General features: G+C 33.3%; 92 protein-coding genes, 3 tRNA genes and 2 pseudogenes (2 of these 97 cut by a window edge). 43 read left to right on the top strand and 54 right to left on the bottom strand.

Features of this window, described 5'->3' with window-relative positions:
• Positions 1 to 291 carry the 3' portion of a signal recognition particle-docking protein FtsY gene (gene ftsY, locus CLV00_RS14985; RefSeq protein WP_099715936.1) on the top strand. Its footprint begins 663 nt before the window's first position, so only the last 291 of its 954 coding nucleotides appear in the window; the start codon falls outside the window, past its left edge; it ends in the stop codon at positions 289 to 291.
• A 187-nt stretch (positions 292 to 478) separates the two neighbouring features.
• On the opposite strand, the gene CLV00_RS14980 is transcribed toward ftsY, so the two are convergent.
• Positions 479 to 1555, bottom strand: a complete 1077-nt coding sequence (locus CLV00_RS14980; protein ID WP_099715935.1) for a serine hydrolase — start codon at positions 1553 to 1555, stop codon at positions 479 to 481.
• A 135-nt stretch (positions 1556 to 1690) separates the two neighbouring features.
• On the opposite strand from CLV00_RS14980, the gene CLV00_RS14975 reads away from it, so the two are divergent.
• Together CLV00_RS14975 and CLV00_RS14970 are read left to right on the top strand one after the other, a co-directional pair.
• The gene (locus tag CLV00_RS14975) at positions 1691 to 2245 is read left to right on the top strand and encodes a hypothetical protein (RefSeq protein WP_233206916.1); all 555 of its coding nucleotides are present in this window, start codon (positions 1691 to 1693) and stop codon (positions 2243 to 2245) included.
• Complete coding sequence (locus CLV00_RS14970; protein WP_099715934.1) at positions 2226 to 2522, top strand: DUF721 domain-containing protein; 297 nt, start codon at positions 2226 to 2228, stop codon at positions 2520 to 2522. Before CLV00_RS14975 ends, CLV00_RS14970 begins: the two co-directional genes overlap by 20 nt.
• A gap of 145 nt (positions 2523 to 2667) precedes the next feature.
• Here CLV00_RS14970 and CLV00_RS14965 read toward each other — a convergent pair whose 3' ends face one another.
• The 4 genes from CLV00_RS14965 to CLV00_RS14950 form a co-directional block, all read right to left on the bottom strand.
• On the bottom strand, positions 2668 to 3087 hold the full coding sequence (locus CLV00_RS14965; RefSeq protein ID WP_091259031.1) for a nucleoside-diphosphate kinase: 420 nt from the start codon (positions 3085 to 3087) through the stop codon (positions 2668 to 2670).
• An 86-nt stretch (positions 3088 to 3173) separates the two neighbouring features.
• Positions 3174 to 4763 carry a bacillithiol biosynthesis cysteine-adding enzyme BshC gene (gene bshC, locus CLV00_RS14960; protein WP_099715933.1) on the bottom strand — a complete coding sequence of 530 codons (1590 nt, stop codon included), beginning with the start codon at positions 4761 to 4763 and terminating at the stop codon, positions 3174 to 3176.
• A gap of 85 nt (positions 4764 to 4848) precedes the next feature.
• On the bottom strand, positions 4849 to 8766 hold the full coding sequence (locus CLV00_RS14955; protein WP_143394900.1) for a T9SS type B sorting domain-containing protein: 3918 nt from the start codon (positions 8764 to 8766) through the stop codon (positions 4849 to 4851).
• 257 nt (positions 8767 to 9023) lie between these two features.
• Positions 9024 to 12056: a sialidase family protein gene (locus tag CLV00_RS14950; RefSeq protein ID WP_099715931.1), complete on the bottom strand. Its 3033-nt coding sequence runs from the start codon at positions 12054 to 12056 to the stop codon at positions 9024 to 9026.
• Positions 12057 to 12300: 244 nt separating this feature from the next.
• On the opposite strand from CLV00_RS14950, the gene CLV00_RS14945 reads away from it, so the two are divergent.
• From CLV00_RS14945 to CLV00_RS14915, 7 genes are all read left to right on the top strand, one after another.
• Entirely contained in the window at positions 12301 to 14499 is a 2199-nt protein-coding gene (locus tag CLV00_RS14945; protein WP_099715930.1) for a radical SAM protein, read from the top strand.
• 100 nt (positions 14500 to 14599) lie between these two features.
• A complete protein-coding gene (locus tag CLV00_RS14940; RefSeq protein WP_099715929.1) occupies positions 14600 to 15085 on the top strand; it encodes an acetyl-CoA carboxylase biotin carboxyl carrier protein subunit in 486 nt (161 codons plus the stop codon).
• A gap of 90 nt (positions 15086 to 15175) precedes the next feature.
• Positions 15176 to 16615, top strand: coding sequence for an acetyl-CoA carboxylase biotin carboxylase subunit (accC, locus tag CLV00_RS14935; RefSeq protein ID WP_099715928.1), 1440 nt, complete (start codon positions 15176 to 15178; stop codon positions 16613 to 16615).
• 51 nt (positions 16616 to 16666) lie between these two features.
• The gene (locus tag CLV00_RS14930) at positions 16667 to 18208 is read left to right on the top strand and encodes an acyl-CoA carboxylase subunit beta (RefSeq protein ID WP_099715927.1); all 1542 of its coding nucleotides are present in this window, start codon (positions 16667 to 16669) and stop codon (positions 18206 to 18208) included.
• A 171-nt stretch (positions 18209 to 18379) separates the two neighbouring features.
• Positions 18380 to 19336 (top strand): aldo/keto reductase, encoded by a 957-nt coding sequence (locus CLV00_RS14925; RefSeq protein WP_099715926.1) that lies wholly within the window; start codon positions 18380 to 18382, stop codon positions 19334 to 19336.
• A 245-nt stretch (positions 19337 to 19581) separates the two neighbouring features.
• Positions 19582 to 21693: an ATP-binding protein gene (locus CLV00_RS14920; protein ID WP_099715925.1), complete on the top strand. Its 2112-nt coding sequence runs from the start codon at positions 19582 to 19584 to the stop codon at positions 21691 to 21693.
• 252 nt (positions 21694 to 21945) lie between these two features.
• A complete protein-coding gene (locus CLV00_RS14915) occupies positions 21946 to 23298 on the top strand; it encodes an NAD-dependent succinate-semialdehyde dehydrogenase (RefSeq protein ID WP_099715924.1) in 1353 nt (450 codons plus the stop codon).
• A 137-nt stretch (positions 23299 to 23435) separates the two neighbouring features.
• On the opposite strand, the gene CLV00_RS14910 is transcribed toward CLV00_RS14915, so the two are convergent.
• On the bottom strand, positions 23436 to 23915 hold the full coding sequence (locus tag CLV00_RS14910) for a hypothetical protein (RefSeq protein ID WP_099715923.1): 480 nt from the start codon (positions 23913 to 23915) through the stop codon (positions 23436 to 23438).
• Between the two features lie 1013 nt (positions 23916 to 24928).
• Between CLV00_RS14910 and CLV00_RS14900 the strand changes: the two genes are divergently transcribed.
• On the top strand, positions 24929 to 25978 hold the full coding sequence (locus CLV00_RS14900) for a porin (protein WP_099715921.1): 1050 nt from the start codon (positions 24929 to 24931) through the stop codon (positions 25976 to 25978).
• A gap of 313 nt (positions 25979 to 26291) precedes the next feature.
• Here the strand turns inward: CLV00_RS14900 and CLV00_RS14895 are convergent, their stop codons facing one another.
• The 5 genes from CLV00_RS14895 to CLV00_RS14875 all read right to left on the bottom strand — a co-directional run bounded on the left by CLV00_RS14895 (position 26292) and on the right by CLV00_RS14875 (position 31936).
• Positions 26292 to 27194: an N-acetylmuramoyl-L-alanine amidase gene (locus CLV00_RS14895; protein ID WP_099716369.1), complete on the bottom strand. Its 903-nt coding sequence runs from the start codon at positions 27192 to 27194 to the stop codon at positions 26292 to 26294.
• Between the two features lie 34 nt (positions 27195 to 27228).
• Entirely contained in the window at positions 27229 to 27702 is a 474-nt protein-coding gene (locus CLV00_RS14890; RefSeq protein WP_099715920.1) for a hypothetical protein, read from the bottom strand.
• Between the two features lie 39 nt (positions 27703 to 27741).
• On the bottom strand, positions 27742 to 29055 hold the full coding sequence (rimO, locus tag CLV00_RS14885) for a 30S ribosomal protein S12 methylthiotransferase RimO (protein ID WP_099715919.1): 1314 nt from the start codon (positions 29053 to 29055) through the stop codon (positions 27742 to 27744).
• Positions 29056 to 29316: 261 nt separating this feature from the next.
• Positions 29317 to 30897, bottom strand: coding sequence for an OmpP1/FadL family transporter (locus CLV00_RS14880; protein WP_099715918.1), 1581 nt, complete (start codon positions 30895 to 30897; stop codon positions 29317 to 29319).
• Between the two features lie 55 nt (positions 30898 to 30952).
• Positions 30953 to 31936 (bottom strand): hypothetical protein, encoded by a 984-nt coding sequence (locus tag CLV00_RS14875; RefSeq protein WP_099715917.1) that lies wholly within the window; start codon positions 31934 to 31936, stop codon positions 30953 to 30955.
• Between the two features lie 100 nt (positions 31937 to 32036).
• Here CLV00_RS14875 and proS point away from each other — a divergent pair.
• From proS to rpsT, 5 genes and pseudogenes are all read left to right on the top strand, one after another.
• Positions 32037 to 33514: pseudogene (proS, locus tag CLV00_RS14870) on the top strand (proline--tRNA ligase).
• A gap of 78 nt (positions 33515 to 33592) precedes the next feature.
• Positions 33593 to 33664: transfer RNA gene (locus tag CLV00_RS14865), tRNA-Glu, on the top strand.
• 47 nt (positions 33665 to 33711) lie between these two features.
• Positions 33712 to 33783: transfer RNA gene (locus tag CLV00_RS14860), tRNA-Glu, on the top strand.
• Between the two features lie 41 nt (positions 33784 to 33824).
• Positions 33825 to 33896 (top strand) — tRNA-Glu (locus tag CLV00_RS14855).
• A 32-nt stretch (positions 33897 to 33928) separates the two neighbouring features.
• Positions 33929 to 34180 (top strand): 30S ribosomal protein S20, encoded by a 252-nt coding sequence (gene rpsT / locus CLV00_RS14850; RefSeq protein WP_035673520.1) that lies wholly within the window; start codon positions 33929 to 33931, stop codon positions 34178 to 34180.
• A 68-nt stretch (positions 34181 to 34248) separates the two neighbouring features.
• On the opposite strand, the gene CLV00_RS14845 is transcribed toward rpsT, so the two are convergent.
• Complete coding sequence (locus CLV00_RS14845; protein ID WP_099715916.1) at positions 34249 to 34653, bottom strand: response regulator; 405 nt, start codon at positions 34651 to 34653, stop codon at positions 34249 to 34251.
• The gene (locus tag CLV00_RS14840; RefSeq protein WP_099715915.1) at positions 34653 to 36368 is read right to left on the bottom strand and encodes a PAS domain-containing protein; all 1716 of its coding nucleotides are present in this window, start codon (positions 36366 to 36368) and stop codon (positions 34653 to 34655) included. Before CLV00_RS14840 ends, CLV00_RS14845 begins: the two co-directional genes overlap by 1 nt.
• Before the next feature lie 173 nt (positions 36369 to 36541).
• Here CLV00_RS14840 and typA point away from each other — a divergent pair, with 173 nt between their 5' ends.
• A complete protein-coding gene (typA, locus tag CLV00_RS14835) occupies positions 36542 to 38338 on the top strand; it encodes a translational GTPase TypA (protein ID WP_099715914.1) in 1797 nt (598 codons plus the stop codon).
• Between the two features lie 137 nt (positions 38339 to 38475).
• On the opposite strand, the gene CLV00_RS14830 is transcribed toward typA, so the two are convergent.
• The 8 genes from CLV00_RS14830 to CLV00_RS14800 all read right to left on the bottom strand — a co-directional run bounded on the left by CLV00_RS14830 (position 38476) and on the right by CLV00_RS14800 (position 52256).
• Positions 38476 to 41262 (bottom strand): T9SS type B sorting domain-containing protein, encoded by a 2787-nt coding sequence (locus CLV00_RS14830; RefSeq protein WP_099715913.1) that lies wholly within the window; start codon positions 41260 to 41262, stop codon positions 38476 to 38478.
• A 65-nt stretch (positions 41263 to 41327) separates the two neighbouring features.
• The gene (locus tag CLV00_RS14825; protein WP_099715912.1) at positions 41328 to 45803 is read right to left on the bottom strand and encodes a T9SS type B sorting domain-containing protein; all 4476 of its coding nucleotides are present in this window, start codon (positions 45801 to 45803) and stop codon (positions 41328 to 41330) included.
• 24 nt (positions 45804 to 45827) lie between these two features.
• On the bottom strand, positions 45828 to 46340 hold the full coding sequence (locus CLV00_RS16605; RefSeq protein WP_233206915.1) for a T9SS type B sorting domain-containing protein: 513 nt from the start codon (positions 46338 to 46340) through the stop codon (positions 45828 to 45830).
• Complete coding sequence (locus CLV00_RS14820) at positions 46313 to 48154, bottom strand: choice-of-anchor L domain-containing protein (protein WP_233206914.1); 1842 nt, start codon at positions 48152 to 48154, stop codon at positions 46313 to 46315. Before CLV00_RS14820 ends, CLV00_RS16605 begins: the two co-directional genes overlap by 28 nt.
• Before the next feature lie 11 nt (positions 48155 to 48165).
• Positions 48166 to 49002 (bottom strand): ABC transporter permease, encoded by an 837-nt coding sequence (locus CLV00_RS14815; RefSeq protein WP_099715911.1) that lies wholly within the window; start codon positions 49000 to 49002, stop codon positions 48166 to 48168.
• A gap of 70 nt (positions 49003 to 49072) precedes the next feature.
• Positions 49073 to 49969: an ABC transporter ATP-binding protein gene (locus CLV00_RS14810; RefSeq protein WP_099716368.1), complete on the bottom strand. Its 897-nt coding sequence runs from the start codon at positions 49967 to 49969 to the stop codon at positions 49073 to 49075.
• A gap of 66 nt (positions 49970 to 50035) precedes the next feature.
• A complete protein-coding gene (locus CLV00_RS14805; RefSeq protein WP_099715910.1) occupies positions 50036 to 50437 on the bottom strand; it encodes a response regulator in 402 nt (133 codons plus the stop codon).
• Positions 50427 to 52256, bottom strand: coding sequence for a PAS domain-containing sensor histidine kinase (locus CLV00_RS14800; RefSeq protein WP_099715909.1), 1830 nt, complete (start codon positions 52254 to 52256; stop codon positions 50427 to 50429). Before CLV00_RS14800 ends, CLV00_RS14805 begins: the two co-directional genes overlap by 11 nt.
• A 407-nt stretch (positions 52257 to 52663) precedes the next feature.
• Between CLV00_RS14800 and CLV00_RS14795 the strand changes: the two genes are divergently transcribed.
• Both CLV00_RS14795 and CLV00_RS14790 read left to right on the top strand, forming a co-directional pair.
• Positions 52664 to 53731: a hypothetical protein gene (locus CLV00_RS14795; RefSeq protein WP_099715908.1), complete on the top strand. Its 1068-nt coding sequence runs from the start codon at positions 52664 to 52666 to the stop codon at positions 53729 to 53731.
• A 36-nt stretch (positions 53732 to 53767) separates the two neighbouring features.
• Positions 53768 to 54646 (top strand): hypothetical protein, encoded by an 879-nt coding sequence (locus tag CLV00_RS14790; RefSeq protein ID WP_099715907.1) that lies wholly within the window; start codon positions 53768 to 53770, stop codon positions 54644 to 54646.
• Here the strand turns inward: CLV00_RS14790 and CLV00_RS14785 are convergent.
• A complete protein-coding gene (locus tag CLV00_RS14785) occupies positions 54629 to 58363 on the bottom strand; it encodes a metallophosphoesterase (protein WP_099715906.1) in 3735 nt (1244 codons plus the stop codon). The genes CLV00_RS14790 and CLV00_RS14785 overlap by 18 nt on opposite strands.
• A 25-nt stretch (positions 58364 to 58388) precedes the next feature.
• On the opposite strand from CLV00_RS14785, the gene CLV00_RS14780 reads away from it, so the two are divergent.
• The gene (locus tag CLV00_RS14780) at positions 58389 to 59573 is read left to right on the top strand and encodes a Pycsar system effector family protein (RefSeq protein WP_099715905.1); all 1185 of its coding nucleotides are present in this window, start codon (positions 58389 to 58391) and stop codon (positions 59571 to 59573) included.
• Here CLV00_RS14780 and CLV00_RS14775 read toward each other — a convergent pair.
• The 12 genes from CLV00_RS14775 to CLV00_RS14720 all read right to left on the bottom strand — a co-directional run bounded on the left by CLV00_RS14775 (position 59570) and on the right by CLV00_RS14720 (position 69235).
• Complete coding sequence (locus CLV00_RS14775; RefSeq protein WP_099715904.1) at positions 59570 to 61939, bottom strand: GAF domain-containing protein; 2370 nt, start codon at positions 61937 to 61939, stop codon at positions 59570 to 59572. The two genes, CLV00_RS14780 and CLV00_RS14775, sit on opposite strands and share 4 nt — an antisense overlap.
• Positions 61940 to 62311: 372 nt before the next feature.
• Complete coding sequence (locus CLV00_RS14770) at positions 62312 to 62551, bottom strand: DUF1660 family phage protein (RefSeq protein ID WP_099715903.1); 240 nt, start codon at positions 62549 to 62551, stop codon at positions 62312 to 62314.
• A gap of 200 nt (positions 62552 to 62751) precedes the next feature.
• Positions 62752 to 63810 carry a nucleoid-associated protein gene (locus CLV00_RS14765; protein ID WP_099715902.1) on the bottom strand — a complete coding sequence of 353 codons (1059 nt, stop codon included), beginning with the start codon at positions 63808 to 63810 and terminating at the stop codon, positions 62752 to 62754.
• An 88-nt stretch (positions 63811 to 63898) separates the two neighbouring features.
• A complete protein-coding gene (locus CLV00_RS14760; RefSeq protein WP_099715901.1) occupies positions 63899 to 64438 on the bottom strand; it encodes a hypothetical protein in 540 nt (179 codons plus the stop codon).
• A 192-nt stretch (positions 64439 to 64630) separates the two neighbouring features.
• Entirely contained in the window at positions 64631 to 65236 is a 606-nt protein-coding gene (locus CLV00_RS14755) for an HPP family protein (protein WP_099715900.1), read from the bottom strand.
• Between the two features lie 6 nt (positions 65237 to 65242).
• Positions 65243 to 66523: a chloride channel protein gene (locus tag CLV00_RS14750; RefSeq protein WP_099715899.1), complete on the bottom strand. Its 1281-nt coding sequence runs from the start codon at positions 66521 to 66523 to the stop codon at positions 65243 to 65245.
• A 129-nt stretch (positions 66524 to 66652) separates the two neighbouring features.
• Positions 66653 to 67042 carry a VOC family protein gene (locus tag CLV00_RS14745; RefSeq protein WP_099715898.1) on the bottom strand — a complete coding sequence of 130 codons (390 nt, stop codon included), beginning with the start codon at positions 67040 to 67042 and terminating at the stop codon, positions 66653 to 66655.
• Position 67043: 1 nt separating this feature from the next.
• The gene (locus tag CLV00_RS14740) at positions 67044 to 67304 is read right to left on the bottom strand and encodes a hypothetical protein (protein WP_099715897.1); all 261 of its coding nucleotides are present in this window, start codon (positions 67302 to 67304) and stop codon (positions 67044 to 67046) included.
• 63 nt (positions 67305 to 67367) lie between these two features.
• Positions 67368 to 67763 carry a hypothetical protein gene (locus CLV00_RS14735; protein WP_099715896.1) on the bottom strand — a complete coding sequence of 132 codons (396 nt, stop codon included), beginning with the start codon at positions 67761 to 67763 and terminating at the stop codon, positions 67368 to 67370.
• Positions 67764 to 67846: 83 nt separating this feature from the next.
• Positions 67847 to 68404, bottom strand: coding sequence for a sugar O-acetyltransferase (locus CLV00_RS14730; RefSeq protein ID WP_099715895.1), 558 nt, complete (start codon positions 68402 to 68404; stop codon positions 67847 to 67849).
• Positions 68405 to 68421: 17 nt separating this feature from the next.
• Entirely contained in the window at positions 68422 to 68772 is a 351-nt protein-coding gene (locus tag CLV00_RS14725) for an MmcQ/YjbR family DNA-binding protein (RefSeq protein ID WP_099715894.1), read from the bottom strand.
• A gap of 4 nt (positions 68773 to 68776) precedes the next feature.
• Positions 68777 to 69235, bottom strand: a complete 459-nt coding sequence (locus CLV00_RS14720; protein ID WP_099715893.1) for a YciI family protein — start codon at positions 69233 to 69235, stop codon at positions 68777 to 68779.
• 179 nt (positions 69236 to 69414) lie between these two features.
• Between CLV00_RS14720 and CLV00_RS14715 the strand changes: the two genes are divergently transcribed.
• The 6 genes from CLV00_RS14715 to CLV00_RS14690 all read left to right on the top strand — a co-directional run bounded on the left by CLV00_RS14715 (position 69415) and on the right by CLV00_RS14690 (position 75441).
• Positions 69415 to 71619 carry a TonB-dependent receptor gene (locus CLV00_RS14715; RefSeq protein ID WP_099715892.1) on the top strand — a complete coding sequence of 735 codons (2205 nt, stop codon included), beginning with the start codon at positions 69415 to 69417 and terminating at the stop codon, positions 71617 to 71619.
• 202 nt (positions 71620 to 71821) lie between these two features.
• Positions 71822 to 72442, top strand: a complete 621-nt coding sequence (locus CLV00_RS14710) for a hypothetical protein (RefSeq protein ID WP_099715891.1) — start codon at positions 71822 to 71824, stop codon at positions 72440 to 72442.
• Positions 72443 to 72520: 78 nt separating this feature from the next.
• Positions 72521 to 73855 carry a 2TM domain-containing protein gene (locus CLV00_RS14705; protein WP_099715890.1) on the top strand — a complete coding sequence of 445 codons (1335 nt, stop codon included), beginning with the start codon at positions 72521 to 72523 and terminating at the stop codon, positions 73853 to 73855.
• Between the two features lie 46 nt (positions 73856 to 73901).
• Positions 73902 to 74207 carry a 2TM domain-containing protein gene (locus CLV00_RS14700; RefSeq protein WP_099715889.1) on the top strand — a complete coding sequence of 102 codons (306 nt, stop codon included), beginning with the start codon at positions 73902 to 73904 and terminating at the stop codon, positions 74205 to 74207.
• A 62-nt stretch (positions 74208 to 74269) separates the two neighbouring features.
• Positions 74270 to 74605, top strand: a complete 336-nt coding sequence (locus CLV00_RS14695; protein ID WP_099715888.1) for a 2TM domain-containing protein — start codon at positions 74270 to 74272, stop codon at positions 74603 to 74605.
• A 68-nt stretch (positions 74606 to 74673) separates the two neighbouring features.
• Positions 74674 to 75441: a LytTR family DNA-binding domain-containing protein gene (locus tag CLV00_RS14690; RefSeq protein WP_099715887.1), complete on the top strand. Its 768-nt coding sequence runs from the start codon at positions 74674 to 74676 to the stop codon at positions 75439 to 75441.
• A gap of 93 nt (positions 75442 to 75534) precedes the next feature.
• Here the strand turns inward: CLV00_RS14690 and CLV00_RS14685 are convergent, their stop codons facing one another.
• From CLV00_RS14685 to CLV00_RS14670, 4 genes are read right to left on the bottom strand one after another with little or no spacing between them, the layout of a single operon-like run.
• Positions 75535 to 76308 carry a CDP-alcohol phosphatidyltransferase family protein gene (locus CLV00_RS14685; RefSeq protein WP_099715886.1) on the bottom strand — a complete coding sequence of 258 codons (774 nt, stop codon included), beginning with the start codon at positions 76306 to 76308 and terminating at the stop codon, positions 75535 to 75537.
• Between the two features lie 58 nt (positions 76309 to 76366).
• On the bottom strand, positions 76367 to 77389 hold the full coding sequence (locus CLV00_RS14680) for a COX15/CtaA family protein (protein ID WP_099715885.1): 1023 nt from the start codon (positions 77387 to 77389) through the stop codon (positions 76367 to 76369).
• Between the two features lie 51 nt (positions 77390 to 77440).
• Positions 77441 to 78874: a CCA tRNA nucleotidyltransferase gene (locus tag CLV00_RS14675; protein WP_099715884.1), complete on the bottom strand. Its 1434-nt coding sequence runs from the start codon at positions 78872 to 78874 to the stop codon at positions 77441 to 77443.
• 60 nt (positions 78875 to 78934) lie between these two features.
• Positions 78935 to 79504 (bottom strand): L-threonylcarbamoyladenylate synthase, encoded by a 570-nt coding sequence (locus tag CLV00_RS14670; RefSeq protein WP_099715883.1) that lies wholly within the window; start codon positions 79502 to 79504, stop codon positions 78935 to 78937.
• Between the two features lie 283 nt (positions 79505 to 79787).
• On the opposite strand from CLV00_RS14670, the gene CLV00_RS14665 reads away from it, so the two are divergent.
• Positions 79788 to 80576 (top strand): glycosyltransferase family 2 protein, encoded by a 789-nt coding sequence (locus tag CLV00_RS14665; RefSeq protein ID WP_099715882.1) that lies wholly within the window; start codon positions 79788 to 79790, stop codon positions 80574 to 80576.
• Positions 80577 to 80786: 210 nt separating this feature from the next.
• Positions 80787 to 81479 carry a lipopolysaccharide kinase InaA family protein gene (locus CLV00_RS14660; RefSeq protein WP_233206913.1) on the top strand — a complete coding sequence of 231 codons (693 nt, stop codon included), beginning with the start codon at positions 80787 to 80789 and terminating at the stop codon, positions 81477 to 81479.
• Here the strand turns inward: CLV00_RS14660 and CLV00_RS14655 are convergent.
• The 6 genes from CLV00_RS14655 to CLV00_RS14635 all read right to left on the bottom strand — a co-directional run bounded on the left by CLV00_RS14655 (position 81476) and on the right by CLV00_RS14635 (position 86035).
• Positions 81476 to 82228 carry a glycosyltransferase family 2 protein gene (locus CLV00_RS14655; protein WP_099715880.1) on the bottom strand — a complete coding sequence of 251 codons (753 nt, stop codon included), beginning with the start codon at positions 82226 to 82228 and terminating at the stop codon, positions 81476 to 81478. The genes CLV00_RS14660 and CLV00_RS14655 overlap by 4 nt on opposite strands.
• A 31-nt stretch (positions 82229 to 82259) precedes the next feature.
• Positions 82260 to 83009 (bottom strand): CDP-glycerol glycerophosphotransferase family protein, encoded by a 750-nt coding sequence (locus CLV00_RS14650; protein ID WP_233206934.1) that lies wholly within the window; start codon positions 83007 to 83009, stop codon positions 82260 to 82262.
• Entirely contained in the window at positions 82982 to 83293 is a 312-nt protein-coding gene (locus CLV00_RS16600) for a hypothetical protein (RefSeq protein ID WP_233206912.1), read from the bottom strand. The genes CLV00_RS14650 and CLV00_RS16600 overlap by 28 nt, the downstream gene beginning before the upstream one ends.
• A 3-nt stretch (positions 83294 to 83296) precedes the next feature.
• Positions 83297 to 83980 carry an NTP transferase domain-containing protein gene (locus CLV00_RS14645; protein ID WP_099715879.1) on the bottom strand — a complete coding sequence of 228 codons (684 nt, stop codon included), beginning with the start codon at positions 83978 to 83980 and terminating at the stop codon, positions 83297 to 83299.
• A 117-nt stretch (positions 83981 to 84097) separates the two neighbouring features.
• Positions 84098 to 85159 (bottom strand): glycosyltransferase family 9 protein, encoded by a 1062-nt coding sequence (locus CLV00_RS14640; protein WP_099715878.1) that lies wholly within the window; start codon positions 85157 to 85159, stop codon positions 84098 to 84100.
• Between the two features lie 60 nt (positions 85160 to 85219).
• A complete protein-coding gene (locus CLV00_RS14635; protein ID WP_099715877.1) occupies positions 85220 to 86035 on the bottom strand; it encodes a 2,3,4,5-tetrahydropyridine-2,6-dicarboxylate N-succinyltransferase in 816 nt (271 codons plus the stop codon).
• Between the two features lie 145 nt (positions 86036 to 86180).
• On the opposite strand from CLV00_RS14635, the gene CLV00_RS14630 reads away from it, so the two are divergent.
• The 3 genes from CLV00_RS14630 (at position 86181) to CLV00_RS14620 (ending at position 88972) form a co-directional block, all read left to right on the top strand.
• On the top strand, positions 86181 to 86915 hold the full coding sequence (locus CLV00_RS14630; RefSeq protein WP_099715876.1) for a class I SAM-dependent methyltransferase: 735 nt from the start codon (positions 86181 to 86183) through the stop codon (positions 86913 to 86915).
• Positions 86916 to 86938: 23 nt separating this feature from the next.
• Positions 86939 to 87355, top strand: coding sequence for a Holliday junction resolvase RuvX (gene ruvX / locus CLV00_RS14625; protein ID WP_099715875.1), 417 nt, complete (start codon positions 86939 to 86941; stop codon positions 87353 to 87355).
• Between the two features lie 120 nt (positions 87356 to 87475).
• Positions 87476 to 88972 carry a malate:quinone oxidoreductase gene (locus tag CLV00_RS14620; protein ID WP_099715874.1) on the top strand — a complete coding sequence of 499 codons (1497 nt, stop codon included), beginning with the start codon at positions 87476 to 87478 and terminating at the stop codon, positions 88970 to 88972.
• 61 nt (positions 88973 to 89033) lie between these two features.
• Here CLV00_RS14620 and CLV00_RS14615 read toward each other — a convergent pair whose 3' ends face one another.
• Positions 89034 to 91247 (bottom strand): FUSC family membrane protein, encoded by a 2214-nt coding sequence (locus CLV00_RS14615; RefSeq protein WP_099715873.1) that lies wholly within the window; start codon positions 91245 to 91247, stop codon positions 89034 to 89036.
• A gap of 196 nt (positions 91248 to 91443) precedes the next feature.
• Between CLV00_RS14615 and def the strand changes: the two genes are divergently transcribed.
• From def to CLV00_RS14595, 4 genes are all read left to right on the top strand, one after another.
• The gene (gene def / locus CLV00_RS14610; RefSeq protein WP_099715872.1) at positions 91444 to 92031 is read left to right on the top strand and encodes a peptide deformylase; all 588 of its coding nucleotides are present in this window, start codon (positions 91444 to 91446) and stop codon (positions 92029 to 92031) included.
• A gap of 89 nt (positions 92032 to 92120) precedes the next feature.
• Positions 92121 to 92621, top strand: a complete 501-nt coding sequence (locus tag CLV00_RS14605) for a DUF5606 domain-containing protein (protein ID WP_099715871.1) — start codon at positions 92121 to 92123, stop codon at positions 92619 to 92621.
• An 81-nt stretch (positions 92622 to 92702) separates the two neighbouring features.
• Positions 92703 to 93476, top strand: a complete 774-nt coding sequence (gene mazG / locus CLV00_RS14600; RefSeq protein ID WP_099715870.1) for a nucleoside triphosphate pyrophosphohydrolase — start codon at positions 92703 to 92705, stop codon at positions 93474 to 93476.
• 47 nt (positions 93477 to 93523) lie between these two features.
• Positions 93524 to 94972 (top strand): APC family permease, encoded by a 1449-nt coding sequence (locus CLV00_RS14595; RefSeq protein ID WP_099715869.1) that lies wholly within the window; start codon positions 93524 to 93526, stop codon positions 94970 to 94972.
• Positions 94973 to 94984: 12 nt separating this feature from the next.
• On the opposite strand, the pseudogene CLV00_RS14590 reads toward CLV00_RS14595, so the two are convergent.
• Positions 94985 to 95664 (bottom strand): annotated as a pseudogene (locus tag CLV00_RS14590) (Crp/Fnr family transcriptional regulator).
• A gap of 109 nt (positions 95665 to 95773) precedes the next feature.
• On the opposite strand from CLV00_RS14590, the gene CLV00_RS14585 reads away from it, so the two are divergent.
• The 7 genes from CLV00_RS14585 to CLV00_RS14550 all read left to right on the top strand — a co-directional run bounded on the left by CLV00_RS14585 (position 95774) and on the right by CLV00_RS14550 (position 104618).
• Positions 95774 to 98191 (top strand): heavy metal translocating P-type ATPase metal-binding domain-containing protein, encoded by a 2418-nt coding sequence (locus tag CLV00_RS14585; protein ID WP_099716367.1) that lies wholly within the window; start codon positions 95774 to 95776, stop codon positions 98189 to 98191.
• A gap of 116 nt (positions 98192 to 98307) precedes the next feature.
• Positions 98308 to 98499 (top strand): cbb3-type cytochrome oxidase assembly protein CcoS, encoded by a 192-nt coding sequence (ccoS, locus tag CLV00_RS14580; protein ID WP_099715868.1) that lies wholly within the window; start codon positions 98308 to 98310, stop codon positions 98497 to 98499.
• A gap of 61 nt (positions 98500 to 98560) precedes the next feature.
• Complete coding sequence (gene ccoN / locus CLV00_RS14575; protein ID WP_099715867.1) at positions 98561 to 100750, top strand: cytochrome-c oxidase, cbb3-type subunit I; 2190 nt, start codon at positions 98561 to 98563, stop codon at positions 100748 to 100750.
• A gap of 203 nt (positions 100751 to 100953) precedes the next feature.
• Positions 100954 to 101853, top strand: coding sequence for a cbb3-type cytochrome c oxidase N-terminal domain-containing protein (locus CLV00_RS14565; protein ID WP_099715865.1), 900 nt, complete (start codon positions 100954 to 100956; stop codon positions 101851 to 101853).
• A 76-nt stretch (positions 101854 to 101929) separates the two neighbouring features.
• A complete protein-coding gene (gene ccoG / locus CLV00_RS14560) occupies positions 101930 to 103348 on the top strand; it encodes a cytochrome c oxidase accessory protein CcoG (protein ID WP_099715864.1) in 1419 nt (472 codons plus the stop codon).
• A 42-nt stretch (positions 103349 to 103390) separates the two neighbouring features.
• Entirely contained in the window at positions 103391 to 103843 is a 453-nt protein-coding gene (locus tag CLV00_RS14555) for a FixH family protein (protein WP_099715863.1), read from the top strand.
• Between the two features lie 73 nt (positions 103844 to 103916).
• Positions 103917 to 104618: a sulfite exporter TauE/SafE family protein gene (locus CLV00_RS14550; protein WP_099715862.1), complete on the top strand. Its 702-nt coding sequence runs from the start codon at positions 103917 to 103919 to the stop codon at positions 104616 to 104618.
• Positions 104619 to 104688: 70 nt separating this feature from the next.
• Here CLV00_RS14550 and hemN read toward each other — a convergent pair whose 3' ends face one another.
• The 8 genes from hemN to CLV00_RS14510 all read right to left on the bottom strand — a co-directional run bounded on the left by hemN (position 104689) and on the right by CLV00_RS14510 (position 114932).
• Entirely contained in the window at positions 104689 to 106053 is a 1365-nt protein-coding gene (gene hemN / locus CLV00_RS14545) for an oxygen-independent coproporphyrinogen III oxidase (RefSeq protein WP_099715861.1), read from the bottom strand.
• Between the two features lie 131 nt (positions 106054 to 106184).
• On the bottom strand, positions 106185 to 106661 hold the full coding sequence (locus CLV00_RS14540) for a hypothetical protein (protein WP_099715860.1): 477 nt from the start codon (positions 106659 to 106661) through the stop codon (positions 106185 to 106187).
• A gap of 103 nt (positions 106662 to 106764) precedes the next feature.
• Positions 106765 to 107112 (bottom strand): hypothetical protein, encoded by a 348-nt coding sequence (locus tag CLV00_RS14535; RefSeq protein WP_099715859.1) that lies wholly within the window; start codon positions 107110 to 107112, stop codon positions 106765 to 106767.
• A 142-nt stretch (positions 107113 to 107254) separates the two neighbouring features.
• On the bottom strand, positions 107255 to 109267 hold the full coding sequence (locus CLV00_RS14530; protein WP_099716366.1) for a DUF349 domain-containing protein: 2013 nt from the start codon (positions 109265 to 109267) through the stop codon (positions 107255 to 107257).
• 328 nt (positions 109268 to 109595) lie between these two features.
• Positions 109596 to 110345 (bottom strand): shikimate dehydrogenase, encoded by a 750-nt coding sequence (locus CLV00_RS14525; protein ID WP_099715858.1) that lies wholly within the window; start codon positions 110343 to 110345, stop codon positions 109596 to 109598.
• Complete coding sequence (locus tag CLV00_RS14520; RefSeq protein ID WP_099715857.1) at positions 110345 to 111742, bottom strand: tetratricopeptide repeat protein; 1398 nt, start codon at positions 111740 to 111742, stop codon at positions 110345 to 110347. The genes CLV00_RS14525 and CLV00_RS14520 overlap by 1 nt, the downstream gene beginning before the upstream one ends.
• A 304-nt stretch (positions 111743 to 112046) precedes the next feature.
• Positions 112047 to 113234 (bottom strand): aspartate aminotransferase family protein, encoded by a 1188-nt coding sequence (locus CLV00_RS14515; protein ID WP_099715856.1) that lies wholly within the window; start codon positions 113232 to 113234, stop codon positions 112047 to 112049.
• Between the two features lie 66 nt (positions 113235 to 113300).
• Positions 113301 to 114932 (bottom strand): OstA-like protein, encoded by a 1632-nt coding sequence (locus CLV00_RS14510; RefSeq protein WP_099715855.1) that lies wholly within the window; start codon positions 114930 to 114932, stop codon positions 113301 to 113303.
• 276 nt (positions 114933 to 115208) lie between these two features.
• Between CLV00_RS14510 and CLV00_RS14505 the strand changes: the two genes are divergently transcribed.
• Positions 115209 to 115343: the start of an alpha-amylase family protein gene (locus CLV00_RS14505; protein ID WP_369800970.1), read on the top strand. It continues 1731 nt past the right edge of the window; only the first 135 of its 1866 coding nucleotides appear in the window; its start codon is at positions 115209 to 115211; the stop codon falls past the right edge of the window.

The following is a 115343-nucleotide window of genomic DNA, read 5'->3' as shown; positions in this document are numbered from 1 at the left end:
AAAGTAAAACGAGTGATGCAAAAAGTTGTTGGTGATGCACCACATGATGTATTATTAGTTTTGGATGGTTCAACCGGTCAAAACGCTTTTGAACAAGCAAAACAATTTACAGCAGCTACTGAGGTTACTTGTTTAGCAGTTACAAAACTAGACGGAACTGCAAAAGGTGGCGTTGTAATAGGAATCTCAGATCAATTTAAAATTCCGGTGAAATATATTGGTGTTGGTGAAGGGATTGAAGATCTTCAGGTTTTTAATAAGTATGAGTTTGTAGATAGTTTTTTTAAATAATAATTAGAATGGATTTTTCTTCTTTAAAAAATACACCTCCAATGTATCTTTATTTAGTGAGCATCATTTCTTTTATATTGGCAAATATTGTTCGAGATAAAAGTCTTGGTTTTTATTATTTTTTGTTGATAATAGGGTTGGTTTTTTTTGTTTTAGGTTTTATGAGACGTTTGAAAACCAAGTAAATCTATTGGTATAAAGCACTAATTTTTTGCCATAATGTTTCATCAAAATCGGATAAAGCAAAAGTTGGATTATCTGGATTTGCAACATCTCCCATTCTGATAACGACCATTTTCTTGCTGGGAATGACATAGATTTTTTGGTCATTTTTGCCTAATGCCATATACATATCGGCTGGAGCTGTTGGTATTAAACTACCATTGAACTGCAGTTGACTTTGTGGTAAATGGTAACTTGATTTTCCATTCAGCCACCATAAATAACCGTATCCCATATTTATGGTTTGTGAAGTATTTGTAGCTTCATTTAAATAGTTTTCATTCACTATGGCATTGCTTTCCCATTTTCCTTTGTTGTAGATTAACAAACCAAAGCGTGCCATAGAACGAGTATTACTTCCATAAACAGAATTATTACCTAACTGAAACCATGCTCCATCCATTCCTATTTTATCTTTCAATTTGGTATTGAAATAGGAATTCCAAGTTTGACCGCTGGCTTGCGCAATCACATCCTGCAATTTCACATAGACATTATGGTACGCCCAACGCGTTCCTGCGTCAGCTTTGTATTTTAGGTTCACTGGATCAACATCATCCGTACTGTCATCTAATCCGGAAGTCATATTGAGTAGATGTTTGTTTGTAATCAAATTTTCTTTTGCTAAAGGCAGGCTAGTCCAGCCAGTTCCTATGTATTGTGAAACTTTATTGTTGATGTTAATCAGGTTTTCTTGTTGTGCAATTCCCGTTACAGTTGATGTTAGTGTTTTACCGGCACTTGCCCAATACCAAAAAGCATTGGCATCATGACCGTTGAAATAATTTTCCATTACGATTCTTCCGTTGACAAGAATTATGAAAGATTTTGAATTTTTGAGTGCCAAATAATCCAATAACGGCTGCACGGCGGATTGCTTCCAACCTAAACTCGCAATAGATTTTGTTTCCCAAGTTGTGCCTGTTAAAGGTGGAAAATAGATTGTCTCTGCAGGTGTAGGAGTGGGAGTTGGTTCCGTAGTTTCGGAACTGCAGCTACTGCAAAATATTAGGATGAGGAGACTGTAGATTATTTTTGACATCTTGCTACTGATTTGTTTCTAATTCCTTTAAGACCAAAAATATAGAAAATAGTTTAATGGGTTTCTACTATTTTTGTTTTCTTTGAATTTAATAAGAGTAACTTTGTATTTAGAACAAACGAGATTTAACCCGAATTGACTAGCCCTGATGGAAGCGGCATCCTTTTTCTTGCTATTCTGACGAAAGGAAGAATGGCAAGAAAAAGATATAGCGTACAGCAGGAATTAGCTCCTAAGAATAATAATTATATGAAAAACACACTTAGCATTTTTTTTATAGCATTCCTTTTTGTGGGGTGTCAGCAAAAGATTAAGCCTGCAGACATTTCTAAAATAAACGGATATTGGGAAATTGAAAAAGTTGTTTTTGATGCTGGGAAAGACAAGGATTATGGCATGAATGAAAGTTATGATTTTTTTAAAATAAGCGACAATAAAGGGATTCGGAAGAAAGTGATGCCACAATTGGACGGAACTTTTTTGGTGAATGATGTATATGAAAACGTTGCGGTGCGATTTGCCGATGATAAAGTATTTTTGGATTATTCCACATCTTATATGAAATGGAGTGAGGAGTTAATTGCTTTGTCAGAGGAAGAATTAGTATTGCTGAACAAGGACAAAATGGAATATCATTATAAGAAAGCAACACCAATAAATTTACTGGGCGATGGCAAAAAGGCTGAATAATCAAAGTACGATAGGGGATGTTTTGAAACAAATTATCCAAGTGAATAAACTTCAACCCGGAATGGATCAAATTGATGTTAAAGATGCGTGGAAAAATCTTATGGGGAATGGCGTGAATAATTACACTAAAAATGTAGTTTTGAAAGGAAGCACTTTGTATGTGGAGTTGAGCTCTTCAGTATTAAGAGAAGAATTAAGTCACGGCAGATCTAAAATTGTAGCTATGATTAATGAGGAATTAAGACGTGATGTGGTGAAAGATGTGGTTTTGAGGTAATGATTTTAGATTGTTGATTAACGATTTTAGATTTCAGATTTCAGATTTTTGATATAAAAAAATCCCGTTTCAATTTTGAAACGGGATTTTCTATTTATAGGATTTCTAAATCTTAATTCAAAAATCGTTAATCTTCAATCATAAATTAAAATTGCTCTCTTCCAGCAAAATGGAATGCACCTTCGATAGCTGCATTTTCATCGCTATCAGAACCGTGAACTGCATTTTCTCCAATAGAAGTTGCGTATGCTTTACGGATAGTTCCTTCAGCAGCTTCAGCTGGGTTTGTAGCACCAATTAAAGTTCTGAAATCTTCAACAGCGTTATCTTTTTCTAAAATAGCAGCAACAATTGGTCCTCTTGACATGAATTCTACTAATTCACCGTAGAAAGGTCTTGCAGCGTGAACTTCATAAAATGCTTGAGCATCAGCAATAGTTAATTGCGTTAATTTCAAAGAAACGATTTTGAAACCTGCATTAGTAATCATTGCAAGTATGTTTCCGATGTGTCCGTTAGCAACAGCATCAGGCTTGATCATTGTAAATGTTCTATTAGTAGCCATTTTTTTGTTTTTTAAATTTTGTGCAAAAATAGTATTTTTTTATTGATTATTTTTACAAATTCGGCATTCAAATAACCGTAATCTGATTAAAGTACAATAATATCGAATTTGTTGTCCAGTGGTTTGAGCTGTTCGATCAATGTTGGAATAATATTGTCGCCGTTTTCTAGGTAAAATTCTGAAAAATTAGTTTGACGTTCCTGTAAACTCTGGTTAGGAAATAATTCGTTTTGCAAGTCGGTAATGCGTTGTAAAATATCGCTTAACTTTCTTTTTTGTGCTTTCAGCAAGCGTTTCTCTAGATTTTCTAATCCTTTAATTTGTTTTACTTCCTGCGCTTTTACAGCTCCAATGAAGGATTCATCTGTTTTATTCGCTACTTCATAAAGCGCACTAAATTGTTTTTGCAATTGTTCTTTCAAATGCGTTAAATCGATTGGGAAATCCGAGAATTCTGTGGTTTTAGTATTTACTAAATCGGCTTGTTTTGAAAATAAATCTTTCCAACTCAAATTTAGTTTGTCTGCTTTTTTAGCTTGTTTTTCGGTAGCCAATAGCACAGAGTTTCTAAGCAACAGCATTGGGAAAGTTATTTTTGCTGCAGCAAAAAAGGATTTTAGTTCTAACCAATATGCGATTTCTCCACCTCCGCCGATGTAGCATAGATTAGGGAGAATCACTTCTTGATACAACGGACGCATTATCACGTTAGGACTGAATTTTTCAGGATGATTTTCTAAAAGTGATAAAATTTCACTTTCAGAAAACTCAATTTTTGTATGATTTACTTTGTAGGTATTGTTTTCAAAAATGATGCGTTCGCGTAAATTATCTTCAATATAAAACAAATTGATTTCACGAGGATTTACTTGAATGGTATAGTCTTTTAGTTTTTCGGCGGTTTCCAATACCAATTTATGGGAGGATTGATGAAGCAATTCTTCTTTTACAAAAGGAATGAAGTTGCGTTTCAAATCCTGATCATCTGCGTCCAAAATAACTAAACCATACGCACTAAAAAGTGCATTAGCCAAAAATCTAGTAGCATCGGCTAAATTATCATGATTAAGATAAGAATCTTCAAACAGTTTTTTGAGCGTATTTGCATTTGTACTGGAACCTAATTCCAGTGCGTATACTTCAAGGAAATCAGCTAAACCTTCAGTAGACAATCGGCCAACGGGACCTGTACTTTCTTTGTTCCAACGGAATTTTTTGCCTTTAAAATTAAAATAATTGATTTCTTCAAAATCATGATCTTCCGTTGCCATCCAATAAATTGGGACAAAATTTGAATCAGGATATTTCGATTTTAATTCGGTTGTTAAATTAATGGTCGAAATAATTTTGTATAAAAAATACAATGGTCCGCTGAATAAATTCAACTGATGACCAGTAGTAACGGTAAATGTATTGGAATTGGCTAAAGCGGCAATATTTTGATTTGTTAAAGCCGAATTTTCAACTGTAGCATATTGTTTTTGTAAAACAGAAACTAAAGTAGCTCTGGATGTATCATTAAAATTCGCTTTTTTCTCCTGAATTTGTGATCCAAAGTTTTGAAGATTCGGAAAATGATGGTATAAAGATTGAAGATTGCTTTTTTCCTCTAAATAATCATTCATTAAAGTAGAAAAATATCCTGAATTCTGATAGCTGATACAGTCGGTTGGCATGTTTTGAGTTTCTAAATTTGTCGCTAAAGTAAGAAAAAGTAAAGTTATGTTTTTTTGGTTTAAGATATGTTTAGGAAAATAGTAATTATCGCTTTAAAGTAAAATGACCTTTATATTCATTTCCATCAGTTCTGGTTGCAATAAACCAATAATCATCTGATGGCAGTTCGTGCCCATTCATAGTTCCGTTCCAAGCTCCATTTTGGATTAGTACTTTTAATAATTTTCCATAACGGTCAAATATTTTTACAGTCAAGTTGGTTTCTAGTTCTGAAAATTTAATATTCCAAGTGTCATTAAAACCATCTCCGTTTGGTGTGAAATATTTTGGATACATTAATAAAAAGACTGCATCAGTAGCTGTTCCACAACCATTTTTATCTCTGACATGTACAGTATATTCACCACTATACAATGCCGAAAATTGATTGCTATCCTGAAAAAGAATACCGTCAATTGAATATTCGAAATCACCTTCACCTGATGCAAAAACGGTGATTATATTCTCATTATCAGTCCAGTCTTTAGTTTCAATAGCTGTAATTGTTGCAATATTTGATTTTTTTACCTCAAAATTCTTTGTATTGGAACAAGAAATTGTACTGTAATTATTGGTTACTGTTACTGAAAAATTACCAGGATTAGATACCATTATCGATGGTGTTGTTTCTCCAGTTGACCATAAATAGCTGTCATAACCGGCATCTGCATGTATTATAATAGTATTGTTTTCGCAAATGGGTACAATGTCCTGAATTGAAATAATTGGTTTTGATAAAAGAGTTAATTTCAATTCAACAAGAGCATAACAAGGCGTATTCGAATTGATTCGAACGTAGATTTTGTTGTCACCTACGACTAAGTTGTAATTTAAAAAATTAGTGATTTGATTGGCAGCCAATTGATTTTCTGCTCCTGAACTAGTTGAATAATAAGAAAATGTATATCCTGAAGTATTTGAAATTAGCTTCGAATTATAGTCTGATAAATTTACTTTTTCAGAACCATCATTCAAATCATCACAAAATAATTCTTCATAATTATTTGCGGGCAAAGTGTTTATTAAAGTGATTGTAACAGCTAGTTTATTAGGACTTTCGCAGCTGTTTTCTGTTTGCGAAGCATAATATGTCTCACCATCTTGTAAAGGAGTTGAACTAGACAAAAGAACTCCAAGACTATTATACCATTTTATCGCAGTTCCTAAAACTACAATAGTATTTAAAGTTGGATTTTGACTGGAACAAAAATTTTGATTTGAATTTCCTGTTGGAGCAGAAGTATTTTTAATGTTAATTAAGACAGGAATTCTTTCGCTTTCGCAGCCATTAATGGTTTGCGAAGCATAATAAGTTGTGTTATTTTGTAATAAAGTTGTGTTCGTTAATAAACTTCCATTGGTCAAAGTATCATACCATTTTATGTTTTGTCCTGTAATTGAAATCTCATTTAAAGTTGCATTTTGTTGGATACAGAAGGTTTGAGGATTTGTTAATGTAGGTTTTGGAGTAAAATTTGTAAAAGGAATTAGTATAACTGTTGTAGCATTTGAAATACAGCCAATGCTGTTTTTTACTTTTACATAATATGTTCCAGGATCAAGATTTGATTGCATTGTATTTGTTTTCCAAGTAACTCCATTGTCAAAACTATATTCTGCGGCAATATCGGTAATTGTAATAGTTCCTTTAAGATTATTACAGTCTGGCTGAATAGTTGTAAATGCAGGATTTACTGGATAATCAGTTGGAGCATTAATTTTTACAGATAATGCTACAGACTCGCAACCGCTACTATTTTTAACCCGAACTAAATAGGTTCCAGCTGCTAAATTTCCTGAAATTGGATTGGTCGAATAATTTGCGCCATTGTCAAAACTATAGTGGTAAGCGGCACTTGTAATGGAAATAGAACCAAACGGATTACTACAACTCACAGGTTGAGAAACGTTTAAAGTTGGAGTTGAAGGTGCGTTTGGAGGTGTATTGATGGTTGCAGCATAGGCAATCGAAGGGCAACCATTTGTATATTTTATTCGGATTAAATAATTTCCTGGAGATAAACTAGCAGTATTGCTCGTATTCCAAGTTACACCATCATCAAAACTATATAGATTTGCAACAGTAGAAACCATAATGCTACCTGTTGATGATGTGCAACCAATAGGATTTGTAACCACAACTTGTGGTGCTGCTGGAATTGTGGGAGCAGCATCTATGGTAACGGGTGCGCTAAGAGAAATACAACCAGAATTATATTTAATCATTAAATTATATGTTCCTGGTGCTACATTGGATTTTGTGTTTGAAGTTCCAAACGTGATTCCGTTATCAAAACTATATAAATCGGCAACGGTATCGATGGATAGTAATCCTGAAAAGTTGGTACAATCTGGTTGACTTGCTTTGTAGGTAGGGGCTGGAAGTGCAGATAATGTTGAAATAGTGACTGTGGCAGCATCCGAAACGCAACCAGCTAAATTTTTAATTTTTATAAAATAAATTCCTGGAGAAAGATCCGTTTTTGTATTCGAAAAAACGTAGGTTAATCCATTGTCATAACTATATGTTGCAGCAGTTGTAGTAATAGTAATAGAACCTTTTGCTGAGCTACAATTCGGCTGGGTTGAAGTATGAGCAGGAGCAGCAATTGTAGTGCCTGAACTTAAATTTACAACTGTTGTTGATGATTCGCAACTATAAGAATTTGTTTTGATTTTAATAATGTACGTACCAGCTCCTACATTTATTTTTGTTGGATTTGTTGTCCAGCTGTTTCCATCATTGAAACTATAACTTAGTGCAGTTGTAGTTATAGTTATGCTACCGTCAGTTGCTCCGCATGAAGAGGGCTGAACAATCTGTACAGCGGGTGCTGGAGGAATGGCAGGCGGTGTATTAATATAGGCATAACTGCCGTAAGAGATACAACCTAATGTGTTTTTTATTACTATATTATAGGAACCGCCAGCTAGATTTTTCTTTATGGGATTTGTAGTCCAAGTTACACCATTATCAAAACTGTATTGATCTGCAATAGTATTTATTATTATAGTTCCAGAAGGAGAACTACAAGTTGGCTGAATGGAAGTTACATTTGGCGTGGGTAAATAATATTTATTAATGTAGTAGTATTGCGACTGTGATTTGCAACCAGTCGTATTTTTAATAACAATAGTATAGGATGATGATGTAGGATTAAGTAAAATAGGATTGGTAGTCCAAGTTGTGCCTCCATCAAAACTATACTGATCAGCAGGAGTAGTGATGGTAATACTTCCTCCATTTCCACAACTTGGTTGTATCACTTTTACATTTGGATTCGGAAGATAAAAAGGGTTAATGTATATTGGTATTCCATAAGATTTGCAGCCAGTTGCATTTTTTATAACAATATTGTAATATCCCGACGTTAGTCCAGAAAGGGTGGGGTTTGTTGTCCAAGTACTACCGCCATCAAAACTATATGAATCTGCAACTGTTGCAATAGTAATGCTTCCATTGGTACCGCAAGTTGGTTGGACGAATGTGAAATCGGGATTTGGCAAATAATATGGATTTAAATTTGTGTAAGTATTATAAGGATAAGAAGTACATCCAGCAGCATTTTTTACCACTAAATAATAAGAACTAGAATTAAGATTAGTGAAGACAGGATTGGTATTCCATGTATTACCTCCATCTATGCTGTATTGTGTTGCAGTAGTAGTAAAAGTTATGCTTCCTCCGTTTCCACAAGTGGGTTGTGTTGTTGTAAAAGTAGGATTAGGAAGGTAAAAAGTTTGAAGATTTGCAGAATTCGAGTTAGAAATACAACCTTGGGCATTTTTTATGGAAGGGTAATAATAGCCAGAAGAAAGATTGGTAAAAACAGGACTTGTAACCCAAGTTTGTCCATCTATACTGTACAAATCTGCAGTAGTGGTGATGGTGATGGAGCCTTTTGTACCACAAACTGGTTGAACGATCGTGTATTTTGGTGGTGCTAAATGAGCTGAATCCAAATAAACAGAAATATATTTGGATGTACAATCCGCTTTTTTTACCAATAGATAGTAATATCCTGGGCTTAAATTATTAAAAATAGTATTGGTACTCCAGGTTGCACCATAATCTATACTATAGTAATCTGCAGTGCTGTTGAATGTAATATTACCAATATTTCCGCAACTTGGATTAGTAACGGTATAATCTGGGTCTGGAAGACTAGGGTTATTAATCGGAATACCTATATTCTGTGATACGCATCCTAAACTATTTTTTATAGAAATGTTGTAATATCCATAAGAATTAATATTTGATAATGTAGGTGTGGTTCCCCAAGTATACCCCCATCAAAGCTGTAAAAATCTGCAATTGTATTTATTGCAATACTTCCTGCAGTAGTACAAGTTGGCTGAATGACAGTAAAAGTAGGCGCCGCTACATCTGGATTGTTTAAATAAACACCAGTTGGATAGGAAGTACAACCAATGCTATTTTTTATAATTATGTTGTAATACCCTGGAGGCAATGATTTATTATTGAGGGTTGTCCAAGTTACTCCATTGTCAAAGCTGTAAAAATCTGATAATGAATTAACAGTGATTTTTCCGTTTACACCACAGGTTGGTTGTTCTATGCTAATAATTGGTGGATATAAGTAAGGTTGATATAAATAAGCATAATTGGCAGCGCTAATACATCCTGCACTATTTTTTGCTTTTACGGGATAGTTTCCATAGGTTAAATTTGCTACGTTATTGCTAGTCCAAGTTACACCATTATCAAAACTATAGGAATCTGCAACTGTAGTAATAGTAATGCTTCCATTGCTTCCACAAACGGGTTGCTCTGTAGTATATTCAGGATAGGAATATTGAAAATCATTTAAATAAACATAGGTATAATAGGAAGTACAACCTAAAGCATTTTTTATTCCTAAAGAATAGCTTCCGGAGCTTAAATTGCTAATGGTGTTGCTTGTAACCCAAGTTGTACCTCCATCAAAAGTATAAAAATCTGAAATAGTATTAATGGTAATGCTTCCTGTTACATTACAAGCAGGCTGTATGGTAGTATAAGTTGGAGTTTCTAGTGTATTGCTACTAATAAGTACATTGTTGGCCGAAGAAATACAACCTTGTAAATCTTTTGTACGAATTTTGTAATTCCCTGGTGAAAGATTGGTGGCAGTAGCATAATTTACCCAAGTTACACCATCATCAAAACTATAATATGCAGATGGCGTCGTAATAGTAATACTACCTACATCCCCACAAAATAAAGGATTAGTATAGTTATAATTTGGATATGAAGTTGAGACAGCTGTAATGGTTACACTTTGAGCATAAGAAGTACATCCATTTATGGTTTTTATTTTCACTAAATACGTTCCAGGATTTAAATTACTCTTTGTGTCGTTTGTACTCCAAGTTGAACCATCGTCAAAACTATATTGTGATGCAGCTGAAGTTACTTTTATACTTCCTGTGGTAGAAAAACACGAGGGTTGAGTGATTTGCAAAATTGGCGAAACAGCAGTTTGGCTAGCTTCTATAGAAACACTAGCATCGCTACTGCATCCAAAAGAATCAGTAACAGTAACAGAATAATTTCCTGTCGAAGTTACTGCAATGCTTTGCGAAGTGCCTCCTGTACTCCATAGATAGGATGATCCTGAAGAAGCTGTTAATACAGTGCTTCCTGAACAAACATTTAAAATACCAGTAATATTTGCCGTTGGATTTCTTACCTCTAAACTTGCAGAAATTATTTTGTAGCAAGTGGCATCTTTACTCACTCTAACAAAAATAGAAGTGCTTGAACTTGGATAACTTGTAAAATTGGCAATTGCATTCAAGTTGGCTTCCGCATCATTGTAATTTTTGTAATAACTAAAACTTAAACCTGTAGTAGACGTTACCACCAAAGAATTTAATTTAGATAAATCAAAATTTTCACTCCCGTCATGACTTGCATCACATTGAGATATCTTTGCTGTTGTTACATTAATGTTGCAACTTGAAGTACAATTTAAAAAAGAAATATCCCAACCAGAATTCGCATCAGGATCTGTGGCCGAATTAAATGTAGTTCCGGCACAAGAAGTTCCAGAAATATCATAATCTACTTGTACTCCAACATTATAATTGGCATTGGTACTATTTGGAAAATCAGTGGCATTAAGTGTAAAACAAAACTTTTTATTTGTTGTGTCTAAGCTAGAGGTTGTAGATGTACTATAAACGGATACGTTATTACTGTTATAAACATTTAAAGTGATTTTTTTTACAGATGAAGAAATTCCGCCAGAATTAGGAATGGTATAATTTCCACACACGGAAATAGGTAAACTAGGGCAAACTTTATCCAAAGGATCTAGTTCTACAGATCCTTGTAAATTTTCTGTAGAATGCAGTAAGCAAATATCATCTACATACATATATCCGAAATGTCCACCCAATCCACATCTTGAAGCCATAAATTCCACGGTAAATTCTTCATTGTTAGGTATAGATGAAATATCCAGTATTCCAGATTGCCAATTGGCAGTATACAAAGTGACATAAGAAGAAGTTTGACTCGGAACTTTGGTGAAAATGCAATTTTTTTCGTCACCGACCAAACAAAATTCATTTACGACAACCCCGTTTTTATCTAAAATCCTTGCTTTTACAAATGCCTGATTGTCAGTGTGACTATTGTCATATACACTTTGTAATACTGCTTTGTAGTTGAATTTTAGATAATTTTCATTATTAGTTTTAAACCTTTTACCTTGAACAATAGAGCCATAAGTAGATGAGTTCTCATGATTAATTTTAAGGGCGTATTGATCGAATGCTTTTATATCTCCCATATAAGGATCAACTAAATTTGAAGATACACCAGTCGCCATAATATTCATATTATTAGGGTCATACCGATTGATGTATGAATTGGCGGTATTGGAAATAGATTGGCATTGCGTTGGTCCAGGAGGATCACCTATGGTATAAAGAAAATTCTTGAGGGAACTACTCCCACTGATAGTTTCATATTGTTCGAAACTTCCATTAGTGCACATTTCTACAGCTTGTTGTGTAGCTGTTGTTTTTAAATTCAGATTTACTTTTTTTAAATTCAGGATTTCTTTTTTCCTTTTTTCTTCCCTAATTTTCAAAAACTCGTTTTGCTCATCCAAAGTTTGAATTAAATGACCATTTTTATCTTCCAATAAAATTTTATTGGATGAGTTTGGATTTGTTTCTTGAGAAAAAACAACAACACATTGGTGAAATAAAATAAACAGCAGTAGGATTTTAAGCTTCATTGTGGGAATTTTGTACACAAAAGTAAATAAAAAATCAGGGTTTTAGCTTGAAAGATATTAATTTTTGTATGAATTTTATATTTGAAATGGTAAGTGTCAAAATGTAGAAATGACATTGTTTTTCGAGAGATTTAATTCAATTAATTACGTGATTAATTACGCAATTTTACTCGAATAACTGCAAGTTGTTTCTTTTGTTGAAAAACAATAATTATCCCTTATTTTTGCACAAAACTTATTTCTTTTGAAAACCAAATTATTCTTAATTACGCCTCCTTTTACCCAACTGAATACCCCGTATCCGGCAACTGCTTATATCAAAGGGTTTCTGAATACCAAAAATATTGCGTCTGTTCAAGCGGATTTGGGTATCGAAGTGATTTTGAAATTGTTTTCGAAAGAAGGTTTGCAAAGTTTATTTACCGTTGGAAGTTTAGAGTTTAAAGTTGGAGAAATCTCAGACAATTCTAAACGTATTCTCGCTTTACAAGATGAATATCTAAAAACGATCAATCCAGTTATTGCTTTCCTTCAAGGAAAAAATCCAACATTGGCACTTCAAATTTGTCAGGAGGATTTTTTGCCGGAAGCATCCCGATTTGCGCAATTGGAAGAACTCGATTGGGCTTTTGGAACTATGGGAACACAGGACAAAGCAAAGCATTTAGCTACATTGTACCTTGAAGACATCTCTGATTTTATAGTTGAATGTGTTGATGCTAATTTTGGTTTCAGCCGCTATGCAGAACGTTTGGGACGATCTGCGAATTCTTTTGACGAATTGTATGAAGCCTTGCAACAAGAACCAACCTACATTGATAATTTACTTCTTTCGATTCTAAAAGAGAGAATAGAAACTATTCAACCTACATTATTCTTGATTTCGGTTCCGTTTCCAGGGAATTTATATTCGGCTTTTCGTTCCGCCCAATGGGTGAAAAAAAATTATCCTAATATTAAAATTTCAATGGGCGGTGGTTTCCCGAATACCGAATTGCGTTCGCTTTCGGATGCTCGAGTGTTTGAGTTTTTCGATTTCATTACATTGGATGACGGTGAAATGCCAATTGAAGAGTTAATTTCCAATATTGAAAATAAAGATTACAATTCCTATAAAAGAACTTTTCTGTTGGAAGAGGGGAAAGTAGTTTATAAAAATAATTCTCTAAAACACGATTACAAACAATCGCAAGTGGGAACTCCCGATTATTCTGATTTGCTTTTGGATAAATACATTTCGGTTATCGAAATTGTGAATCCAATGCACCGAATGTGGAGTGACGGACGCTGGAATAAACTCACTATGGCGCACGGTTGCTACTGGGGGAAATGTACGTTTTGTGATATTTCTTTGGATTATATAAAAGTATATGAGCCCGTTGCGGCCAATTTATTGTGCGACCGAATGGAGGAAATGATTGCTCAAACGGGCGAGAACGGATTTCATTTTGTTGATGAAGCGGCGCCTCCAGCTTTGATGCGCGCACTCGCACTCGAAATCCTTCGCAGAAAATTAGCAGTGACTTGGTGGACGAACATTCGATTCGAAAAAAGTTTTACTAAAGATTTATGTTTACTTCTAAAAGCATCTGGTTGTATAGCAGTTTCTGGCGGACTCGAAGTGGCTTCCGATAGATTATTAAAACTGATTGACAAAGGCGTAACTGTCGAACAAGTGGCGAAAGTCACCCGAAATTTCACCGAAGCTGGCGTTATGGTTCATGCCTATTTGATGTATGGTTACCCTACGCAAACCATTCAGGAAACCGTGGACAGTCTGGAAATGGTTCGTCAATTATTTGAAGTAGGTGTATTACAATCCGGATTTTGGCATCAGTTTGCGATGACCGCGCATAGTCCTGTTGGCTTGTATCCAGAGAAATTCGGTGTGATAAAAGAAACCGAAGCGATTGGAGCTTTCGCCAATAACGATATTAATTATACCGATTCCACAGGAATCGATCATGATAAGTTCAGTTTTGGACTCAAGAAATCCTTATTCAATTTTATGCACGGAATCTGTTTTGATTATGAGTTGCAGGATTGGTTTGAGTTTAAAATTCCAAAAACTAAAATTTCCCCTGATTTTATTTTTGACGCTTTGCAAGAAGACGATGATTTCAACATCAAGCCTACAGCAAAAATCGTTTGGTTAGGCGGGAAGCCATTTACAGAACATTTTACCAAATCCAAAAAAGGGAATTCTTGGGAAATGATGACTTTGACTTTCCATGATAAAAAAGAAAGTTTCAGTATTCAAACGAATAAAAAGGAAGGGGAATGGTTGGTAGAAATGTTACAGAAAATCTCTGTTTCGAATGCTAAAATTTATAATTACCAAGAAGTTAAAGCTGATTTCGAATCACATCTGGAGGACTTCGAATTGTTTTGGTACTCCAAACCAATTAAAACTCTTAGAGAATTTGGATTATTAGTGTTATAAATTTTTCTACCTAAACTATACCTATTTAGCATAAAACTTAATTTTAGCTTTACGAAAACGTTTTCTTTTACTTATTTTTACGATTCTAAAATAGAAACAAATGAGTATTGGTTATAAAGTTAATGTAAACGACACTTTTCATTTTGATTTGGAAAAGGAAAGTGTTTCACAACTGGATGCAGTTCGTGTGGAAACGAATAAGTTCCATATCTTACACGAAAACACTCCTTATCAAGCGGAAATCATCACTTCTGATTTTCTTCAAAAAAACTACACCGTCAAGGTAAACAACAACACGTATACCGTTGCCATTTCAAATCCTTTGGATATTTTGATTAAGGAAATGGGATTCGAAACGGGACTTACCAAACAAGTCAATTTTATCAAAGCACCTATGCCCGGATTGATTCTAGAAATCAGTGTTGTGGTTGGTCAAACTGTAAAAGAGAATGACAACCTGATTATTTTGGGTGCCATGAAAATGGAAAACAGTTTTCTTTCTCCGCGAGATGGCGTTATCAAAACCATTTCGGTAGTGATGGGAGATGCCGTGGATAAAGGACAGTTGTTAATTGAATTCGAGTAGAGATAAAAGATACAAGATAAAAAGAACCAAGAATTTATATTTCTTTGCTCTTGCAGCGAAGCGGTCTTTATTCTTTTAGTCTTATTAAATATGAAAAAAATATTAGTTGCCAATAGAGGGGAAATCGCCATCAGGGTGATGAAAACCGCACAAAAAATGGGCATTAAAACCGTGGCAGTTTATTCTACTGCCGATAGAAATGCACCGCACGTAAAATTTGCTGATGAAGCCGTTTGGATTGGAGAAGCCCCTTCAAGTCAATCCTATTTATTGGGAAGTAAAATCATAGAGGTTGCGAAATCTTTAAACGTAGACGCCATTCATCCCGGTTATGGTTTCCTGAGTGAGAATGCTGATTTTGCTGAAGAAGCAGAGAAAAACAACATTATTTTTATTGGTCCAAAGTCGAAAGCGATAAAAATCATGGGAAGTAAACTAGCGGCAAAAGATGCCGTTAAGCAATACAATATTCCAATGGTTCCCGGTTTTGACGAAGCCATTACTGATGTCGAAAAAGCAAAAGTCATTGCCAAGGAAGTTGGTTTTCCTATACTGATTAAAGCTTCTGCAGGAGGTGGTGGAAAAGGAATGCGTGTGGTAGAAAGCGAAGCTGATTTCGAATCTCAAATGGATCGTGCCATCAGTGAAGCAATTGCTGCTTTTGGAGACGGTTCTGTTTTTATCGAAAAATATGTTGGCTCGCCAAGGCATATCGAAATTCAGGTGATGGCTGACAGTCATGGTAATGTGTTGTATTTATTCGAAAGAGAATGCAGCATCCAGCGTCGTCACCAAAAAGTGATAGAAGAAGCGCCTTCTTCCGTTTTAACACCGGAATTACGTAAAAAAATGGGTGAAGCTGCTGTTTTGGTGGCTAAATCCTGTGATTATTTAGGGGCTGGAACCGTTGAGTTTTTATTGGACGAAAATAATAATTTCTACTTCTTGGAAATGAACACGCGTTTGCAGGTTGAACATCCCGTTACAGAATGGATTACTGGAACCGATTTAGTCGAACTGCAAATAAGAGTGGCAAGAGGAGAAGCATTGACAATCAAACAAGAAGATTTGAGAATAAAAGGACACGCGATGGAATTGCGTGTGTATGCTGAAGATCCGATGAATGATTTCCTACCGAGTGTAGGGCATTTGGATGTGTATCAATTACCTGTTGGTGAAGGAATTCGTGTGGATAATGGTTTTGAGCAAGGGATGGATATTCCCATTTATTACGATCCGATGTTGGCCAAATTAATCACTTATGGCGAAACCCGTGAAGAGGCTATTCAAATTATGATAAAGGCTATTGAAGACTATCGTGTGGAAGGTGTGCAGACAACGTTGCCTTTCGGAAAATTTGTTTTTGAACACGAGGCGTTTCGTTCCGGAAAATTTGACACGCATTTTGTAAAAAACTATTACAATGCCGATGTGTTGAAAAAACAAATGGAGCAAGAAGCTGAAATCGCTGCTTTGGTAGCGTTGAAACAGTATTTTGAAGATCAAAAAATCGTACGCTTACTACATTAAAATAATGGTTTTAAATAAAATCAGCGAATTAGCGGTTAAAAAAAGAATAGTATGAAAGACAAAATAAGTACATTAAACGATAAAATTGCCGAAGCTCATTTAGGTGGAGGTAAAAATAGAATAGCAAAACAACATTCGAATAAAAAGCTAACGGCAAGAGAGCGTGTTAATTATTTGATGGATGAAGGTTCATTTGAAGAAATTGGGATGCTGGTAACCCACCGGACAACTGATTTTGGAATGGAAACTGAAATGTATTATGGCGATGGAGTCATTACTGGATACGGAACCATAAACGGGCGATTGGTTTATATTTTTGCACAGGATTTCACGGTTTTTGGTGGTTCATTATCCGAAACCCATGCTGAGAAAATCTGTAAAATTATGGATATGGCAGTCAAAATGGGTGCGCCAATGATTGGATTGAATGATTCTGGTGGAGCACGTATTCAGGAAGGTGTTCGTTCTTTGGGCGGTTATGCCGATATTTTTTATAGAAACGTACAAGCTTCGGGAGTAATTCCACAAATCTCGGCTATCATGGGGCCTTGCGCTGGTGGAGCTGTGTATTCTCCAGCCATGACTGATTTTACGATGATGGTTGAAGATACCAGTTACATGTTTGTAACAGGACCAAATGTGGTAAAAACCGTAACCAATGAAACGGTAACTTCAGAGGAATTAGGTGGTGCAAGTACGCATTCTACTAAATCTGGTGTCGCGCATTGTACCTCGACCAATGATGTGGAATGTCTGGAAGATTTGAAACGCTTGTTGAGTTATTTGCCACAAAGCAATAAAGAAAAAGCACACAATTTACCTTACGAACTAAATGATGAAGTTCGAACCAAATTAGCAACGATAATTCCCGATAATCCCAATAAACCGTACGACATGCACGAGGTGATTGGTGGAATTATTGACGAAGATTCGTTTTTTGAAATTCATAAAAATTATGCCGAAAATATCCTTATTGGCTTTGCCAGATTGGGAGGAAAAAGCATTGGGATTATAGCGAACCAACCGATGATTTTAGCGGGTTGTCTCGATGTGAACAGTTCGAAAAAAGCAGCTCGATTTACCCGTTTTTGCGATTGTTTTAATATTCCGTTATTGGTTTTGGTGGATGTACCGGGATTTTTACCGGGAACCGATCAAGAGTGGAACGGAATCATTGTTCATGGTGCGAAATTATTGTACGCTTTAAGCGAAGCAACCGTACCGAGAGTGACCGTAATTACACGTAAAGCTTATGGAGGTGCGTATGATGTAATGAACTCGAAACACATTGGTGCCGACATGAATTTTGCTTGGCCAACTGCCGAAATTGCGGTGATGGGAGCCAAAGGAGCCTCTGAAATTATCTTCAAGAAAGAAATTAACGAAGCCGAAGATCATGAAGCAAAACTCCTAGAAAAAGAAGCTGAATATGCTGATTTGTTTGCGAATCCTTACACAGCAGCACAACGCGGTTTTGTAGATGAGGTAATCTTACCGCAAGACACCAGACGCAAACTGATAAAAGCATTTAGTATGCTCGAAAATAAAGTTAGTGTGACTCCGAATAGAAAACACGGAAATATTCCTTTATAGTATTTTATAAGAATTGAAAAACCACCTTCATCAGGTGGTTTTTTGATTTATTGTAGTTTGTATTTAAAGTTTAAAAAACCGGTAGGTGTTTTTTTTAGTATAATTTGACATTTTGTATCTTTCGCAGCTGACTAAAAAAATTAAACTAGAATTAGATTAAAAAACAACTAAATGAAATACAACAGATGTGGAAAAAGTGGTTTGTTACTGCCACAAATTTCTTTGGGATTATGGCATAACTTCGGTTCAGTGGATAGTTTTGAAAATGGAGAAGACATTGTCAAAGCAGCTTTTGATGAAGGAATTACCCATTTTGATTTGGCTAATAATTACGGTCCGGTTCCGGGTTCAGCAGAAACTAATTTTGGAAAAATCCTAAAGAATAATTTCCGGGGAAACCTACGTGATGAAATCGTGATTACTACTAAAGCCGGTTACACTATGTGGGATGGTCCTTATGGCGACTGGGGTTCCCGTAAATATTTGTTGTCGAGTTTAGACCAGAGTTTGAAGCGCATGAATCTGGAATATGTAGATATTTTCTACTCGCATCGTTTTGATCCTGAAACGCCTTTGGAGGAAACCATGATGGCTTTGGATTATGCCGTGCGAAGCGGAAAAGCATTGTATGCGGGGATTTCGAATTATAATACGGAACAAACTAAGGAAGCTACTGAAATCTTGAAACGATTGGGAACGCCTTGCTTGATTCATCAAGTAAAATATTCGATGTTTGTGCGAGAGCCTGAAGCGGGATTGCTAGATGTTCTCGAAGAAAAGGGAGTGGGTTGTATTGCTTTCTCGCCTTTGGCACAAGGACTTTTAACGGATAAATACTTGAAAGGGATTCCAGAAAATTCAAGAGCTTTTAATCCAAATGGTCATTTAAAAACAGATGAAGTTTCAGAGGAAAGAATCCAAAAAATCATTCAACTGAATGCTATTGCACAACAAAGAAATCAATCATTGGCACAAATGGCTTTAGCTTGGCTGTTAAAAGATAGCCGAATCACTTCTGTTTTGATAGGTGCCAGTTCTGTTGGTCAATTAAAAAATAATATTGACAGTTTACAAAATCTGGATTTCTCTACAGCCGAATTATTTGAGATTGAGAATATTTTGAGATAGTTAGAAAAGTTTGAACGAAAAGTGAAAATAAATATTTTGTAGAGCCAGAAATCAAGGTTTGATGGTTTTTGTAAAAGTATATCGTTGATAAATAAACCTTTATTGCAATGGACTCCATTGGCTTAAATCGATGGAGTTTTTTTTTATGATAAAAAAGATTAACTTGCGCCAAAGAAAAAAAAGTGATATATCTTACAAAAACGGAAACTGTGTTTTGGTTTTTCTTTTATATTTGAGTGTATTCCATGAAGAGATTGATTAATTTAAATACGTATTCTAAACTACTATTGTTGATAATTTCGACAAGTATTTTCTTTTTTCTAATTTACATCTCGCTTTATCTTTATACTGTTCAAGAAGAAAGTCATTTTTACAAAATCACTTATAATCAATACGATAAAGAAGTGAAGTCTTTGTTTAGACTTAATTCCAAAACGCCTACAGCCACTATTATTGATGTTACCTACTGGGACGAGTTAGTCCATTTTACAAATACAAAAGACGAAAAGTGGTATAATAAATATATTTTAAGGGAATTTGAATCGTATGAAGCTGATTACATTGGTATTTATGGTTTAGATCAAAAACTAATCAATAAGACAGTTTCTTCTAAGATTAAAAACTTTGATTTTATCCCAAAAGAGATGATGTCAGTGCTTTATAAATCTAAACTTAAAAGATTTTATATAAAAATTCCAGAAGGTATTGTTGAGGTTTTTGGAGCTACAATTCACCCTTCAAATGATCCTAAAAAGAATAAAACCAAGCCTTCCGGTTATTTTTTTATGGCCAGACTTTTAGACGAATCATTTATGAGTGCTTTAGGGAACATAAGCAGTTCAAAAGTTAATTTAGTGTCAAGCGATTATGTAATTGCAAATGAAGATGATTTTGTTATTGTAGGTTTAGATTTAAAAGATTGGAAAAATGAAGTTGTAGCCAGATTGCTTTTTAAAAGACCTTTCAATTTAAATTATACGAACACAAAAGAGATTCTTTTTATTGTTGTTCTGGTTTCCTTGATTAACATTTTTGTTTATGTTTATTACACGAAACGATGGGTTTATAATCCATTAAAGTTAATAAAAAGCATTCTTGAAACGGGAAATATAAGTTCCATAAACAGCTTAAAAAGATCTGATGGAGAATTTGGATACATTGGAAACCTATTTGAAGAAAACAGCAATCAGCGGAAACAATTAGAAATTTCCAAGCAAAAAGCAGAAGAAAGCGATACATTAAAATCATCTTTTTTGGCAAATTTATCGCATGAAATCAGAACACCCATGAATGCCATAATGGGATTCAGTGATTTACTTCATGATGCAAAATTAGAAGAAGAGGAGAGATTAGAATATTTGAAAATTATAAAAAATAGTGGTGGTAACCTGGTTTCAATTATCGAAGACCTTATTGAAATGTCTAAAATTGATGCAAGGCAAATCATACCTAATTATAAGGGATTAGATATAGAAAAGTGTATTACAGAATTGTATGATTCCATCAAAGTCACGATTCCTAAAGATAAAGAAATTCAATTTTATATTCTTGAAAATCCAGAGAAACTTCAAGGGGATATTCTAACGGATGAAACAAAACTGAAACAGATTATAGTTAATTTAATCACTAATGCGTTAAAATTTACCGATAGAGGTTTTGTGGCTTTTGGATATTCAATAAACAAAGAAAAAGAAGTTTTAGAATTTAAGATTGAAGATTCAGGAATGGGAATCAGCGAAAGTTATTTAAAAGTAATTTTTGATAGATTTAGAAGAATTGAGGGCGATGGATCGGTTGAATTATCTGGACTAGGATTGGGTTTGTCAATTACAAAAGCTTATGTAGAAATGTTAGGTGGAGAAATAAAGGTAAAATCCACAATTGGACAGGGTTCCGTTTTTTCATTTTCGATACCATTAAAATTTGATCGAACGGTAAAAGCAATAAAACCAAAAAAAGTAAAATCTTTTTACAGGAATTATGACAATGAAATTATTTTAGTTGCAGAAGATGACACCATTAATTTCTTGCTTTTGAGAAAAATTATTGAATCAAAAAATCATACTGTTCTAAGAGCTAAAAACGGACAAGAAGCAGTAGATATATGTACAGAGAATCCGAATATTACTTTGGTGTTTATGGATATAAAAATGCCTATTTTGGATGGCTATCAAGCTTTCGAAAAAATAAAAGTAATAAAACCAGAACTTCCTGTTGTAGCCCAAACCGCTTATTCCTCATTTGAAGATAGAGAAAAAATGATGCAATTTGGTTTTACGGACTGTATCACAAAACCATTGGATAAAGAAAAAGTATTCGAGTTGCTGGATGCTGTTTTTATGGGAATCAATAAATAAAGTTTAGGGTATTTAATTGAATACTTTTGATTGTGCTCTCTTTAGTGATTTCTAAAGTTTCTCGAAATTTTTAGAATCTGACTTCTTTTACTCTTGCAATTTTTAAACTTTTCCATCCATTTATAGCTGTAATTTTACTAGATTTAAAACATGACTAAGCGTGCATGAATCTTTAATCAATGTTTGAAATGATTTTAAACTGCTGCTTAATTTTCCAAAACTTATATTTCAAAGAATTTAAATTACAAACACATGGTTTTTAAATCGATAAATCCGTTTTCACAACTAATTATAGCAGAACACGAAGTATTGACAAATGCGCAATTGAATCAAAAAGTGCAATTATCAGAACGCGCATTTAAAAATTGGAAACAAACCACATTTGAGCAAAGAGCAGAAAGGATGAAAAAGCTAGCTAACATTCTTAGAGAAAAGAAAGAGGAGCTCGGTTTGTTGATTACCAATGAGATGGGTAAGGTGCTATCAGAAAGTATATCTGAAGTGGAAAAATCAGCTGGTAACTGTGACTTCTATGCCGAAAATGCTGAAAAAATGCTGAAAGATGAATATTATGATACTCCTTTCAAAAGCATGTCGGTTTATGATCCAATGGGAACGGTTTTTGCGATAATGCCTTGGAATTATCCTTTTTGGCAAGTGTTACGTTATGCTGCTCCGGCAATTATGGCGGGCAATGTGACACTTTTGAAACATGCGCCAAACGTTATTGGTTGTGCCAAAGCTATTGAAAATGCTTTTTTGGAAGCTGGTTTTCCTGAAGGTGTTTTTCAACAAATTACGATTGATATTCCTCAGGTCGAAAGTGTAATTGCGGCGGATATTGTACATGGAGTTACTTTGACCGGAAGTGAAATGGCGGGATCATCTGTGGCTTCATTGGCAGGAAAACATATCAAAAAATCAGTCATGGAATTGGGAGGTTCAGATGCATTTATAGTTTTGAATGATGCAAATCTTGAAAAGGCAGCTACGGTTGCCACACAATCCAGAATGCTAAATGCAGGTCAGGCTTGCATTTGTGCCAAACGATTTATTGTTACAGAGAAAGTAGCGGATGAATTTACAGCGCTTTTTACCCAAAAAATAAAATCATTGCAACAAGGAAATCCATTACAGCAAGGAATTAATATGGGTCCACTGGCTCGGATTGATTTAGCGGAGAAATTAGCAAATCAACTGGAAAAATCATTACAACAAGGTGCTAAATTAATAGTAGGCGGGGAGCGCGAAGATTGTAATTTTCAACCTACGCTAATAGATTTTGTTGATTCAAATAATATTGCTTTTCAGGAAGAAACTTTTGGACCGTTAGCAACTGTTATTAGAGCTAAAGATGAGAATGATGCTATAACTATTGCTAATAATCATAGATATGGATTGGCTTCTGCAATTTGGACAGAAGATCGAGAAAATGCATACAGACTGGCAAGGAGAATTGAAGCGGGGAATGTGTTTGTGAATTCATTAGTACGATCTGATTCCAGGGTTCCTTTTGGAGGCATAAAAAAATCAGGTTATGGCAGAGAACTAGGTGCAATAGGAATCAAAGAATTTATGAATATGAAGTCATTGATTATAGAATAATAGTATTTAGTGCATATTATAAGTAAAGAATCGAGAACAGGAATTGTATTTATAACAAATCTGTTCTCGATTTTTTATTCACTCGATTCCTATTTATAAAAGTATCAAGTTGTCAATTCATTACTTGATTTAACTTACTAATAGGTATAAATAGCCGCTTTTAAATCTTTTGGTTTATTGGAAAGAATCACAATAAATGCAGACCCTTTAAGCGCGGCATTTTGTTTTAATCGTTTTTCACCGTTATCAGAAAACGATAAAGGAGATTCTCCTTTCGTTCCTCCGTAAAAACTTGTAATTATCCCAGATTCTTTCAATCCGATGGTTTGATGTTTTTTTAATACAACAACTTTTTTATAATCTGATTTTCCATTTAGTTGAATTTTTTCAGATATGATTTTAGAATCACTTTTTGACTTTTCATTCAATTGTGCTACCGCGTATTGACTTATTGTCTTTTCTTCGACGCTTTGAGGTAACGTATAGTAAACTAAATTATTTGCTGTTTTAATAAAGTTTATATCCATCGTTTCGCCATCATGTTTGATAATTTGATGGGTTTGTGCAATTAATGAAGTTGTAAATAAAATAGTGAACGCTATAAATAAATTTTTCATGTGTTTAGATAATAGTAAAGGTGTATGTTCCCATTTTTAAATTGGGACATATATTAATAATGTTTTTTTAGTAAAAAATAGGGATTAAACTATCTCTGGCGGAGGAGTGAAATTTTTTAAAGCAAACTCTTTGACTACAAATAAATCGAAAGAGTTAATTCGGGCTTTATTAAAAGAGTAATATTCGAAACAATTAAAAAGTTCAATTGAATCCATGAACAGTAGTTTTAGCTTACTCTCAAAATTGTTTTCTTCGGTGTTATTTTCGGCTAGTTCATAAAAATCATATTGCTTCTCATGAATAAGTATTGAAAGTTTATCACTTACCCAAATAAGGGAAAAAGTGAGGAATACAAGTAAAACGGAAATTTTAAGTGCTAAACGAAACATGGTTTAAAAGTACTAAAAAAGGAATCTGTTCACAATTAAAATTTTCATAAAATTAGTATTAATAATAGGGTGATTTAGTTTTTTATCACTTTTGATTTAGCCGCTTTCTCAATGTAGTCTAAATTGTGTTTTTAACGATGAAAATTTCACATGCAGATGTCTTTGTATAAAAAAATTAGTACATCAAGGCTCTATGCTTAAAATTCATTATTTATTTTAATGTGTATTTTTTATGGGGGTTTGGTTTTATTTTATGTAAAAATGTCTTTAAAAAATGATTTTTAATATTTATTTTTAGTTTATAATTCAAAAAAATAGGGGTATCTGTTTAAAAACTGATTATTAAATTTTTAAAATTGATGCTTTAAAATACGGAATATCTATTATTTTTTGTTGATTTTTCGTTATTAATAATTCTTCTCAAAACAAGGCAAAAAAGTGCCAAATAGTAATTCAAGTGAAATAAAAGTTAATAAATTCGCTTCAGAAACAAGAAAATTTCACATTAAAAAAAGTGCATTTCAAAGCAGTTTTCTGGATTATAAGTACTAGAATTTTTTAAACCGTATAAACTAAGACCAAAATAATAACCAAACTAGATTACTAATTAAAACCAATTAAAGATGAAAAAAAACCTAGCTATTTTAGCATTAATGCTAACAACAAGTTTAACTTTCGCACAAGACGCTCCAGTTGCACCTTCAACTACTTTTGCAGGATCTGCTGATGCATATTATAAATATGATTTTTCTGGTGTAGACAACAGTTTGACCAGTTTTACAAATTCTCACAATTCATTTGAATTAGGGATGGCTTCCATCGAAGCATCTCATAAAATGGGGAAAGCTTCTGTTTTTGTTGATTTGGGGTTTGGAAACAGAGCTGCTCAATTTACTTATAATGATGCCGCTTCAACTTTCATGATCAAACAATTGAATTTCACTTATGAATTTTCAGATAAATTTAAAGTTACTGCAGGTAGTTTTGGAACCCATGTAGGATATGAACTTCTAGATGCAGTAGATAATAAAAACTACAGTATGTCTTATGCATTTACTTACGGTCCATTCTTTAATACTGGGGTAAAAGCACAATATACTTCTGGAAAATTCAGCTTCATGGCTGGAGTTTCAAATCCAACAGATTTTAAAACAACAATTGAAGCAGGTTCAAGCCAAAAAACGTTCATAGGTCAATTAGGCTATGTTGGTGATACTGGAAGTGCATATTTCAATGTTACTTCTGGAAGTAGTAATCCTTCTTCTGATGAGAACAAAACACAATTTGATTTTGTAGGTTCAAAGAAAGTGAGTGATTCATTCTCTTTAGGATTCAACGGTACTTATGCAATGACTAACAATGACTTTGATAGTACATTAGATGGTGAGTGGTTTGCTTTAGTAGGATATGCAAATTTCGCATTGAAAGAATCATTAAGTTTAGCTTACAGATTAGAGTATTTGGATGCTAAAGATGCAACTGCTGGACTTGGTTCACTTGCTGGAACGAGTGTTGTAGGTAATACTTTATCACTAAACTATAAAGTAGGAAACTTGACTATTATTCCTGAATTCCGTGTTGACACAGCTTCAGAAGATATCTTTACAAACAGTGATGCTGCGCCAAAAGGTTTAACAGCTTATGCATTACTTGCAACAACATACTCATTCTAGTATTGAAATAATATTTTTTTTTTAGCTGCCAAGATGCTTTTAAGTATTTTGGCAGCTTTTTTTTGTTTAGATATTACAGTTGGATTTGTGATGCAGTCATAAAAACTTTAAGGGTTTATATTACTTGCAACAACTTGTTCATCTTGTATTGAGTTGTTGTTTATGTCAGCCTGTTTGTTTAGCTTTTAAAAGTAAAAGAAGTCTACATTAGGATAAACTACGAGAAGAGTTTGAAAATGTATTTAAATAAAAAAACGGTTCTTTGAATGATTCAAAAAACCGTTTTTATAGGTGTTTGTATAATATAAACTATTTACTGTTTTTTGTAAATAGAATAAATGGTGTTTATTGTTTTTTCATCTAATACATCATTGACTTCTGTTTGAATATAATGTAGTTTAAAAGCAGTTATTGCTGCGGGTAAATTTTTTGTGTCATATCCTATAATTCGCAATCCTTGTTCTATATTGAAATTAATAGGAGCAGTTTCTAAAAACTCATCTGACCAAATACCAAAACCTTTGTCGGCTAATATTTTCCAAGGAAACAATTGGCTGGGATCTTTTTTTCTGGTTGGTGCAATATCTGCGTGACCAATAATGTTTTGAGCAGGAATATTGTAATCTTTTTTTAGCTTCGTCAAAAGCGCCAGTAAGCTGTTGATTTGTAATTCAGAAAAAACTTCAGATCCATTATTGTCTAGTTCAATTCCTATTGATGTAGAATTAATATCTGTATTTTTTCCCCAAGTACCAGCACCTGCATGCCAGGCTCTTAAATAATCATTCAACATTTGAACCACTTTGCCGTCATCCGAAATTAGATAATGGGAACTCACTTGAGATTCTATTTTGGTGAATGTTTTTAGTGTTTGTTGTAATGAATCCTGTGCGGTATGATGAATAATAATGAAATTCGGCTTTCTTAAATTAAAATTTACAGTTCCTATCCATTCCGTATTGACACCGTTTTGCAAAGGAGTTGATCCCATTTTGAAAAGAGTATCTTTATAGGTGTGCAACTGTTTTGTGTATAGTGTGTCAATGTTTATTTCTACATGAGGAATAACAGGTAATGGCTGCGGATCTTTATTAGAAATAGTCTCTTTTAATGTTTTGAGTTTAGAGTCATAAATTTTTTCACTCTTTTTATAAGGATTTGTTGAGCAGGATGCAGCGATAACTGCCAAAATAAGGTAATAAAAAATTTTTCTCATGTAGGTTTTCATTTAGCAACAGACTAAAAATCGATTAATTAGATTTCTTTTTAGATTTCGATTTTTTAGGATTCTTAGCTTCTTCATTCATAGCTATATATTTCTCCTTTTGGTCTTTGTTTAATAATTCCATTATTTTTCTATCAGTAGTTTCTGAAAGAACTGTTATGTTTTTTATTTTTTCATCTTGGCTAACTTCTGCTTTTATAAGCATGCCTTGAGTTTTTATGCTTTCGGTCAAAATATTTGAGATTGCAATTACCTGAAGTTCGTCCAGAATAAGTTCCGGTTGTATTCGCTTCATGATTTTTCCAACCGTTACTTCAACAGGAATTTCTTTTGGTTTGTCTTGAGTTCTGGATTGATCCATTGCACTGTTCATTCTACGATTACTTCCATAACCATTACCGTAACCGTTTCCATATCCGCCATTACCGTATTGCGCCGAAATTATATTTGTTGATAATAATACAAATGCGATGATTAATAGTGATTGAAATGATTTCATATTTAGTTTTTAAAATGGATTAAAATCGTCTTAAGAAAATTATGCTGGTTCTCCGTATAAATCAAATTCTGTTGCTTCAATAATTTTGATCATTACAAACTCACCCGTTTTCACATAATGTTTTGATGCGTCAATCAAGACTTCATTATCTACATCAGGGCTGTCAAATTCAGTTCTTCCTACAAAATGGCCACCTTCTTTTCTGTCAATGATACATTTGAATGTTTGCCCTACTTTCTCTTGGTTTAAATCCCAGGAAATTTGCGATTGTAATTCCATGATTTCGTTTGCGCGTTCTTGTTTTACGGTATCTGGAACATCATCTTCCAGTGCGTAAGCATGCGTATTTTCTTCGTGAGAATAAGCAAAACAACCCATTCTGTCAAACTTCATTTCTTGAACAAAATCTTTTAATATATTGAAATCCTCTTGTGTTTCTCCAGGATATCCTACAATCAAAGTAGTACGAATAGCCATTCCGGGAACTGCAGCGCGGAAATCTTTCAATAATTTTGTTGTTTTTGCTTGAGTTGTTCCACGACGCATTGATTTCAAGATAGAATCTGAAATGTGTTGCAACGGAATATCAATATAATTACAAATTTTAGGCTCGCGCTTCATGATTTCCAGAACATCCATTGGGAAACCGGTAGGGAAGGCGTAATGCAGACGAATCCACTCAATTCCTTCTACTTTTACTAATGCTTCCAATAATTCTCCCAGAGCTCTTTTTTTGTAAAGGTCTAAACCGTAATACGTTAAATCCTGAGCAATCAAGATCAATTCTTTTACGCCGTTTTTAGCTAATCCTTCCGCTTCTTTTACTAATTTTTCAATAGTTTGTGAAACGTTTTTTCCTCGCATTAACGGAATCGCACAAAAGCTGCACGGTCTGTCGCAACCTTCTGAAATTTTTAAATAGGCATAATTTTTTGGAGTCGTAGTCAATCGTTCCCCTAATAATTCATGCTTATAATCTGCTCCTAAAGCTTTCAATAATTGTGGTAATTCTGTAGTACCAAAAAACTGATCTACATTTGGTATCTCTTTTTCTAAATCGGGTCTGTAACGTTCAGATAAACATCCTGTAACGAATACTTTATCGACCAATCCTCTTTCTTTCTTGTCAGCATATTCCAAAATCATATTTACTGATTCTGCTTTAGCATTATCAATAAATCCACAAGTATTTATTACAATAATATTTCCCTCTTCAGCTTCCGGAGCTTCGTGCGTAACATCTTTTCCGCTTGCGCGAAGTTGTCCCATTAACACTTCACTGTCATACACATTTTTCGAACACCCAAGAGTGATTACGTTGATTTTATTCTTTTTTAACGACTTAGTTCTCATAACATTAGAATCCCGATAATTTGGGAATTTTGCAAAATTACAATTTTTATTTTTAGGACCATAAATCTTTGTGTTTTTTATGGAGCTATTCCTGCTGTACGTTGCAAACGAAGTTCAGTGAACTCCTATAAAAATAAAGTACAGTGAAGTAATCTCCCGAAAAAACGGGAGGATTTCTCCCGACGCTTCGGGACCATCAGGGCTAAAAAAAATCCGTTCCATGATAACGAAACGGATTTTAAATTTTATTTTTCGGATTGATTACAATTCAAATAATAATGTTACTGAAACATTGTTGTTTATCGATTCAATACTGGCACCATCTGTAAATCCTTGATTGAAAAATGCTTGTTGTGAGTTTCTTTTGGCGTATGAATAGGCTAAATCTACTTTGGTAGAACCAAAACTGTATCCTAAACCTGCTGAATATCCGGTTAAATCTCCTATTGTTACTGAGTTTTTATAAGGACTTTGTTCGTAACGATAACCAGCTCTTAGACTCAAAGCATCAATTTTATATTCAGCACCTATTCGTAGTTCGCCAGTTGTATCTAAGATTGAATTCATATCGTTGTTTAAATCATTAAAATAAGGATCGTTTTCAGGTTTGAATTTAGTATTACTATAATCCTTAATAGCGTAATCAACACTTATTAAACCAGATTTTCCAAAAACATAAGCAAAACTTCCGGTTAGTTTGCTTGGAGTTTGTAGTTTATAAGGCTCGTAAATATTAACGATTTGTGGATTTACAACATCATTGGTGTCGTCAGCATTTGTTGCGCTGCTTACTGCAAATAGTCTTTGCGATAACTCATCATTTAATTTATACCAGGTTGATGATTCGTAAGCCAGACCTAAACGAATTTCATCAGAAACCTTTGCGATTGCACCCAATTGAAAAGAGAATCCTGTTCCGTAAGTGTATAAGTCATTCTCAAAACTCAATCGAGTTACTGTATAATCATTTGTTAATGGGGCATTATTCTCTTCGAAAAAAGTAGATGACTTGTGAAAGTCTGTAAAATGAGAGTTCAAATTAAGTCCAATATACAGTTTGTCATTATATGATGTCGCAGCATTAAAAGATAATTTTCCGTTATATCCAGTGCTGTAAATAGAGTTTTCTTGGTAATAATCACCTCCATTAGGAACATTTGATATGTAAGGGGAATTATTATTAGTTTCGTCAACTGCATCAATAATAAAACCTTGGTAGCCTAAAAATGCTTGTTGCGCTGCAAATCCATTTAAATTTGGATACTGATTATTAGGGAGATTGCTTCCTAAAAACGAATATAAATCAGATATAGATTCTCCGGGATTTGTATTTACAAATTCTTGAGGTACTGGAGCTCCATTATTAGAATTGTTGGCATAACTTAAAAAATAATCGCCTATAGAATTGTTTGGGTTGGTTCCGGCAGAGAAAAAGCCATTGTCAAAATTTTTAATGTTTTCGTAATTAACACCCAATGAAATCTTTTTCCAATTGCTGTTTGGGTTTTTGTTATTAAAAACAAAAACAGCACCCGCTTGATTCAAATCAAAGGAATTGTTTTTCTCGCTTGTTGTGCTGCCAAAATAATTGGATTTATTTTTTGTATCAAAATTACTTAAGGTAAGAGTCATTTGGTTGTTTGTAAACACTGCAGAACCTGCAGGATTTACATTTAGAGAGGATAAATCCCCGCCAAGAGCTCCAAAAGCACCACCCATTGCTCTAAAACGAGCTGTTCCGTTCAGGTTGTCCTGTGCGTAATGCATGGCATCTGATATTTCTTGTGATTGTGCAACGCTTGCAGTGAAGCCTAAAGCTAATAAAAATATATATTTTTTCATTTTTAATTCGTAGGTTTTAATTTAATATCAAAATAGGAAGGTGTAGAAAGAATTATTATCCTCTGCCACCTCTTCCGCCACCGCCAGATGATCTACCGCCACCACCAGAATTTCCCGAACTATTTGAGCTAGGAGTGTATGATCTGGAATTGTTATCGTTTCTTGAACTTGGAGTATATGATCTTGCAGGAGAGTTGTTTTCACTACGTGTGCTACTTGTATTTGATCTTCTGCTAGGTGTACTGTTGGAATTGTTTTGATTTCTTGAAAATGTTGGACTAGTTCTATTGAATCCGTTTGTAGTACTTCTTCTGAAATCAGTATTCGTATTTCCTCTGTAATTTGAATTAGTTCTGCGACTAACGGTATTGCTCTGGTTTCTAGAGTAATTTGCTGAACTTCGGGTACTGTAATTTCTATTGCTACCTGTATTGGTAGTATAAGAAGAACCTCTTCTGCTTGCGTTGTAGGAATAGGCTCTGTTATTGTAGTAATTTGGATATCCCCAATTATTACCATACCAGTTATTCCAGCCCCAGTTGTTTCCATACCAACTATTCCAACCCCAATTATTTCCGTACCAATTGTTTCCGTACCAATTATTCCATCCAAAACCAACGTTCCATCCCCATCCATAACCAGTATTCCAACCCCAGTTATTTCCATACCAATTATTCATTCCCCATCCATTGTCATAAACGTTTATGCTTACAGTTTGAGGATTACTGCCCCATCCAGGATAGTTGTTGTAGTCTATACTGTCGTTTTCTATATTATAATCATTGTAATTGTCTACATCTGTAAAAATTTCTACAGGTTGGTTGTTGTTTTGCAAAGACCCAAAGTAGTCTTTGTATTGATTATTTGGAGCATTTTGCGTCTCTACTTCTACAGCTCTTCTTGGAGCGTTACCATATATTCCGTCAGAATCATAGTAAGAACTGTTTTGGTAGGAGCCACAGGATGTCAACAGGACGCTCAAAAATCCAACAAAGTAATATATTGTTGGGTTTCGGAAGGAAAGAGTACTAGTTTTCATATATATGGAGTTTTTATTGTTGCACATTACAAAAATAGTTAGTTTTGCTGAACTATTTACTTAAAATTATTAATGCAAAATTTGTGCCAAATTATTCAATATGAGTAAGAACTTAACTACAAGATCAGAAGATTATTCAAAATGGTATAACGAATTGGTTGTTAAAGCCGATTTAGCCGAAAATTCAGGAGTTAGAGGTTGTATGGTTATCAAACCATACGGATATGCAATATGGGAAAAAATGCAAGCTGAATTGGATCGAATGTTTAAAGAAACAGGTCATCAAAACGCCTATTTCCCACTATTTGTTCCCAAAAGCATGTTTGAGGCTGAAGAGAAAAATGCAGAAGGATTTGCAAAAGAATGTGCAATTGTGACTCATTATAGATTAAAAAACGATCCAGACAAACCGGGGAAACTTATGGTTGATCCTAATGCGAAATTAGAAGAGGAATTAATCGTTCGTCCTACAAGTGAGGCTATTATTTGGTCTACTTACAAAGGATGGGTTCAGTCTTACAGAGATTTACCTTTATTAATTAATCAATGGGCGAATGTAGTGCGTTGGGAAATGAGAACCAGGTTATTTTTGCGAACTGCAGAGTTTTTATGGCAAGAAGGGCATACAGCTCATGCTACAAAAGCAGAAGCAGTTGAAGAATCAGAAAAAATGATGAATGTGTATGCTGATTTTGCCGAGAATTTTATGGCAATTCCAGTTATAAAAGGGATGAAAACTGAAACCGAACGTTTTGCAGGAGCTGAAGAGACCTATTGTATCGAAGCTTTGATGCAGGATGGAAAAGCTTTACAAGCTGGAACATCACATTTTTTAGGTCAGAATTTTGCGAAAGCCTTTGACGTTAAATTTGCAAATGCCGAAGGGAAGCAAGAATATGTTTGGGGAACTTCTTGGGGGTTTCTACTCGTTTGATGGGTGCATTAGTAATGACACATTCAGATGATCAAGGATTGGTATTGCCTCCTAGTTTAGCACCTATTCAGGTAGTGATTGTTCCTATTTACAAAACAGACGAGCAATTGGCCGCTATAACAGCCGAAGTAAATGTTTTGACAGCAGCTTTACGAAAATTACACATCTCTGTGAAATTTGATGATAGAACGACTCAGAAGCCTGGTTTTAAATTTGCTGAATGGGAATTAAAAGGAGTACCTGTTAGGATTGCAGTTGGTCCAAAAGATTTAGAAAATGGAACTTTTGAGGTGGCAAGAAGAGATACATTGACTAAAGAAGTAGTTTCTAAAGATGGAATTACAGCTTACATCGGTGATTTATTAGAGCAAATTCAAAAAGAATTGTTCGAAAAAGCATTAAATTACAGAAATACGCATATTACTGAGGTAAACAGTTTTGAAGAGTTTAAAGAGGTTTTAGATACTAAAGGAGGTTTTGTATCAGCACATTGGGATGGAACTGCAGCAACGGAAGAGAAGATTAAAGATTTGACTAAAGCTACTATCAGATGTATTCCTTTGGATAGAGTAGAAGAGGCGGGAAGCTGTGTTTTTACTGGAGAAAACTCAGTAGGAAGAGTGTTGTTTGCAAAGGCGTATTAAAAAAAAATAAATTTTTTTGCATGGACTATTGTACGTTTCAAAAATAGTTGTATTTTTGCATCCGCATTAGAGAAGCAGGGCCCGTTCGTCTATCGGTTAGGACGCATGGTTTTCATCCATGTAAGAGCGGTTCGATTCCGCTACGGGCTACAATTTTTATTGCAGATTAAAGTTTTCCTGAACTTAGAGGGAAGTATGGCCCGTTCGTCTATCGGTTAGGACGCATGGTTTTCATCCATGTAAGAGCGGTTCGATTCCGCTACGGGCTACAATTTCAATATTTTAGATTGATAAAAACTTAGGGGATAATGGTCCGTTCGTCTAGGGGTTAGGACGCCAAGATTTCGTCTTGGTAACAGGGGTTCGATTCCCTTACGGACTACAAAAATTAGTAAAAGATAAAAAAATAATAAAATGGCAAATCATAAATCAGCTTTAAAGAGAATTAGAAGTAACGAAAAGAGAAGAGTATTAAACAGATACCAACATAAAACTACTCGTAACGCTATCAAAGCCTTGAGAATAGCTACTGATAAAACAGATGCTACTTCTAAATTATCAAGCGTGATATCTATGATTGATAAATTAGCTAAAAAGAATATCATTCATGATAACAAAGCTTCTAATTTAAAATCTAAATTAACTAAGCACGTTGCTAAATTGTAATTAATACAATTTTAAGATATAAAAAAAGCTCTCATAAAATGAGAGCTTTTTTTATATCTTATATTTTCCTATTCCATCTTGTTCTTTAAGTATTCAAGCATTGAACGGGTAATTGGTTTAGATAGGAAGTCAATAACCATTGGGTATTGTTTTGCTTTTTCTAAGTCTTCGGGGTCAATAGTTGAGGAAAGGACAACAACTTTTATAGTGTTAAATTCTGAAAATTCCGGGCTATTGAAATGGTCTAAAAATTCCCATCCACCCATTACGGGCATATTTAAATCTAAAAAAATTAATTGTGGTTGTTCGTCTGGTTTATTTTTGGCATATCTCATAGTGTTGAAATAGCTTAGTGCTTCTTCTCCATTTTGAGCCGTTATTATTTCATTAGAAAATGATGATTTGATTATTACTTTTTTGCATAACATAAGTGTTATCGGGTCGTCATCAATACATAAAATTTGATCTAACATTATTCTTTGTTTTTAAATGTTAATGTAAATGCAGTACCTTTATTTACCTCGCTTTCAATTTCAATTGTTCCTCCCATCGTTTCAACTTGTGATTTTACTAAATAGAGGCCTAGTCCTTTGCTATCAGGGTAATTATGGAAACGTTGATAAAGCCCAAATACTTTATCTCTATTTCTTTCTAAATCGATACCTATTCCGTTGTCTGTAAATATTAATACAACAGTGTCATCAATTTCTTTGGAAGTAATAGTTATTTTAAGCTTTCTGTTTTCGGATTTGTATTTTATTGCATTTGTCAAAAGATTCAATAATATGCTTTCTATATACGCTTTGTTAATGTTTATAATAGAGACTTTTTCGAAATTAAGCTTTATGATTGGTTTGTATAATTCGATTTGAAAATTAAGTTGGCTAAAAACATTTTCAAAGATTTCTTTTATTAAAACAGCTTCTTTTTGAATTGAAGGATTGTCTTTAATGATAATAACTTTTACTAAATCATTGATAGTGTCATTTAATAAATGAGTGGATTTATTAAAACCATTCAAGATTTCTTTTAATTCTTGGTTTTCAACAGGAATGTCCTCCAGTAGATTCAGTAGTCCAGTTAAGTTTGATAATGGGGCTCTAAGGTTGTGGGAGGTTATATAAGAAAATTGCTTTAAGTCTTTATTGTTTTGGGTTAATTCTCTAATAAGCTGCTCTTTTTCCTTTTCTTGCTTTTTTTCATCGGTTATATCTCTTTGAATGGAGATCCAGTGAGAAAGTTCATTTTCAGAATTATAAATTGGTATCATAGAGAAGCGAACCCAGTATTCTTCTCTGTTTTTGTTTAGGCTGATTGTTTCTATTAGGCATTCCTGTTTGTTTTTAATGGAGCTTAAAAGTTTTTCAAGTTCGGTGATATCGGAATTTGGACTATTGAAAGGATCTGCTGATTTTCCGGAAATTTCTACAAACTCATATCCTGACATAGCGGAAAAAGCTGGGTTAGCATAAATGACGTTAGGGATTTTTCCGTCAAAGGAACTGGCTTCGGTAATGATAATTGAATCTTTCGACTGTGTAAATACGGTTTCCAGTAATTTTAGCCTTTGTTCTTCCTCTTTTTGTTTAGTGATGTCTTGTATGGCTCCAATCATTCTGATGGCTTTTCCATTTTCATCTTTCAATAGAAAACCTCTGTCTAAAACGTATTTATAGGAGTTATTGGCACATTTAAAGCGGTACTGATCTTGCCAGTTTTCGGTTTTTTGTTCTATAAAGGAGTAGAGTCTGATGGACATTTTAATGCTGTCTTCGGGGTGAATTTTATCAAACCACCATTTTGAACTATTGCCAACTTCATCTTCAGTATAACCAAAAACATTTTCAATTCCTTTATTCCAAGAAAAGCTGTCTTCTTGTATTTTCCAGTCCCAGATAGTATCGCTGGTTGCTTTGGCTACAATGTCGTATTTTTCATTTGACTCCTTGATTTCGTCATTTGTATTCTTAAGTTTTTCAAAAATGGATATATTTCGGTTGTCGTTTTTTGATAAAATAAGTTTGAAAATTATTCCAGTCAAAAATATAAATAAGATGTCTTTGGTAAAATTGTAAAATTGATGGTTTGAATCAGAAATATATTGAGCTAATAATTTATGACTAACAATGGCTACAAACATTGAGATTAGAATGTAGATGATGATTACTTGATTGGTTTTGCTTTTCATTACTCAAATATAATTAATTATTGCTGAATTATTAAAGAACATCTGTAACTTATTTTTCGAGTTTTTTTTAAAGGCCTATTTTTGGGTCTAATGGGTTAAGAATATGTAAACTATTGCATAAATATTTTTTATATCAAAATAAAGTGTACCTTTGCACCCATTAAAAATCACAGATGGAATCTATTAGAAACATTGCAATTATTGCCCACGTCGATCACGGTAAAACAACTTTGGTTGATAAAATTATGTATCACTGTCAGTTATTTCGTGATAACGAAAACACAGGTGACTTAATCCTTGATAACAACGACTTAGAGCGTGAAAGAGGTATTACCATTACTTCAAAGAATGTTTCTGTAGTATACAAAGGAACAAAAATCAACATTATTGACACTCCTGGTCACGCCGATTTTGGAGGAGAAGTAGAGCGTGTATTGAACATGGCTGATGGAGTTTGTCTACTTGTAGATGCTTTTGAAGGTCCAATGCCTCAAACTCGTTTTGTACTACAAAAAGCTATTGACTTAGGTCTTAAACCTTGCGTAGTAATCAATAAAGTTGATAAAGAAAACTGTACTCCTGAAGAAGTTCATGAAAAAGTTTTTGACTTAATGTTTGAATTAGGTGCTGAAGAGTGGCAATTGGATTTTCCAACTGTTTACGGTTCTGCTAAAAATAACTGGATGTCTGACCATTGGGAAAACGTAACTGATAATGTTGAAGCATTGTTGGATATGGTTATTGAAAATGTACCAGCTCCTAAAGTTTCTGAAGGAACACCACAAATGTTGATTACATCATTAGATTTCTCTGCATTTACAGGTCGTATCGCTATTGGTCGTCTTGAAAGAGGTGTTTTGAATGAAGGTATGCCAATCTCATTAGTAAAAAGAGATGGTACTGTAATGAAATCTAGAATTAAAGAACTTCATACTTTTGAAGGACTTGGTCGTAAAAAAGTACAACAAGTAATTGCTGGAGATATTTGTGCAATTATTGGTGTTGAAGGATTTGAAATTGGAGATACTATCGCTGATTTTGAAAACCCAGAAGCGTTGAAAACAATTGATATTGACGAGCCTACGATGAGTATGTTGTTTACAATTAATGACTCTCCTTTCTTTGGTAAAGAGGGTAAATTTGTAACTTCTCGTCATATTAGAGACCGTTTGACAAAAGAATTAGAGAAAAATTTAGCAATGAAATTGGGTGAAACTGATTCTGCTGATAAGTTTATGGTTTTTGGTCGTGGAGTACTTCACTTATCTGTTCTTATTGAAACAATGAGAAGAGAAGGATATGAATTACAAATCGGTCAACCACAGGTTATCATCAAAGAAATTGATGGTAAAAAATGTGAACCAATTGAAGAGTTAACAATCGACTTACCTGAGAATCTTTCTGGAAGAGCAGTGGAATTTGTTACTTTGCGTAAAGGAGAAATGCTTTCTATGGAAACTAAAGGGGAGCGTATGATTATCAAATTTAATATTCCATCTCGTGGAATTATTGGATTGCGTAACCAATTGTTGACTGCTACTGCTGGTGAGGCTATTATGGCACATCGTTTTATTGGATATGAGCCTTTCAAAGGAGAAATTGCTGGACGTAACAAAGGTTCATTAATCTCTATGGAAAAAGGAAAAGCTATTCCTTATTCGATTGATAAATTGCAAGATCGTGGTAAATTTTTCGTTGAGCCAAATGCTGAAATCTATGAAGGTCAGGTTATTGGTGAAAACTCTCGTGGCGATGACATGTGTGTAAACGTAACTAAAGAGAAAAAACAATCTAACGTTCGTTCTTCTGGGAATGATGAAAAAGCTAGAATTATCCCTCCGATTATTTTCTCTCTTGAAGAAGCATTAGAATACATTCAAAAAGATGAATATGTAGAGGTTACACCAAAATCTATTCGTTTGAGAAAAATATATTTGACAGAAACAGATAGAAAAAGATTTAAAATCTAATTTTATCTTTATAAGATTGAAAAAGCCATTCATTTATTTGAATGGCTTTTTTTATGTTTGTTTAGTAACTTCTTCTGTCGAATTTATTATTAGAAATGTGATTAAAAAAGTAGTTAAGGTAATAAATCAAATTCTTATTATCTTTTCAAACTAAAATGGCTTTCAGCTTCTCTTCCGTCTTCAAGTTTTATAGTGAACCAATAATCAGCTGCAGGTAATGGTTCCTTTAAGAAAGTACCATCCCAACCAAGACTTGAAGGAGATAATTGTTTCAATAATTTTCCATATCGATCAAAAATGTATATTATTGCATTTTCATAAAGACTACTATTTATTCCTTTCAAATTCCAATAATCATTGTATCCATCACCATTAGGAGTAAAGAATTTGGGAGCATTTAGTACAGCAAAACTTTTTGTTGTTTGACCACATCCATTATTGTTCGCCACTATTAATTCGTGGAAACCGCCTGGTACGTTTTCAAAAAGAGTTGAATTTTGAAAAGAAGTTTCTGTTCCATCTTCATAGTGAATCATATAATTATAATCACTTGGATTATCGAGTTCAATTATGACTTGATTTGTTTGCTGTAAATCATGTACAATTATAGTATTTATTTTTGCTAAATGAGATAGTGTCACAATACATTTTCGAGTAGTGGTACAGCCTGATTTGTTTTTTACAGTTACGCTATATTCACCTTCTTTATTTATGGATATGTTAGGCGTTGTTTCGCCTGTTGACCATAAATAAGTGAAATCACTGGTTCTAGCCGGGGCTAAAATTCCTGCATTTAATAGTATAGAAGGATTTACAAGTCCTTCACATAAAATTATATTTTCTAAAATATTAATTTTTGGAGATGACTCGACTATAATTTCAAAATTCCCAGTTCCATAACAACCTTCGGTATTTTCTGCTCGAATGAATACTGTTTTAGAACCAGAAAGTAATGGCTCTTTGATCTCATTAATTCCCATAGAGGCATCCTCTTCATTTGAATAAAAAAACAAACGCACATCTGAAGGTAAATTCAATTCGGTTTTTATTAAATCTTTTTTCGGTTCTAAGTCAAATGATCCTTTTCCATCACCAAGATCACATTCATGCATTGCTTCGGGTAATAATGATATGTTTTTATTAGCATGCAAAATAACTGTTCCTATACTGTAGCAACTTGAATTTGGCTGGGTTACTTTTGCGTATAAAAGCTCATCTGGAACACTATTTCGATAGTTTACGGGAATGGATTGAGTGTTAGTTAAATCATTTTCAGCATCGTTAGCACTATGGTAATAATAAACTTCAAAATCTTTTTCACCTAAACTAATTGGCTCATTAGCAAGAGCTAAATTAAATAAAGCTAATCCATCAGTAGGAGCACTATCTTGTGTGTCACATTGTGTTAGTTTGTAAGAAGTTGAAAGTATTTTTGGAACTTCATAAATAGTAATTGTTTTTTCAAGAGGCTCTCTGTCTTCACCATTTACAGTTTTTATAAGTGTTACTTTATAATCACCAGCTTGTGCGTATGTATGATAGGCATCAATATCAGTGGAAGTAAATCCATCCCCAAAATCCCAAACTACGGAGTCAATTGTCTCGACAGAATTACTGTAAAAATGAGTAGCATCCCCTAAACAATTGAATTCATAACTAAAGGCATATAAGAATAAAGAGGTGATGAATGGAGGTAAGCCTTGTTCTACGCTACCTGTTTTCAAATTAATTGCATTTGGCATATAATTACAACTAGTTCCATCTAATTCGGGACTGTTGATTACCGACAATTTATTACGTAGGTTATCAGTTGTGACATATCCTGCGCGGTATATCTTCTCATCAATAGCCAATTGTAGGGCTCCAGCTATAAGAGGTGATGTATTTATTATGGCCTTTGAGGATGGGATATTTGTACTTTTTAAATCATATTGGATTAATGAACTTTCTAAAATTATGTCGCCATCTGCATTAAATTGATTTGTTGTAACATATAATTTTTTTGTTTTTGATGAAAATTCTACTCCATAAGGATTTGAATTACTCAACAGTTTAATTTCATTACTTATTTTTCCTGTACTTGAATCAAAATCGTAAAGTAAAACATTACCAGTATCTCTGATTTCTTGACCTTTTGGTCCTTTTTCATTTGTTCGTCTTGATGCATTGTTTGCTATAGCTATTTTTTTTCCGTTTGGAGATACTTTTAAATATCCCATTGCATTTGGAATATAGCCACCTATTGGGATGTTAAGTGGAGTTATTGTCTTGACAGGGATCTTATTGACTCCTTGTGTACTTATTTTGAAGGAATAAAAATTATTTATAAAATGTGTAATTACCCAAAAAGAGATACCATCTCCGTGTTGAACAGCTGTTACTTTTTCAGAACATTTGTATTTGGTCTCTTCACTATCATTTGGATTATAAGTTATAAGAGGAATATTTTTTTCAGTGATTACGACGTCTCCTAGATTATTATTTAGCGTCATGTCAACTTGGGAATAATTCAATCCATTATTGGGAGGATCCAAGTCATTTAATGGATTGTCATCCGCATTTGCAGGAAGCGGTTGGTCAACGGTAAAAATGTAATATATATTAGGATTATTTGGTTTTGGAACAATAATCGCCGACTGTGTACTTGAGTTATGTCCTAATAAACCGAACCCATTAGGCATAATTTGATGATTTTTATTGTAAACTACTCTACCATCTGTGTAAAAAAGTAAATTACCATTTTTATCAGAAATAGTGGTACATCCTTCTTTGGTAACTAATTTACTATTGGTTAAAGCAACCGGACTTCCTGAATTAAAATCGAGACCGGCATTATTACCAAAATACCATATAGCCGCTTCTTTTTGTCCAAAAGAGGGAATAGTTAGAAAAAGGAAAATAAACAATAAATAATAGTATTTCATAACTATCAAATATAGTCAATATCTACAAAAAAGTAATATTTCGGATCATGAATATTATTTGTATATTATCTTTTCAAACTAAAATGTCCCTTCGCCTCTCTACCATCATCTAATTTGATGGAGTACCAATAATCGTCTGAAGATAAAGGCAAACCTAAAAAAGTACCATCCCAACCTTGACTAGAAGCAAGAATTTGTTTTAATAGCTTACCGTAACGATCAAAAATATAAATGATTGAATTTTCATTGAAATTTTCATTCACTCCTTTTACATTCCAATAGTCATTGTAGCCATCTCCATTTGGTGTGAAAAATTTTGGAACACCAATTACTGCAATTGTTTGGCTCACAGTTCCACAACCATTTTTATCATTAATGTATATTTCATGAATTCCGGCAGTTACATTATCAAAGAAATTAGAATCTTGAAAAGGTCCATATGGAGCGTCCTGACTATATTCATATTGTCCTTGTCCGGTTACATTTACTGTAACTGAGTTTACATCTGATAAATCAATAATTGAAATACTTGTTATTGCTGCTATATCAGAGGCAGTCACTTTTATTGTTCGGATTCTACTACAGCCGGCTAGTGAACTAACTTCTACGGTATAATTACCTTCTGCGTTTACATTCAATGTTGCTCCAGTCTCATTCGTTAAAACTACATTGTCTTTTGACCAGACATAGGTATAGTCATTACTGGAAGTGCCATCTTGAATTCCGGAATCTAATCTCACAAAGAAAGTAGGAAGGTTAGAACAAACTAATTCATTTTCTTCAAAATCAGCGTTTGTATCAATATTAGGTTTTGGATTTACTGTTAAAGTTACTCTTGGACTCAAACCATAACACGCATTGTCTGATGTGCTTTCCACACGAACCCAAATTTTTTGTTCGTTTGGATATCCAGTATTGCTATAATTTGATGTATTTGTTATTTCATCATTCTCTGACAAGGCATCGGCTTCATTTTTATAAAATTTTATTGAATAAGAAGAACTCGATGAAGGAAGAATAGCTAAAATATCAGTGGTTACACTACTGAAATCGAAAGTTGCAATTCCATCAGTATCGTCATTAGCAGCTCCTAGGTCATCACAAGTAGAAAAAGTACGACTGAATGAATCTGGAATTTGAGTAGTAGAAACTATTAAGTTAATTTGAACTATACTATTACATTCATTAGTGTTTTTTACTCTTGCCCAAACCGGCATACCACCTGAGATTGTATTTGTAAAAGCTAAAGGATTAGATATTAATTTTCCTGCATCAGCTGTTTCAGCTCCCGAAAGTGAAGTATAGTAGGTAAATGTTTCAGAAGTATAATTAGTCGATATCTCATTGTTTTTTACCGTTAAATTAAAATCAGAGAAACCATCTGTATCGTCATCACATTGAACTATCGTGACGGTATTGACAACAGGTAAAGCATAAATTGTCAAAGTAGTTTCGGTTGAAATCAAACCACAAGAATTTCCAATTTTATCCAATTTCACTCTGTATTTATAACCATTCATTGCGTTAGTCACTTTTATCAGTGTTAAGGTTTGTGCTGTAGCATCCTGATAAGTAGCATTATTTAGAATGTTATTCCAAGTTATTCCGTCAGTTGACAATTGCCATTGATAGGTATTTCCTCCATTGTCAAGAACTGTAATTGTTGTGTTTTCTCGCTCACAAGTTGGTTTTGCCTGAGGTTGAGATGTGATGTCTATTGGCGCCGCAATTACATAATTGTTATTTGGAGTTGTATAACCCACACCGCTCGTAACTATTCCTTTAGCGCTAACAGTAACGGGATTGCTTCCTAATATTCCATCATTTTCAGGGTCATTAAAACCTGCCTCGATAACATCAAAACAAACATCATTATCACTATCCAAATCGATGTAATTAAAAGTTCCATCTGAATCGGTGTCAGTAACGGTATAATTTAGTTTGCCACTATCCAGACTCGTTTCAAGTCCGTCAAATAAACCATTTGTACCAAAAACAGTAGCTGGGCCATCTATAATTCCATCGTTATTAAGATCAATTGCAGTACTGCCAGATTCAACTAAGTCAAAAATTCCATCGTTATCACTGTCTAAGTCCAATAAATCATAAATAACAGGAAAAGTATTGAAAATATCATTGTCAGTATTAATTCGTATTAGTCCGGGTTCAAAAGCATTGTCAAGACCATCTTTATTGGAATCAATTCCAGAAAAGATTTTAAAACCTTTTCCTTGTGCTTCAATAGTATCAGGAATTCCATCATTATCACTGTCTATGTCTAATAAATCTGGAATTGTATCAGAATCAGAATCAAAAGTTTCTGTACGGGTTATCATGAAAATAGCTTTATTAACAGCTGTTTCGGATAAATTATTATGAGTTAATTTTACTGAATTAGTGAGATAAGACGAAAACTGAAAACTCCCCAAACCAGGTGTTAATGGTGTTGTACTATTTAATCGAAATCTTATTTCGAAGGAAGAAAATTCAGTTACGCCACTTTCAAAAATCCCATCATAATTAGTATCTACAAGCAATTGATTTTGCGGATTAGTCAAAGTAATGGTTTTATCTGTCGGTACTTGTAAAATAAAATCACCTTCTGCGTTTGTATATTCCGTAATATCTGTTGTTTGCGTTGGACTGTCTTGTGCTATATAACTAATGTTGATAGTTTCATTTTTTGTGAGATTCAGAGTGTAAGCAACACTATTTGTTATACCAGCTGGAACTTCTGAAACAAATCCGTAAAATGGTTTTCCAGTAATGGTTCCACTTCCCGTAATTGTAGCAGTATAATCAGAGCTTGAGGTAGTATTTGACTGGTTTAATAGAGAAATATTAGCTTCAAGATTGTTTATGATACCATCATTATCTAAGTCGATATCAATATTATTATTAGTTCCATCATTATCTGAATCTAATGGGCAGTCGCTCACGGGAATCTTGTCTGAGAAAATAGGAACTGTATTTGGACAACCTACAATACTTCCTTTTACTTGATAATAACCGGGCTGAGTAGGGGTGTATGAATTTGAATTTGCACCAATTATTGGATTGTCATTAAAATACCATTGGAAAGTGTCGTATGATGATAAAGTGCTGATTTTTAAAACAACATTTGGTATACAGGCTGAGTTAGATACTGTAATTTTATCAGTTACAATTTCAGGTTTCGTATCAAAACCTGAATAATAACCGCCATAGGTAGCTGCTCCATTTGTTCCAAAGTAAGAAACATAAACTTGCCTCGTAGATTTTACAGCAACATTCCCCATTTGATTAAAAACAGTATATCTCACATAATTTGTGTTTCCTGTTACTGCTTCAGGAGGGCTCGAGATAGGAATGTTGTTTATGGTTACAGTTGCACCAGCTTCGGTCACAATATTTAATCCACCATTATAAAGTGTATTTCCTATCGATTCAATGAAAGGAATATTATCAACAATGTTTGGAGTGGCACAATTTAAAGGTGGGACAAAAAATAAATTTTGATTGGCAGGAGGATTACCGGTAGTACTTGATCCTCCAATACTTTGATAGGCAAAAACATTTTCGGACGTAGTGACATATAAATTTCCATTGCTAAATTGAGATCCGTCTATTGCCACATAATCGCCTGCATTAATTAGGGTAGCAAAAGCAGTTGGATTGCCATTTAAATAGATACTGGTTTGAGGATTGTGGGCTACCAATAAAACACGTTCTATTTCATCCGTTCCATATCCTTTTACAAATATATATTCCTTACCGGTTTTTTCTGTTGGAACGATTTGGTCAAAACCTACATCTCTACCATTTGTACTACTACTATTGCTTCCCGCAAAGGAACCCGAATTGACAACTACTGGCTTATCAGATTCCACTAACGCACCAATCATTGTTGAACTATTGGAAACGGTATTATTGTAATTTTCCAAAGCCAAAACATAACTTTCATTTTTGCCTAAAGTGACAGTTATGGGTCCAGTAATAATAGTTCCATTTGATAGTACAGATCCTATTGGAATGTTTGAAATAGTGATTTTAGTATTGTTCTCGGTTGATAGTATTGAAGCAAAATTTAATACACTTTGATCGTAAACCGGATTTAACATAGCTCCTAATCTAAATTCTTTACCCAAAGCGCTATTTCCTTTTGAAACGAGTCCACCAGCATGATTATAGGAATTGTTCTGAGAACTAAAACCGGCATTAACCCTCACACTTACATAAATTAAATCTTCGGCCTCAACTATATATCCTTTGTTAGTTACAATTCCAATACTGGTTTTTGGAGTGAACAACTGTGTATTTTGTCCTTGACCAATAGAATAAATATATGGAGTAGTATTTTTGACTACACCAGTTATTATGCTGCCTCCGTTTTCTATAATTTTGAAATTAACATCGGTAGTGCTAGGTGTTGATATGTATAAATAATGGTCCCCTGCTAAATTTGTTGAGCAGGTTAACGGCGGGATATAGTGTGTTTTGCTAAACTGCGAGAAACAACTTATGGAAAAAAAGGTAAAGAGTATGAGTAATGTTTTTTTCATTTGCTAAAAATAGCAAAATTTAGATTATCTTTTTAATGAAAAATGACCTTTTATTATTCTGCCGTTTTCTAAATTCAAATGAAACCAATAATCATCTGTGGGTAATGCAAATCCATTAAAAGTACCATTCCATCCTATATCTGAAGAGACTAATTGTTTTAATAATTTTCCGTAACGGTCAAAAATAAATAAAGTTGATTGGGGTAAATTATCCAGATTTTTAATTTGCCAAATATCATTATAACCATCATTGTTAGGCGTAAAATAACGAGGATAATCTAAAACATATACCACAAACGGAATTGATAAACCACAGCCATTTTTATCTCTGGCATAAACTAAATATTCTCCGGGTGCAACTCCGTTAAACATTGGACTATCCTGAAAATAAGATCCATCTATAGAAAATTCATAATCTCCAATTCCAGTATATTCAATTGATATTGAATTTTCATTTCTTTCAAAATCATTCACTGTTACTCCAGTAATTGTTGCAATTCCAGAAACAGCTACAAGGTATTTTTTTGTTTTTGGCAACCATCAAAATTCGTTACGGTTACTGAATAATCGCCCGGAGTATTAACTGTTATGGTGTTTGAAGTCGCTCCAGTATTCCACAAATAGCTTGAAAACCCAGAATTTACGGTTAGGTTAATCGAGCTTGTCTCGCACAAAACAAAAGTTTCATCTTGAAAATTTGGAGGGTCAAAGGTGTTTACTACAAGTGTAATAGGAGTAATTGCATAACAGTCAGGACCATTTACTATTCGAGCATGAATAATTTGTTGGGTTGCCACAGTGTTTTTAAAAATATTTGATAACTGATTTTGTTGGGCTATGGCATCTGTTGGGTTTAAATAATATTCTACGATTAAGCCAGCTGGTAAACCTGCAACTACTTGTGGCGTTACTTGAGTGTTTAAATCAAATTGTGATAAACCATCATTTGTACCATCGGTGTCACAAGTTGAAATTGGATTTTGAACTGCAATAGCGTTATTAGAAATAATCAGCCTTACTTCGGCATAATTTGCGCAGTTAAATGAATTGCTCACTCTTGCAAATACAGACTGGTTAACGAATTTGTTGCTATATGTTGTGGGATTTGCAATTGGATTAATTTGTCCTTGAGCATCAACCAAAGTCTCATAGTAAACAACAGGACTTAAATTGCTATTATTATTTTTTACAATGGCATCGACTTTAGTTAAGTTAAAAATAGATATTCCGTCATTATCGATGTCACATTGCGAAAGCGAGGTGTCATTCAAATCAATTTCGGGAGTAAATTCAATTTTTATTTCTTCGGTAGCAATACAGCTGGGTGTCAATTGTACTTCAACTCTATAAATACCAGGACTTGTAACGGTGTAAGTAGGAGAAGTATCTGTTAATTCAACATTATCTTTAAACCATTTATAAGTATAGCCAGACGGTAAATTAGGGTTTATAATATAGCTTTCGCCAAAACAAATAGGATTGTTTGTCGCTAATAATCGGTCTGGTCCCAAATCAATTTTTGGTAAAAAACTACCTGCTTCAAGAAAAACTGCCGAGTCATAATCTTCATTTTCATCATCAGCAATTACTAGTTTTATATGGTATGTTTTTCCTGCTACAACATTTGTTTGCGCTGTTAATACCTTAGTTTGCCCACTGTAATTTATAGGACTGGAGAGATTGTTAAATCCGTTAAAGTAAGTTTCGTTTATTGATGGACAACCAGGTCTAACGTTTCCTTGAGTATCAGTAATTGGATTTATTAAGGGGTGAACATTTACGGATGAAACAGGAGTTGTAGTATTGGGTAGCACGGCTAAATTTTGATAAGTGCTTGTGCCAATTTCTTTGATTAAAAAGGCAAATCCATCAGAATACTCACATGGGAAATAAGATTGATACTCATTAGATGCAAAGATGTAATTAAAACTTATAAAATTAGTTAATGGAACGAAATCAAATTCTAAAATTGTGGCATTTATTGTATTTGTTATTCCTAATGCTTGCTCTAAATCCGAATCACCTAACCACGATTTATTTCCTCCTCCTCGAGTGGAAACATAAGGCCCTTCAGAATTCTTGCTGCTCCAAGTACTCAAAAGAACGCCTTGTGTAAAAGGAAAACTACTTGCTCCGGAATTAAAATACCCGTAGCTGTTTTGACTGCCGGAAAATGTATCTCCTTTTACATTAATATTAGAAACATTGGCGCAAGAACTATTAACTAAAATATTTTCAACAAGTTGTTGCGCTGTAAAAGAGTCATTTACTGAAATAGATTGTGCGGTTGCATCACATACAGCGCAACTAATAAAAATATAAAATAATATTATTTTTACACATTTCATCATGTGTAAAGATACTACAAATCTCTATTTTTTAATAATCGATGGGAAAGGAAAATAAAAATCGCAGTCCAAAATAATACAATAATAATAGACGATATACTCACATCGTATTCTTTAATATTATCCAAACCAATTTGTGTCCCCAGATTTTTTACGACTGATAATCTGCTAAAAGGTTCTACTATTAAATTCGACATGGATTGCAAAGGCAAAAACTGAGTAATTGATGCTGCCGTAGTACTATTTGGGAATACTTTAAAAGTCAAAACACCATTGATAATTCCTTCTATGATATTCCAAACCAAAAGAAATCCGAGTGCAAAAGCAGAACGTTTTACCAATATTCCTAAAAATAAACAGAATGAGAAAAAACCAACCAGTTTGACAAAATAAGCTAAAAGGTATTCTAAATCAGAGAAAACGATACTAAATTCAGTGTAGGAAGAATAGCTAAGCCCTAAAATGAGTGACATTATAAAAACAAAAATAGTGGATACTGTAGCAAATAAAACTACCGTTAGAAACTTAGATTGAATAAATTCTTTTTTACTCATTCCATCAATTAAGTTTTGTTTTAGTGTTCCATAGCTATACTCATTTGCCATCATGGAGACAATTACTATCGCTAAAAACAGTTTTAATATGGCCGCGATATAGGTGTTGAAATGCCATATAAAAGGGAAATTAAAAATTCCCATTTCAGCAAGGTGAAATTTAAAAATACCAAGATCAAATTTTATGGAAGCTATTAAAGCTATGAAAGTTAAGAGAATAAAATAAGCCAATGTTAAAACACGACTGGCTTTGTTTTTCCAAATTTTTTGTAATTCTATTGAGAGTAATCTTTTCATTTTAGATTATTAGATTGTTAGACTATTGGATTTTTAGAATTTATTTGTATTGAAATTCTAATTGAAATTGTTATTGATTTTTAGTCAGTTCTAAAAATTGTTCCTCTAAGCTGTTTTTACGTTTTACCAAATGATTTAGTACGATGTTTTTTTCAAAAAGAAATCGATTCAATTCCTTAGCTTCCAAATCATTTTTTAAATAAACTAAAACTTTCCCATCCTCATTTACTACATTTTTAACTGCAGGATGAGTTTTAACAGCTAGGATTAAATCTTCAGTATCATCAGCTTGTAACTCAAAAAAGCCTTCATTTGCTGACATACCATCCACTAAACCAGTGTATAGGATTTCGCCTTTTCTTAAAACCAAAACATGGGTACATACTTTTTCTACTTCGTCCAATAAATGAGAAGCGAGTAAAATAGTAGTTCCTTTTGAAGCAATTTGTTTGATGATATCTCTTATTTGATGAATCCCTTGAGGATCTAAACCGTTTGTGGGTTCATCAAGAATTAAAATTTCTGGATCATTCAGTAGGGCAGAAGCGATGGCTAACCGCTGTTTCATTCCCAAAGAAAAAGTACTGAATTTACTGTTTTGTCGATCTACTAAACCTACTAATTCAAGTTTTTCATTGACTTTTGCATAGTTGATTCCTTTAATTTTACAAACCAGTTCTAAATTTTCTTTAGCAGTCATGTAAGGATAGAAATTAGGTCTTTCTATAATGGCGCCTACTTTTTTTAGAGCTTCATGTGTTTCCATTGAACCACTAAACCAGCTGTATTCTCCGGAGGTTTTGTTAACTACATTTAAAACTATGCCTAAAGTTGTTGATTTTCCGCTTCCGTTAGGACCTAGAATTCCGTATACATTGCCTTTATGTATGTCGAAAGAAACGTTTTTTAAGGCTTGAAGTGAGCCATAACGTTTGTTGAGATTTTTGATAGAAAGTATAGTTTCCAATGGGTTCATCTTTTTGATTTAATAATAGGACGAACAAGATAGGAAATTGTTACCGCTAAACTTAAATTAGTTTATTTTAGAAATTAGTTTGCACAGCATATCTAATTTGTTTGCAGTGATAGGTTTCATGATATAATCTTTTATCACATCATATTTTTTTGCCATTTCTATATCAGCAGGGTCGATTGACGAGGTCATGATAAAAATTGAAATTTCTTTTTTTATAGGTAAATGAATAAATTCATCCAAAAACTGCCATCCATCCATCACTGGCATATTTAAATCAAGTAAAATAGCATCAGGTAGAATTTCACTATCATCCCAATTTTCTTTTAATTTATCAATGGCAAATTGAGCATTATTAAAGGAATGGATTTCTTCGCAAAACTTACTTTTAGAGATGAGAATACTCATCAATTTCACGGTTAGTTTGTCATCATCGATAATGTATGTTAATTTATTTTTCATTTAAATAAATTTTAAAATTAGAACCATGACCCACTTCGCTTTCAACTTCAATTTTTCCATCCATAGCTTCGAGTTGGTTTTTGGTTATAAATAATCCAATTCCTTTTGCATCTTCGTTGCCGTGAAAGGTTTTATACATTCCAAAAAGTTTATGCTTATTCTTTTTCAAATCCAAACCTAAGCCATTATCTCTAAAGTTAATAACGGTATAGTCATCTATGATTTTGTAACCAATTTCTAAAGTAGCCTTCCGTTCGGGAGATTTATATTTAATGGCATTTGTAAATAAATTTAGCAAAATACTATCTAAGTAAGCTGGAATTGCATTAACAATCAGGTTTTCTGGAATTGTATGCGTAATCGTTATTTGACTATCCTTTATGGCTAAACTCAAAGCCATTCTTGTTTTTTCAATTTCACTTTTTAACTGAATCTTAGTCTTTTCAATATTTGTTTTTTGTTGAATGGTAATAATTTCATTCAAATATTCAATTGATTCTGATAATTTTTCAGTTCCTTCTTTAAATAAATCAAAATAGGAAAGCTTCTCATCAATATCATCAGTATTTTCAATTACATCCACTACCATTGATAAATTACTCGTGTGGGAGCGTATGTTGTGGGAAACAATATGGGTAAAATTATATAATTTATTGTTTTGACTACTGGTTACGTCCAATAATCGTTTAAGTTCAAATTCTTTTTCAATTCGTTGGGTTACGTTTCGACCAACACCAACAAAATTAACAAAATTGTTATTACTGTCAAATACGGTAGTTATATTTAATTCAAACCAATACTTCTCTTTATTTTTATTATAATTTAGTATTGTGATTTTGATACTTTCTTTGTTTTTAATTGCTTTTCTCATTAATGATGAAGCACTTAAATCAGTCTCAGGACCTTTGGATAAATAACCTGGTTTTTTCCCTATTATTTCCTCCATATTCAAACCGGTAAGATCTAAATAGGCTTGATTTGCCCAAACTGCTTCTCCTTTTTCATTTGCAATTACAATGGTATCTGTAGTTTCTGAAGCCGCAAGCGATAGCAAACTCAATTTAGCTTCAACGTTCTTTCGTTCGCTAATGTCTCTAATGAAACAAACTAAATACTTTATGTTGTCGACTTGAAATATTTTTCCGGAAGCTATTTCAACAGGAATTGTTTCTCCTAATTTTGTTTTGATATACGTTTCATTGACGGTATATTCATTTCGGGTTAGATTATATTTCAAGAATAACCGAAGCTCTGTCCTTAACTCAACCGGAAATAATTTTGAATTATGTAGACCCTTTAATTCAGAATTATTGTATCCAGTAAGTTCTGATGATCGAGGATTACAGTCAGTAATTACCCCATTTGACGTGTCAATAATAAAAATTGCATCATTGGCACTGGAAAAAATCGATGAAAATTTTTCTACATTTAACTGTAGTTCATTGATTAGATTCTGCTCATTTGTGATGTCTTGAAATGTACCCAATAAATTCATGGGTTTTCCGTCAATAATTTCTACTTGACAAATACATTCAATATACTTGATGTTGTTTTTAGCTGTGGTAATCTGAAATTTATCATCAAATGAAATTCCTTCATTGATTGCTCTTTCGATAAGTACTTTAATTCGATCTCTATTTTCGCCTTCTGTATAAAAACTTATGCCGTTTCCATTTACAGGTTCAAAATCTTCAGGAACTTCAAGTATACATTTCGTAACAGCATCCCAATATACTTCATTGGTTTGCAGATTCATTTTCCATATTCCAATTTTAGCTGATTGCGCAGCCTTGAAATAGAGTTCAAGCTTATCTATCATTAGTAGGGTTTAAATATTTTAATAGTCTTGGGGACAACCAAATATAAAATTTAAATCTTGGAGCTAGCTATTTTTAACATAAAAAACTGCTTCCTTGTAATTTTATTTTTATTAAATAAGAGTAATGTGTTTGTTATTAGTGCTTTAGGTTTTTATGCTAAATTTCAGTAAAAATATAAAAAGTCAGTTTTTATCTAATAATTAAGTAGTTGCGATTTATTTTTGATTTTTTACTCTTTTTTAGTTCTTATCGGATAAAAATATTTTAGATTTAAAATAGGAAACCAAAATGGTATTCTAAATCCTTTTTCATTTCTGATTACTAAGTAGTTTGAAAACATATATTTAAAAAGGAATACCCTTCAACGGCTTAATTTATTGTAATTTTGTAATAAATTATTTTTCAAATGAGTAGTGAGCCAGTAATGCTTTTTAAAAAACCATCGTATCCCATAAATAAATCACTTTTGGAATACTTGGAGCGTTTTGACCGTTTGTCAAAAGTTTCTATTTTTTACGATGATTTATTGCGTTTTTCAGGATCTGTGAACGTTTATGATAAAAACGAGGAGGATACTTTATGGATTCGAGTGTACTATAATGAATTTGAAAGACAAGAAATTGATTTGAATCTAAAAAAAATCTATTCGCTGTTACATTCTGATGGTAATCTGGGGATTCTTAAATTTTTGAATGTGGATTCCATTGACTACTGCACTTTTGGAAATTCGAAACCTTTTCGAATAAAAGTCAGAAATATTCTGAATGACAATTACACTCATTTTTATATCAAGAAAGCAGATGCTTCCCGTATTTACGGACTTGAATTAGAACATATTTTATCTCCGGATAAAATAAATTTTTTAGTGTACAATGACACTTTGATAGAGGAACATATCATGGGAATTCCTGGTGATGTTTTTATAAAAACACTTTTGGCAGATTGTACCGAAACTGAAAAATCGCAAATTGCAAAAGAGTTTGTAAAATTCAACGAGCGTTGCATGATACGATTATTGGGAGATATGCGTTCCTATAATTATGTAATTGTTCCTACACATGATTTTGACCACGTTGTTTATAAAATACGTGCCATCGATTTTGACCAGCAATGTTACGAAGGGAATTTTAAAGTCTACCGACCTCAATTTTTCAAAGAAAATTATCCAATGGTGAAATTAGTTAAAGACAAACTTCAAAACAGTTCAATCGAGCAATACAAAGACGAAGAAAGAGCGGTTCTTGCCAAAAGAATTCATTCTGCCGAGAATCGTATCAAAAGATTATTGCAAATTATGGGAAATGATGTTATTGCTCCAGAGGAACATTTGAAGCAATTGCAGTTAGAATTGTACCGTTACACGAATGATTTGAATTTTAAAAAAGCAAAATCTATGGGTAATATCATGAGTGCTGCTTTTGAATTTATTACGAGAAACTTTAAAAACACAAATTTATTTAAAACGGAATTTTAGTCTTTTTATAAATTTATAATTTACATTAATTCAACTATGAGAAACTATATTTTCATCTTATCTGTTTTTACTTTTTTGTCTTGTCAACAAGATTCAGGTGCTTTGACAACAGTTTATTCGCTGCCTAAAAAGCTAAAAGAAGTTTCGGGAATTACTTATTCGACATCAAGTAATTTGCTTTGGTCACTGGAAGACAGCGGCAATGCGAATGAAATTTATGGACTGAATTTTAAAAACGGCAAAATTGAAAAGACGATAACCATCGAAAACACAGAGAATATCGATTGGGAAGATATTACAAAAGACAAAGGTGGAAATCTATATATTGGAGATTTTGGAAACAATGACAATGAAAGAAAGGATTTGAGTATTTATAAAATCGATAAAAATTCTTTAGCTACTGAAAGTGCAATTCCGGCTTACAAAGTTTCATTTGCGTATCCGGAACAAAAAGATTTTCCTCCTAAAAAAACAGAAATGTTCTATGATGTAGAAGGTTTTTTTGAGTTTAAAAATAATTTCTATCTCTTCACTAAAAATCGAAGCAAAGGTTTTGACGGAACCGCTTTTTTATACAAAATCCCCAATACGGCAGGTTTTCATCAGGCGGTTTTAATGGGGGAATTCAAAACTTGTGACAACTACAATCATTGTGCAATTACGGCTGCAACGATAAGTCCTGATGAGTCCAAAGTTGCTGTTTTGACTCATGATAAAGTTTTTTTATTCGAAAGTTTCGAAGGTGATAATTTTCTGAAAGGAACAAAAACTATCCTAGAATTAGATCATTTTTCCCAAAAAGAAGCAGCTTCTTTTATTGATAATGACAGACTTTTTATTGCCGATGAAAGATCTAAAAGCATAGGAGGGAATGTTTATGAGGTAAGTATCAAAAAACTAAAACCCAAATCCTAAACCAAAAGCAATTCGGGCTTCCTCATTGGCAGTTTTAAAATAGGTGATTCGGGCTGTAACTACATTCAGACCGTTGAGCCATAATCCACCTCCAAAAGATTGATGCCATTTATCTGAATCCTCGCCTTTTTGCCAAACTCTTCCATAATCAAAACCACCCAGAATTCCATAAGTCATAGGCAAAACGCTTCTTCTGATTTTTCCTAAATTCCATCGGATATCACTGCTTTGATAGAAGGATTGATTGCCTAAAAAGCGTTCGTTTCTAAAACCTCTTAAGTCATAATCACCTCCCAAAACCGCAGCTTGATAAAATTCGAAATTATTATTTAGCAACATTTTCCCTTTCAAAATAGTCGCCAAAACTACTTTGCCATTGGCATCAATTTTATGGTTGAAATTCAGTTTACTTTCTAATGAAGGAAAATTTCTTTTTGTATCATTCAAATTCATTTTCCATGTTCCAGCTATAGAAAATCCCATTCCCATAGAAGGAAATGAAGGGATGTCATAATTTTCGAAACTGTATTTAAGTGTTGCTCCTGCAAATTGTTGACTGTCAAAAATAGCAGAATTTACGATTCCGGGAATGTTTATAAATCGATTATTGGTTTCCTCCACACTGATTTGCTCAAAGGAAGTTTGGAAATGGATTGTACTTCCATATTTACCCACTTTTTTGATTGATGGCAGAACTTTCAGCATTCGGATGCGCACGCGGTTGTAATCCATTCCGAAAGTTTCATCATTGTTTACGGTTTCATTTCCAGTGCCAAAATAATTAATTGTGAAATTCGGACTCGTGAATTGGCTTTCCAAATCTAAATCCCATTTGCCAATAGACTTCGGGAAATGGGCATTGTAAACCAGTTCATATCCGTCTGTGGCAAAAAAGTAATTTGCTTTCAAAATGTGTTTTTGCGTGTACGGATTTTGATTGAATTTATTGATGTTGTAGTTGGTAATAAAACCTATTTTGACACCATCATCAGGATTAAAACCAATATTTGGTAATCCTGAAAAAGCATTGTATTTGGGCTTTTCATAATCATAAAGACTGGCTTCATAATCATCTGACAAAAGAACTCTGGTTTTTGAATCTAAAACGTAGGTATTCGTTTTTGATTTAAAATCATGAATTTTTACCTTTTTTCCATTTTCTACAGTATAGGAATCTTCGTTTTGTCCTCCAATTAATCGAATGTTTATATCTGATTTCGCGTTTCCTTTTACTTCAAAAATATCATCATCATCCAATCCATAAATCCAAATATTTTTTGTGTTTGCAGCAACAAAATCTTTTGTGTACAGTAATTCATCTCCTTCATTTTTTAAACGATACACTTCAATATCAATTTTATTTTTTGCTGTCTGACGAATTATAAATTTGTCTTTTTTATCGGTACCAACAATTAAAACTGTTTTTTGCAGCACTCTATAATAGTCAGATGCATAGCGCTGTAATTCTGTTTTTCGTATTTTTAATTTACGTTTTATGTCTGCTATAGTTTCGTCCTGAACTTCTTTTGGCAGATTATCAAAGGCATTTTCTATAGCACTATCCGAAAGGTTTTCCTGAATGTATTTGGCTTGTTGTAACCAATCGTTTTCATTGGTAGTTTTTAGAAAAGCAAGATCCAATGGATAAGGTTCACGATTCAGCCATTTTACATTTTTAATTTTCTCATTAAAGGTTTGCATGTGGCGCAATGACGGCATATTCATCAAAAGAGTAAGCAATGCTCCATCATATTTTGTAAATGCCTGATCACGATCTCTAGGAATGGGTTTATAAATTATTTTTTTGCCCACTTTATATTCTCCCCAACGCCATTGATCTTCATGTCTGTCCCAATCTCCAATGAGCATATCAAATAATCGTGCTTTGATATATTCCTCTTCATCAATGACATATTTTTCATCTTTATGAAGGTTCTTCAATACATCTTCTGTACTGATTATTGCTGTAGAATTCCCAAAGCTTTTTACGTCTATTTGACTGTCAGTAGGACGCTCTTCCACCATATACAATTCATCACCAAAATTTGCATTGAAATCTTTTAGAGCTTTATGTTTAGGAATATAATACAAAACAGGGTTTGAATGTGCTACACCAATTTTTTCGGCTAAATTCCCAACAGCAAAATGTAGGTAAGGATGTGAAGTGGTGTAGAAATCAAGTAAAAAATTCTCGGCATACGTATCTTCAAATTCATTTTCGATAAATTGGTCTTTAAATGCTACTGATTGCAGAAAACGAGAAGCGCTTTTTTTCAAGGCGCGCATTACATATTCTTTTCCGTTTTTGTCAACAATTTGCAATGATCTGGATTGATGTCCGCCACCGGCACGTTTTGGTTTTAAACCACCAAAAAGAGTGTCAATCGTTGTTGTTTTTACTTCTATCGGTAAGCTATAATACTTTCGATAATGCTTTCCGAAAAGGAATCTATAAAATGCATTTTTATCTGTTTGTTTTTCTGAATAGATGGTCGCAGAGGTAGTTTTAGCAAATGAAGTCGGAAAATTTTTGGTACTGAAATCATCTTTTTTTGCCACTATAAATTGTTCGAAAATCAGTTTTTCTTTGTTGTTTTCCTTCCCGTAAAAAGAAACTTTTGCAGCTCCATTTTCATAAATGCTTAATGCGGCATACCCATTTCCACCATAAGAAAAATCATTTGGGTAAACGGCTTTTGCAGCTTCTGATTTTGATCCGGCACCACTTATAATTTGCTTGATATTGTCTTTTTCAATGTATTGTAAATTATGGTCGTGACCAGAAACTACAATAACATTATCCTGACTCTGCAATAGTGTTTTTATGCGTTTTATGAAAACAGTATAGTCTTTATTTTGAATGTCTTGCGGGCTTATTCCCGATGTTTTTCGGACAAGGTTGATAACGGAACCTAACACAGGAAGCGGAATTTTTTGCTCTAATGGGAATAGTTGTTTTTCCAATGAAAACTGGCCACCGTGTGTTCCATTACTCATTAATGGATGATGCAACGCCAGAATTATTGTTTTCTCCTGATTTTTATTCAGAATATCTTCTAACTCATTAAAAAAAGCTTCTCTTGATTTTATCGTGCAATCATCGTTTATAGTGGGGCTGTTATCCCAGTCTTCCAGAAACCATTGACTGTCGATAGTGATCAAAGTCAGGTTTTTATTGATTTCTACATCATCAATCCCACAGCCTTTTCTGGGTAAAAATGATTTTTTATCGTTTAAATATTCCGTTACAAATTTTGCTTGGCGTTCCAGACCTTTTATTCCGCTGTACCAATCGTGATTTCCGGGAATAAAAATAGTTTTACCCTTAAAGTCTTTAGATAATTGAAGTTGATTTTTTAATTTGGTTTCAGCAATAATTCGCTCATTTGTATGATCCGTATTGGGTAATCCTTTTGGATAAATATTATCGCCAAGAAATAAAAGAGTTGTATTATTGTTTGCTTTTTTTAATCGATCTTCCAGTAAACCAATTGTTTGTTGTGCTTTTTCTTCATTGGCATTTCCTGCATCACCAATTAAATAAAAAGTATGTGCAATTTTTGAGCTATCTGTTCCGTTTTGTAGTACCGGATTTTTGATTTTTTTACCAAATTGTGCGTGATGTGTTGCACACGATTGAAAAATGAGTCCCGAAGCAAATAATATAAAAACTGCTTTATTTGAAGTTATAAAACGATTATCCGAAAACAATTTCATAATTTAGTAGTATAAAAATTTCTTTATGAATCTTATAGAACAAGCCGAAAATTTTGTTAGTAAATTACTCAAAGATAAACTTTCTAATTCATATACCTATCATAATTTTCAACACACTCTTGACGTAGTAGCAGCTGTTGAAACACTTGCTGACAGCGAAAATATAAGTTCTTCTGATAAAGAAATGTTGCTCATTGCCGCTTGGTTTCATGACACAGGATATATAACGGGTTGCAGTAATCATGAAGATTCAAGTATTGTAATTGCCTCTGATTTTTTAACAAAAAATGAAAAATCTGCTGATTATATTGAGAAAGTGGCAGGATTAATCAAAGCCACCGAAAAGGAGTATGTTCCCAAAACCCTTTTTGAAAAAATAATAAAAGATGCCGATTATTTCCATATTTTGAGTGATGATTATATTTTTAGCTGTGAAGGGTTAAGAAACGAATGGAGAAATATAGAAGGAAAATCTTTTACTGATAAAGATTGGGCTGTAGAGAACTTCAATTTTTTAGCTAATATTCATCGGTTTTATACGGATTATGCCATTCAAAATTGGCAACCTTTAAAAGAGAAAAACATAAAACGTCTTCAGAAAAAAATAAAAAAAATGAACTTGAAAACGAATAACGAACCAGATAAAGAGTATAAAAAAAGAGAAAAAGAAGAAAAACCGGAACGAGCGGTTGATACTTTATTTAGAGTAACATTGAATAATCATACCAGTTTAAGCGGAATTGCTGACAGTAAAGCTAATATTTTACTCTCTGTAAATGCAATCATTATTTCGATAGCGCTTTCTACGTTGATTCCAAAATTAGACAGCCCAAAAAATGTTCATCTGATGGTTCCTACTTTTATCATGCTGATGTCCAGTGTTATTACTATTATTTTTGCCATACTTTCCACACGACCAAAAGTGACGAAAGGAGTTTTTACACGACAAGATATTGAAAATAAAAAAGTGAATTTACTATTCTTTGGAAATTTCTATAAAATGCCTTTGGATGAATACCAATGGGCTATGAACGAAATGATGAAAGACAGGGAATACCTTTATAACTCCATGATTAAGGATTTATATTTTCTGGGATTAGTTCTCGAGAAAAAATACCGTTTATTAAGAGTTGCCTATAATTTTTTCATGATAGGAATTATAATCTCGGTAATTGCTTTTGTAATTGCGTTTAAAATGGTTGGTACTTAATTCAATTCATCCAGTAAATCTTGGTAAGAAAAGTTTTTAGGCGTTTGTTCTTTAGTATCATTAATCACTTTTACCCTGATTGCTCTTAAACCCGAAACGCCTTGTAATTCTTCCACTTCAAATTGTTCGATGGTTGGTTCCAATACTTTTTTAAATTGTAGAAATTTGATATAATTCAAATATTCTGTTTCCTCATTATTATGGGAATAGACAATTGTAATTTTTTCTTTTTCGGTAATTCTCTCTTTGCTTCCTTTGATATTGGCTTTGTCAATACGTTTTTTTACTACTTCGTAACGGGCATTGTAGGTACCGTCAACATCAAAACGTTTCTCATCCATTCTAAATCGGATAGAAATAGCAGAACTAAACACTAAAATCAACGAAGTTACATCAAGTTCATAAGGCAAAGTAGATTTGAGTTGATGGTGTTCCAGCTCCATTTCGCACAAGGTTTGCAATTGCCATAATCTCAAATTATGAAGATACATACTATCAAAATCTTTACTTGGCGTAATTGATGAACCTATATAAAGATTGTGTTCCACACCATCGGTTTTGAAACGCTCATAATAATGCGGAAAAATATTTTGTGCTTCAATTTGTTTTTTATCAAGAATTGAAGCTAATTTTTTATTGACAATAGACATGGCATTGTCAAATTTCTTTCTCGAATGGTAAAACATTCCTGTTTTTTCATCTAGACTTTCAAAGTAATTTTGCTCCAGCGTTTCACCTAGCGCATTAGTTTTTGTATTCCTTAAAATAGGATGAATTTCTTTTTCTATGTAAAGTTGAATTTGTTGTTCGGTATCCGCTTTTAAAGGGAATTCCAGTTGATTGTAAAATGATTGCAATTCAAATTTTCGTTGTTCTAATAAAACTAAATTAGTATTTGAATTTTGATTTTCAAAGATTTTTATAAGAGCACCTAGTTGATTTTTTAAATCTTCTTTTACCGTTTCATTTCTATGATTAGACGAACCTTTAATGTCTATTTGACCATACAAAGGGTATACTTCCTTGAATACAATTTCCTTAAATATATAGTCTTTATTTGGATTATTAGTCTGAAAATATTTAAGCGCTTCTCTTCTGAATTTCCAATAAACACTTGGGTGTATGGCTGTATATTCTCTTTGAATGATAGCTTCTATTTGGTGTTGCATATCATTTTTGTAACGCTCCAATGTGTCTACCACGTATGGTAAAATCAAATCCAGATTGTTTACATTAATGCTGTTAAGTTCTCTTGGTTTTCCAGAAACTAATTCTATGATGCCCAAAAGTTTACCGTTTTTTATCACCGGAGCAAGAATACAGCTTTTAATATTGAGTTTTAAAAAATGTTCTCCCAGTTTTTCATTTTCTGATTTTTTGGCAAATTTTTCAACATTTGAAATTACAAACGGTTTATTTTGTTCCAAAATATTTTCCAATGAGCAACCAAAAAGTGCATTTTTACAATCGACTTCTTGCATGTCGTGTAGAATAAAACTGTCTATTTTTTTATCATCATAGGGAGGCTTAACAAACTTTTCATCTTCTTCATTGTAAATGATAAAACCAACTTTCAAATCTGAAACTTTAAAAATAGAGCGAAAAATAGTTTCAAAATCATTACTACTATCCGTCTGATGTTTTTCTGATTTTAAAAGACTGCTTTTCAAATTTGAGATTGCACTTTCAATAGATGCATCAAATAGTGATACAATACCAAAGCCTTTTAAAATCCAGCTTTCTGAAGGGAACTTTTCTTTCCACAAATCGATATTGTCATAATTATCCATCAATAAATCAATATCTTCAGTAGATAATGTTATCGATTTATCAGTAGGGATGATTTCCATAAAATCAGCATTATATAGAATTCTATAATGCTTCATGATGCCATTTGCATCCGGGATATCGTAAAATAAAGGTCTGTTGAAATCAAAATGTTGATTATAAAAGGTATTCAAAATCAAAATACAATTCATAATGTAGAATTGATTTTGATCAAAATCCCTGATTGTCATATCAAATGTTCTTCCGGCATTTTGAAGTATTTTTTTGAATCTTTCGGAGTAATTGAACGTAAAGTTCTGAAAAGGAATGGTAGCCGCTTTAATTTCGTTTTGAGTCAGCGCGGTAGGGAAAAGATCAGCTAATAAATAGTTTATCAGAGTTTCGTTTTCAGGAATTAAATTCAAATCCTCGATTCCTGTTTTGAATTCAGGGAAAGGTTCTATTTCTTTCAATAAAGCTTTGGCATAATTTGAGCGGTAATCGACATTAGTGACTGCGATTTTCTCTAAAGCTTCAATGAGTTTATGGAACGAAATTAGAGTTTTGAACGGGCTTTCTTTAAACAAATGATAATCCATCTGATAGTTTATTTAGAATACAAAATTACTAATAAACGAAATTGGATTGACAAATTTCCGGTTCTTTTTTCTAAAGAATTACTTTGATTTTAATTTAGAAAATCAAATGTTTTGTGTTACAAAATACGACTGTGTGTTTTTGAAATTATCTAATAGAAATGCTATTGTATCTAAGCAGTTTTTTTTGATTGTTTTTCTGTCTCAATATCAGTATTGATTTTATTAATAGAAGAATTAGCATGGTTTTGTTTTTTTGTACCGTTAGACATAATTGAATCTTTATTCTTGTAGGTATATTTTTTTTTAAGAATAAAAAGTAATAATTGGTTGTTTTGGTAATCAAATGAATTGTAATAATTTCTGTGATTAATTTTAGACTGAATGAATTCTTTTATTGTAGAAACCTATGAGGGTTTCATTTATTTCTTTTAGTTCTGGTGTAAGAAACGTTTTTCGACCTTTCTCATCGTTAGTTAATTCGAGTTCACAAACAGTGCATTTAAATTCTTTGAAATGATTTGTGACATTTCGGGTTGTAATTATTTTATGACCAAATAGCGAGCACAGAATTTTTTTACTGAGAAATTTTTCTTTGATTTCGGTTGTACTCATACTATTTGGTTCTTTAGATTTGGGGATTAAAGGGGATTAAACTTAATTAATAACCGATTAAATATCAAATAAAATCGATGAAATACACTTTAAGTTAATAAAAACAATAAAATTCTTATAAAAAATGAATTTTATTTAAAAAAAATCCTCAACTACTTAAGTAATTGAGGATTAAAAATTTAGAAGTGAAAAATTATAAACTAGCTTTTTTCTTCTTTATTGAAATAAACTAAGTAGTAATACATTTGTTTTTCTTCATCCCATCCTTTTTCTACAAATTTCTCGGCACTTTCAGGATTGATGAAGTCCATTTTAATTTGGATGTGTGTATCCAAATTAATCACGTTCTTGATTGATTTTCTAGCATCAGAAACTGCGGCATTTGCAATAGGAAATGACGTAACATCTTCAATACTGTATTTTTCTCCTTTGTCTACTTTATAGTTTTTAAACTCAGGAATTAAGTCTGGATTGTCTAAAACTTCGTTTAAGAAATTTGTTTCCTCAAACTGATCATTTTTTGCAAAATAGTTCACAGAACGATTCATGAACATCACCTCTTCTTTCTTGTCCTCAGCGGGGAAAACAACATCTTTAGCAAAGTTCTGACAGAATTTCAAATACTTTTTAGTGATAAAGTTTTCATCTTCAAAGGCATCAACGGATAAGAAATGCTCTAACCAATATCTGGCATCATAGCGGTTGCTGTCTACCGTCAAGATTTTATAACCTTCTTCTTTTTTATAATTGAAGATTAAACACCCTTTGTCTAATTTATTCAAACTCACACCTTGTTGCAAAATCATTTCTAAGTGAGTTTCTTTCTCTTCAAATTGTAAAAAGTCAGCTTGAATCTCACTTTTGAAAATTCCAATCGCATCCACGACATTATTATCAATGCTTACGTTGGTTAAATAGGTAACATATACTTCACCATTCTTGATGTGAGGATGATTAGATTGCTCAAATAAATGTTTTGTGATTTTTTGAGAAACTTCATGAATCGTATTTGGATTCTCAAAAATCTCAGTTGCAAATTTGAACATGTCATTGTAATCCAAATCAATTTCATGGGCAAACTGAAAATAGTTCTCTTCCTTTTCTCTAAATGGTTTAAAGAAAAATTCTTTCATCAAAGGCACAATTTCATCGTTCAGATTAAAAGGTTGCTCTGATAAAAAAATCGCTTCATTTCTACTTTTATTACCAACTCTGTGAATTGATAAGTTTTCGATGTGTGTATTATATAAATTGATCATATTTTTATTTTTTTAGATAAAAGAACCAAGATGAAAGACAGCAAAAAGGTCTTTTATCTTGGCTCTTGATTCTTAATTGTATAATGCTTTAATTCCAGTTTTCCTCAAATCCAAAATCTTCAAAACTATCATCTCCTTCAAACATATCCAAATCATCGTCGTCTAATCCGTCTTCAAATTCATCATTGTAGTCATCGGCATTGTCTGATTCAAAGTTTTTTTCCATCGCTTCATCCGGCATTTCACCGTGAGAAAAAATAGTTTCCGGATAGGTATTTCCAGCCAGTTGATCTTCTATTGCAGCCAGTTCTACAAGGAATGTCCACATATTGATGAAATCATAAACATAGATGATTTTAGTATTTTCCTTATCTAAAATATCTGACAATTGGTAATCGCTCATGATTTTTTGCTCCCCTGGAATATCACCGGTATCAAAAAGTGAAATTTCATCTTCTTGATTCCAAGTTTCATCGCAAGTATAAAACGAAGCCACTTCCATTCCGTCAAATCCGAAGGAATTGAAAATTGCATTGTGCAAATCTTCTAAAGTATCGTCTTCAAGTATTGCAATGTCTCTAAAAACATCTTCTTCCGCGTCTAGAATCACTCTAAATTTATAAACCATAATCTTTGTTTTTATTGAAAGCTCAAAGGTAAAATTTAATTTTTAGATTTAGATTTTAGATTTTAGATTTGTTGATAAGATTTTTGTGTATGACTTTCAAAGGGAATAAGTGATTGATTGTCATTTATTCTAAAAGTATTTAGGTTTTAGTACAAAATAAATACGCTAATTATACTTTATTTGATAGGTAAGTTAAGAAAGACTTTTTTTAATCTTACCAACAAGCCTCTTTCTAATAATGTGATACTTTTTATGGTTTGGATATGACCTGTTTGGTGTCATATTATTAAAAATCAAAGCCACTACCAATAAAATTAGCACACCGCTCAATACTGGATAAAGTACATACCAATAGCCAAGATTTTTAATCTTTGGTGTTCCTATTATGGCAATCAAAGCTGTGGCGCCACCTGGAGGATGTAGCGTTTTTGTCATTTGCATTAAAACAATAGATAAGGAAACAGCGAGAGGTGCGGCTATCCATAAAATATCAGGAACAAATTTAGCGACAGTAACGCCTACAATTGCAGAAACGATATGTCCGCCAACTAGATTTCTGGGTTGTGCTAATGGACTTTGGATAATTCCATAAACCAATACGCTTGAAGCTCCAAAAGACCCAATTAAATAGACTACATCTAAATGCAATAAAGTTTTAGATTGCATGTAGGCGATTAATCCGATGCCTATAAATGAACCTAAAAAAGCCCAAAAATGTTCCTTAAAATCAATTAAAGTTTCTTTGTAAAGAATGTATTTGGTTTTGCGATAACTCCTTTTTATTTTTTGAACACGCATAGATAATTATTTTACTAAACTTGGAGAATAGGAGTAAACAGTGAATGGATAAATCATTTTAGCCGTATATTTTGAAATCAAGCAAACCACTAGAATTGGAAGAAACAACGTATAATCATTGGTTAATCCGCAAACTAAAAATATGGAGGTAAATGGTGCATGAATACTGGCACTCAAAACGGCTGCCATTCCTATTATCATAAAGTTTATTGGAATTACATTTGCATTGAAATACGTGTTTAAAACTAAAGCAACTAATAGTCCTAAAAATGCGCCAATAAACAGGCTTGGGGCAAAAACACCACCATCTCCTCCTGAAGCTAGAGTAACTGAAGTAACAATAGGCTTCAATACTAAAATCCCGATGAAAGTGAGTACCAATGAAAGTGAAAGCACGATTCCATTCGGATTAATAAAAAGAGTCTTGATAGCATGATATCCTTCGCCATACAGTTGTGGAAATACAAAAAGGGAAATACTTAAAATTATAGATCCGAAGATAATTTTGAAATAAGGCACTTTTATTTTCGAAAATTGTTCTTTAAAAAACAACACACAACGGGTTAAATAAACCGAATTTATTCCTGCAATAATTCCCAATAGTATAAAGTAGGGAATTGCGCTAATGTGCCAAGTTGTAATGTTTACTGCAAACAAAGGTTTTTCGTCCAACAAATAAATGAGTTCAAAAGCGATTGAAACGGCTATAAGATTTGTTACTACAAAAGCTCGAGTTACTTTTTTTGAAATCACTTCAAGTGAAAATAGAATTCCGGCAATTGGACTGCTGAATAATGCAGTAATTCCCGCCGCAACTCCTGCACAGATTAACTCGGTTTTGTATTGTCTGAATATATTTTGTTTCCTTTGTGCAACGGAACCAATAGTAGCTGAAGCAACAACTGTCGAGACTTCTATTCCTGTAGAGCCACCAAAAACCACGGTCAATAAACCGTTAATGAAATGGGAAGGAATTTTATAGCTTGGTAAATTCTTCGAATTGGAATTAGTGCTTTCAAAAACTTCTTTTATGCCTTTGTTTTCCTTTTTCTTAAATAAATACTCCCTAAGAAAATAAATAATTGACAATCCAAAAACGGGGAAAACAACAAAAAATATTGGATTTACAATCGTTTGGTGAAAAAAGATTTCTTCATAATATTCAGTTGTGTTTTTCAAAATAACACCCAAAAAAGCAGAAAGAAAACCAATTAAAATGGATACAACAACAAGTTTTTGAAGTTTAATGAATTGATAGTTCTTTTTAATTTGTGCGGTATTGTTCATTTGAAAAAGTAATGTGTCTGAGTATTACAAAATTAAAGAAACAAAATCAGATTTGAATTGAAAAAAGGATTGGACTATTTTCTTTTGCGATTAATACATTGTTTTTACTTTTTCATAAACAAAAATGACTTATTTTTCATAAAACTCTATCGGTAAATCATCTGGATCTGCAATAAAGAAAAAGCGTTTTTTAGTGTGTTCATCAACACGAATTTCTTCTGAACTTATATTGTTATGGACTAAAAAATCGCGTGTTAATTGAATGTCGTCAACTTCAAAAGCTAAATGGCGTAATCCTGACGCTTCAGGTTTTGAAGGGCGTTGCGGAGGATTTGGAAACGAAAAAATCTCAATGATGTAATTTCCGTTTAAAGCCAAATCCAGTTTATACGATTGTCTTTCTTCGCGATAAATTTCTTGAACAATTGTTAGTCCTAAAATATTTGTGTAGAATGTTTTTGATTTCTGATAATCAGAACAAATAATGGCGATGTGGTGAACTTTATTAAGTTGTAGCATGTTATTTTAAATAAGTCATTATTGGAAGATTTGCATTGGCATCTTGGGTCAAAGCATCAGCATGAAGTTGATGTATCAATGCTTTGGTTTCATCAATATCATTTATTCGAAAAAGAAAAAACACTTCATTTTCATCATCGGCATTTTGCCAAAGATGCTCCAGAAACATATTATTTTCGGCATGAAAGGCTTTGTCTTTTTCTAAAATCTCTCTAATGACCGCAATAGGAACATTTTTAAGTTTTGCTAATAAATGTGGCATTTTTATTGAATTGATAAGGTGTAAAAGGAAGAAAGCCTAATCAGTTGATTAGGCTTTAGTTTTTTATTTTTTTGTATCGGAACAAAGTCCCACAATCTCATGAAAAGTGTCGTGTAAATCAGTGATTGATTTCAAAATTGCTGCATCAGATCCATTTGAAGTAACTAATTTATGCAGTGCTTTACTTTTTAACTGTAATCTTTCAGCTGAAGCCAATATAGCGTTTGTTCTAAATTCTGCAGGAATATCAGACTTTAATAACATGGCGGCTTTGTTCATCATTTCTTCTGAACGTGCTTTGATTGGAGCAAGATTTCCTTCTTCAGCAGGATGAAATGTTTGTGACATTACTTCGTGAAATTCTTTTATGGCAGGCCATTTTTCGAAAGTGGATTGCGCCGAAACGGAGTTTGCGACTACAATAAATGCCAAGACTAGAAATGCTTTGAGATGTTTCATGATGATTTTATAAAGTTTAAATGTTTATAACAAAGATAAGAAATTTTAATCTTGAGGAGTTGTAATTTGGGTTAGGATATTCATTAAACATTTAATTTCCGAATCACTTTTGCCGGATTTCCTACTGCCAAAGAATTGTCAGGAATATCTTTTGTAACCACTGAACCTGCTCCAATTACGCAGCCATTCCCAATGGTAATACCAGGACAAATAACTGAATTTCCGCCAATCCAGCAATCATCACCAATGGTTATTGGCAATGCATTTTCGAGTGTTTTTCTCAGTTCAGCATCCAGCGGATGTGTGGCGGTGTACAGTTGAACGCCCGGTGCAAAAAACACATTTGAACCAATAGTGACTTTGGCACAATCCAAAACAACGCAGTTTACATTGAAATAAACATTTTCGCCACAACTGATATTGTATCCATAGTCACAAAAAAATGGAGGTTCAATATAAAGATTTGGTCCTGCATTAGGAATGAGTTCTTTTAGTATTTCTCTCGCTTTTTTTGTCACTCGGTATTCTGTAACATTTAATCGGTGGAGTAAATTTTTAGATTTTCGTCTGTCTTTTACTAAAACAGGATCTCCTGCCAAATAATATTCTCCGGCAATCATTTTTTCTTTTTCAGTTATCATAGTTTAATTTTTTGCTTTTATGTAAAACCAAGTTGTTTTTTTATTTTGACAGAAAGTTTGTCCTTGACTAAAGTATAGGATTGTTCAATGTAAAACTGCCATTCTTTTTTGGTCATTTCATTAATGTCGTTAATCATAACCCATTTGTAACGTGCAATGTAAGGCGCAGGCTTAAAACCTTCTCGAGTGCTGATTTCTTCAAACTGTTCCTCCAAAACTTTAAAAGCTGCCGAAGTGGGGGATTTGTCCAAACCAACAACCAAAAACATTTTTTCGCCTATGCAAAAACACAAATCATTTCCCCACTTAATACTTTCAGTCACCGCTTCATTTGATTTACAAATAACCTGTAATTCTTCAATATTCATGAAATTAGATTTTAGTTTTGGCTATTTTATCATGGATTTTTAGCGTTTCCTGCAATGCTGCACTTCCATACCAAAGCGTCAGTTCAGCTTCCAGAAGTTTAGATTGTACCGCTGGATCTGTCGCCACAAATGTTTTAGCTTCTTCTATACTACTGGCGTTAAAAATATAAATACCTCTATAATTTCGTTCGTTTTTTATGAAAGGACCCGCCACAACCAGTTTTCCTTCTTTTGCTAATTGATTGATATTAGCCATGTGACCCTCAAATAGTTTTTTAGTTTCTTCTTTCGTTGCCGTTGTGTTGCTTCCAGTTTTTAACAAACAAAAAACATATTGCTTCATTCCGTAATCATCTGCTTTAAGAGATTTTGCCAGTTTTTCATCAAATGCTGATTCCGCTTCCTGAGAAAATAGTACGGTACTAAAAGAGAACAATAAAAGGAATAAGATTGATTTTTTCATTTTTACAGAATTTGGTTGTACACAAATTTAAGGTTTTCATTATAAAATAAAAAATGCATGATTTTAAATTCGAAATGGATTAGGCAAAACAACTCATCCAGTAATTTCAACAGTTCAGTAATAACTTTTTCTGGTTCTGATTTTTGCAATAGATATTTGCTTCATCAAAATCAAATATCATGAAACCAACATTTACGCAACAATCAAATCATTCGAACACAAGGTTTAAATTTATTTTTACGTTTGCCTTTTTAGTATTCAGCTTAACTATTTTTTCACAAAATACAATTTCAGGAAAAGTGGTAGATGAGAAAGGAAAACCGGTTTCAGGTGCTAATATTTTTATTGAAGGAACTTATGACGGTGCTTCCAGTAGTGAAACGGGGAATTTTAGTTTTACAACTACAACAACCGGAAATCAAACTTTGGTTGTGAGTTTCCTGATTTATGAAACTTCAAAAACAGTAATTGATGTGGCTAATTTCCAAAATAAAACCATCAAATTACGAGAAAGTGTTACATCGCTTGACGCGGTTGTGATTACAGCAGGTACATTAGAAGCGGGCGATAAAGCAAGAGTTTCTGTTTTAAAACCGTTAGACATCGTAACTACAGCGGGTTCGGCTGGAAATATTATTGCGGCTTTGCAAACGTTGCCAGGAACACAAACGGTAGGCGAGGACGGCCGATTGTTTGTTCGTGGTGGCGAAGCCAATGAAACACAAACTTTTGTAGACGGGATTCGGGTGGCACAGCCGTATGGCGCAACCACGAATAATTTACCAACACGAGGTAGGTTTTCTCCCTTTTTATTCAGCGGAATATCATTTTCTACGGGTGGTTATTCAGCGGAATATGGCGAAGCGTTATCCAGTGTTTTGTTATTGAATACACAAGATGATCCAGACCAAAACAAAACCGAAATCGCTTTGATGACTGTAGGTTTAGGAATTGGAAATACCCAAAAGTGGAAAAAAAGTTCGTTGAGCGTAAATGCGAATTATATCAATTTAGCGCCGTATCAAGCGGTTATTCCTCAAAATGTGGATTGGAACAGTCCTTTTCAATCGTTGTCAGGAGAAACCGTTTATCGTTATAATTTCAATAATGGAATTTTGAAAGTATACGCTGCTTTTGATAGTTCTAAATTCGATATTAATCAGGAAAATATCAATTCGCCAGAGAAAATCAGAGTTGACTTGAATAACAATAATTTCTATTTGAACTCGTCTTACAAAGGCGTTTTTGGGAACAATTGGCAAATTACTTCCGGGTTAAGTTATGGCTACAGCAATAATAAAATAAATTTGGATTCAGATAAAGTGGCGAATGATGAAAATGCGGCTCATTTGAAATTAAAATTGAAAAAGAGCTTTTCTGAAAGATTGAAACTGTCTTTTGGAGCGGATTATTTTGTTACTCAATTCAATGAAGATTTTAAGGAAAATACAGGTTCGGTTTTCACCAATGGATACGATGCTAACATTGCGGCAGTTTATACGGAAGCCGATATTTTCTTCTCTAAAAAATGGGCAGCCAAAGTAGGAGTTAGGGCTTCAAATAACGATTTACTGAATGAAACCGCCATTTCACCCCGAATTTCATTTGCCTATAAAATGGCTAAAAACAGTCAGTTTTCATTTGCTTATGGCGATTTTACCCAAACTCCAAACGCGGAATACATCAAGTATTCCAACAATCATCAGTTTGAAAGTGAAAAGGCTTCGCATTACATCTTGAATTTTCAATACAATAAGAACGGAAAAACCTTTCGTGCAGAAACTTATTTTAAAGACTACAGCAATTTAGTAAAATTTGACACCCAAATGGCGGCGTATAATTCGGTTTATGATAATTCCGGTTCTGGTTATGCGAAAGGATTGGATTTGTTTTGGAGAGACGGAAAATCAATCAAAAACTTAGAATATTGGGTTTCCTATTCGTACATCGACACAGAGAGAAATTATAAAAATTTTAGTTCTCAAGTGACACCAAGTTTTGTTGCAGATCACAGCTTGTCAATCGTTACTAAATACTGGATAAACGACTGGAAATCACAAATAGGTTTTACGAATTCATACAGTTCTGGACGTCCTTATAACAATCCAAACGAAGCTAAATTTATGAACGGAAAAACAAAATCCTACAACAGTTTAAGTTTCAATTGGGCGTATTTAGTGTCACAGCAAAAGATTTTATACTTCTCGGTTTCTAATGTTTTAGGTTCTCAGAATGTATTTGGATACGAATATGCCAACAATCCCGATAATACAGGCTTTTACAATAGAAAAGAAATTGTTCCTACGGCCGATCGCTTTTTCTTCATAGGATTCTTTTGGACAATCAGCAACGATAAAAAAGACAATCAGTTGAAGAACCTTTAAAACGAGTCACAAAGTCATAAAGTCTACTGTCTTTGTAAACTCTTTCAACTGTATAACTTTCAACTAAATCACAATTCATCCATCAAATTCTACAGTTCAGTATCTATAAATTTTAAACCAATAAAAACTGAGATACTTTTGAAGTATAAATTATTGCAACGTTTCAATCATCAAAAAAATAACCATTTTAAAACAAGAAATCATGACAAAAGTTATCACCACAATCGTATTATTAGTATGTAGTTTATTATCGGCTCAAGGGCAATTCGAACAAGGAATGGGAAAAGCATTCCAGCTTTGGGGCGAAGGAAAAAACACGGAAGCTTCTGATTTATTCGAAAGAATAGCTGGTGCAGAGAAAACAAGTTGGCTGCCTAATTATTACGTTGCATTAGTGAATACAACGACCGCTTTTAGAACAAAAGATAAAGATCAAATGAATTTATTACTTTCGAAAGCACAAAAATCATTGGATATAGAAATGGATAAAAATCCCAATAATGCTGAATTATTGGTAATGCAAGCAATGATTCACACCGCTTGGATTGCTTTTGATCCAATGACGAACGGACAAAAATTATCTGGAACGGTTATGGAATTGTACGGAAAAGCACAGGCAATTGCACCGGAAAATCCAAGAGTTGTTTTTGGTAAAGCCGAATTTGAAATAGGTGGTGCTAAATTTTGGGGAACAGACACTAAACCAATGTGTGTGCAAATTGAAAAAGCTATTGGACTTTTTGCTACTTTTAAACCTGAAACACCTTTCTCTCCAAAATGGGGTTTAGAAAGAGCTTTAGAAGCACAGAAAAATTGTAAATAGGAAGTAGAAACAAGAAAGAATAGAAGTGATTTTCAAGTCTTTTATTGATGCTACAATCAGAATAAATATCAAAATAAAATGAATAGAATATATAAAGAACTTCAAAGAGCGATAAAATTGACACTTATTATTTTTGCTGTGATTCAATTAGTCAATGTGATAATGGGAAGTGAAGTTTATTTTGGTAAAAGGTTGTTAGTCAATTTTTTATTCACAATGATGTATACTTTTTCTTTATACGCATCCAATATGTTCCTTTTTTGGAAATTAGACTCTTATTTTGAAGATAAATTTTCTGTAAAAAGATTGACTCTGGGTTTTATAGGTTCGTTTTTAGTTTCACTAGCAGTTATTTTTTTAATGCACTTATTTGAAGAAGTGGTGTACAACAAGAATTCCTTTGATTATTTCTTGGCAAACGAAAAACCTTCAAGTTATTTAGCATCGATAATAATCACTTTTTTTGTCACATTATCCATTTACACGATTTCATTTTACAAAGCGTATAATGAGAACAAAGTCAAGGAACAGAAAATTATTGCAGGAACAGCTAACGCAAAATTCGAGAGTTTAAAAAATCAAATTGATCCTCATTTTCTATTTAACAGTTTAAATGTATTGAGCTCTTTGATTGAAGAAAATCCAGATAATGCGCAGCGGTTTACGATTTCATTATCAAAGATTTATCGCTACGTATTAGAACAAAAAGATAAAGAGCTGGTTTCGGTTGAAGAAGAATTGGCTTTCGCCAAAACGTACATGAATTTATTGAAAATGCGTTTTGAAAACAGTTTGTTTTATGAATTACCAACGACAGCTATAAATTCAGATGCCAAAGTAGTGCCGCTCTCTTTACAACTTTTATTAGAGAATACGGTGAAGCATAATGTGGTTAGTGAACAAAGGCCATTACACATTCGGATTTATGTTGAGGGCGATTATTTAGCCGTTCAAAACGATTATCAAAAGAAAGAAGTATTGCAAGAACGTCAAGGTGTTGGTTTACAAAATATCGTCAACAGATATGGAATTATAACCAACAGAAAAGTATTGATTATTCAAAACGAGAAAACATTTACGGTCAAAATACCTCTTTTGACAAAACAAATTACAGTTATGGAAACAACTACAAATTACAATGAAGATACCTCTTATTATAGAGCTAAAAAACGTGTGGAAGAACTTAAAGGGTTTTACGGAAACTTGATTTCTTACTGTTGTGTCATTCCATTTTTGATATTTATAAATTTAACATATTCTCCACATTTTCAATGGTTTTGGTTTTCTGCTGCAGGATGGGGATTTGGATTGGTGATGCATGCTTTCAAGGTTTTTGGATACAGTTCCAATTGGGAAGAAAGGAAAATCCAGGAAATTTTACAAAAAGAAGAGCAAAAGCAAACATGGAAATAATAGGCTAAGGCTTTTTAAACGTTGAACAAATTTTAAATAAAAAATCATGGAAAATACATATCAAAACGAAGAGCGCTATTTTAAAGCGAAAAAACAAGTAGAAGAAATAAAATCATTTTATGGCAACTTGATTGCTTATGTTGTTATAAACCTAGGATTGATGATTCTGAATTTAGTAACATCTCCGAATCATTTGTGGTTCTTTTGGCCATTAATCGGTTGGGGACTCGGAGTGTTTTTTCATGGATTGAAGGCTTTTAATTTTAGTCCTTTTCTCGGAAGAGACTGGGAACAGCAAAAAATTAAAGAGTTTATGGATAAAGAAAATGAAAGAAAAGACAATTGGACTTAATGTCGTGATTTTTATCTCAAAATAGAATTTGTTTTTAATAGTAAATACATAATACCATCAAGATGAAAAGGAATTATAAATCGGAGTTTGAAGGGTTTCAGCCAGAAGATAAATATGCTGATGCGCAACGAAAAGTGAAACGATTAAAGGGATTTTACACGCATTTAATTGTTTATATAGTCATAAATATAATGATTGTGTTTATCAATATTAGAGATTTAGATGCAGGAGAAAGCTATTTTAAAATAGAAAATTTCTTTACGGCTTTCTTTTGGGGAATTGGATTATTGGTGCATACATTTTCTATATTTATGCCCAATTTTATTTTTGGAAAAAACTGGGAACAGCAAAAAATCAAGGAATTCATGGAAAAAGAGAAAAGTGAGAAATGGGAATAGAACCAGAGATTCAGCCCTAATTTAATTTCAGTTAACCAAAATCACCAAAATAAACGATTCAATATTAAATGATGACAATAATAATCGAAGACGAAAAACCAGCTGCAAGATTGTTGCAACGAAAATTAGAAAAACTAAATATTCAAGTAGACGTAATGCTGCATTCAGTAGAAGAAGCAATTGATTGGTTTTCTAATAATGAACATCCGGAATTGATTTTTTTGGACATTCAATTGTCGGATGGATTGTCATTTGAAATATTTGATAAAGTTCAAATTAAGAGTGCTGTGATTTTTACAACGGCTTATGATGAGTATGCTTTACGTGCTTTTAAATTGAATAGTATCGACTATCTTTTGAAGCCTATTGATGAGGATGATTTAGAGGTTGCCGTTTCTAAATTTAAAGCGCGTTTGCCAAAACAAGAAACCGGCTCCCGAGACTTCGGGATGGATTTTGAGCAGATTAAAAAAATGCTTTCCAATCCATTTGAAAAAAATTATAAAAAACGGTTTACGGTAAAAATAGGGCAACATTTGAAAGTGATTGCTACCGATGAAATTGAGTGTTTTTTTAGTGAAAATAAAGGGACGTATCTTCATACTTTCGATAACAGGAATTATTTAATTGAAACGACTTTAGAACTTTTGGAGCAGGAATTAGATCCGGCAGCTTTTTATAGAGTTAGTCGAAAATTCATAGTTCCTCTCAAGGCAATTAAAGAAATTGTAGTCTACAGCAACTCTAGATTAAAAGTTATTTTGCCTTCATATAAAGAAGACGAAGTGATTGTTAGCAGAGAAAAAGTTTCTGATTTTAAGAATTGGATTGGCTAATTAAACAGTTAGATTTTTAATTTAGATCGAATTATTTAAAAATCTGATAATATGTATATTATGTTTCCAGTATAGATTATCCTTATGACGGTTTTAAACCTTGAAAACCACTTTTCGAATGCCAATTATGACGAAAATTAGTGCCGTGTAAATTATAAAAAACGGAATGATATATTCAATTAAATCCATAGGTAGCATTACCGCAATTATCAATAGTTGAAAACCCAAACCGTAAATTGAAAGTACGGTCATAAACCAGTTTGGAAACGTTTTTACTTTGTATGCTTCTTGGTCAAGTGCGTGAATTATTTTATCAAAAGTACCGTAAACAATAGTGTAAATCCGGAATAAAATATCAACTGATTTTTGGGTTTCTCCAGACAAAGCTTTCGGAGATTTGTATTCGAAAATTTTGCTGGTTGTATCTCCACCTACTGATTTATTTCTTAAAATCACATAGTAATAATTGTATAAAGTTCCCTGCAATTGAATGCCGATAAAAGCCAAAACAGTAAACCAAAATGATGTTTGCGAAACATAACAAATGGTCATTAAAAACAGAAAGTTTAAGATGATATCAAATACGCTGTCCAAGTATCTTCCGGTATAAGAAGGAGTATTTTTTAATCGTGCCAGTTCGCCATCAGCAGCATCAATCATTGATTTTAGAATGATGAAAAAACTGGCTAAATAGTAACTTCCTTGAAGAATACAGTAAATGGCAATCAAGCCTGAAACACCAAAAAGTAAGGTGACATGTATAGGAGTGAACCGAGTGTTTTTTAATTGATTGGCAAGAAATTTTCCAAATGGTCTTCCATAATCTGATAAATCTAAAAATTTATCTTGAGCAGCAAGTTTAGACATTTATGTTTATAAACAAAGAAATGCGACAATATAGTCAGGTATTATGGTTGGTATATTTTTATTTTGATAATCGATGTAAAGTGAATGTCATTGCCGTCAGTAAAAAGAAAGCCATTACTTGATGTAATAATCCTAACCAAAGCGGTACACTGTAAAGCAACGTAAAAACGCCTAATGTGAATTGCAAAAATACGATTAATACCAAGATATTGATTCCTTTTTTCTGTAACGAAGAAAGGATGTGTTTTTTACTGGAGAAATAAAGCGCAAGAATCAATCCTACTACAACATATGCCATGGTTCGGTGTACAAATTGAACGCCGCTTTTTCCTTCGATAAGATTCAAAAACAAGGTGCTTTTTTCTATAAAAACACTGTCGTGAATGAATTGTCCATCACTCATTAATGGCCAGTGATTGTGTATTAAACCTGCATTTAAGCCTGCAACAAACCCACCATAGATAATTTGCAACAACAAAAATACTAACGCAACGCGTGCTAGTTTTCGCAATGGAAGTATAACTGTCGCTTTGTTTGGATAAATTAAATCCAAAGCTACCCAAAGTGTATACGCAAAGGTAATAAAAGCAAATGTGAGGTGTAATGCTAATCTAAAATGACTTACATCAGGATTGTCGATTAATCCGCTTCTAACCATGAACCAGCCCAAAAATCCTTGAAAACCGCCCATGAATAATAAAACCACACATTTTTTGATGGTTTCGCTCGAAAGACGTTTCTTGAACAAGAAATAGACAAAAGGAACGATAAATACTAAACCTATTATTCTCCCTATAAAACGGTGGAACCATTCCCAGAAATAAATGAATTTATAATCACTTAGGGTAAAATCATTATGTATATTGATTTTTTGATATTCTGGAAATTTTTTATATTCTTCAAAAGCATGAGACCATTTTTCTTCTGTTAAAGGCGGAAAAGTATCGGTTACTAAATGCCAATCGGTCATTGATAAACCTGAATTGGTCAATCGGGTAATTCCTCCCACTACAACCATCATAAACAATAATAAGCATCCTGATAACAACCAAATGATAACGTAATTATTCTCTTTTTTCATTGTTTGAAATTAATTTATGCAAAGATATTTGAAATGTAATTAATTGTTAATTCAACAAGCGTTAATCTTTAATCCAATTTTTGCGGCTCTTTTTAGCATAAATTGATACGCTGCCTCATATTCATTTGGAATTTCTCCTTCCAGAATCGCCTCTTTTATGGCTTCTTTCAGCATTCCAATTTCTTTTGAAGGCTTTAAATTGAATTTTTCCATAATCTCTTCACCTGATATTGGTGGTTGAAAATTACGAACCTGATCACGTTCTTCGACTTCTACAATTTTCTTGCGTACAATTACAAAATTGTTGTGGTATTTCTTGAATTTATTAGGATTTTTGGTAGTAATATCGGCTTCACACAACGTCATTAAATTCTCTACATCTTCACCGGCGTCAAAAACCAAACGACGCACCGCTGAATCCGTGACCGTGTCTTGTGATAACACAATCGGGCGAGAACTCATCATGACCATTTTTTGTACAAATTTCATTTTGTGATTTAGTGGCATGTGTAAGCGTTCAAATATTTTTTTTGCCATTTTTCCACCAAGAAATTCATGTCCATGAAAGGTCCAACCTTGTTTTTTGTTAAAGCGTTTTGTTGGTGCTTTTCCAATGTCGTGCAATAATGCTGACCAGCGCAACCAAACATCATCTGTATGCGGACAAATATTGTCAACAACCTCTAAGGTGTGATAGAAATTATTTTTATGCGTATGACCTTCAATTTCTTCCACTTGATTCAAAGCGGTCAATTCCGGAAGGATAATATCTAAAAGCCCAGTTTTGAATAATAGCAAGAATCCTACGGAAGGTTTATCTGTCGAAAGTATTTTATTCAATTCATCAACGATGCGTTCTCCGGAAATGATTTTGATTCGGTTTGCGTTTTTGGTTATGGAGTTCAACGAATTTTCTTCGATATCAAATCCCAATTGGTTTGCAAAACGAATGCCTCTCAACATGCGCAATGGATCATCAGAAAAAGTAATATCTGGATCCAAAGGTGTTCTAATTATTTTATTTTTTAAATCTTCCAATCCGTTAAAAGGATCCGAAAGTTCTCCAAAATTAGCAGCGTTTAAAGATAAAGCCAGCGCATTTATGGTAAAATCACGACGATTTTGGTCGTCTTCCAATGTTCCATTCTCTACAACAGGATTGCGACTCTCAAAATGATAGGATTCTTTTCGGGCACCTACAAACTCAATTTCAGTATCTTCAAAACGCAACATCGCTGTTCCGTATGTTTTGAAAACTTGAACTTTTGGTTTTTTTGGAAGTAATTGGGAAACTTTCAAAGCTAATTCGATTCCGCTGCCAACAGCAACAATATCAATATCTTTTTTAAAGTCTCTATTTAAAAGTAAATCTCTCACGAATCCGCCAATAACATAACTTTCGATGTTAAGTTCTTGGGAAGCTTGAGAAATTACTTCGAAAATTTTATTATTTAAGGCTTCTTTATATGAAGTTTTGATACTCATTTTTAAAATGTTTAAAGTCTAAAGTTTAAAGTTGCTAAACTTAAAACTGAATACTGCAATCTATTTCCGAATCACTTTCACCTGAGAATCATTCGTTAATTTTATTATTGTTGACGGTTTTCCACCGATTTTTTCACGGTGCAAATTTACAACATAGTCCACACCTTTTATAATTTCCGGGCTAATATCTTTGAAGGCTATAGGAGTGGGTTGACCTGAAATATTTGCAGATGTCGAAACCAATGGTTTTTTCATCTTTTCCATTAATTTGAAGCAAAATGGTTCTTTCACAACGCGAATTCCTAGTGAGTTATCAGTAGAGATTATATTGGGAGCTACATTTCTGGGTTTGTCCAGTATTAAAGTAGTTGGTTTTTCGGATAAGTCAATGATTTGCCAGGCAACTTCAGGAATGTCTTTGAATACATTGTACATCATTTTTTCACCATTCATCAAAACAATCATACTTTGGGTTTCGGCTCTTTGCTTGAGTTTGTATATTTTGGCAACAGCCTCAGGATTTGTTGCGTCACAACCAATTCCCCAAACGGTATCGGTAGGGTACAGGATAATTCCGCCTTCCTTGATTACTTCGTAAGCTTTGTGAACTTCTTCGTTTATATTTTCCATATTTTTATTTTTGTGGAGATTTTAAGTTTTAGTTCAATAAAACTAGTGTAATTTCCAGAGTGTAAAAATACTTCATTTGGGCTTTGCAATCCAAATATATTTCGAAGCGTGATTAATCCCTTTCCTGTTTTTTTACTTTAATTTTAGAACATTTGATAATTCAAGCTATTTAAATTAATATTTAGTGTTATTTTGGCATAATTTTGAAATTTAGAAGACTAAAATTTAGTGTCTAATTAATTAAAAAATCAAAATTTAAATTAATTTATTCAAACAATAGAAAATGACATCAGCACTTTTAATTTCTACATATAATTGGCCAGAAGCACTTCGTTTAGTTATGATTAGTGCTTTATCGCAAACGGATTTACCTAATAAGATTCTTATCGCTGATGACGGTTCTGGCAAAGAGACAGAAGAGCTTATAAGGGAACTTCAACTTAAAAGTAGTGTTCCGATTCTTCATTTTCATCAAACAGATAAAGGTTTTAGGAAAGCAAAAATTTTAAATAAAGCTATAGCGGGAACTAATGTTGATTATATTATTCAAGTTGATGGAGATTGTATTTTGCATCCTAATTTTGTGAAGGATCATTTAAGCTTTGCAGAAAAAGGCATGTATTTATATGGCTCTCGTGTTAATATACTTCCTACTGCTGTTGGGAAAATTTTTAAAACCAAGAAAATCTATTTTAATTTTCTTTCTAGTGAAATTAAAAATAGAACTAGAACCTTGCATATTCCATTCTTGTCAAGACTATATAAATCACATGAAGGAATTTCTAAAAAATTTAGAGGTTGTAATGTTTCGTTTTGGCGTGATGATTTTATAGCGGTCAATGGCTATAATGAAGACTTTGAAGGTTGGGGGAGGGAAGATTCGGATTTAGCCATTCGACTTGGAAACAATCATATAAAAGCTAAAAGACTTCGTTATGCTGGAATTGTTTATCATATTTTTCATAAAATAAGTTCAAAAGATTATTTTGAATTAAATGATAAAATACAAAAGGATACTATAGCAAATAGAACGGTAAGAGTTTTAAATGGAATAGATAAGTATTTGAAATAGATTTTTTAGTTATTCGGTATACTAGCTATTTTTATTTGGAGATTTTTTTTAATAAAATTATTATTGGATATATGGTAAACCTTAAATTGGATAAATAAAAAGCAATACCTACTTTTGTTTATTCTTATTATTCTATTGATGCAAATAAATATTCATTCTCATTTTCTTAAACATAAATCAAAATTATTGAGTTGTATTGAAAATTTTGATATGACAGGAATCCTTTTTGGTGATGGAAAACGAAACAAAATAAAATTATTTGATTTAGACTCTTTAACGATTAATATCAAATCGTTTAAAATCCCAAATCTAATTAATAAAATTGCTTACAAGTATTTTAGAAAGTCTAAAGCCAGACGTTCCTACGAATATGCGAATAAATTGCTCGAAAACGGAATAGGAACGCCACAACCAATAGCTTATTTTGAAAATTATAATTGGTTGGGTTTGACAGATAGTTATTATATCAGCGAACATCTCCAGGCCGATTTGACTTTCAGAGAATTGGTAAATGATCCTAATTATCCCGATTTTGAAAATATTTTACGTCAGTTTACTAAATTTTCATTCGATTTGCATCAAAAGGGAATTGAATTTTTAGACCATTCACCAGGAAATACTTTAATTAAAAAGACAGCTGAAAATCAATATAATTTCTATTTGGTAGATTTAAACCGAATGAATTTTCATGAAACAATGGATATTGATCTGCGCATGAAAAATTTGAGCAGGCTTACGCCAAAGAAAGAAATGATTGCAATAATGAGTGATGAATATTCTAAACATTATTCAGAATCCAGCAGTTTGATTTTTGAAAAAATGTGGTATGCAACTAATGAGTTTCAGGAAAAATTTGCCCGTAAAAAGACATTAAAAAAGAAACTTAAATTTTGGAAATCTTAGCGATTTGAATTCATTTCCTTTAATTCCTGAAAGCGCGTATACACACTAAATGCTTTTAAATAGCAAATAACAATTCCGTTTTTGCCATCTAAAAAACCCAATCTAAAGATGTATTTATTTAGGAATAGGTACAATGGTCTGATGTAAAAATGAAAAAACGTAGGTTTAATTCCTTTTTTGAACTCTTCTTTAGCTTTTAATTTTCCGTAAAAAATCATTTTTTGCTTGTAATCGGAATAATTTCTATAAGAATAATGGATTAATTTGTTCTTTAATTTTCCAGTTTTTCCAGTAACGATTAATTTTTCATGTACAATTTTATCTAAATTATAATGTGCATTTTCTTTTTTGAAAAGCCTGAAAATTTTATCGCTTTGGGAACCGCTAAATCGTATTTTGGTATTTTCGAACATGAAAGTTCGATAGAAATAATACGCCGAATGTGACTCTCTCAGTTGAATTACCTTCAGTATTTCCTCTTTTAGTTCTGGAGTTAACCTTTCGTCAGCATCTAAAAAAAGAATCCAGGAATTCTTAGCCAGACTAATGGCATAGTTTCGCTGAGTGGCATAATTCTCAAAAGGGTGTTGTACAACAGTTACATTATTGTAAGTGGCTGCAATTTTTGTAGTTTCGTCAGTGCTAAAGGAATCTACAACGATAATTTCATCAGCTATATCCAAATTTTCTATAACAGATGCAATATTGTGTTCTTCGTTATAGGTTATGATTAAGGCACTTAATGACATTTTTTTTAGACAGTTTTTCTTTGTTACAGCACTATTTTTTGAAAATGGAGTTGATTTTAAATCTTCTCAATATTGAAAGTTTACGTTTTTCTGGCACTCCATTTTTCTTGATATAATCGGCAACGGCATCAACCATTCTTTTCGCTGATTTCCCGTCATTATAAGGATGGTAATTTTCAAAAATGAATTTGCGTTCTTTTGAATATGGATCCTCATTAAGGTTTTTCTCAACTAATGGTATAAGTTCAGTATAGTTGGAACTATTTTGCCAAAGTATATTATCTGATATGTTATTGAATGTAATAACAGGCTTGTCTAGTAATAGAAATTCATAAATTACAGAGGACGTATCACTGATTAGTACATCTGAAATCAATAAGAATTTGATAATGTTTTTTTCTGTTTCAAAAATTATATTAGGAATTTCATTGGCTAAATCTTTATAGATTTGAATCCAAGACTCGTCCATTAATGGATGAAATTTCAATAAAATTAAATAATCTTTATTCTCTGAAAGTAACTTTATTTGCTCCACTAAAAATGGGGCAGAAGTCAGTTTTGGAGAAAATGTAGGTGCGTAAAGCAGTATTTTTTTTGCATTATACTTTTGAAGTAATTCCTTTCTTTCTTGTTCAAAAACGGATTTGTCGGTTCCATAAACATCTAATTTTGGCCAACCGGTTTCAATAACATCAAAGTCTTTATGAACCGATTTTAATTTGTTAAATCGTTCTGTAAAGTAAGGGCCTTGTGTTAAGTATAAGTCAAAATAATGGCGTATTCTAAAATGTCCTTTTTCTCTCCTGCTAAACCATGAAATATTTGAACTTTTAAGCCTCTTAAATAGTGAGGAACTTCATTTCCGGGAACAAAAATGGCATCGCTTTTATAGTTTTCTAATTCAGTTATAGTCGATGTATTCTTTTCATTTTTAAACGGAAAATCGGCACTTATTTTGTCGTTTACATACCAAATATAATCATGTCCGTTATTTTCAAGATAGGCTTTTATAGGTTCAAGAATTCCAAAAGCATAATTGTTTTGACAAAAAAGAATACATCTCATAGTTTAACTAAATATTTTATTTGCATTTTCTAAATCCTCAGTAAAATCAACTTCTATGCAACTATATTTTGAGATATCGATAGGTTTCACACAAATAGCTTCGTGCTCAATTGCCATCTCTAATCCTTTTTCGAAATAGTCATTATCATCACATTCTTCTAATCTTTTTATAAAAGAATTTATATCTTTTGAAGAAATGAAATTTATTCCTACTGCCTCGCCTAATCCATTTTTTACTTCTTTAGAAAGTTTATCAATGTAATTGTCTTTCAAAGTGTATTTTACTTCCTCGTCAGCAACTTTGCTTGTATTAACCGCTACAAATGATTCATTTGCTTCAATATGTGGATGAAGGATGTCTAATATTAAGTCATCAAAAACCACATCGCCATTAAACCATAAAACAGATTCATTTTTGTATTTTTTTAAAGCACGCAACAAGCTTTTTGAAGTGTTTGTTTGGTCAAAAAACGGATTATAGATATAAGTTAATTCAGGAAAACGCTCCATGATTAAATCTTTCTTAAAACCGACAACTACATTAATATCGTCAATATCATATTTAGATGTAATGTTTTCTGTTTGTATTTCCATTATACTTTTTCCATTTTGAAGTAAAGTCAATGGTTTAGGAAATGGATTTCCAAGTCTAGAGCCTATACCTGCTGCCAGAATAATTATTTTCATTTGTGTTAAATTATGTGTTTTCAAAAATAGTTTAAATGATTAACATTTAAAAGGTATTTACTTTTATTCCGCCTACAAAGGATAGAGTTACTGTTTTGAGCGTAGTTTATAAGGATATTAGCTAAAATTATTCTTTAAAAACAACACCAATTCAGCATGAAATAATTCAGGCGTAAATTGATTGTAATAACTACGGTTGTTTTTCAATTCTTTTCTGGATTTTGCTTTAAAAACGTCAGGCTTGTAGTCTTTTAGATGAATGGCTTTGTTTTTTATTCCGTCTTCAAATGTACTCCAGCTTTCTTTTTCTATCCATGGGGAAAAAATCGTAAACGTTGGTTTGTCGAGTGCTTTGGCCATGTTGATAGCTCCACCGTCATTTCCAATAATGGCATCACATTGATTCATAATGGCGATAAACGATCTTAAATCACCACCTAACAACTCAAAATAAATTTTCTCTTGAGTTGAAGATTTACAAGCATCAAAAATAGTTTTCGCATCGTTGGTTTGCTTTGGAAAATAATTAAAAAGAATATTTAAATCTTTATTTTCGGCTATTGTATCAATAACTTTTGCCATATATTCCAGTGGATATGTTTTGAGTCTTTCACTTCCCAAAAGGCTAATCATCACAGTTTTTCGGTCTTTTTTTAATTGGTATTTTTCAAAAAGTCTTACAGCTTTTTGATTTTCTTCATCTGTAACAAATAATTTTGGTAACGGATCAATTTGAATTGATAACTTCAAAGGATCTAATAATGACAGTCGTCTTTCGATTGCTAAACCAAAATTAGTTTTTGGAGCAGCCTGATAAGGGATATTGTCTGTATATAAAAATTTTCGCCCTTTCTTCTCGTAAGATATTTTCTTTTTGGCTCCACTTAAAAAAACAATGAGCCAGCTTTCGAGTTTAGAATAAGCATCTATGATTATGTCATATTTTGTAGCTCGTATTTCCAGCGCTAAACTCAAGAATTCTTTTTTGCTTTTGCGGTGTTTTTCCTCAAATAAAATAATGGTATCAATATTAGGATTACCTTCTAAAACTGGAGTTGTTGACGCATACACCAAATAATCAATTTTGGCTTCAGGATAGGCAGTGCGTAGATTATTGCATAAAATGCTGCTTATCAAAACATCACCAATCATCTTTTGTTGTATAACTAGTATTTTCATAATATAAAAAACCTCCCGTTTAAGGGAGGAATATACAATAATTTTTTATTTTAAGAGGTATTAAACCGCTACGTCATATTCACGTAAAGCATTATTCAATGATGTTTTCAAATCTGTCGAAGGTTTACGTGTCCCAATGATTAACGCACAAGGTACTTGGAATTCACCTGCTGCGAATTTTTTAGTGTAACTTCCAGGTATTACAACAGAACGAGCAGGAACATACCCTTTCATTTCAACTGGAGTTTCTCCTGTAACATCAATAATTTTAGTAGAGGCAGTCAAGCAAACATTGGCACCAAGAACGGCTTCTTTCCCAACATGAACACCTTCTACAACAATACAACGAGAACCAACAAAAGCACCGTCTTCGATAATTACCGGAGCAGCTTGTAAAGGTTCAAGAACACCACCGATACCAACACCACCACTTAAGTGTACGTTTTTACCAATTTGAGCACAGCTTCCTACAGTTGCCCATGTGTCTACCATAGTTCCTTCATCAACATAAGCACCAATGTTTACATAACTTGGCATCAAAATAACGCCACTAGAAATATAAGCACCGTAACGCGCTACAGCATTAGGAACTACACGAATTCCTTTTTCGGCATAGCCTCTTTTTAGCAACATTTTGTCATGGTATTCGAAAATTCCAGATTCTAAAGTTTCCATTTTTTGAATAGGGAAATACATCACAACCGCTTTCTTTACCCATTCGTTTACCTGCCATCCTTCACCAACTGGCTCGGCAACACGTAATTTTCCAGTGTCTAATAATTCAATAACTTCTCTGATAGCATCAGTTGTTGTCGTTTCTTGCAACAAGGCACGGTTTTCCCAAGCTTGTTCTATAATTGTTTGTAATGGATTCATTTTAGTTAGATTTTTGACAAAGATATGTTTTTTAACTAAAATCAAAAACGCAAATTGATTTGAAAAATGTTACAGATTTAACTTATAGTATATTTAATGTTTTTCAAATGTTGTAAATTTGAGGAATAAATGAAAATCATTCAAAATGAAAGATAATTTCTCCAAACAAGCTGCTGAGTATTCTAAATTTCGACCACAATATCCAGATGCAATGATTGATTATTTGGTTTCATTTGTCAACAACAAAAGAGTTGCACTAGATATTGCTACCGGAAATGGACAAGTCGCACAAAAACTTTCGAGTTTTTTTGAAACGGTTTATGGAATTGATATTAGTCAGAACCAACTTAACAATGCGATTCCAACGGAAAACATAATTTACAAAGTAGCCGCTGCAGAAAACACCTTTTTCAAAAATCAGGAGTTTGATTTAATCACAGTTGCCCAAGCAGTTCATTGGTTTGATTTTGATTTGTTTTACAAAGAAATTTACCGAATCTTAAAACCAGATGGAATCTTTGCCGTTCTGGGGTATGGTTTGTTTTCGACCAATGCGGATTCGGATAAGATAGTGCAAGATTTTTATCAAAATATAGTAGGACCATATTGGGATGCCGAGCGAAAATTCTTGGATGAAAATTACAAAACAATACCATTTCCATTTGATGAAATTGTTACGGAAACTTTCGAAAATAAGTTGACATGGACTTTTGAGGAACTTATAGGATATTTGGAAACATGGTCAGCGACACAACATTATATTTCGAAAAACAATAAAAACCCAATAGATTTGATTTACGATGATTTGAAAATTTCTTGGCTAAAAAGCGATAAGAAAGTGACTTTTCCGTTGTTGCTAAGAATTGGAAAATTAAAATAGTTACCTTTGAAAAAAATATACAAATGCCAAGAATTCTCGCCATAGATTACGGACAAAAACGAACAGGAATAGCCGTTACCGATGAAATGCAAATTATAGCTTCGGGATTAACAACCATTCCTTCCCCAACTGCAATCGCTTTTTTGAAGGATTATTTTTCCAAAGAGAAAGTAGAGGCTGTTCTCATTGGTGAGCCTAAACAAATGAATGGAGAACCTTCAGAAAGTGCTTCCATCATAAAAGGTTTCGTAACGCATTTTACCAATCATTTTCCGGATATGAAAGTCATTCGGGTTGATGAACGGTTTACTTCAAAAATGGCTTTTCAAACCATGATTGACAGCGGTCTTAGTAAGAAACAACGTCAAAATAAAGCACTTATCGATGAGATTTCGGCAACGATAATGCTTCAAGATTATTTGACTCGGAAGATGTTTTAAAAATCCAACTGCAAAGCTGGTCAACTGACCAAAATAGATTTGAAATTCCTTACTTTTTAACAATAATTTGTTACATTTTTTTTGCATATATAAAGTATCTTTGCACTTTAAAATTTTGTTATGCCCGATACAACCATTCGTTCGCAAAGTGATGTAGTTCTTATAGGAGCTGGAATAATGAGCGCCACTCTTGGCTTAATCCTAAAAGAGTTACAACCAGATATAAAGATTGAAATATACGAAAGATTAGATATGGCTGCTGCCGAAAGTTCTGATGCATGGAATAATGCCGGAACTGGACATTCTGCTTTTTGTGAGCTTAATTATACTCCAGAAAGTGAAGATGGAAGCATCAACCCAAAAAAAGCAATTAGTATTGCGGAATCTTTCGAGGTTTCCAGACAATTTTGGGCCTATTTAGTACAACAGAATAAAGTTTCATCACCTGAAAATTTCATTAAAAGTATTCCTCACTTGAGTTTTGTTTGGGGAGAAAAAAATGTAGAATACCTTAAAACAAGATTTGAGGCTTTACATTCGAATCCTCTTTTTAAACAAATGGTTTTCAGCACTGATTTTATGCAATTAAAAGAATGGATGCCTTTGGTTATGGAAGGTAGAAATGAATCTGAGAAAGTTGCAGCAACTTCAATGGCTATTGGTACCGATGTAAATTTTGGAGAATTAACCCGAAATATTTTTAGTTATTTGACTAAATTGGATGGAGTTACGATGTATTTCAATCATGAAGTCCAAAAATTGAGACAACGTGAGGATAAATCGTGGAGAATAAAAATTACTGATTTGGCTACAGGCCAAAAAAGAAAAGCATATACCAAGTTTGTTTTTATTGGTGCTGGTGGCGGTTCATTACCGTTATTAGAAAAAGCAAACGTTCCCGAAGGAAAAGGCTATGGCGGTTTCCCTGTGAGCGGACAGTGGCTAAAATGTACCAATCCAGAAGTGATTGCAAAACATCAGGCAAAAGTATATGGAAAAGCGAGTGTGGGTGCACCACCAATGTCTGTACCACATATTGATTCCCGAATGATAAATGGAGAAAGACAACTGCTTTTTGGACCTTTTGCAGGTTTTTCAACTCGATTTTTAAAAAATGGTTCGTATTCTGATTTGCCTTTATCCATAAAACCGGATAATATCATTCCGATGCTTGCTGCAGGAATTAAAAATATACCACTTACAAAATATTTGATTGAGCAAGTACGTCAGTCTCCTAAAGACAGAATCAATGCGTTGAGAGAATATGTTCCTGGTGCAAGATCTAAAGACTGGAAATTAGAACGTGCAGGACAACGTGTTCAAGTAATAAAAAAAGACGAAAAAGAAGGCGGAATACTTGAGTTTGGTACTGAAGTAATCACAACTGCTGATGGAACTTTAGCTGTTTTATTGGGTGCTTCTCCTGGTGCTTCAACCGCAGTTTCTATTATGGTTGATTTAATAGGAAGATGTTTCAAAGATGAAATTGAAACGCCGGAATGGCAGGAAAAATTGAAAGTGATGATTCCTTCTTATGGTCAGACTTTAAATGATAATCCAGCTTTATTAGCCGAAATAAGAAAAGATACTGCTTCTGTTTTAAAACTGAATAATTAGTATACAGTGTTTAGTAATCGGTGTTCAGTAAGCTACTGATCACTGATTACTGATCACTTTTTTAAAACTCCATTAATTCTTTTGTGGTTTTTAAAATATTTTCAGAGAGATTAGTCAACCAGATTAATTGTTCTATAACCAATTGCGCCTCCTGCATTTTCAATTGAAACGCTTCTTCATCAATAGGAATTCCTTCTTTTAATTCTTTGGCTCTAATGTTTTTTAATTCAGTAAATCGCATGGCCAAATCTTCTTTTGGGAGATTTTCTTTTAGATATAAATCATTCTCTTTCAAAAGTGCAATTGCATTATCCAGATTTCTAATGACAGTATCCACTACAACATTAAACGCTTCAGAAGCTGATGTAGTTTTATGCGATTGAATGTATGTTCCTAACGAAGCTGATGATGATAGCAAGGAATGATTCAGCACCGCTAATTTATATACCTGTGGTAATTGCTTTTGTTTCGATTTTGGTTCTTGTACCATTCTTTGGAAAGAAGCCATTAAATTTCCTATTTCGATAAAAGCATTTTTTCGTGCTAAACGATACGAAGTAGAAATAGTCCCTTTTTTATTATAAAAAATCGAAATTTCTTTCAAGTAATTTTGATTTGCAATAATCGATTTTTCTATGTGTGACGGAATATTTAAAAACTCCCACGAAGGCCATAAAAAGTGATTGGCAAGGAAAGCTAAAGCAGAGCCTACAAAGGTATCGAGTATTCTATATTGAACTACATCAACAATATTAGGAGTTAATATTCCGTAAATAAAAACAACATACATGGTCACAAATGTGGCGCTGACTTTATAATTTATTTGGGTAAATGAAAACCCCAAAAGCATGCTTAAAATAGAAAGTATACTGATTGTGATGTTATCGTGTACCAATGAAAGAATCCCAAAAGCGATTAATCCGCCTATGATAGTACCGAAAATTCGATGAAAAGAACGTTGTTTCGTTAAACCATATCCAGGCCGCATAATAACTATAATAGTCAGCAAAATCCAATAGACGTTATGAAAAGGCAGTATGTTTCCAATGATAAAACCAATCAACAATGTTATGGTTAGTCGTAACGAATGTCTGAAAATTGTGGAAGAGAAACTGAGATTTTCAATCAAAGTGCTCAAAGGATAATATTGAGGCGTCAGGAATTTTTCTAAGTCTTTGTCCTGTTCTTTAAAATCCTGTGAATTGAAGGCTAGCGTAAAAGCACGTTCTACAATTTTTATTTTCTCCACTTGTTTTTCAGCATATTGTAGCATAGTGGTCAGCATAAAAACACCTTCGGAAGCGGGAACTTTTCCTAAATCATTTTCATAATCAGTGATAGCAAGTTGCAAAGCATTCAAGTCACCTCGTAAAGTATGTTTAGAGATGTATTTAGTTCGGTTTTGTACGCTTTTGGACAATTTTTTTAAACTTGCGGCAAGATTGTAGGCTAGTTTTTGATAGGTTAACAAGACCTTTGGATGGTCGTCAAATTTTTGATGCAATTTATCATGGTCGAATGAAGTTGCTAATGCAAGCTCCAGAATTTCCATCAATGAAATAAAAACGATTAACATTTTTCGGTTTTGATTGGAAGATCCAGAAGTCGTATGACTGCTAATCAATACTTCTCTTATGTTTTGTCGAATGGTATTCAGTTCTACCTGAAGGTGTAATTGTTTTTCAATAATTGCTTTTCTATCAGCATCAATCGTCCATAAATCGCCTCTTAATTTTAAATATTTAGCCGTAAGTTTAATGCATTCTGCAATTTGTAATTCAACATAGCGATGAGGTCTTACATAATGAAAAATGAGGGAAATCATTAGATAAAATAATCCTCCGAATAATATTAAAAGGGAGTGTTGGACCATTGCCCAACCGGTATTGATACTTGCAAACGCCAATGAAACTGAAATTAGCGCAGAGAAAGAGACCATTGTTGCCCGTTGTCCATAGACGGAAATCATTGAAATCAGAAAAATTAATACAGCCAAAAAAGGATAGAAAATCAAGGAATAAGGATAGACAATATTCACTAACAAATTGACACCTGCAACAAGTAAAGCCGTAACCAGAATACCGTTTATTTTATGTTTTAGATTACTGGGAATATCGCTTGGATAAGTGAAAAAAGCACCTAAAGCGATGGTAAAACCTATTTCGAATTTGCCTAAAAAGGAAAGTACTACAACCGGAATAACTGCTGCGATTGTTACTTTTAGAGCATTAGTGAAATAAGTGCTGTCGGTAAATTTTCGGATTTTGTAAATCATACAATTGGATTACAAGCAAAGGTAAGAATTGAGTGACTGATTCAAAGAATAATTTGCCCTGTTTTTGCCTAAATGGTAAAAAAACGCGAATTATCAATACAGGATTATTCATTGTCTATTTTTTTACTATTTTTGCACACTGAATTAAAGGGAAACTTATTTCAGTTTATAGTAGATAATACTTAATATAAAAACAATGATTTTACCAATTATAGGATACGGTGATCCAGTTTTAAGAAAAGTAGGCGAAGTTCTTTCACCAGAGCATCCTAATTTGAAAGAAACGATTGCTAACATGTACGAAACGATGTATAATGCCTATGGTGTTGGACTTGCCGCACCTCAAGTAGGATTGGCACTTCGTTTATTTGTAATCGATACGACGCCTTTTAGCGATGATGAAGAATTAGGAGACACAGAACAAAAAGAATTAAAAGGATTCAAAAGAACTTTTATCAATGCAAAAATGATAAAAGAAGAAGGTGAAGAGTGGAGTTTTAATGAAGGTTGCTTGAGCATTCCAGACGTTAGAGAAGATGTATATAGAAATCCAACCATAACAATTGAATATTGCGAAGAGGATTTTGTAATGAAAACCGAAGTTTTTGATGGATTAATTGCCAGAGTAATCCAACATGAATACGATCATATTGAAGGAGTATTATTCACAGATAAAATTTCGTCATTAAAAAAACGATTGATTCAAAAGAAATTGAAAAACATTTTGGAAGGAAAAACATTCCAAGACTACCGAATGAAATTTTTTGCTAAAAAAGGAAGATAAAACAGCTTTTACAGCTTTATCTTGGTATGATTTTTGGTTTTAAATGAAAAAATAAATAAGTCAAATTCTTAATAATAATTACACAAAACATGAATTTAGAAAAAATATTAGCCATTTCTGGGAAACCAGGTTTATATGTATTAAGAGTGCAAACACGTACTGGGTTTGTTGCTGAATCATTATTGGATGGAAAAAAAATCACAGTAAACTTAAAAAGTAATGTGAGTTTATTGTCGGAAATTTCAATTTATACGTATGAAGGCGAAAAACCATTAGCTGAAATCATGCAAAAAATTGCTGATAAGGAAAACAAAGGTCAAGCAATTTCACATAAAGAAGACAATGCTACATTGACAGCTTATTTCAAAGAAATTTTACCTGATTATGATGAAGAAAGAGTGTATCCTTCTGATATCAAAAAAGTTTTAAACTGGTATAATATGTTGCAAGCAAAAGGATTAGTTACTGATGAAGTACCTGCTGCTACTGAAGAAACACCGGCTGCTGAAGAACTTGTTGCTGTTGCTGAAGAAGTTCCTGCAACAGAAACTAAAACTCCTGCTAAAAAAGCAAAAGCTAAAAAAGAGTAATTTTACTTTAAAATAATATTTAATCCTGTTCAGCTATTTTTCTGAACAGGATTTTTTTATTTTTACCAAAAACCATTTCTGATGAATTCAAGACAAAACCAACTGCATGCTTTCGAAAGATTATTAGACATTATGGATGATTTGCGAGAAAAATGTCCTTGGGACAAAAAGCAAACCATGCAAACCTTGCGTCATCTGACTATTGAAGAAACCTATGAATTAGGCGATGCTATTTTAGACAACGATTTAAACGAAGTCAAAAAAGAACTTGGGGATTTGTTATTGCATATTGTTTTTTATGCCAAAATAGGAAGCGAGACGAACGATTTTGATATGGCCGATGTCTGTAATGAAATCTGTGAAAAGTTAATTCACCGTCATCCCCATATTTATAGTGATGTTGTGGTAAAAGACGAGGAAGAAGTAAAGCAGAATTGGGAGAAACTAAAGCTCAAAGAAGGTAAAAAATCTGTTTTGGAAGGTGTTCCAAAAAGTTTACCCGCATTAGTTAAAGCTAGCCGAATTCAGGATAAGGTAAAAGGAGTGGGTTTTGATTGGGAAGAATCGCATCAGGTTTGGGATAAGGTTCAAGAAGAATTGGAAGAATTGCAAGTTGAGGTTCAAGCAGGAGATCAAGATAAAATTGAAGCCGAATTTGGAGATGTTTTATTTTCTATGATCAATTACGCCCGATTTCTTAATGTAAATCCCGAAGATGCTTTGGAACGCACCAATAAAAAATTCATTAAACGCTTTCAATATTTGGAAAGTAAAGCTGGAGAATTAGGAAAACCATTAATGGATATGACACTTGCTGAAATGGATGTTTTTTGGGAAGAAGCGAAGAAGCTATAGTATTTATTATTAAATAATTAAATTATCATCATTTATAAAATTATCCAATGCCAGAAAATAAAACCGAGTTAAAACGTTCTTTAGGATTAATTGATGCCACGAGTTTAGTAGCCGGTTCCATGATAGGATCCGGGATTTTCATAGTTACATCAGCTATGGCAAGAGATATTGGATCTGCTGCCTGGTTATTGGTAATTTGGTTGGTAACGGGATTAATAACGGTCGCTGCGGCATTGAGTTACGGAGAATTGGCAGGAATGATGCCGAATGCGGGCGGACAATTTGTTTACATACAACGCGCGTACGGAAGATTAGTTTCTTTCTTGTACGGTTGGACCGTTTTCACGGTAATTCAAACGGGAGTTATTGCCGCAATTGCGGTTACTTTCGCTAATTATGCGGCTATCTTCTTTCCTGTTTTAGATCATACACTTTTTACGATTGGTACCGGTTTTGTTTTTTCGTACCAAAAAGTGTTGGCTATTTTTAGTATAATACTGCTCACGTACATTAATACCAAAGGTGTCGAAAGCGGAAAAACAGTTCAATTGATTTTTACCTCGGCTAAATTAATTGCGCTTTTTGCATTGATTATTTTAGGATTGTATGTTGGTTTACAAACGGATGTTTTGTCCAATAATTTCGAAAATATGTGGGAAGCCAGCAAAACAGTTGTGAATCCTGACGGAACAATTACAGTAACAAAATTAGCAGGAATGGCAATTTTGGGCGCTGCAGGAGCTACTATTATTAACTCTTTATTTTCAAGTGATGCCTGGAATAATGTTACTTTCATTGCAGGTGAAATTAAAGAACCCAAAAAGAATATTCCCCGAAGTTTGTTTCTTGGAACCTTGATTGTGACCATTATTTATGTTTTAGCGAATGTTGCTTATTTGGCTTTGTTGCCAATGCAGGGAACTCCAAACGCTGCTGATATTGCCAGTAACGGAATCATGTTTGCCAGTAATGACAGAGTAGGTGCGGCTGCTGCAAGTATGATTATGGGAAATATAAGTGTTTTTGTAATGGCAGGCTTAATCATGGTTTCCACTTTTGGTTGCAATAGCGGTTTGATTCTTTCGGGAGGAAGATTGTTTTTTGCCATGGCAAAAGACGGATTATTTTTCAAACAAGCAACAGAACTTAATAAAAACCAAGTTCCTGCAAAAGCATTATGGGTGCAATGTATCTGGGCTTGTGTGCTTTGTATTTCAGGAAAATTTGGGGACTTGTTAACGTATGCGACTTTTGCGTCTTTGTTATTTTATATACTGACGATTCTGGGTGTTTTCATCCTTCGAAAAAAAGAGCCTAAAGCAGATAGACCTTATAAAGCGTTTGGGTATCCATTTGTACCTGCACTTTATATTGTGGTTACAGTAGCAATTTGTCTCACTTTATTGATTTATGATACGTTCAATACAGGCTTGGGATTGTGTATTGTGGCGTTGGGAATTCCGGTGTATTATTTTGTGATGAATAAGAAAGACTAAAGAGAATTGGAATTAATCTGCTAATTTTTTTAGTTTGTTGATGTCTTTTAGAATAATTTTTTTTCCATTCAATTCAATAAGTCCTAATTTATTAAAATCAGAAAGTAAACGGATGCAACTTTCAGTGGCAGTGCCAATAATACTGGCTAGTTCATCTCTGGAAAGTTGTATTTTTAACGAATTATCCTCGTTTTTTCCAAAGGTATTGTGTAAATAAAGAAGCGTTTCGGCTAATCTTTCTTTGACTGTTTTTTGGGCTAAATTGACCATATGACCATCAGCTTCTTTTAGGTCACCGCAAATAGTTTTCATCACATTCATCGAAAACTGATTGTTTTTGTCAAAGTATCCCATCACTTCTGACTTTGGAATAAAACAAACCTGCATGTCTTCAAGAGCTACGGCGCTTAGATTTACCGGTTCATCACTAATCATGGAACGTTGTCCCAGTAATTCACCTTTTGTAACCAGTTTTACAATGTGATCTTTACCATTTGCACTGAGTTTAGTCAGTTTACAAACACCATCTTTTATACAATAAATACCATTTACATTTTCTCCTTCTTCAAATATAACCTCCCCTTTTTAATGATATGGGATGTTTTACAGTCAGAAAGTTTTAGTAATTCTTCTTTAGTAAGTGCTTTTAAAGAGCTAAATTCTCTGACGATACATTGTTCGCATTTGCTCATATTGTTTGTGATTTATTGGTACTACAAAACTAACTATTTAATATGACAAATATCATATTTTTAACTCATTCGATTAATGACCTTTGTTCAAGGTAAAATGAGCAAAGTTATGGACACACAAAACTGTTTCCATTGTGGGTTAGATATTATAGTAGAAGAAAAAATTATTTTTGACGCTAAAGATTTTTGTTGCAATGGTTGTAAAACCGTTTACGAAATTTTTAGTCTGAATGATTTGACTTGTTATTATGATTTTGAAAAATCCCCTGGAGCAACCCCGCAAGACATTAATGGTAAATATGATTTTTTAGACAATGAAAGTATTGTATCCAAACTTTTGGAATTTCAAGAAAATTCAACCGCAATTATTTCACTTAACATTCCTCATATTCATTGTAGCTCGTGTATTTGGATTTTGGAAAATCTACAGCGTCTTCAAAAAGGAATAAGCACTTCTCAGGTTAATTTCCCTGAAAAAAGAGTCCGAATCACTTTCAATCCAGAAGTAGTTTCTATTAAAACGATTGTTTATTTGTTGAGCTCCATCGGTTATGAACCCTACATCAGTTTAGAAAACTATGAAACGGGAAGCAATAATGTCGATAGAAGTTTAACGTATAAACTGGGCGTTGCTTTCTTTTGTTTTGGAAATATCATGTTGCTTTCGTTTCCGGAATATTTTGAAGTGAAAGAATATTGGTTAGACCAATACCGTGGCTTTTTCCGTTGGTTGATTTTTGCTTTAGCGCTACCCAGTTTCTTTTACTCGGCAAGTGGTTATTATGTTTCGGCGTATAAAAGTATCAAAACCAATCCCGAAGTTTCGGGAGCGAACATCGATATTCCCATTGCTTTAGGGATTATTGTAATGTTTGTGCGAAGTACGTTTGATATTGTCATGGATTACGGTTCTGGTTTTTTCGACAGCTTAACCGGATTGATTTTCTTTATGCTTTTGGGGAAAATGTTCCAAATCAAAACCTATAGTTTTTTGAGTTTCGAAAGGGATTTTAAATCCTATTTTCCAATAGCAATTACTAAAATTAATGCGGATGCTTCCGAAGAAAGTGTTGCGATTTACGAAGTTGAAAAAGGCGATCGATTACTCATCAGAAACCAAGAACTCATTCCGGTTGATGGGATTCTAATTTCGGAAAAAGCGGAAATCGATTATAGTTTTGTCACGGGAGAAGCAATTCCTATTACGAAACATTCTGGTGATAAAGTATTTGCTGGAGGAAAACAAATAGGGAAAGTAATCGAGATGGAAGTTTTACATTCTGTTTCCCAAAGTTACTTGACGCAATTATGGAGTAATGATGTGTTCCAAAAAAATGTGATGCAAAAGCACAAAACGATTACCGATCGCATCAGCCGTTATTTTACACCTATTTTATTATTGATTGCTTTTGCAGGCTTCGGCTATTGGATTTTTATTGATGCCAACACCGCTTTCAATGTGTTTACAGCTGTACTAATTGTGGCTTGTCCTTGTGCTTTGGCATTGACGGCACCATTCACTTTTGGGAATGTATTACGTATTTTAGGAAAACAGAAATTCTATCTCAAAAATGCTTTGGTTATTGAGCAATTAGCAAAAGTTGATACGATTGTTTTTGATAAAACAGGAACGATTACCACCAATAAAAAATCGAATATTTCCTATGAAGGAGCCGTTCTTTCCGACGAGAATTTGTTGCTGATAAAAAATGTATTGCGCGCTTCAAATCATCCCTTGAGCAGGATGTTGTATGATTATTTGCCTATTCCAATTTTACAAAATAAATCAGAAAATGACACCAAAAAGTTGAAGATAGATGCTTTTGAAGAAATTACGGGAAAAGGAATCCAAGCTCAGATTTTTGGTCACCAAATTAAAATAGGTTCTGCAGCTTTTGTAGATAAAACAGAAGGTAATAACATTCAGCAAACGTCGGTTCATATCAAGATAAATGATATTTATTACGGGAAATTTATTTTTAATAATCAATATAGAGAAGGACTTGAGGAGCTTTTCAAGAACTTAAACACGACCTATCAAATCAAGGTTTTATCTGGTGACAATGAAGGTGAACGCGACACTCTTGAACAACTTTTGCCGAAAGGCACGGAATTGATTTTTAATCAGAAACCAGAACAAAAATTAGAATTCATTAAAAATTTGCAGGACAAAGGTAAAAATGTAATGATGGTTGGCGATGGATTGAATGATGCCGGAGCTTTGGCGCAAAGCAATGTTGGAATCTCAATTTCTGAGAATGTGAATGTTTTTTCACCGGCTTGTGATGCTATTTTAGATGCCAGCGAGTTTCAAAAATTGAATTATTTCTTGAAATTATCCAAGAATTCCATAACGACAATCAAAATGAGTTTTGCACTGTCGTTACTGTACAATGTGGTAGGATTATCGTTTGCCATTACAGGTAATTTATTGCCTTTAGTTGCAGCTATTATCATGCCGTTGAGCACAATAACGATTGTGAGTTTTGTAACTGTGATGAGTAGTTATTATGCAAATAAAAAATAGAATTGTATACGTTTTGAGTTGCGCTTTCACATAAATTTAACAGATATCGATAAGTATGACAAATGTCATATTTTACTCCAAAACGTCAAAGTAACTTTGTTAACACAAATTAAGGTATGAGTGTCATTTATTTATTAATCTCCATCAGTATAATAGTCGCCATTGGTTTCTTTATTGCTTTTATACGAGCAGTAAAAACAGGTCAGTATGACGACGATTATACACCATCAGTCAGAATGTTATTTGACGATGAGCTAATTCAGTCGAAAGCTAAAAAACCGAAAACCAAAAGTTCAACGACTTTGTAATATTCAATTTTATGACTTTCAACAAAACAAATAATAAACAACTTTAAAAATAATTATAAATATGGAAATGCAGCAGTTTTATTATGACAACAAAATTGTAAAAAAATTCATTTACGCAACCATTGTCTTTGGAGTGGTAGGAATGTTAGTAGGGCTTACATTGGCCTTTATGTTCCTTTTTCCAAATATTACTGATGGTATTTCGTGGTTGAGTTATGGTCGATTAAGACCTTTACATACTAATGCAGTTATTTTTGCTTTCGTAGGAAATGCAATGTTTGCGGGTATTTATTACTCGTTGCAACGATTGTTAAAAGCCAGAATGTACAGTGATTTTTTGAGTAATCTTAATTTCTGGGGTTGGCAATTAATCATTGTTGCTGCAGCTATATCATTACCATTAGGCTATAGTTCTTCTAAAGAATATGCCGAATTAGAATGGCCAATAGATATTGCGATTGCATTAATTTGGGTTGTTTTTGGTATCAATATGATTGGAACTATTATAAAACGTAGAGAGCGCCATTTATATGTTGCGATTTGGTTTTACTTGGCAACATTCGTTACTGTGGCAGTTTTGCATATTTTTAATAGTTTATCATTGCCGGTTTCTGGAATGAAAAGTTATTCGGTATATGCAGGAGTTCAAGATGCTTTAGTACAATGGTGGTACGGTCATAATGCGGTTGCATTTTTCTTGACTACACCTTTTTTAGGATTAATGTATTATTTTATTCCAAAAGCGGCGAATCGTCCCGTGTATTCTTACAGACTGTCAATTGTTCACTTTTGGTCATTAATCTTTATTTATATCTGGGCTGGACCTCACCATTTATTATATTCTGCTTTGCCTAACTGGGCTCAAAATTTAGGAGTGGCTTTCTCTATTATGTTGATTGCGCCATCTTGGGGTGGAATGATAAACGGACTTTTAACCTTGAGAGGGGTTTGGGATAAAGTGCGTGTAGAGCCCGTTTTGAAATTCTTTGTGGTAGCGATTACAGGTTACGGAATGGCGACTTTTGAAGGTCCGATGTTATCCTTAAAAAATGTAAATGCTATCGCGCATTACACGGATTGGATTATTGCTCACGTTCACGTTGGCGCATTGGCTTGGAATGGATTTATGGCTTTTGGTATGATTTATTGGTTGGTTCCTAGAATGACCAAAAGCAATTTGTACTCAGTTAAGTTGGCTAATTTTCACTTCTGGATTGGTACTTTAGGTATTATATTATATACGATTCCAATGTATGTTGCCGGTTTTTTACAAGCATCTATGTGGAAACAATTCAATCCGGACGGAACTTTAACCTACGGGAACTTCCTTGAGACAGTAACTCAAATCATGCCGATGTATTGGATGAGAGCTATTGGTGGAACCCTTTATTTAATTGGAATGTTTACTTTGGTGTATAATATTATCCAAACGGTTAGAGCAGGTTCTAAAATTGAAGATGAATTGGCTGAAGCTCCTGAATTATTGAAAATTAGTGCAGGAAGAGTAAAAGGAGAGAAATTTCATCCTTGGTTAGAAAGAAAACCGATTCAGTTAACCATTTTGGCAACTGTTGCTATTTTAATTGGTGGTGTTATCCAAATTGTTCCTACGATTATGGTTAAATCCAATATTCCAACCATTGCAAGTGTAAAACCGTATTCTCCATTAGAATTAGAAGGACGTGATTTATACATTCGTGAAGGTTGTGTAGGTTGTCACTCACAGTCTGTTCGTCCTTTCCGTAGTGAAGTGGAACGTTATGGACCGCAATCTAAAGCTGGGGAATTTGTATACGATCATCCATTTCTTTGGGGTTCAAAACGTACTGGTCCGGATTTATTAAGAGTGGGTGCTAAGTATAATGACAATTGGCATTTTAACCACTTTTGGAATCCGCAAAGTATATCCGCAGGCTCCATTATGCCAGGATACAAATGGCTGTTTGATAATAAACCGATGGATGTTTCTTTGACTCAAAAGAAAATGCAGGTCATGGTTACGCTTGGAGTTCCTTACACTGAAGCTCAGATTGCTAGTGGTTTAGATGATTTAAGAAAACAAGCGATTGCAATTGAAGAAAACTTGAAAAATGACCCTGACTTTGTGAAAAGTTATGACGAAAGCAAGAAAAAAGCCGAAGCCAGAGGAGAAAAATTTGTTCCAATGAATGAAAGGGAAATCATTGCCTTGATTGCTTATATGCAAAGACTTGGAACAGATATTAAAGTAAAAGATATTGCTAAAAAATAAAAGTTATGTTCGAACAAATAAAACACAATATGGAAACGATAGAAGGTGTGGCAATATATCCCATCTTATCATTATTAATTTTTTTCGTCTTTTTCGTGGGCCTCGGTCTATGGGTGTTCTCTTATAAGAAAGAAACGATAAATGAATTGAGTCAAATTCCATTGAGAGACAATCAAATAGTATAATTTTTTAAAATTTAGAAAATGAAAAAATTAATTCCAGTATACGTTAGAGTACCTGTTATTTTCTTTGCTGTCATGATGGCAATGGAATATTTCATAGACTCAGGAGACAGACCTGCTTTTATAAAATTTCCAATGGTTTCTGTATTCTTATTCGTGTTCCTTTTCCTTTTGATAGCGATAGAAATCACGATGAAGGCAGTTGACAATATTACCTATCATTTATTGACCGAGGAACAAAAAAACCAATTAAATGAAGCAAATGATTTGAGTTTCAAGGATAGTGAATGGTACCAAAAGCTGATGGAAAAATTGACTAAAACCGAACCTTTAGCAAATGAAAATCAGTTATTATTAGAACACGATTACGATGGCATCAAAGAATTAGATAACAATTTGCCGCCTTGGTGGGTATATTTATTCTACGCTTGTATTCTTTTTGGCGTTGTTTATATGGTGCGATATGAAGTTTTAGGAGCTGATAATCAAGAAATGGAACTTAAAAAAGAAGTTGCTCAAGCCAAAATAGATATTGCGGAATATATGAAAACTGCTCCGGATTTAATGGATGAAAAAACGGTGACCTTGTTGACAGATCCTGCGGATTTAGCTGCTGGAAAAGAAATTTTTACTGCCAATTGTGCTGCTTGTCACAGAGCTGACGGTGGAGGACAAATTGGACCAAATCTAACGGATGAGAAATGGATTTTAGGTGGCGGAATAAAAAATGTATTTCATACGCTGGTAAATGGAGGACGTGACGGAAAAGGAATGATTTCCTGGAAAGGAACATTGAAACCTAAAGAAATGCAAAAAGTTGCCAGCTACATTTTATCCTTGAAAGGAAGCAATCCACCAGATGCTAAAGCTGCGGAAGGCGAAGTTTGGGTAGAAGAAAATGTTACTGTTGCAGTTAAATAACAATTAGAAACACACGTTTTTATTTAGCTTAAGAATTTTAATAATTATTTTGAACTTGTGTTTTAAATAAAAAGAAATGTCAAAATTACCAGACGAAGCTTTTAGAGATACCATCGGGACGATTGATGAAGAAGGAAACAGAAAATTTATTTTCCCTAAAAAGCCTTCAGGAAAGTTTTATGATTACAGGAAATGGGTTAGTTATTTTTTACTGATTGTACTTGTTGCAAATCCTTTTATGAAGATAAATGGGAACCAGTTCATGATGTTCAATATATTGGAGCGACGATTTAATATTTTCGGATTTCCATTTTGGCCTCAGGATATTTATCTGTTTGTCCTTTTTATGATTATTGGTGTCGTTTTCGTCATCCTTTTTACGGTGATTTATGGACGAATATTTTGCGGATGGATTTGTCCGCAGACCATCTTTTTAGAAATGGTCTTCCGCAGAATAGAATACTGGATTGAAGGTGATCGTGGTGCTCAGATTCGTTTGGAAAAACAGGAATGGAATGCAGAGAAAATCAGAAAAAAAGCCTTTAAATGGACAATTTTCTTAATCATTTCTTTTTTTATTGCCAATGTTTTTCTGGCGTATCTTATCAGTAGCGACAAGTTGCTTTTAATGATTGAAGAAGGACCAGAAAATCATTTAAGCACTTTGATTTCATTATTGATTTTTACCGGAGTTTTCTATTTTATTTTTGCGTGGTTTAGAGAACAAGTTTGTATTATAGCTTGTCCTTACGGAAGATTGCAAGGTGTTTTATTAGACGATAAATCGATAAACGTGGCGTACGATTTTGTTCGTGGCGAAAAAGAAGTGGGTAGGGCAAAATTTAATAAAAAAGAAGATAGAGGCGTAACGGGAAAAGGCGATTGTATCGATTGCAAGCAATGTGTAAATGTTTGTCCAACCGGAATTGATATCCGTAACGGGACTCAGATGGAATGTATCAATTGTACAGCTTGTATTGATGAATGTGACACGATTATGGATAGCGTAGGTTTACCCAAAGGACTCATTCGATATGCATCTGAAGATGAAATTGAGAAAAAAGTAACATTCAAGTTTACGCCTAGAATGAAAGGCTATTCAGCCGTATTATTTATTTTGACAGGTATTTTGATTGGATTATTGTTTTTACGTTCTGATGTTGAAGCCAGTATTTTGAGGCTTCCGGGTCAGTTATTCGAACACAAAGGCGAAAATATCAGTAACATTTATACTTTTAAAATCATCAATAAAACCAATACTGATTTTAATGATATTCATTTCAAGTTGGTGGGTATAAAAGGAACTTTAAAAGTGGTTGGGAAGCAAGATTTAAAAGTGCCTAAACAAGGTATGAATGGTGGAACGCTGTTTGTTGAAATCAACCAAAATTTATTGGACAGTGATAAAACAAAACTGAAAATTGAGGTTTATAATGGGGATGAAAAAATTGAAACTGCTACCACTAACTTTTTGAGTCCGCGTAGTTTTGATTAATATCCTTTTAAGTTGGGAATAGAATTTATAAAAAAATAGATCATGAAAATTAGCTGGGGAACAGGAATCGTAATCGCTTTTGGGTTGTTTATAACCTTCATTTTGTATTTTGTTTTTACGGTACAATCCGATTCAAAATATGACAACGAGTTAGTTGTAGATGAATATTATAAACATGATGCACATTTTGGAGATGAAATGACTCGTGTTCAAAATGTTGCAGATTTGGCTCAAAAGCCAACAATAAATAGTGTTTCAAATGGAGTTGAAATAGTATTCCCAAAAGTATTTGTTCCAAAAAACATCAAAGGTAAAGTGTCCCTTTACAGACCGTCTAACAAAAAATTAGATTTTGAAATTCCAATTTCACTATCTGATGCTACTACTTTGCTCATACCTAAAAAAAGTTTGGCAGGCGGTCGATGGGACATTAATATGGAATGGCAATATGATGGAAAATCGTATTTGTCTAAAGAAACGATATATATCAATTAGTCTTAAAGTCAAAAGTCAGAAAGTCCATCAATTGGCTTTATGACTTTAGGCTTTATGACATTAGACTAAAAAAATGCTTTATACTGCCTTCATTTTCGGTTTAATAAGTAGTTTTCACTGCATTGGTATGTGCGGTCCTATTGCTATGATGTTGCCCGTAGACAGAACGAATCAGACCAAAAAAGCGACTCAAATCATTACCTATCATTTAGGAAGATTAACGGCTTATGCTACAATAGGTTTTGTTTTTGGACTGCTTGGAAAAGGTTTTTTTATGGCCGGTTTGCAACAGAATTTATCCATATTCATTGGTGTTGCCATGATTCTGATAGTTATAATTCCAGACAAACTTTTTGCGAAATATAATTTTTCAAAACCAGTTTTTAAATTAATTTCTAAAATCAAAACGGCGTTAGGAAGTCAGTTTAGAAATAAGAGTTACAAATCCCTGTTCACGATTGGTTTACTGAATGGTTTTTTACCCTGCGGAATGGTTTATGTAGCTTTGTTTGGTGCTATCGCCATGCAAAGTGAGAGTTTGGGCGTTTTGTATATGATTTTATTCGGATTAGGAACCGTTCCTATGATGAGCAGCGTCGTGTATATAAATTCGTTTTTAACAGTGCCCATTCGAAACCGAATTCAGAAAGCGATTCCTTATGTAGCGGTATGTATTGGTTGCTTATTTATTTTAAGGGGATTGGGATTGGGAATTCCTTATATTTCCCCGTCAAATATGAGTTTATTTATTCAAGCTGATCCTAATTGTCATTAATATTCTAATAGTTTTGTATAAAAAAGCACGCCATTCAGCGTGCTTTTTTATTTTGTAAGATTGTGAAATATTAGATTGTCATCGAAAATAATTCGGTTTCTGGAGCTTTTCTTTTCAAACGTAAATCAAATGCCATACAAATATTTCGAACATAAGGTTTCCCTTTTTCTGTAACGACAATGCTATTGTTTTTAATGATTACTAAACCATCATTTTCCATTTCTTTCAATTGAATTAATACGTCTGGAATTTCGTTGAAATAACCTTCTTTGTTTTTCCACGAAGTTTCAAATTGGCACATCAAATTCAGAATGTGTTTTCGGATGATGAGGTCTTCATCAGTCAATAAATGTCCTCTGAAAATCGGTAATTTATTCCATTCTAATATTTGATAATAATCTTCTAAATTTTTTACATTCTGTGCAAAACTGTACCAACTGTCACTGATGGAAGAAACTCCCAATCCAATCATCAATTGTGTTTTTGATGAGCTGTAGCCCATGAAATTACGGTGCAATGTTCCATCTTTAAAAGCTTTATACAAACTATCTGTTTCCAAAGCAAAATGATCCATTCCTATTTCTTGATACCCGTTTTCGTACAATAGTTTTTTACCGGTTTCATACAGCATTCTCTTTTTATCATCTTTTGGAATGTCTTCATCGTTGAAACCGCGTTGTCCATTTCCTTTAATCCAAGGAACATGCGCGTAACTATAAAATGCCAAACGGTCGGGCTGTAATGATTTTGTTTTCTCAATCGTATCAATAACATGCTCTATTTCCTGAAAAGGCAATCCAAAAATGATATCATGACCTATGGAAGTATACCCAATTTCTCTGGCCCAAAATGTAACTTTTGCCACATTATGAAAAGGCTGCAAGCGATGAATTGCTTTTTGGACTTTTTCGGAGTAATCCTGAACACCAAAACTTACTCTTCTAAAACCTAAATCGTAAAGCTTTTGTAAATGTTCGTGTGAAGTGTTATTCGGATGACCTTCAAAACTAAATTCATAGTCTTTGGCTTTATTCGCATGAGAAAAAATACCGTTTATTAAATCCTCTAAATTTTTGGTAGAAAAAAATGTGGGAGTTCCTCCGCCCAAATGAATCTCTTTTATGATTGGTTTCTCTCCCAGGATTTTACAATATAATGTCCATTCTTTTAAAACGGCCTCTATATACGGATTTTCAACCCCATGATTTTTGGTAATACGCTTGTTACAACCACAAAAAGTACACAAGCTTTCGCAAAAAGGCAAATGAATGTATAAACTGATTCCTTCTGAAGTATTACTTTCTATAAATGATTTTTTTAGCGTTTCAGCCCAAATTTCATCTGAAAAATCAGTTTCATCCCAATAGGGAACCGTTGGATAACTGGTGTATCTGGGACCTGGAACATTGTATTTTTGAATTAAAGAATTTTTCATGGCAGAGTCATTTAACGTTAATCAAAAGTAGAACGACCACTCAAATATTAAAATGATAATTATCATATCGAGAGAACCTTTCCAAAAAAAAAGAGGCTTCAAAAGCCTCTTTTACAGAACAAATCAGTTTCTTAAACGGTTATACAATCCTGAATCATTTTTGCCCATTTTTTGGCTAGTTGATGATCTTCATACAAACAAACTTGACCTATTTGATCATTTTCAATTTTGTAAAATGAAATATACTCTGTTTTTTTAGCTTCTTTGTATTGAAATTCAAATTCAATTTTTAGAATCGTATCACTATTATTTTCCGTAGTTGGAACTAGTTTGCAAGATTGAATTGTATTTAAATCAACAAAAGAAACAACTTCTTCTTTTGCATTAAAATCAATCAAAAGAAATCCTTTGTTTTTTTCGTCTAACGCCAAAACTTTTTTGTTTTGTGTTTCTGTCAATTCAAAATTAAAGCGATTGTTTTGGCTGAATTTGGTTTTTATATTTTTGATTTTTGTTTTGTTAATAGAGTTTGAGCGAATCACATAGAAAAGAGGAATGGCAATTATAAAAGTTAGTGCCAGACCAATTATTGTTACGGATGTATCCATTTTTTTATTTTTTAGTTATTTGTAAAGCATGATAATCTGAACCGAAAACCCACAAAGGAATCAATTCAAAAGGAAATATAAGTTGTGTAATCAGTGCTTCAAATCACCAAAAAAAATGGAAAGGAAAGAGTAGGAGCGAAACCATCTCACATCGATTGATGTCTTGTTTCGCAAAACGAATAAAGAATGTGCTAATTTTAAAATCCGGAATTGCAATCAGAAAATTTTCCAGATATTTTGCAATCGCATAATCCGGAGTTTTATGATAGGAAGTAAACGGATTGCTTACTTGAGGTTGTATAAAATCTAAAGAATGGATGCTGTCAACAGAAACGGAAGAACTGGATTTTTCCAATTGAGTTATATGAACAGGAGCTTCACTTGCACTAAAAGCAAATAAAAAAGCTATTAAAAGCCCAATAAAAACAAGTGTTTTTCGGAAACAATTCATTTTACAAATTTAAAATTTGTCACCCGATTTATATAACTTTTTCTAATAAATGAAAGTTAAAGTTTAGAATCAGATGGTTTTTTCCATAAAAAAACCTCGAACTGTTTAAGATCGAGGTTTCTATTTTAACGTTAACTAAGATTTACTCTTGGTTAAGATTTCTCAGTTGTTTTAGTTTTTCTTTCCAAACATCAAGGCTCTCTTTGTGAATAGCGATGTTTTTACGAACTTCTAATACTATAGAGTTTTCTTTTTTTGCATTTCTGGTATTGGTAAAGAATTGAATGTTGTTTTCCAATTGGAAAATTTCATTCTGCACTTCATCAATTTTACGCATTAAGAAAATCTTTTCGTTGTCCAGTTTTCGAGTGTCATTGCTTTCTGATAAATGATCCATTCTATTAGCAAAACGCATCATATCAGTATCTTTTTTGCTCAAACTCAATTTTTCAAAAAGAGCATCTAGGATTTTATTGAATTTCCCTTCAATATGTCTTCTTGGGAAAGGCACTTTTCCAAAGTTTTTCCAGGTTTCGATGTGCAATTTGATTGCATCCAAATCTGTTTTGTGATCTCCTGTCAATTGAAATTCTCTCAAAGTTTCTAAGTAGGCTTTTTTATTATCAAAGGCTTCTACTTCTTCACCGTTTTCCTCATTCTTTTGCTCTTTTAACTTATCAAAATAATGATTGCACGCATCTTTAAATTCTTTCCAGATTTTATCCGAATATTTTCTTGGCACATGTCCTATCTGTTTCCATTCATCCTGAATTTGTTTCATGATAGGAGTAGTCGCAGCAAAATCAAGACTTTCTTGCAATTCTTTAGCTTTGGCCACAAGAGCCGTTTTCTTGCTTAAATTGTCGTTTTGATCTTTTTTAATGTCTTTGTAAAACGAATTTTTGAAAGAATTAAAATTTCTTACAGCAGTTTTAAAACCAGCCCAAGTTTCCTCATTCACATCCGATGGCACTTTTCCTGCAGAGAAGAAAGCAGTACGCAACGCTTCCACTTTTTCTATTTGAGCAAGCCATTGAGTGTGTGCATTTACTTTTTCAGTAGCCAAAACTTCAATCTTGGCAATAATTTCTTTTTTCTTTTCTAAATTCTCAAGTTCTGTTCCTCTTTGATTTTCGAACAAAACTTCACGTTTATCATGCATTTGTTTGGTCAAATCGCTAAACTTGTTCCAAATGGCATCACGATGTTCTCTGGAAACAGGACCAATGTCTTCTTTCCAAATTCTATGTAAATCCTGCAGTTCTCTGAATGCTTTGTTGATATCGGCTTCATTCACCAATTCTTCAACACGCGCTACAATTTTTTGTTTTTGCTCTAAATTATGTTTGAAATCTAAATCTCTGGCTTCTCTGTCTAAATGCAGGTAATCATAGAAATTTTCAACATGAAAATGAAAATTGTTCCAAACGTGGTTGTATTTATCTTTCGGAATTGGTCCGGCAGTTTTCCATCGTTCTCTTAAATCATTAAAATGTTTTAAAGTGTCTTTGATGTTTTCCTGTGGGTTAATCAACTCTTTCAATTCCTCAACAATAGCCAAACGGTTTTCTAAATTTGTTTTTAGATTCGTTTGTAAACTCTTGAAATGGGTATTTTTAGTATCTCTAAAAAGAGAATAATATTTATCAAAATTTGTTTTTAGTGGAGAATGATATTGAAATTCTTCATTTGGATCTTGATTTTCTGCTAAAAACTCCTCTTTTTTCTCTTCAAGAAGGTGGTTGTATTTAGCCAAAAATGCTTTTTTGATTTCTTCAATATGCTCCTTAAACGACATTACTTTTTCATTGGAAACTAAACTTTTCAGCTCGTCTACCAGTTCTTCAAGTGATAAGGTATCATAATCCTGCATTGGAATTTCATGACGTTCCTTCAACGTTTCGTCCTCACTTTCGGCAGCATTTGTCTCGGCAATAGCATCTAGCACAGTCTGGTTTTCAGTCTCTGTAATAGGTTCATTAGCTAGCAACTCTTCATCATTTAGAGTTACAGCATTATCTTCTGCAGGAATAGTAGTAACAGTGTCACTAGTTTCCGTTTCCAAAACTTCTGGTTCTATTGGAGTAGATTCAACAGAATTGTGTTCTAAATTTCCATCTGCCTCAAGCAGGTTATCATTCTTTTCTTCTAACATTTTTTCAATGTGTAAGGTTTCTATTTTTTTATCGAACACGAAAGATAGTAAAGGAGCATGAAATTTCAAAATAAATCCTTCTATTTATAGTCGTTTTAGGTTAGGAATCAGCTCTTTTTGAAGCAATTTCCTGCTGTTCGCTGTATCTTTTTTGTTCGCCGAAAAGACGAACAAAAAAGGATGCCGCTGCCATCAGGGCTAGGGTTCTGGGGTTTTAATTTTATTTTTTTTTCTCGAGTTCGATATGTTATTGCAAACAAAAAACCACTCTAAAAGAGTGGTTTTTTACGTACTTGAATACGTGTAAGAAGTTAACTCCGAATTTAGATTATTTATTCCAAATTTTCCAAGCTTTCTCTGCTTGAAAAATGAGCATATCCAAACCATTTTTGATTTGTGCTCCATGTTGTTTGGCTTTTTTAAGGAATTGTGTTTCAGCAGGATTATAAATCAAATCATAAGCAATGTGCTTCTCCGTGAAATACTCATACGGGATTAATGGGAACGCTTCCACATTAGGACTTGTTCCTACCGGAGTCGAGTTAATTATGATTTGGTAATTGTCAAATGTCGTTGCGTTGATTCGGTTATAGTCGATTGCATTTTCTTTGGCTTCTCTCGAAACAAAAGTATACGGAATATCAAGCTCGTCCAAAGCAAAAGCGACTCCTTTAGAAGCGCCTCCTGTTCCTAAAATCAATGCTTTTTTATGGTGCGGTTCCAATAACGGTTCTAATGATTTTTTAAAACCATAATAATCCGTGTTGTAGCCTTTCAACTTGCCTTTTTTGGTAATTTTGATAGTGTTTACAGCGCCAATTAATTCCGCTTTTTTAGATAATTTATCCAAAAATGGAATTACCGTTTCCTTATACGGGATGGTAACATTCAATCCTTTTAAATCCGAAGTGCTTTTAATTACCTCTGGAAAGGCTGCTATTTCGGGAATATCAAAATTTTCATAGGTACAACCCGCAAAGTTCTCACTATTGAATTTATCTGTAAAATATCCTTTAGAAAATGAATAACTAATGTTGCGTCCTAATAATCCAAAGCGTTTTCTAACTATGTCAACCATTATTGTTTTTTATGTTTTGCAATATAATTCTGCACCATTTTTTTTGCCCAAACTACTGGAAATAAATCTTCTAAAAGAATATAATTGTCAAAATTCAATCGTAAGGCATTGCTCAAATGGAATTTTGCTTTTGTATTATCAGTTAACATAAAATACAATCCAGCCAAACGGTACTCGATTTCATTCTCTTCCGGAAAATACTCTGAAGCTTGTAATAAAGTTTGAATAGCGCTTTCAAATTCTCCTAAAAACTGAAGAATATCCACCCAGAATAACCAAGTGTCTAAGCCATAATCACCAAACTCAACCGCTTTTCGGTATCCAAATTCAGCTTCTTCAAAGAAGTTCATTTGTTTATTGATAGTCGCAAAACGCTTCCAATACAAACGATTTTGGTTGTCAATAGCTAATGCTTTGTTGACATAAAATAAAGCTTTTTGGTAATTTTTTTGACGAACGTAAAAATCAGTAATGGCAATCCAACCTTTGTCTAAAAGTGGATCTTCATGCACGGTTTGATTGAAATATTTTAATGCTAATGCTTTATTGCCCAGTTTTTCATAACATTTTCCCATTCGAAGTAAAGCATACGAAGTCGCATCATCTAATTCGATGGTTCTGCTGTAGCTTTCAATGGCTTCATCGTATTTTTTTAATCGCTCAAAAGCTTTTGCTTTTTCCATGAAAGCACCAAGGAATTCATCATCAATTAAAGTGGCATAATCAAAGGCACGAATGGCATTTTCATATTCTTTAACTCCATAATGCAAACGACCCAGTTGATGCCAGGCGATTTCACTGTAGGGGTTCTTGTCAATGTATTTTTTCAAATAGGTAATCGCTTCTTGGTTTTGATCTAAAAACTCAAAACAATATACAACGTTGTACAACGCTGATTGGTCTTCCAAATCTTCTTCTAAACACTTGATAAAGCTTTCTTTTGCCATTTCAAGATTGTCCATAAAAAGATATTCCATGCCTATTAAATTATAGACATCGGCATAATCATCTGTATATTTTAAAGCTATTTTTAATAATTCAACTGCCTTTTCGTGTTGGTCTCTTTTAGAGCAGATATTGGCTTTTTGAATGTAAATTTCTTCATTGGTTGGTTCAATGGCATACAACTCATTCAATAGCTTTTCGGCTAATTCGAGTTTGTCATCATAGACTAGCATTTCCACTTGAACTAATTTTAGTCCGGTAGATTTTGGGTGTTGTTCCAATGCCAGTTTCAGAGCTTTTTTTGCCAAAGCGGCCTTACCCATATCGAGATAATGAAGAATAATTTCTTCAAATTCTTCGGAGTCAAAAAAGAGTACTTTGTTGGTTTTCAACATGGACTCAAATTTAGACAGGGATAAGTTATAGTCTTCTTCTTCGTTGCTTAATTGCATACTGTGTGTTTTTAATTTGGCCTAAATAAATTTAGGTAATCGTGCGTGTACTGTGAGGGAAAGTTAGAATTGTTGTGAACAATTTAATTAACAAAAAAGCTTTGGTTTAAACGGATGCCTAGCCCTGATAAGAGTGGAAATCCTTTTACTTTTTGCTGCCAAAAAATAAAAGATTATAACGGATAGCAGGACACGAGCGAAGCGAACTGACGAAGTAAATAGCTCCCAATTTTAATAATTGTTTTAAACACTTATATGATATGTAATCAGTGTTGCTACCTCTGAAATCAAAAATTGTTAATCATTATTCTTCAATCATCATTTCGTCCATTACTTCAAGTATGATGCTGCAACCTTCTCGTATTTCTTCTTCAGAAATGGTTAGAGGAGGTGTTATTCTAATGGCGCAACCTTCAAACAGTAACCAGAATAAAATAAGTCCTTTGTCTTGACATTTGAGAATCACTTCGTTTGTTATATCGGCACTTTTTGTCATTGCTGCCAGCATCAATCCTTTTCCTCTTATTTCTTCTATCAAAGGATGTACCAAAAGTGTTCTGAATAGCTTTTCTTTCTCCATGGCTTCGGCCATAAGGTTGGTCTCAGTTATTTCCTGCAAAGTCGCCAAGCAGGCTGACGCAATGACAGGGTGACCTCCAAAAGTAGTGATATGTCCTAGTTTTGGATCATGACTTAGCAAATCCATTATTGTTGATGAAGCCGTAAAAGCACCTACAGGCATTCCGCCGCCCATTCCTTTTCCCATCACCACGATATCAGGAACGACATCGTAATTTTGAAATCCGAAAAGTTTTCCGGTTCTCCCAAAACCCGGTTGGATTTCGTCAAGAATCATCATCGCACCAACTTCGGTACAGCGCTCGCGCACTTTTTTAAGGAAATCATTGTGTGGTTGAATAAATCCGGCACCACCTTGAATGGTTTCCAGGATAATTCCTGCGGTTTTAGTCGTTATTTTTTGTAAATCATCTTCGTTATTGAACGTGATAAAATCAACATCAGGAATCAATGGACGAAAGATTTGTTTGCGTTCTTCAAATCCCATGACGCTCATAGACCCCATAGTATTACCGTGATATGCATTGTGACATGAAATCAATTGGCTTCTTCCTGTGGTACGTCTGGCGAGTTTTAACGCGCCTTCAATGGCTTCTGTTCCTGAATTGACCAAATAGGTTTTGTCTAAAGTAGCGGGCAGGAGCGAGGCTAATAATTTGCAATATTGAACCGCAGGACTTTGAGAATATTCCCCATACACCATGACATGAGAATATTTGTCCAGCTGATCTTTGATGGCTTGATTGACTCTTGGATGTTGGTGTCCCAATGCACAAGCGGAAACTCCAGCCACAAAATCCAAGTATTTTTTAGAATTAGTATCGTAAATATAAGAACCTACAGCGTGTGAAACTTCCATACCCAATGGATACGGTGAGGTTTGCGCTTGGTATTTTAAGAAATCGGTATTCAAAATCTATTTGTTTAATCGTTTATTGGTTTAGTCGTTTTCAGAAAAACTGAATATTGCGACTGAACACTATTTTTTCCCTTTCTTCTTATCGTAATTCAGGGTTTCTTTCCTGATTTTCATAGGAGTATCTTCTTTGGCTTCAGCGGCCTCGGTTGCTTTCGCTATTTTATCATTGTCTTCATTTTCTTCAGGCGGAAAAATATCGTCTTTGGATTTTATTCGTTCATCGCCTCGCCAGACTAATCCTCGCAGTTTTCGTGCGTTCTCCGGCAACTCTTTTTCAGGATAGATTTCGCCATCTACTTGCTGAAAAAAGGTAATGGTTTCGATCTCATTTTTTTCTAAAATAAGATTGATTTTACTGCTTACATTCTTGTTGATACCAATAAGTTCTTGTGCTTCATTCCGCATATAATAAATGACTTCGGCATTTTTTACAATATCGACATCATGAAGTTTTCCTTCCTCAAATTTGCCATAGAGATTTTGTCCCTTGACCTGATTATAGCCGGTTCCCAGCGTGTCTTTGGAGACTATAAATGTATTATTGAGCACTTTGAGTGAATCTAGTTTTTGAGTGGTGTTATTGCCTATAAGATGCATTACATCTCCAGTGATTTGGTTTTCTGCGTTCCAAAGTATCGGATTTCCAATCATTTTTGTCAAAGCTCTTTTGGAACTCGAATGAATCGAATCACATTTGCCACTCATATCAGTTTTAAAAAATCGGACATTATTGAACGCTCTGATAATTCGGTTTCCTTCTTTTCCGGTAACCATTAATTTTTTACCGTGGATGTAAACTGAGTCATTTTCGACAAAATTAACCGCAACGGCTCTTTTGGTCACAAACATCGAATCCAGTTTTTTATACACTTCGGCATAATGTCCTTTTACGATTCCGCGATTGATGGAATCCGTTATTTTTACATTGCGTGTTGCCGATGCAAATTCACGGTTTCGGTCATAATATAAACTGTCTCCTTTAATCACCCGGTCATCGTATCGGATGTAGGATTTATTCAGGAAATGCGCCAGATTTTTTTTGGTGTCGTAAAACCCTTTTTCGGTATAAATATAATTGGCTTTACTGTTAATTGTTGATGGTCCAAAAAGATAGGAATGTCCTGAATTACTAAAATAATCCAAGTGATTTGATTTGATTACATACGTTGGATTTGTGATGGTAACCGCAGTCAGGAATTGGAATTTCTTTTGTTTTACATAATATCTTCCTGAATTACTTTTTAGCGTATTGTCTTTATTGGTAATTGTCCCTGGCGTATCGTAAAATACTTCTTGGGTATTTCGGTCAAAATTAATTATTTCTGTGGTTAAAGTCGCATCTGGGGAGCTCATTACTGCGCCACCGGAAGCATATGCTTTTTTTACATTTCCATTGTATTCCGCGTATTTACTGTTTAGAAATAAAGTGTCTCCTTGCACCATCTGTACATTTCCAAAAGCCTTGATGTAGTTCTCCTTTTGGAAATAATACGCTTTATTACAGGTCATCACTACGCCATCATGATTGACACGTACGTTTCCGATAAGTAATAATGCATCCGGAATTTCTACCTGGTTTACATCAGCAAAATCAGAGTTTTCTACAATAATTTTTTTTGGGGCTTGCGCCAAAACTAAATTAGTAACAAGCAGTATCAAACAATAAGGAAGGAAAAATATTGATTTCTTCAATGGATTTATTTTTTGTCAAATTTATGAAAAAGGAAACAATCCTAATCTATATTAGGATTTATTTATAATTAGTTAAAAAGGAGGTAAAAGCTATTTTTGTCTCTCTTTAAAGTTATCAACAAATGGCCTTACTCCTTCGATGTAGTTTCTGCTTATGTGCATAGAATTATTTAATTTCAAACGATATAGACTTCTTTTATTTAAAAAATATTAAATTTAAAAATTGATACTCATTTTATTATCAAAAGAATTGAAATCGATATATAATTTTATATGATGAAAAAAATAACTATTGTTGCAGGGATAAGCGTGATGCTTTTGGCAACAGCTTGTAAAACAAAAGATTTAAAAATGAATGCAGAACAGAAAGAGTCAGTCTCGAATAAAAAAGAAGTTGTATATCAGGTTTTT

Origin of the sequence: Flavobacterium sp. 11 (genome assembly GCF_002754315.1) — a bacterium.
Taxonomy (GTDB): Bacteria; Bacteroidota; Bacteroidia; order Flavobacteriales; family Flavobacteriaceae; genus Flavobacterium; species Flavobacterium algoritolerans.
The sequence above is the reverse complement of the archived record's forward strand: the minus strand, read 5'-3'. Positions and strand labels throughout refer to the sequence as shown.

Coding starts and splice junctions, on each gene's coding strand:
- CLV00_RS14970 (WP_099715934.1), top strand. CDS start 2,226: ATGGCAAAAAGGCTGAATAATCAAAGTACGATAGGGGATGTTTTGAAA.
- CLV00_RS14710 (WP_099715891.1), top strand. CDS start 71,822: ATGACAAAAGTTATCACCACAATCGTATTATTAGTATGTAGTTTATTA.
- CLV00_RS14930 (WP_099715927.1), top strand. CDS start 16,667: ATGAAAGACAAAATAAGTACATTAAACGATAAAATTGCCGAAGCTCAT.
- CLV00_RS14605 (WP_099715871.1), top strand. CDS start 92,121: ATGAATTTAGAAAAAATATTAGCCATTTCTGGGAAACCAGGTTTATAT.
- CLV00_RS14780 (WP_099715905.1), top strand. CDS start 58,389: ATGAATCTTATAGAACAAGCCGAAAATTTTGTTAGTAAATTACTCAAA.
- CLV00_RS14880 (WP_099715918.1), bottom strand. CDS start 30,897: ATGAAAAAATATATATTTTTATTAGCTTTAGGCTTCACTGCAAGCGTT.
- CLV00_RS14760 (WP_099715901.1), bottom strand. CDS start 64,438: ATGGTTTATAAATTTAGAGTGATTCTAGACGCGGAAGAAGATGTTTTT.
- CLV00_RS14790 (WP_099715907.1), top strand. CDS start 53,768: ATGAGAAACTATATTTTCATCTTATCTGTTTTTACTTTTTTGTCTTGT.
- CLV00_RS14875 (WP_099715917.1), bottom strand. CDS start 31,936: ATGAAAACTAGTACTCTTTCCTTCCGAAACCCAACAATATATTACTTT.
- CLV00_RS14840 (WP_099715915.1), bottom strand. CDS start 36,368: ATGAAAAGCAAAACCAATCAAGTAATCATCATCTACATTCTAATCTCA.
- CLV00_RS14665 (WP_099715882.1), top strand. CDS start 79,788: ATGACATCAGCACTTTTAATTTCTACATATAATTGGCCAGAAGCACTT.
- CLV00_RS14735 (WP_099715896.1), bottom strand. CDS start 67,763: ATGAAACATCTCAAAGCATTTCTAGTCTTGGCATTTATTGTAGTCGCA.
- CLV00_RS14750 (WP_099715899.1), bottom strand. CDS start 66,523: ATGAACAATACCGCACAAATTAAAAAGAACTATCAATTCATTAAACTT.
- def (WP_099715872.1), top strand. CDS start 91,444: ATGATTTTACCAATTATAGGATACGGTGATCCAGTTTTAAGAAAAGTA.
- ccoG (WP_099715864.1), top strand. CDS start 101,930: ATGTCAAAATTACCAGACGAAGCTTTTAGAGATACCATCGGGACGATT.
- CLV00_RS14720 (WP_099715893.1), bottom strand. CDS start 69,235: ATGAAAAAATCAATCTTATTCCTTTTATTGTTCTCTTTTAGTACCGTA.
- CLV00_RS14700 (WP_099715889.1), top strand. CDS start 73,902: ATGGAAAATACATATCAAAACGAAGAGCGCTATTTTAAAGCGAAAAAA.
- CLV00_RS14980 (WP_099715935.1), bottom strand. CDS start 1,555: ATGTCAAAAATAATCTACAGTCTCCTCATCCTAATATTTTGCAGTAGC.
- CLV00_RS14685 (WP_099715886.1), bottom strand. CDS start 76,308: ATGTCTAAACTTGCTGCTCAAGATAAATTTTTAGATTTATCAGATTAT.
- CLV00_RS14675 (WP_099715884.1), bottom strand. CDS start 78,874: ATGAGTATCAAAACTTCATATAAAGAAGCCTTAAATAATAAAATTTTC.
- CLV00_RS14520 (WP_099715857.1), bottom strand. CDS start 111,742: ATGCAATTAAGCAACGAAGAAGAAGACTATAACTTATCCCTGTCTAAA.
- CLV00_RS14920 (WP_099715925.1), top strand. CDS start 19,582: ATGAAGAGATTGATTAATTTAAATACGTATTCTAAACTACTATTGTTG.
- CLV00_RS14800 (WP_099715909.1), bottom strand. CDS start 52,256: ATGATAGATAAGCTTGAACTCTATTTCAAGGCTGCGCAATCAGCTAAA.
- CLV00_RS14705 (WP_099715890.1), top strand. CDS start 72,521: ATGAATAGAATATATAAAGAACTTCAAAGAGCGATAAAATTGACACTT.
- CLV00_RS14820 (WP_233206914.1), bottom strand. CDS start 48,154: ATGATGAAATGTGTAAAAATAATATTATTTTATATTTTTATTAGTTGC.
- accC (WP_099715928.1), top strand. CDS start 15,176: ATGAAAAAAATATTAGTTGCCAATAGAGGGGAAATCGCCATCAGGGTG.
- CLV00_RS14775 (WP_099715904.1), bottom strand. CDS start 61,939: ATGGATTATCATTTGTTTAAAGAAAGCCCGTTCAAAACTCTAATTTCG.
- CLV00_RS14890 (WP_099715920.1), bottom strand. CDS start 27,702: ATGAAATCATTTCAATCACTATTAATCATCGCATTTGTATTATTATCA.
- CLV00_RS14730 (WP_099715895.1), bottom strand. CDS start 68,404: ATGATAACTGAAAAAGAAAAAATGATTGCCGGAGAATATTATTTGGCA.
- CLV00_RS14740 (WP_099715897.1), bottom strand. CDS start 67,304: ATGCCACATTTATTAGCAAAACTTAAAAATGTTCCTATTGCGGTCATT.
- CLV00_RS14555 (WP_099715863.1), top strand. CDS start 103,391: ATGAAAATTAGCTGGGGAACAGGAATCGTAATCGCTTTTGGGTTGTTT.
- ccoN (WP_099715867.1), top strand. CDS start 98,561: ATGGAAATGCAGCAGTTTTATTATGACAACAAAATTGTAAAAAAATTC.
- CLV00_RS14795 (WP_099715908.1), top strand. CDS start 52,664: ATGAGTAGTGAGCCAGTAATGCTTTTTAAAAAACCATCGTATCCCATA.
- CLV00_RS14785 (WP_099715906.1), bottom strand. CDS start 58,363: ATGAAATTGTTTTCGGATAATCGTTTTATAACTTCAAATAAAGCAGTT.
- CLV00_RS14670 (WP_099715883.1), bottom strand. CDS start 79,504: ATGGAAAATATAAACGAAGAAGTTCACAAAGCTTACGAAGTAATCAAG.
- CLV00_RS14630 (WP_099715876.1), top strand. CDS start 86,181: ATGAAAGATAATTTCTCCAAACAAGCTGCTGAGTATTCTAAATTTCGA.
- CLV00_RS14585 (WP_099716367.1), top strand. CDS start 95,774: ATGGACACACAAAACTGTTTCCATTGTGGGTTAGATATTATAGTAGAA.
- CLV00_RS14900 (WP_099715921.1), top strand. CDS start 24,929: ATGAAAAAAAACCTAGCTATTTTAGCATTAATGCTAACAACAAGTTTA.
- mazG (WP_099715870.1), top strand. CDS start 92,703: ATGAATTCAAGACAAAACCAACTGCATGCTTTCGAAAGATTATTAGAC.
- CLV00_RS14770 (WP_099715903.1), bottom strand. CDS start 62,551: ATGAGTACAACCGAAATCAAAGAAAAATTTCTCAGTAAAAAAATTCTG.
- CLV00_RS14540 (WP_099715860.1), bottom strand. CDS start 106,661: ATGGATACATCCGTAACAATAATTGGTCTGGCACTAACTTTTATAATT.
- CLV00_RS14805 (WP_099715910.1), bottom strand. CDS start 50,437: ATGAAAAATAAATTAACATACATTATCGATGATGACAAACTAACCGTG.
- CLV00_RS14965 (WP_091259031.1), bottom strand. CDS start 3,087: ATGGCTACTAATAGAACATTTACAATGATCAAGCCTGATGCTGTTGCT.
- CLV00_RS14615 (WP_099715873.1), bottom strand. CDS start 91,247: ATGATTTACAAAATCCGAAAATTTACCGACAGCACTTATTTCACTAAT.
- CLV00_RS14645 (WP_099715879.1), bottom strand. CDS start 83,980: ATGAAAATAATTATTCTGGCAGCAGGTATAGGCTCTAGACTTGGAAAT.
- ruvX (WP_099715875.1), top strand. CDS start 86,939: ATGCCAAGAATTCTCGCCATAGATTACGGACAAAAACGAACAGGAATA.
- CLV00_RS14830 (WP_099715913.1), bottom strand. CDS start 41,262: ATGAAATACTATTATTTATTGTTTATTTTCCTTTTTCTAACTATTCCC.
- CLV00_RS14910 (WP_099715923.1), bottom strand. CDS start 23,915: ATGAAAAATTTATTTATAGCGTTCACTATTTTATTTACAACTTCATTA.
- CLV00_RS14640 (WP_099715878.1), bottom strand. CDS start 85,159: ATGAAAATACTAGTTATACAACAAAAGATGATTGGTGATGTTTTGATA.
- CLV00_RS14915 (WP_099715924.1), top strand. CDS start 21,946: ATGGTTTTTAAATCGATAAATCCGTTTTCACAACTAATTATAGCAGAA.
- CLV00_RS14595 (WP_099715869.1), top strand. CDS start 93,524: ATGCCAGAAAATAAAACCGAGTTAAAACGTTCTTTAGGATTAATTGAT.
- rpsT (WP_035673520.1), top strand. CDS start 33,929: ATGGCAAATCATAAATCAGCTTTAAAGAGAATTAGAAGTAACGAAAAG.
- CLV00_RS14925 (WP_099715926.1), top strand. CDS start 18,380: ATGAAATACAACAGATGTGGAAAAAGTGGTTTGTTACTGCCACAAATT.
- CLV00_RS14815 (WP_099715911.1), bottom strand. CDS start 49,002: ATGAAAAGATTACTCTCAATAGAATTACAAAAAATTTGGAAAAACAAA.
- CLV00_RS14845 (WP_099715916.1), bottom strand. CDS start 34,653: ATGTTAGATCAAATTTTATGTATTGATGACGACCCGATAACACTTATG.
- CLV00_RS14895 (WP_099716369.1), bottom strand. CDS start 27,194: ATGAGAAAAATTTTTTATTACCTTATTTTGGCAGTTATCGCTGCATCC.
- CLV00_RS14715 (WP_099715892.1), top strand. CDS start 69,415: ATGAAACCAACATTTACGCAACAATCAAATCATTCGAACACAAGGTTT.
- hemN (WP_099715861.1), bottom strand. CDS start 106,053: ATGAAAAATTCTTTAATTCAAAAATACAATGTTCCAGGTCCCAGATAC.
- CLV00_RS14660 (WP_233206913.1), top strand. CDS start 80,787: ATGACAGGAATCCTTTTTGGTGATGGAAAACGAAACAAAATAAAATTA.
- CLV00_RS14680 (WP_099715885.1), bottom strand. CDS start 77,389: ATGAAAAAAGAGAATAATTACGTTATCATTTGGTTGTTATCAGGATGC.
- CLV00_RS14550 (WP_099715862.1), top strand. CDS start 103,917: ATGCTTTATACTGCCTTCATTTTCGGTTTAATAAGTAGTTTTCACTGC.
- CLV00_RS14655 (WP_099715880.1), bottom strand. CDS start 82,228: ATGTCATTAAGTGCCTTAATCATAACCTATAACGAAGAACACAATATT.
- CLV00_RS14695 (WP_099715888.1), top strand. CDS start 74,270: ATGAAAAGGAATTATAAATCGGAGTTTGAAGGGTTTCAGCCAGAAGAT.
- CLV00_RS14725 (WP_099715894.1), bottom strand. CDS start 68,772: ATGAATATTGAAGAATTACAGGTTATTTGTAAATCAAATGAAGCGGTG.
- typA (WP_099715914.1), top strand. CDS start 36,542: ATGGAATCTATTAGAAACATTGCAATTATTGCCCACGTCGATCACGGT.
- CLV00_RS14525 (WP_099715858.1), bottom strand. CDS start 110,345: ATGGTTGACATAGTTAGAAAACGCTTTGGATTATTAGGACGCAACATT.
- CLV00_RS14535 (WP_099715859.1), bottom strand. CDS start 107,112: ATGAATTGTTTCCGAAAAACACTTGTTTTTATTGGGCTTTTAATAGCT.
- rimO (WP_099715919.1), bottom strand. CDS start 29,055: ATGAGAACTAAGTCGTTAAAAAAGAATAAAATCAACGTAATCACTCTT.
- CLV00_RS14950 (WP_099715931.1), bottom strand. CDS start 12,056: ATGAAGCTTAAAATCCTACTGCTGTTTATTTTATTTCACCAATGTGTT.
- CLV00_RS14565 (WP_099715865.1), top strand. CDS start 100,954: ATGAAAAAATTAATTCCAGTATACGTTAGAGTACCTGTTATTTTCTTT.
- CLV00_RS16600 (WP_233206912.1), bottom strand. CDS start 83,293: ATGAGATGTATTCTTTTTTGTCAAAACAATTATGCTTTTGGAATTCTT.
- CLV00_RS14690 (WP_099715887.1), top strand. CDS start 74,674: ATGATGACAATAATAATCGAAGACGAAAAACCAGCTGCAAGATTGTTG.
- CLV00_RS14530 (WP_099716366.1), bottom strand. CDS start 109,267: ATGTTAGAAGAAAAGAATGATAACCTGCTTGAGGCAGATGGAAATTTA.
- CLV00_RS14825 (WP_099715912.1), bottom strand. CDS start 45,803: ATGAAAAAAACATTACTCATACTCTTTACCTTTTTTTCCATAAGTTGT.
- CLV00_RS14620 (WP_099715874.1), top strand. CDS start 87,476: ATGCCCGATACAACCATTCGTTCGCAAAGTGATGTAGTTCTTATAGGA.
- CLV00_RS14765 (WP_099715902.1), bottom strand. CDS start 63,810: ATGATCAATTTATATAATACACACATCGAAAACTTATCAATTCACAGA.
- bshC (WP_099715933.1), bottom strand. CDS start 4,763: ATGCCAACCGACTGTATCAGCTATCAGAATTCAGGATATTTTTCTACT.
- ccoS (WP_099715868.1), top strand. CDS start 98,308: ATGAGTGTCATTTATTTATTAATCTCCATCAGTATAATAGTCGCCATT.
- CLV00_RS14755 (WP_099715900.1), bottom strand. CDS start 65,236: ATGCGTGTTCAAAAAATAAAAAGGAGTTATCGCAAAACCAAATACATT.
- CLV00_RS14745 (WP_099715898.1), bottom strand. CDS start 67,042: ATGCTACAACTTAATAAAGTTCACCACATCGCCATTATTTGTTCTGAT.
- CLV00_RS14940 (WP_099715929.1), top strand. CDS start 14,600: ATGAGTATTGGTTATAAAGTTAATGTAAACGACACTTTTCATTTTGAT.
- CLV00_RS14635 (WP_099715877.1), bottom strand. CDS start 86,035: ATGAATCCATTACAAACAATTATAGAACAAGCTTGGGAAAACCGTGCC.